The organism is Empedobacter sp. UBA5528 (assembly GCF_002426075.1).
GTDB lineage: Bacteria > Bacteroidota > Bacteroidia > Flavobacteriales > Weeksellaceae > Empedobacter > Empedobacter falsenii_B.
In genome coordinates this window covers 7915-100474 of the sequence record NZ_DINY01000051.1, presented here as the reverse complement: position 1 = coordinate 100474, position 92560 = coordinate 7915, and the positions used below count along the sequence as shown (strand labels likewise).

Sequence of the window (92560 nt, the reverse complement as noted above, 5' to 3'; positions counted from 1 at the left end):
CTTATTTAATGAAGTTAATATACGATTAGAAACACCGAAAAGATCGAATCAAAAAGATTACAAACCTCAGTTTTATACATTCAAAAAGTATCAAAAAAGAATTGAAACTTTATTTTCTCAACTATGCGATCAATTTATGATTAGAAGAAATTATGCAAAAACTTTTGAGAGGTTTAAAACAAGAATTCTAGCTAAAATTACTGNNAAAAACTCAAATTATTTAAAATGCACAACGGGTACTGAATATAATAATGTAAAGTTATTTCTTTAAAGATGTTGATAAATAAAAAAAATAGATCACTTTTTGGAATTCTTAAAAAAAAGTTAGAGTTTTGTCTAAAATGTTATAAAATATTAAAACTATGAGGAGAAGATTAACATCTTTGGGCTTATTAGCTTTCCTAGGACTAGGAACAGTGGCTTTTGCTCAAGTAACGGGTGTAGTTAACGATGCTAACAATTTTCCAGAGTCAGACGTAGAGGTAACTGTAAAAGGTACAGATAAAGTTGCGTATACAGACGGAAATGGAAATTTTAACATTGATGCTAAAGTAGGTGATACATTAGTGATCAATGGAAAAGAATTTAAAGTGACTTCTACTAATTTAGGAGCTTTGAAATATTCAGATGAAACTGCTTTAGAAGAGGTAGTTATTACAAGTATTTTCGATTCTCCTTCTAAATCAGGAGAAACAGTTGTGTCTGGTAAAAGTTTAGAAAATTTTAACCCTTCATTATCTGTTGATCAAATGTTAGGTGGAAAAGTTTCGGGATTAACTTCTCAAGCTCAGAATGGAGCGCCTGGAGCTACTTCTAATGTAACAATCCGTGGAGCTATGGGATTAGGTGGAGGTAATAAATCTCCATTATTTGTAGTGGATGGTACTTATATGTCAGTTACAGATATGAATACTATAAATCCACAAGATATTCAGGATGTTACTGTTTTGAAGGATGCTTCCCAATTAGCTATTTATGGTGCTAGAGGTGCAAATGGAGTTATTATAATCAAAACTAAAGGAGCTAAGAAAAATTCTAAATCATTTTCATATTCATCAAGAATTGGTTTTACTGAGATGATGAAACAAAATGATATGGATGTAATGAACTCAAGACAATTATTAGATTATCAAAATAGTTTATCCTCAATCAAAGGAGTAGCAGGTGGAGTGGCTAGAACACAAGCTCAGATTGATCGGTTAGCTCAGATTGATACAGATTGGAATGATTCATTTTTTAAGAACGGTTTAATAACATCTCATTATTTTAATATGGCTAGTAATATTGATGGAGATTCTCAATCTTTTTCAATTGGTTATGATAAAAATTCAGGAGCGGTTAACTATTACAAAGGTTTAGATAGAATTACAGGAACTCTTAATATTTCGTCTAAATTATCAGATAAAGCTAAATATGGAATTAATCTTAATGGGTCTTATCAAACATTAGATGAACCTAGAGATATTAATAACGGTCAAAATGCTTTTTACAGTGTTTTACAAAATAGACCATTTGCTAGTGTTTATAAGCTAGATAATGATGGAAATATCATATATAAAGCTAATGGAGATCCTACATTTAATCAATCTGTAAACGCTATGGGGTATAATGCATTAGATGAAATGTATTATACAAAGAATCAAACGAGAACGTTTAGATTATATGGTTCTGCATTTTTTGAATATGAACTAGCTAAAAATTTATTTGCTAGAACAACATTTGGAGCTACATACAGAAGATTACAATATGAAAATTTTACAGCTCCTTCTTCTAATTTAATGGCTAACATTTTAGGTTCTGGAGGATCGAAAAGTGATCAGAGTCTTGATAGGCTTGATTATAACTGGAGAAACGAGGTTAGTTATATAAAATCATTTAACAAACATAATATTAGAGCAACTATAGCTTCAGAGTATATTAATCAATCGAGCTATTCAATGTCTTTAAGTTCTCAAGGATTTCCTAATGATTATCAAGATGTACAAAGTTTAGCTACAACTAAATTACAGTCTTCAAATACTGCAAGATGGGCTGTGACTCGTTTTGGGTATTTAGGTTCTGTTAACTATGATTATGCAAGAAAATATTTTGTTGATGGTTATGTAAGAAGAGATGGAACTTCTTTAGCTGGATTAGATAATAAATATGGAACTTTTTGGGGAGCTTCTGTTGCTTGGGATATAGCAAAAGAAGACTTTTTAAGATCTAATAAATTTGTTAATAGTTTGATGTTGAAAGCATCTTATGGTGAAGTAGGAGATGATTCAGGTCTAGCAAGATATTCTAATTTGACTTTAATGTCTATGACTGGAACATATAATAGTCAAGGGATTGCTGCTCCATCTTTAAATATTGCAAATCCAAATACTACATGGGAAATTAATAAAAAATTAAATGTAGGATTAGATTTTGCTTTGCTTAATAGATCATTAACTGGTAATGTTTCGTATTTTAAAGATACACGTACAGATTTTTTATTTACTAAAGAGTTACCAAGAGAAACAGGTTCATTTAAAACAACTATTAATGCTGGAGAATTAGTTTCTAGTGGGGTAGAGGTTGAGTTAAATTATGATATTATTAATAAGAAAGAGTATGGTTTAAGTGTATATGGTACTTTAACAAAAATGAAGTATAAAATAAATGACTTAAATGGTTTAGATGAATTAATAGTTTCTGGAACTGTTGAAGATATGAAACATATAAAAGGAGGAGCTCCGTATCAATTTTATATGGTGAAATTTGCAGGTATTAATAGAGATAATGGTAATGCGCAATACTATGATTTAGATGGGAATATAACTGAAACTTATGATGCAGGAGATGCAATAGCGACAGGTAAATCTCCTATGCCTACTTTAACAGGAGGTTTTGGATTAAATGCTAAGTTTTACGGATTTGATTTAAATGCAGATTTTGTTTTTAGTGCGGGAGGTTATACTTATAATAACACCTATCAAATATTAACTAGTCCTACAACAACTAATAATAAAGCTGTTCAAGCAAATGATTATTGGAGAAATCCAGGTGATCAAACAGAATTTCAACGTCCAACGTCAGCTGGATTTAGATATTCTACTCAATTCTTAGAGAAATCTGATTATTTAAACTTTAGAAGTTTATCTCTTGGATATACGTTTGACGAATTATTAAAAGGTACAGGTTTAAAAGGAGTTAGAATTTTTACACAAATACAAAACTTGGCTTTATGGACTAAATTCCATGGTAATCCTATTGCTGGGACTGCAAGTAGTGGATATGCTGTTCCTGGTGATTCTGGATTTATAGCAAACGCATATTCATTATTTTCATATCCAAATACAAGAACTTATTCATTAGGTTTAAATGTTAATTTCTAAAAAAAAAAGATGAAAAAAATTAAAATAACATTTTTAGCTTTATCATTATTATTATCATTTAATAGTTGTAGTGATGATGATATTATGCAAGATTCTCCTACAGGTACAGCTGTAGAGAATTTTTATCAAACTCCTGCAGATTTTACAAGAGCTATATTAGGAGTTTACCAGGGTTTTAAACAATCAGGGTACTATGCTGCATCTAACGGATCTTCAGACATAAATGTTTTAGGAGATATATTAGCAGATGATGTAATATTTAATACTAATGGTCGTCAGGCAAATAGACTAGCATCTACTCAATGGGAGTATGATGGAAATATGACTCCTACTTCAAAATATAATTCATCGTATAATATTATTATGCGTGCTAATTTAATTTTATCTAAAATAGATAATCTACCCGAAGGAGATTTTAAACGTCAAATAAAAGGTGAAGCTTTAGCTTTAAGGGCATTGGTACATTTAGAGGTTGCAAGAACTTATGCTAAAATACCAACTCAAAGTGCAGATGCTTTAAGTTCGCAAGGGATACCATATATAGATAAATATATCCCTTTTGAATCTCCAGGTAGAGAAGAGAATGTTAAAGTAGTATATGATAAAATACTTAAAGATTTTACTGAAGCTTTAAGTAATTTAAACACAAGTACTGGTACTGATAGAATTAATAGTAATACTGTACAAGCGTTGTTAGCTAGAACTTATTTATACTTAGGGAATTATACTAAAGTTATTGAGTATGCGCAACCTGTTGTAAATAAGGTTGATCCTGTAGCTAAAGACCAATTGCTAAACATGTGGAAAGGTATAAATAGTAATGGAGTATTATTTGAAATTCCTTTTGTTTTAACAAATGATCCTGCAATTGGAGTTAGCTATAGTCAAGGAACAAGCAATGCTAGTATCAATATGGAATATTCTGTAGATAAAAGATTTTATGAGTTATTTAATCCAACTACAGAGCCTGAAAGAATGTCAGCTAGTGTGAAATTATTTAATCCAGATAATGCAAACGGAAAGCCTACAACAATTGCTGTTAATAAATATATTTCTGGAAATCCAGCTACAAATATTCCAGGAGTAAATAATGGACGTTATTTGAGAGTTGAAGAAACTATCTTAGATTTAGCTGAAGCACAATATTTATCTGGTGATCAAGGAGGGGCTTTAGCAACATTAAATAAATTAAGAAACAATAGATATTCTTCTTATGCAGGAGGGGAAACTGGAGTAGCTATATTTGATGCAATTATTCTGGAAAGACGTAAGGAACTGGCTTTTGAAACTGGTGATAGATGGTTTACATTAAAAAGATTGCAAAATGTAAATGTACCTGCGCAATATAAAAATGGTATTCAAAGATCAGGAAATGGTTTTTATGCTGATGGAAGTGGAAGTGTTCCTGTTGGACAAACTTTAACACCTACTAGTCATAAATGGCAATTGCCTATTGATCAAGGAACAATCAATAGAAATCCTAATATGACCCAAACGTCAGGATATTAATTTAAGTAATAAAAAAGACTATCTTTTTAAGATAGTCTTTTTTTTATTGACATAATATTTGTAAATTCAATTAAATATAATTTGAATTATGAAAATTAAATATAGTATTATTTTTTTATTTTTTATATGCTATGTAAACGGTCAAGTTAATCTCGACCCATTGACAGTAGGTGTTTCTCAAGGTAGCCATAGAATTCAATTATCTAAAATTGATTTGTCAATAAAAGGTAATCCTTATTTAAAGGATGGACTTTCACCATTTACTATAGAAGGTGCTAATTCTAATGTAAAGTTATTGCGTTATAATCACTACTCTGATGAAATGGAGTATCTAAACGAGAATGTTTCTTATGACTTAGATAAGCTGCAGAATATGATTATTACTTTTATAAATAGTAATAAAAAATTTATTTATATAGAGCATTATAAATTAGAAGATGGTAATTTAGAATCTGGTTTTTTACAAATACTTTCAGAAGGAAAAAATATTAACCTTTATAAAAAGGAAAAAGTAATTTTAAAAGAAATTTTACAAAAAGAAGATATAATGGATGTCGGAACATTAACGAAAGAATATACATCTGATAAGCCAATTTATTTTATGAATTTTAAGAATGATATTATTTTAATTCCTAACAAGAAAAAAGAATTTATTAATTTTTTTAAAGATGATAAGATAAAAGCATATATAAATAAAGAAAAAATTAATTCTACAAACGAATCTGATTTAATAAAATTAACAAAGTTTATAAATAAATAATAAAAAACCCTCGAAGTTTACTTCGAGGTTTTTTTATTTTATAAACTGTCCCGTCCTGAAATAGCGATACAAAAAAGAAATCGTTATTATGGAAGAAAGAAGCAATTATGTAAAACGTACTCAGCGAGATTACAGTATGTCTTTTAAGTTGAGTGTTGTAAAAGAAATCGAGTGTGGGGAGTTATCTACTGTGGGTGCTTGCCGTAAGTATGGCATCCAATCTCGAAGTACAGTTATGAGTTGGCTCAGAAAATTTGGTACCTTTGATTGGGAGAACCAAACACCCTCGAATATGCCAAAGTCACCAGAACAAAAGATCATGGAGCTTGAAGCCCAAGTAAAGCTTTTGCAAAAGCAGAAGGCTTTCCTTGAGAAACAAGCTTATGTGGCTGATAAAAAAGCCATTATTTTCGATATGATGATTAACCTTGCCGAAGAGGAATATCAAATTGATATACGAAAAAACTCACCACCCGAACTATCGAATCTTTCCGAAGGGAACAAAAAGAAACCATAAGTTTCTCCTGTGAATTGTTCGGGGTTGACCGACAGGTTTATTATCGTCATTTGAAACGAAGAGCAAAGCGGCAACAAAATGCACAGCAGGTTGTGGATTGGGTAGCAGAGCTGCGAATGATTCATCCAAAAATGGGTGGAAAGAAACTGTATTTTCTTTTGAAAGAGAAACTTGAAAATTTAAGAATTGGCAGAGACAAATTCTTTGACTTCTTAAGGGCTAACCATTTGTTAATCATTCCTAAAAGAAGTTATCACAAAACTACCAATTCGTATCATCGTTTTAAAAAACATAAAAATTTGATTAAAGATTATCAATACAAAAAGCCTAATAATGTTTGGGTATCAGACATAACTTACTTGGGGAACAGAGAAAACCCAGCCTATTTAAGCTTGATAACCGATGCTTATTCTAAGAAAATCGTAGGCTTTGATGTGTCGGATTCTTTGGCTACAGCATCTTGTTTAAATGCTCTAAAAATGGCATTGAAAAAAGAAAACCCGAAGAGTCTTATTCATCACTCAGACAGAGGCTTACAATATTGTTCCGATGATTATCAAAAGCTATTGAAAAAGCATAAAATCCGTTGTAGTATGACACAAGAATCAGATCCTTATGAGAATGCCATAGCCGAAAGAATCAATGGAATTTTAAAACAGGAATATGATATTGATAAATTTAATGTAGATTTGAATACAAGAAAGATTTTGGTCAAACAAACCGTAGAGATTTATAATGAGTTCAGACCGCATTTGTCAAACTATTATTTAACACCGATGCAAATGCACCAGCAACAAGATTTAATACCAAAATCGTACAAAAAGAAAAACAGTACAAATACGAATATATGTACTGTTTAAAATAAAATTTTATTGGTCTAATCCTGTATCATTTTTTCAGGACGTTACAAACTCCCAAGCTCTAATTTCGGCCCAAGAATGTTTATTGTTTTCTAATGGAAAACCACAATGTCCACCATATTTTGGCATTTCGAAAGTGCAAAATGTATGATTTTTAAAACGTTCGATAGGATAACAATCTTTCCCTAAAAAAGGATCATTTGCAGCGTTGACAATCAAACATGGTGTTTTGATATGATCTAAAACAGTTGCAGGCGAAGCTTTGTGATAGTAATCTTCTTTGCTGCTATAACCATGCATTGGTGCAGTAAAATAATCATCAATTTCATCAAATGTTTTGATCTTATCAATCATTTTTTCATTCAGAACTCCTGGAAATTGTTTTGCTTTTATTTTAAATTTTGGAACTAAAGTGCGTTTGAAATTTTTAAAATAAATTGTATTCGGAAATATTTTCAATGTGTCAGCACATGATTTTAGAGAAATTGGTGCAGAAAAAACAACAGCAGATTTTATCTTGTTCGAAACTTCATAACCTCCAAGATAATTCAAAACCAAAGCACCACCCATCGAATAGCCAATCAAATAAACTTCTTGATAATTTTCTTTCAACGCTTTTTCTACAACTCTGTGTACATCATCAATTGATCCATGATGATACAAACGACAAGTGTCATTCATTTCGCCTCCACAAGAGCGATGATTCCAAGCCAGAATATTAAATCCTTTATCATAAAAATAATCTGAACACGAATTAAGATACGTTCGTTTCGAATCGCCTTCTAATCCGTGAAAAAGTATAACTAATTTGTCTTTATTTTCTTGAAATCGCCAATCCAAATTCAGAAAATCGCCATCATCGGTTTCCATATTTTCTCTTGTGTAATCTGGAACAGGATATTTCTTGAATTTCGCTGGAATAATAGTAGAAAGATGCGCATTTCGATTGATGAAATTAGGTGTAGGGTAAGTAGAATGTTCGATGTAAGGCATTTAAAATATTTTTACGTCAACTAAAAAATCCTTTTTAATTTCTTCATTTATATTAGCTAGAATCTTTGATTTTCCCATCAATAATTCTTGTCGCATCGCAGGAGAATTAATTTTTACATACAAAACTCTTTGTCTTACTTCAACTCGGTCCGTATATTTCTCGAAAAATTTTCCCATTACCGTTTGCCAAGCCTCTTCTGCTTTGACTTCCCAAATCAATTCTTCTTTTCCACTTTGTTTAATGAAATGCTCCAAAGCTTGACCAAGCGTTTGCTGATTACTTCTTTTTTCGTACTTTTTCATAAACGGAAAACTTTACTTTCAGAATTAATTTGTTTAATGATTTGCTCTGTTCTTTCGGGATGTGTATCGGTAATAAAGATTTGTCCAAAACGTTCTTCGTTCACTAATTTTATCAATTGTGTCACACGATGTTCATCCAATTTGTCAAAAATATCATCCAATAATAATAATGGAGTAATGTTTAATGAAGATTTGATAACTTCTAATTGGGCCAATTTCAATGCAATTAAATACGATTTTTGTTGACCTTGCGAACCAAATTTCTTGATTGGATAATTGGTAATCGTAAACAATAAATCATCTTTATGAATTCCGGCTGTCGAATATTGTGTCGAACGATCTTTGTACAAAGCCTCTTTTAGAACCGTTTCAAAAGGTGCATCATTTAATTGCGAAACATATTCGATGTTCACTTTTTCTCGACCTTCAGAAATTTCGTTGTAATATTTTAGGAAAGCATCCAAAAAAGTTTGAATAAATTCTTTTCGAACTTCATGTATTTTCTTTCCTAAATGAATCAATTCTTCATCATAAATTTCCAAAGAAGTTGAATCAAATGTATTATTTGCAGCAAAGTATTTTAGTAACGCATTTCGTTGAACTAAAACTTTATTGTATCGCATCAAATCAGCTAAATATTGCTTATTCGATTGCGAAATAATATTATCCAAAAATTTGCGTCGAACTTCACTTCCTTCTTTGATTAAATCGTTATCATAAGGTGAGATCATCACCAAAGGATATTGACCAATATGATCAGAAATACGATCATACGATTTCGAATTTCGCTTTAGTTGTTTGGGCTGACCAGAACGAACTAAGCAAAAAATGACATCATCAGATTCATTTCGATCAAAAGTTCCTTCTAATGTAAAAAAATCACAATCAAACTGAATATTCATCGCATCCGAATGATTTAGATACGATTTACTTAAAGCTAAATAGTGAATAGCATCCAAAACATTGGTTTTGCCTTTCCCATTTTGTCCTACAAATGCATTAATCTTTGGAGAAAATTCGAAATTATTTTCATCAAAATTCTTGAATTGTCGCGCTTTAAGTTCTTTCAAATACATAAAAGCAAAATTACGATATTAATTAGGATTTAGGATTCACGAAGTTTGATTTATGATTTTTTATAATGATTTTCAATCCTAAAACAATGATTTTGAAACAAAATGTCGAGTTAAAAATCAAAATGATGTATTTTTGCATCTTTAAAAGAAAGATTTAGAAAAAATGGCAATTCAAAAACCATCGATTCCAAAAGGGACAAGAGATTTCTCGCCTTTAGAAGTGAATCGTCGTCAATATATTATCAACACGATTAAAAAACAATTCGTTTTGTTCGGATTTTCTCCAATCGAAACTCCATCATTCGAAAATTTATCAACTTTAACAGGTAAATATGGAGAAGAAGGAGACCGTTTAATTTTCAAGATTTTGAATTCTGGAGATTATTTAGCAAAAGTTGATTCGCAATTGTTAACAGATAGAAATAGTCAAAAAGTAATTTCGCAAATTTCAGAAAAAGCATTGCGCTACGATTTAACTGTGCCTTTCGCACGTTATGTTGTACAGCATCAAAATGAAATTACTTTTCCATTTAAGCGTTACCAAATTCAACCAGTTTGGCGTGCTGATCGTCCTCAAAAAGGTCGTTTCCGTGAGTTTTTTCAATGTGATGCAGATGTTGTAGGTTCGGATTCGTTATTACAAGAAGTTGATTTTGTACAATTATATGATTCAGTTTTTACAGAATTAAAAACGCCAGTTGAAATTCATATCAACAACCGTAAAATTTTGTCAGGTTTAGCAGAAGTAGCAGATATTTCGGCTCAATTGATTGATTTTACTGTGGCTTTAGATAAGTTGGATAAAATTGGTGAAGAAGCGGTGAAAGAAGAGATGCGTGGAAAAGGAATTTCTGATTCTGCGATTGAAATTTTATCACCTTTATTCTCAATGAATGGAGATTATAAAACACAATTTGCTCAATTAAAAGAAATTTTAAAATCTTCGGAAACAGGATTAAAAGGAATTGAAGAATTAGAATTTGTTTTTGAAAATACAACAACTATTGGTTTACAATCGGCTGAATTAGTTTTGAACTTGACATTAGCACGTGGTTTAGATTATTATACTGGAGCTATTTTCGAAGTGAAAGCGAAAATCGGAGAATTCTCTTCATCTATTGGTGGAGGAGGTCGCTACGATGATTTGACAGGAATTTTCGGATTGAAAGATATTTCTGGAGTTGGAATTTCTTTTGGATTAGATCGTACGTATTTGGTTTTAGAAGAAAATAATTTATTCCCAGCTTTAGAAGATTCAACAAATATTCAAGCGTTGTTCATTAATTTCGGAACGAAAGAAGCTGCTGAGGCAATGAAATTGGTGAAACAATTACGTCAAAGTGGAATTAATACAGAGGTTTATCCTGATGATGCAAAAATGAAAAAGCAGATGGGATATGCTGATAAAAAAGGAATTAAGAAAGTAATTCTTTTAGGTGAAAAAGAAATTGCAGAGCAAAAAGCGACGGTAAAAGATATGATTTCGGGAGAACAAACCGAAGTTGCTTTTGTTGATTTGGCTAATGCATTGTCTTAATATGACTTAATTCAAATCTATTCAATATATTTGCAAACTATTTAATCAAGAATATAAAATGAGTTTATTAACAGTTGGTACAGTTGCCTTTGATAAATTAGAATCTCCTTTCGGAAAAACAGATAAAATCTTAGGTGGTGCCGCTACATATATCGGTATGGCGTCTTCTTTATTGGGCGTGGATACAGCAATCGTTTCAGTTGTTGGTGGAGATTTTCCACAAGAATACATCGATTTATTAATTTCAAAAGGAATTAATTTAGATGGAATGGAAATCGTAAAAGAAGGAAAAACATTCTTTTGGGAAGGTAAATACCATAACGATTTGAACACACGGGATACGTTAGCAACAGAATTGAATGTTTTAGAAACGTTTAATCCAGTTGTTCCTCAAGATCGCAAATCTCCAGACGTTTTGATGTTAGGAAACTTACATCCATTGGTACAAAAAGGAGTGTTGACACAATTAGATAATCGTCCAGGTTTGGTTGTTTTAGATACAATGAACTTTTGGATGGATTGTGCTTGGAATGAGTTGATGGATGTGATCAAAGATGTTGATGTAATTTCTATTAATGACGAAGAAGCGCGTCAAATGTCAGGTGAATATAGTTTAGTGAAAGCTGCTAAAAAAATCATGACATTCGGACCAAAAACAGTTATCATCAAAAAAGGTGAACATGGAGCTTTATTATTCCAAGAAGAACAAGTTTTCTTTGCACCAGCTTTACCATTAGAAGATGTTTTCGATCCAACAGGAGCAGGAGATACATTTGCAGGAGGTTTCTCTGGATACTTAGCAAAAACAAACGATTTTTCTTTCGATAACATGAAACGTGCAATTGTTTACGGATCTGCATTAGCATCTGTAACATGTGAAAAATTCGGTACTGAATCATTAGGAGATTTAACACGTGATGGTTTAGCTGAACGTTTGAAAGAGTTCAAAAAATTAATGGATTTCTCAATTAATTTATAAGAGAATTATTCATCAAAATATTTAAAGCCTTGCATTTGCAAGGCTTTTTTGTTTTATATTAGATTGTAAATTATTTATATGCAGATTATTCTTGAAATAATTTTTATTGCGATTAGTGAACTTATAATAGAAATTTTTGGAATACGAGTTCGATATATTATTTTAAAACTATTTAATCCAAAGTTAAATTTTGAGGAATTTTCTCAAAATGAATCAGGTTGGCATAAATTTTATAATGCAGTAGTAGGTTTGTTAATTCTAATTGGATTAATATTTGGTGTTGCTTTCTTATATTTTAATTAAAATGAAAAACAAAATTATACATCTTCTCATATTGGCATTTTCCTCTTTACTTTCTGGAATAATGATTTCGAAAATGTCATTCATCGGTAAAATAGGAATCACAATTATTTACAACGAATATACGATCCTGAAATCGTGGTGGAAAACAGCCTTGTTATTATTCGCTATACAAGCTGTTATTTTTATCGTATTATCCATTTGGAATGAGAAAACAACGAAACGTTTTAAACGTTTGTTATTGCCTCTCATTTTCCTTTTTATGGGAATTATTGGATTAATTTATTGCTATTACGATTTTACTGAAACCTCACATCGTTTATTGAAAAAGACTTTCCATTTCGGATTTTATATTTTTTGGTTTACGTGGTTTGGGAATTGTATATTTTTTATGACAAAAAAATCTCAAAAAGTAGAAGAAATTCCGCAAGAAACAGAAGTGTATTAAAATAAAAAGCTCATCAAATTTTGATGAGCTTTTGCTTTTGTGACCGAGACAGGATTCAAACCTGTAACCTCTTGAGCCGTAATCAAGTGCGCTATTCAGTTGCGCCACTCGGCCATTCCGGATAAGAAACTATTGTTCTTATTTTGGACTGCAAATATAAAGACTATTTTTGAATCTGCAAATATTTTTTTAAATAAAATTATCCTCGATCTCTATCGCTTATGAGCATCATCATAAAACTCAAAACAAAAAGTGTATCATTTTCGGATGATTGATATTGATTTAATTTAAATTTTCGTCCAAAGAATGAAGGTTCTTTTGATACTTCCATCATTTCTCTTCCTTGTAAATCAGTTAAAACATATTTTGGATTGAAAATATAACCTGAGAAAAATCCTACAACGGGAATTTCTCCAACCATTCCGTCCATCATACGCGTAAAACCACTACGTTCGTTGATTGTAAATAAATGATTATCATTTGCGTCGTAAATATGAAAAGTCGCTTTCCAAAAGGATTTGAAAGTTTTTCGTTTTGCTTTACCAACAACATTTCCGTTCGCATCTGTAATGGTAAAAGTTTGTTGAAAATCGATGATTTTATTCGAACGAAGTTGAAAAAGTTCTTCTTTTTTCGATGAATCACGGTAGATTTTAATCACATCTCGCCACGAAAGAATTTTTTCGCGTACATAAAACACAGGTTGATTATTAGCATCTGTTACAGAAAAATCATTGGAAAAAGTTGCAATATGAAACTTTATATCAAGCGGAAATTTTAGGTTGTTTAAATTCATAAGTATTGAGTAATTTTTATCAAAAATAGATTTTTTTCTGACATAAAAAAAGGTTCAGAATTTCTGAACCTTAAGTTTATAAATAATTTCTTACTTCATCTAAATGTGTAATTGTAGGAACATCATCCATCGAAAAATTATCATCTAATCGATCAAAGAAAATCGCTGACATTCCGAAAGCTTTTGCGCCAACAGCATCCGCAATCCAATCGTCACCAATGTAAATTGATTCATCTTTTTTAGCACCAGATTTTTCCATTGCCAAAGAAAAAATACGAGGATCAGGTTTCAAGATTTTGATTTCGTCTGCATAAGTTACCGTATCAAAATAACCATTTAATTCTGATGTTTCAATTTTACGTTTCGAAACTTCGATAAATCCATTTGTGATAATGTGTAATTGATATTTTGGTTTCAAATAATCCAACAATTCCATTGCTCCATCCACCACTTCATTGTAATTGGTAATCGTTTCCATGTATTCATCTTCAAAAATCTTTGCTAGAGCATCATTATCAATCCCAAGATTATCAAAAGCTTCTTTGAAACGACGAGCACGTAATTCTTCTTTTGTAATTTTTTTGTCACGAATCAAAGCCCAAAGACCTTCGTTGCTATCGTGATAAAATGGATGAAATTCCTCGAATGTAAAACCATATCTATTTTCTACATCATACTTTTTGTAAAGCTCATCTAGCGCGAATTTTGCATTTTTTCTGAAATCCCAAAGTGTGTTATCAAGATCGAAAAAAACGTGTTTTATTGTGTTCATAAATGCAAAGCTAAGGATTTTATGTAGATTTGCTGATGAAGAAAATATCAATTGAAAGCGAAGTTAGAAAAATTTAAAACGAAGAATGCCAAAGGTGTTTTGTCTTTGTTGGCAGGTAACACAATTGCGCAAGTGATTATGTTTATTGGCGGAATTATTTTGGCTCGAATTTATGGTCCAGAAGCATCGGGAACTTACAATGCTTTTTTGAGTTTTGTGGCCATTCTTTCTATTTTGACAACATTTCGTTTAGAGAATATTTTCGTGATTTCGAAATCATCGAAAGCGATTAGAAATTTGTTTACAACCTTATTATTAGTGAGTAGTATTGTAACGATTTTATTCTTTTTGGGTTATGCTATTTTAGAAAAAATTTTCACATTCAAAACCTCCTTATTTATTGTTTTCTTAAGTTGTGTTGCAGGGGTATTTACAGCTTGGAACAATGTACAAAATACGTTGTTTACAAAGTATAAATTATTCAAAAGTATTTCGACTGGATTTGTGATTAATGCGTTGTTTTCGGTTTTTTTTCAGTTCATTTTTTATTGGATAGGCTACAAAGAAACAGGATTGATTTATGGAACAATTTTCGGAACTATTTTGTCTTGTGCATATTATTTTTCAATTACAAAAGGACGATTTTCTTCCATTGACTTTGGGTTGGCTAAACGAACAATTTCTAAGAACAAAGAAATCATAAAATATACATTACCCTCAGAATCGTTGAATGCAATTGCTAACAATTTATTGCCAATTATGATCGCGATTTATTTCTTGAAAGAAGATGTAGCTTTTGTGGGAAATTCAGCTAAAGTTTTGGTTGTTCCTTTGACGTTGCTTTCCAATTCGATGTCTAAAGTTTTCTTTCAGAAATCTGCTGCAATGATTGATCATCGTTCACATCAATTATATGATTTATCGAAAAAAGTGGTGCTGTACAATGTTGGAGCAATTGCTGTTTTTCTTTTGTTGATGAATTGTATCGGAATTTTTATTCTCGAGTGGATGCTTGGACCAGAATGGCGAGGTCTGCATATTATGACGTGGATACTTTCATTTTGGATTTTGTGTCGTTCTGCAATGAATCCTATTCAGCAAATAGTTGTGGTTATCAAGAAAAATCATTACGCACTATACTTCAATATTTATTTGGTTTTCGTCACATTGATTACTTGTGTGATTGGCGGACTAAATAAAAACATACTTTTGACGTTATCTCTATATTCTTTCTTTGCAGGAATGGGCTATTTGGTTCAACTTTACTTTGTAATGAAAGAACTGAAACGTTATAAAAAGTTAGGTGAATAATTCGAGAAAAAATATTTTAGCTTTAGCATCTTGGTATCCGAGTAGAATTTTTTTAGATAATGGAGATTTTATTCAGCGCCATTTACGTTCTATCTCTACTTTAAATAATGTGACGCTTGTTCATGCAGTAAAAGATGAAAATTTAAAATCTAATTTTGAAATAGATGATTCTATCAACCAAAATGTAAGGGAAATAATTGTTTATTTTAAACCATCTTTTTTTCGTCCGTTTAATTTAATCAAACAATTTATAGCTTTTCTGAAAGGAGTTTCTTTGGTTAATAATTTTGATATAATTCATCTCAATGTTGTTTATCCAGCTGGTTTAGTTGCTTTGTTTTTGAAAAATAAATACAAAAAACCAATAGTTTTAACAGAGCATTGGACAGGATTTTCTCCAGAACGTTTTATTTCATTTCCATTTTACAAGAAGTTTTTAATTAAAAAAATACTTAGAAAGGTAGATGTTTTAACGCCTGTTTCAAATGATTTAGCACAGAAAATACTTAAAATTTATCCTATAACAATTGTAAAAATTATTCCAAATGTTGTGGATGTAGAATTGTTTTCGGTAAAAGAAGATTGTAAAATAAAAAGAATAACTTTTTTACATCTTTCGCATTTAGAAAATGAACATAAAAATATTTTAGGAATGTTGAATGTTGTTAAAAAGTTAGTTGATAATGGCTATGATTTTGAATTTCAGATTGGAGGAAATGGAGATTTAACTTTGATTAATAATTTTGTTGAAGAAAATAATTTGTCTGCTTTTGTAAAATCTTTTGGGCGATTACAACATTTTGAAGTGAATCAAAAGATGAAAAATGTGAATTGTTTTGTACTTTTTAGTAATTATGAAAATCAACCTTGTGTACAAATAGAAGCTTTTGCTTCGGGAATTCCTGTTATCGCAAGTGATGTTGGTGGAATTAAAGAATTTATGCCAAATAATTTTGGATTTATTGTGAATAAAAATGATGAATCAGCACTTTATAAAGCAATGGTTGAGGTGATAGAAGGTTATGAATTTGCAACACCAAAGGAATTAAATAATTATGTTTTGAATAATTTTTCTAAGGAAGAAATTGCTCAACAATTTGATGATGTCTACACGAAAGTTTTAGAATGAAAGATTTAATCAAATTCATACAATCCTTTTTACAAAACAATGGTTTTTACGTTTTTTTATCTTTTGTGGTAGAAAAATTAGTGATGTTGATTAATACCATTTTCATTGTAAAAATGATTCCTCAAGATGAATTTGGTCGTATAACACTTATCGCATCTATCATTGGGTTTGTTACGCCATGGAATGGATTAGGTTCATTACAGGTTTTGATGAAATTTGGTGCTGGTGAAGAAAATGAACAAACACGTAAAGACCTAAGTCGAAAATTATTTAGAAATGGTGTTATTAATCAGCTTATTTTATGTAGTCTTTTTATTGTAATTGCTAATTTTTATGCCATAAAATTTGATCATTTATTGTGGATTATTCTCTTGTTTTCTGTTCGTCTTTTGGGCTTATTTTTCCAATCACATCTTACAATTGATTATCGTATAAATGGTTTTAATAAAAAGTTTGCTTCATTAAATATATTGATTAACTGTTTGGGACTGATTTTTACATTTTTCTTAACCATCAACTTTGGAGCAATTGGTTATATGATTTCGCTGGCGATTACACCTTTTATTAGTTTATTTTTCTATTCTAAAACAATTTTACAACAATCAATAAGTGGTTTAAGTGAAATGAATTGGAAAATGATGTGGAAATATGGAAGAATGGAATCTTTGGCTTATTTCGCTTCAGAGTTATTGTTTTCGATTGATATTGGAATGATTGCGATTTTTATGACAGATAAAGATATTGCTTTGTATAAAGTTGCGATTCTTTTGCCTATGAATTTATTATTTATTCCGACTATATTATTTCAAACCGATTTTCCTCGAATTATTAAAAATAGTCAGAACAAGGATTTTCTGAAATTTTATATAAAAAATTATTATAAGCTATTCATTCCTATAGGAATTAGTATTCTTTTAGGAAGTTATTTTCTTAGAGATTTTATAATCGAGTTATTTTTCAATAAAAGTTATTTAACTGGTGGTACAGTTTTTTTTATTGCAACAATAGCAGTTGTTTTAGCAATGTTGTTTAGAGTATTATACATTAACTTGAATAGTACAATAGGAAGATCAGATTGGAATGTAAGAGTATCAATCCTCTCAATTGTTTGTTTAGTTATTTTTGATGCGCTATTAATTCCTTTTTATGGAATAGAAGGAGCAGCTTTAGGTATGTTAATAACTTTCTTAATTTCTGGATTATACGCATATTATTTGTTTAATAAGTATTTAAAAAATATTTAAAAATGTCATTATCAAAAAAAATATCAAAATTTATAAATGGATTTTTTCAAATTTGTAAGAATCCTTGGTTATTAAATATTATCATTGACCAAAATGAAAATTGGGAAAAGAAAACGCCAAATCATTATAAGAAAGGACTAAATCAAGTTTCTTTAGATCAATTATTTCCAAATTTTGACGGAAAATTAGATACAGTTGCTTTTTTAGATGGCGGTTCTTTGATTACAGATTTATTACTGCTGAAAAATGCGTGTAAAGAATTTGAACAATGTAAATATTTCGAAATTGGAACTTGGAGAGGAGAAAGTATTGTTAATTTGATTGATGTTGCTGATGATTTGAATACGTTAGATTTAGATACAAAGGATTATAAAACGTATAACTTTTCACAAGATTATGAAAATGCACATGGTTTTTTTATAAAAGATAAATCTAAAATAAAACAACATTTAGGAGACTCGACTAAATTTGATTTTTCAGGATTGAATAAAAAATTTGATGTAATTTTTATCGATGGAAATCATCGTTTTGATTTTGTAGTTTCGGATACAAAAAATGTTTTTGAACATCTGATTCATGAAAACTCTATCGTTATTTGGCATGATTATGCATTCTCGCCAGAAAAGATACGTTTTGAAATATTGAATGCAATTATAAAAGGAGTTCCTAAACAATTTCATAAAAATCTATATCATGTAGAAAATACAATGTGTGCTATTTATACACCAAAGAATTATGAAGGAAATATTCTTAAACTTTACGATAATCCAAAGAGAATTTTTTCTATAGATTTAAAAATTAATTAATGAGAAACAACATGCTTCTGTAGTAGTTTCTGAATATAAAATTTATAACGATTCTTTTTTATAAAAATTGCTGGGTTAGAAATACAATTATCCATCGGAAGTCGCTGAATATTTGTTGAAATCTCATCGTTTTTTATTCCTGCCGTACCAAATGTAAAATCGGATTTTATAGTATTAAAAAAGTTTATAGAAACTCCATCATCTGTAAAAGGAAAAGAAAAAACTCGATAATCCAAATTAAACTTTTGTTGGATAAAATCTAAACTTTCATTTGTCTCTATAAGTTGTTGTTCAAAAGAAATATCGCGATAATAAGGATGATTCATTGAATGTGCGCCAATTGTAAAGCCTTGATGAATTAATGCTTTAATTTCATTTTCATTCAAATAAATTTCAACATCATTTAGTTTTATTTCTTGTTTTAAAATTAATGAATTAATTTTTTTAAGATCATGAATAGAATAATTTAAAAGTTCTTTTTTAAGGTTATTGTCTGTAATGTTTTCTAAAATGAAAGCAACTTTATACCGATAAAAAACTTCTTGATTGTCAATAAAATTTGGATTGATAAAAAAAGTTGCATCTAAATTTCGTTCTTTTAATATTGGAGCAATTATAGAGTAACATTGTTTCAAACCATCATCAAAACTAAGATGAAAGTAATTTTCTTGAGGAATAGAACCATTTTTTTCGTATAAATCAATTAATTCAATCATAGAAATATTGACATAATTTTTCTGAAAAAAATCTAATTCACGTTGAAATTGATCAATAGATTTTAATGGATATAATTGATCGATATGAATTAATCTTTTATCTGAAACTGTATGGTAAAAAGGAAATATATTTTTTTTGAATAAATTTAATATCATAAAATAGCAGTCTTAACGTTTGTAAGTAATGAATGCAATTAAAACATTTTATAAAAAAATATTTTCCGAAAAGATAAGAATTAATAATAGAAAAAATTTAAAGAAATTGAATGGATTATTTCTGAAAGGAAATAATTTTTATTGTAATTGTTGCGAACAATCTTTTTCTAAGTTTTTGGATAAATCAAACGGTATAGATAACCGAGAAAATGCTGAATGTCCAAATTGTGGTTCATTAGAAAGGACAAGAGTTTTGTTAGAGTTTATAAAAAATGAAACAGATTTATTGGTTAAACCGAATAAATTATTGCATATTGCTCCAGAAGACGCATTGAAAAATATTTTTAAACAGACCGATAATTTACGTTATATCAATGCTGATATTAACATTAATCTTGCTGATGAAGAAATGGATATTACTTCAATAAATTATCCTGATAACACATTTGATTATATAATTTGTTGTCATGTTTTAGGGCATATTCCAAACGAAAAAAAGGCAATTGATGAATTGTTTCGCGTTCTAAAAAAAGGAGGAAAAGCTTTGATTCAAACTCCTATTCATCCAATAAATAATACGTTTGAAAATGCTGAATTTAAGACAGAAGAAGAACGATTAAAAAATTATGGCGAAAAAGATTTATTGAGATTGCATGGACAGGACTTTCAAGAAAGATTAAAACGTGAAAATATAATTGTCGAAAAAATAGATTATCGAAATAAAATTGATCATAATTTAGCAAAGAAACTTTCTGTTGGAAATGGCTATCGTGAATTAATTTTTCTTTGTCAAAAAGTCTAAATTAGAATAGTTTGTATAATGATTTTTTATAGCACCAAAACCTTGCATAAATTTAGCTATAGAAGGAATCATAGAACCTTCGAAATCAAGTGTTAATTCTGAATTAGAAAAGTTTTTGATAATGTAATCTATTATGTAAGCTGATCCAAAATTACTTTTTGAATTCTTATTTCTTGCAAAAGCAAAATTATAAACTCGATTTTTAGAAATCATGATTAGTTGACAACCAATTAAATTTTCTTCTTGATCAAAAATTTCATAAATATTAATAATTTTTTGATTAAATAAACTTTGAATTTTTTCTTGCGAATAGTTTATTAAATTATTTGCGATCAAATATTCATAAGATGAATTTATTTTGAAAAATCGATTTAATTGAGTAACTTTTTCAATGTTATAATTGGATTTTTCTACTTTACGAATTTCATTTTTTCTATTTCTACTGTAATTTGAAAATAAAATTTCATAATCTTGATTCAAATCTAAAATATAATTAACCTTTTTCTGTCCCTTCGGTTCAAACATCTCTGTATTTTCCTCATTAAAAGCATAAGCTCTCACTAAATTTCGATGTAGTTTTTTCTCAAAAAGTTGAAAAGTTTCTTTTGAGAAATTTTCTTGATGAAAAACTCCTAATTGTTGACAATAAATTGGTTGTGTAATAAATTTTATACCAATTTTTTTTGTATATGGCAAAGGCATTATGGCTTCATAATCGTTCAAAACATAACAATCCCAATTGTTTTCAACTAAAGCATCCAAATAAAAAACTTCGGCATAAATGCGGTAATTCACCGATTTGTTGAGACATTCGGTATATTTATTAACATCTAATTTTTTTCGAGAAACTCTTTTTATCATTTAAAAATACTTTCGTAAACTTTTCGCCATTCAGTCCAATCTTCGTTCAAGTTTGATTGGTGGAATAATGTTATAAACGTTCCGTTTGTGGCTTTAATTGTTTGTTTCAATCGTTTTATTTCCTCTAAAGCTTGTTGCGGTGTTAATTTTAAATAATTTTTCAATGTAACATCCATTGCGACAAAAGGATATATTTTTAACAATGTTTGTTGATTTCTTGATAAGTCAAACCATTTGAATGGAGTAGATGTTCCAGCTCTAAAGCCTAATTGATGTGGGAATCCCATGGTGTAATCTTCCAAAATTTCATTTATTAACAATTGTTGATAAGTGTAAGGGAAATTCAATTTAATGAAATGTTGACGTGATTTTTTTATCGGTTGATTGCTAATTTTTTCTAATCGATTAATTTCAATTGTTAATTTATTTTCATCAAAATTAGATTGATAAGAAGGGTGAATTCCAATTTTTGCCCAAGTTGAAATGTTATTTATTAAATTTTTTTGAGCATTATTTTTCCAATGATGATTTTTATCGAAAGTAGAATAATCGCCCAATAACCAAAAGAAAACTGTTTCGATTTGATGTTTTTCAGCTAAAACTTTCAAATAATCAAATGTATCGTAAGGATCTTTTTTTTGCTGATTTAAAATTTTGATTTGATTCTGAAATTCTTTGAAATCACCTTTTAAAATTTTCTTTGAAAGTGAACCAAATTTTATTTTAGGAGAATGATGAAGATATTTCCATGCATAATCTACGTCATGAGTATTAATCTGTTTGAAAACTCTCTGTTTAAAATAAATTTCAGGAAATTTAGACTTTATCTTTTTTTGAATTTCAATACAAATTTCATCTACAATTGGTTTCGAATAATCTAAATCCGAACCTAAAAAACGATTGTGTTTATCAAATTTTTCTGGTTTTGCAATGTATTCTTCATAACGAGAAAGCCAATAAAAACATTTCCCAAATTCGTTTAAAATTGAATAATCAACATTTTCTTGAATGGTAGTTTCCAATAAAATATCATCAACTTTATAATTGATTTCATTTTCTAAAAATTGATTTGAAAAGTTGATTTTTGGTAAAATTGATTGTGAAAACTCATCAAAATCTGTAGTCGTTTTGTAGTCAATTCCAGAAAAATTATGAAAAATAAAATCGAAAATATATTCAATTCGATTCGTTATTTTTTCTGTAAATATGATGATTTTTTGACTCAAAATAGTTTTCAATAAAGCTTAAAGATATCAAATTAGACCATCATCCGCAAATGAATAAAAATCTTTTTGAGAAACAATAATGTGATCTAAAACTTGAATATCTAAAAGAGTGGCACCTTCTTTTATTTTTCGAGTAATGTGTATATCAGACTGACTTGGAGTAAGATTTCCAGAAGGATGATTGTGAGAAAGTATCATTCCAGTTGCCATTAACTCTAAGGCACGTTTAAAAATTACTCGAATATCGACAGCGGTTTGATTAATTCCACCTCGTGAAATTTGCTCAGTTTTAATGATTCGATTTCCTTGATTGAGAAACATTACCCAAAATTCTTCGTTTGGTAAATCACCAATTTGTTGTTGTAAAATTATGGCTGCGTCTTTGCTTGAAGTAATTTTGTCGCGTTCTAAAATCTCTTGCGAATTTCGTCTTCTTCCAATTTCCATTGCTGTGATTATCGAAATTGCTTTTGCTTCTCCAACTCCTTTGAATTTGCATAAATCTACAATTGAATATTTTGCTAATTCATTCCAATTATTGTTTGCAGAATTTAAGATTCGTTTTGCTAACTCTACAGCGGATTCATCACGATTTCCACTTCCCATGATAATCGCTAACAATTCGGTATCAGAAAGTGACGAACGCCCTTTTAAAGCTAATTTTTCGCGAGGACGATCATCTTCATTCCAGTTTTTTATCGAATTTTTATTCTCTAAGTAATCCATTTATATAAGGGATTGATTTTGTATTTTACAATATAATAAAAAAAGCTCGAACAAATTTGTTCGAGCTTGATATTTAATGAAATAGTTTTTTTTATTTATTGACTTTTGCCCAAGTATCTTTAAGGGTAACTGTTCTATTGAAAATTAACTTTTCTGTAGAAGAATCACGATCTAAAGCAAAATATCCAATACGTTGAAACTGGAATTTATCCTCCACTTTGGCTTCTTTCAAAGCAGGCTCAGCAAAACCTTCTTTTACAGTTAAAGAATTTGGATTGACAAATTGTAAAAAGTCAACATCTTTCTCTGCATCTGGAGATTCAACTGTAAATAAACGATCATATTCTCGAACTTCGATCGGAATATTCTCTGTTGCAGAAACCCAATGCAACGTACCTTTTACTTTACGTTTAGAAGCTTCAGTTCCACTTCCAGACTTCGTTTCAGGATCGTAAGTTGCATAGATTGTTGTGATATTTCCTTCAGCATCTTTTTCTACTCTTTCAGCTTTAATGAAATATGCACCTTTCAAACGAACTTCGTTTCCTAATGATAAACGGAAGAATTTTTTAGGCGCTTCTTCCATAAAATCTTCACGTTCGATGTAGATTTCTCTTGTGAAAGGAACGATACGAGTTCCAGCTGTTTCATCTTCCGGATTATTCTCAATTTCTAATTCCTCCACTTGTCCTTCTGGATAATTTTCGATTACCACTTTCACTGGATCAATAACAGCAAAAACACGAGGAGCAATTTTATTTAAATGATCACGAACAGAGAATTCTAATAACGAAATATCCAATACATTATCACGTTTTGCAACACCGGCTGTATTCCAAAAATTCTTAATCGATTCTGGCGTATAACCGCGACGACGCAAACCTGAAATAGTAGGCATACGTGGATCGTCCCAACCTGTTACAACTTCTTCTTGAACCAATTTCATCAACTTACGTTTACTTGTAATCATGTACGAAACATTACCACGAGCAAATTCGCGTTGTTTTGGTTTTTGAGGTTGATTTGGTAGTTCCACATTGTTCGCGTACCATTCGTATAAATCGCGATGATTTTTGAATTCTAATGAACATAATGAGTGTGAAATTCCTTCGATATAATCAGATTCTCCATGCGTCCAATCGTACATTGGGTACATTTTCCAAGTGTCTCCAGTACGGTGATGAGGACGTTTCAAAATACGATACATAACAGGGTCGCGCATGTTCATATTAGGAGAAGTCATGTCTATTTTTGCACGTAAAACATGTGTTCCTTCTTCAAATTCTCCCGCTTTCATTCGTTCGAAAAGATCTAAATTTTCTTCAACAGAACGATTTCTATAAGGAGATTCAATTCCTGGTTCAAAAGGTGTTTTACGTTGTTCATTAATCACTTCTGAAGACTGGTCGTCGATGTACGCTTTTCCTTCTTTAATTAATTGAACAGCCCAATCGTAAAGCTGCTGGAAATAATCAGAAGCATAGCGTTCTTCAGCCCACTCGAAACCTAACCATTTCACATCTTCGCGGATAGAATCTACGAATTCTTGCTCTTCTTTGTCAGGATTAGTGTCATCAAAACGTAAGTTTACAGGCGCATTGTAACGCTGTCCTAAACCGAAGTTTAAGCAGATTGCTTTTGCATGCCCGATATGCAAATAACCATTTGGTTCTGGTGGGAAACGAAAACGTAAATTTTCTTTCGGCATCCCGTTGGCTAAATCATCTTCGATGATTTGCTCAATAAAATTCAATGATTTTTTTTCTTCTTCCATTTTTTAATTACGATTGAGTTTGCAAAGGTACGAAATTGACAATAAATATAATGTCGAAAATTCCGGATTTTACAATTAGAAAAATTCAATCAAAAAATAGAAGTAAATAAATGATTTATAATGGATAAGTTACCCCAAATAAATTTCCAATAATCCGTTTGGAATTTGGATAAGCATTGCTTTTTCGTTACGATTAACTTCTAAGATCCACTCATCAATCATCGGGATTAAGATTTCTTTTCCGTTTGCATCTACTTCAAAATAAGCTTGTGCAGCAGAATCGTTAACAGATTTTATCGTTCCAACTTCTGTATTTGTTTGATCATAAATCGTGAAACCAACAATTTCGTGGTAATAAAAATCTGTTCCAGAAAGTTCTGGTAATGATTTTAGAGGTAAATAAAGTTCGCGATTGATTAATTTGTCGACATCTTCGTCTTCAACATCTTCAAATTTTACTAATAATTTTGTGCCTTGATAAGGCTGAGAAGTTTCGAAAAAAAATGGAACCAGTGTACCATCTTGCTCGATGAACACTGCTTCCAAAGTATCGTATAATTCTGGTTCGTCTGTATCCAAGTGAATGATTAAATTACCTTTGAAACCATGTCTCTTTGTAACTTTACCTAAATAGTAGCAATCATTTTTTGTCATTTGGAACGTCTCTGAACTTAAAAATTATTCTTCTGTAGCAACTTCTTCAGTTGTACCTTCTGCTTCTTCAGCAGGAGTTTCTTCAACTTGTGCAGCAGCTTCAGCTTCCTGAGCAGCTTTTACACGAGCTTCATTAACAGCTTTTTCAGCTTCTAATGCAGCAGCTTTAGCAGCAGCAGCACCTGAAGTTAAACCGTCTTTTTTAGCTTGAACTTTTTCACCTTTAGCTTCTAACCAAGCGTCGAAACGTTTGTCAGCTTCTTCTTGAGAAAACGCACCTTTAGCAACACCACCTAATAAGTGTTTTTTCATAAAAGCACCTTTGTAAGATAATAAAGCTTTAGCAGTATTAGTTGGCTCAGCACCAGTTTGTAACCATTTTACAGCAGAATCAACATTTAATTCTACAGTTGCAGGGTTAGTAATTGGGTTGTAAGTACCTAATTTTTCGATGAAACGACCATCACGTTTTGCTCTTGAGTCAGCAACTACGATGTGAAAGAATGGTTTTCCTTTACGACCATGTCTTTGTAATCTAATTCTTGTAGCCATAGTATAACTAATTATTTTGGGAACTCGTCCCGTTTTACAAATTTGAGGTGCAAATATACAAAAAAATAATAATATGAATTAGAATTAGTATTCAGATATTAATTCTAATTTTATATAAATCAATTTCATGAAATATTTAACATTAATGATACTTACATTATTATTGTCATGTAAGACCAATTCTACTGAGCTTAATAAGAAAAATGATATAGACTCGGTGATTATTAATGATGACCATATTAAAATTAATGATACACTAATTATAAGAGATTCAACAATAACTCCTTCAATAATTAGTGAATAAAATTACATAAATAAACATAGTATGAAGAAAACATTTATTTTATTATTTACATTATTTGGATTGTCAGCTTCTTTTGCGCAGGATAATAATGCGATTTTTTATAAAAAACTGGAAGAGCAGCAATTAAAGAATGAACAGAAGTTTAATAGTCTACAGAATAAGAATGCTAAATCTGTAATTGTAGATCAATCAAAAGGAATTTCTAATCTCGCAGGTTTTATAGAAGATTCACCTTTTTTTTACCAAACTGATGATATTAGAGCAAATACAGGAGCGGGTATTACTGAGTTACAAAATGAAGGTATTAATGGTTTTGTTTTGAATGGGAAAGATGTTAGTGTACTAGTAATGGACGGAGGGGCAGCGCTAGGAACACATATTGAGTTTAGAGATCTTGATTATGGAAATTCAAGCAGATTATTTGATACCGAAAATGGAGCAACTGCAATATCTGATCATGCAACTTCTGTATCAGGTTTTATTGCAGCCGAAGGTAGAGCTTCATTTAATGGATACCCACAATATGCAGCTAAAGGAGTATTAACAAAAGCTAAAATAAAAAATAGCAGTTTTAATACAACAACAAATGGAAACAATATACAGAAGCTTTTAAATGCAAAAGAAAATTTATCTAATCATTCTTATGGTGTAAATTTAGGATGGGATAATTATTATTCTAAGACAGATAAATTAGGTCCTGGATGGTATTTTAATATGACAAATTATCAAGATTTAGTTAAGGACGCCAGTGCTACTTTGAGTGGATCTTATTATAGTTCTGATGCTGATTTTGACAAGACGGTTTATAATAATCCAAATTATATTGTTGTTAAATCAGCAGGTAATTATTATGGTTCGGGACCAGATGCCTCTGATACTAATCCAAAATTCCAATACAAAGATGGGATTTGGACACCTTTTACTGCATCGGAAGTAATACCTTCAAAAAATTGTATTAATGATGCATATTGTATTGGTTGGGGGTCATTGGCTAAAAATATCATTGTTGTAGGAGCGGTTAAATTACCGAATACTACTGATTATAAATTTACGACATTAACAAAAGATAATAGAGCAACATTTTCAAGTGTTGGACCTCGTAAAGATGGAGCAATTAAACCAGATATTTCTACTTATGGAGATTCTTTGATTGCTCCTTCATATGACTCATCAAATCCTACACAAAATAATGTATTTATTATAGGAAGTGGTACATCTTTTTCTGCACCAATTGTGACGGGGGCAATGGGAATGTTGACTCAGTTACAAAGATTAGTAAATAATAATTCTACATTTACTTTTTTTGGAGATGAAGCTAAAACACTACTTTTACATACTGCTGATGAGGCTGGAGATAATGATGGACCAGATATTTATTTTGGTTGGGGATTATTAAATACTAAAAAAGCAGCAGAGGTTTTATTAGATGATACAAAATTGTTTGAAAGAAAATCAAAAGTTTCAGGTACAGATATAGTGTATGAAATAACTTCCGATGGAACACCTTTGAAAGCAAGTATTTCCTGGATAGACCCAGAAGCAGCTTATTTTAAAAATATAAATGATTTATTTTATAATCAGTCTTCAAGATTGATTAATGATTTTGATTTAAGAGTAGTAGAAAGTTCTACAAATGTTACTTATTTTCCATGGAAATTAGATTTAAATAATGTTACTGGTCCTGCAATCAAAGGAGATAATACAGTAGATAATTATGAACAAGTTCTTATAAAGACTCCAACAAAAGGAGCAAAATATAAAGTTATTATTTCAAATAAAGGAAATTTAATAGATAACGCAGGAGTTAAAAAGAATCAGGATGTTACTGTATTGATAACAGGTAGAACAACTGGAGCTCTTAATACAGATGAGTTAGCTGTTGATAAATCGATTTCTGTTTATCCAACATTAGCAAAAGATATTGTAAATGTACAGACAACTGAAAAAATAACAGTTGTAGATATTTTTGATATGACCGGAAAAAAAGTTTCGTCTTCGGATAAGAAACAAATTAATATTTCAAATTTACCGACAGGTGTTTATATTATTAATATCAAAACAGATAAACAATCGGTTTCTAAGAAAATTGTAAAACAATAGAACAGTATTTTTTCTATTAATTTAAAACTTCAATAACATTGTTATTGAAGTTTTTTATTTTAGCGTGAAATAGATTATTAAAAAATGAACAAACAAGAAATACTTATTCAGACACAAGCTTATATCAAAAAAACTTTTTTAGATGAAGGAACAGGACACGATTATTTTCACATAGAACGTGTGGTGACAAATGCGAAGAAGATTTTAGAAACTGAAAATGCAGATTCTTTTTTGGTTGAATTAGCAGCTTGGACACATGATATCGGTGATTATAAATTGCATAATGGAGTTGATAAATCGGAGGAATTAATTAGAAAATTTTTAGAATCAATTCATGTAGAGGAAGAATCAATTCAGAAAGTATTGGAAATAGTCTCGCAAGTTTCATTTAGTAAAGGAAATAAACCAACAACTATCGAGGCTGAAATTGTGCAAGATGCTGATCGTTTAGATGCAATTGGAGCGGTTGGTATTGCGCGTTGTTTTGCATATGGCGGAAGTGTAGGTAGTATTTTATATAATCCGTACGATAATTCGAAAGACGCTTCTAGCGTGCAACATTTTTATGATAAATTATTTAAATTAAAAGAGTTGATGAATACCAAAACAGCAAAAGAAATTGCTTTAAAACGTCATCAGTATATGGAAAATTTTATCGAAGAATTTTATCAAGAAGTGAAATAATATTGTAACTTATTATTCATTTAATTATCCTTAATGCAACTAAAATTTACTCTAATTTATTTGTCACTTTTATTGATATGCAGTTGTGCTTCTGTCGAGAAATATAATGCAGATATTGATAAAGAGATTCCTGCGAATAAATTGAAAAAAGATGTAGATTTTGTTTATAAAAAACTAAAAAGATATCATCCAAAATTAGATTTATATACTTCTCAAGAACAAATTGATTATAAATTTGATAGTCTTAAAAAGTCAATTGATAAACCATTGAAACCAAATGATTTTTATGTCAAGTTTTTTCCGATTTTCGAAAGTTTAGAACATGGTCATACAGATATTTATCCGATATATAAACGATTAGAAAAGAGCAAGGAAAAAAAATACAAAGAATCTAAATCTGCTTTTAGTGATTATAGTTTTTTTTGGCAAAATGATTCAGTTTTTTTAGTGACAGATTACAGTAAAATCAATCCGATTAATCAAGGTTCAGTTTTGCTTTATATAGATAGTGTTTCTACAAAGTATTTATACGATAAATATAAAAAAAGTATTTATGGAGATGGTGAAAATCAAACTTTTTCGGATAATGTCTTTAACCGAACTTTTCTCAATTATTTTACTTTAGAAAATGGAATTAAAGATTCGGTTGAATTAACTTTTAAAATGGGGAATTCAATCATCCGAAAAAAAACATTTCGTACCTATCCAAAACCTAAAAATGATAAGATTTCAGAACTACCAAAAATTACAAAAGAGCAGAAAGAAGTTGAGCGAAAAGTTAGGATAAAACAAAAGAAATACGGCTATTCTAAAAGTTCCAAAACCTATTCCAAAGATTTGACTTTTCCTACGAACGACAGTACGATTGCGGTGTTAAAAGTAACTGATTTCAGGAAAGGAAAAATACGCGAACTATATAAAGAGGTTTTTACGGATATCAAGAATCATAAAGTTCAAAATTTAGTTCTTGATCTTCGCAACAATGGTGGTGGTTACCTAAAAGATTCGCACTATTTATACGCTTATTTGGTCGATGATTCCAAGGCATTTTTAGGTGAAAAAATCGTCGCGAACAAAACCTCTTTTGGCAAGTCGTTGTACAATCTTTTTCCCGTTTATTCCTATCCGTTGCTTTGGTTGGGATCGGGTTATACTTATTTTTCGACGTCAAAAAATGCTAAAAATGAATACGAATTGCACATGCCTTTTTCGCATGTCAAAATAGATAAAGAGCTCGTGTATCACCACAATTTGTATGTCATTATAAATGGTGGTTCTTACTCTGCTTCGGCGTTGATTTCGGCTAATCTTCAACTAAAAAATCGAGCATTTTTTGTAGGTGAAGAAACGGGAGGAGATTTTAATGGAACGGTTGCTGGGTTGATGCCAAAATTTACGTTGCCCAATTCCAAACTCAAAATTTCGGTTGGTACAGTTTATCTTTCTCCTATTGAAAAGCGAGATGAACAGGCGCATGGTGTTTATCCAAACCAAGTTATTCAACCTAATTTGCAAGATAAAATTAAGCGTACGGATGCTGAACTGAAATGGATTTTAAATGATATTAAAAAAGGAAATATCGAATACAATAAAGCTTTAAAAATATAAAATCATCTCCTGAATTAAGGAGATGATTTTTATATTTTTAGCGTTTGAGCGGGCTATTCGTTACAATCTTTTTTGTAGACACCGCGTCTACAAAAAAGGATTTCCACTACTATCCCTAACGCATTTTATTTTTTGTTGAAACTACAAAAAATAAAGTTCTGAATCGTATCAAATGGCGTTTTATGATCAATTGTAAAACATTCTATTTTCTCAAAATTAGCTTCAAAAGTTGAGGTTAACGACGTTTCATCATTTTGTTTTATTTCCAAACCACTACATTTTAATGGTCCATTTGTCGAAAAAGTTCCAATAACCATTTTTCCTTTTACAGCTTTCGAGACCAAATTTTGGTACTTTTTGATGTCATTTTCTTCTATTAAAAAATGAAAAACTGCTCTATCGTGCCAAATATCGTATTGTTCTGTAGGTTCAAATTCGGTGATATCAGCAACAATCCAAGTTACTTTTTCTGCATTATTTCCTAAACGCTTTTTTGCTCTTTCCAACGCATTTGCAGAAATATCCAAAACAGAAATATTTTCATATCCTTCTTCCAATAAAAAATCGACCAACTTACTATCTCCACCACCAATATCAATAATTTTAGCTGTTTTATCAGCTCCAAAAGAATGAATAAAATTTAAAGAAGTTTCTGGTTTTTCTTGTGTTCAACTCACTTCTTCTGGAGTTTTTACTTCATATATATGTTCCCAATGAGATTTTTTATTGTCGTTCATAGCTTTTGTATTTTGTTTAGGTGCAATTTCGACTTTTTATTTAAAATGAAGCATAACAAAAATTACAGAACTGAGTCTATTTTTTCTATAAAAAACACCTTTTACTAAATATAATGGTTATTATACACTTAAATAATTTAAGCTAAATTATTGATATTGCGAAAGTGCTGTTTTGGATAAATAAAATTGATTCAGAAACTTCTTTGTAAGGAGCATTTTTACGTTGAAACTGCATATCTAAATCACCATTTTTAAGTGTTATTTCTCAAGTTTTCGTTTAATCTTCTTGTAGTTTTTTGAACGAATAATTTTTCCTTTATCTGTAATCAAAAGAGCAGCGTAATCTTTTTGTTGATTGATAAAATTCAATCCTTTTTCTTTTCCTAAAACCATGATAGAAGTGCTAAAACCATTACACATTTCAGCATCCGTCCCAATAACTGTAACCCCTGTTAATCCTGTTGAAGGATAACCAGTTTTGGGATTAATAATGTGTGAATAGCGAACTTCATCAATCAAAATAAATTTTTCGTAATCACCAGAAGTCGTAACAGCAGCATTTTTCATTGAGAGAATATCCAACATTTTATGTCGATTAAATGGATTTGTAATTCCAATTTTCCAAGGTTCTCCATTTGGTTGATTTCCCCAAGTTGTCATATCACCAGAAGCATCAATTATACCCGCTTGTATTCCTAAGTCTTGCATGAAAGTTCGTGCTTTTTGTGCTGCATAACCTTTTCCTGTTGAACCAAAACCGATTTTCATTCCAGCTTTTTTTAAGAATATTGTTGAATTTTCTTCATCTAAAATAATGTTTTGATAACCGATTTTTTCGATGGCTTTTGAAATCTCTTCCTGAGTTGGAATCTTTTCCATTGAACCATCAAATTTCCATATTTTGTCCATTGCCGCAAAGCTAATGTCAAAAGCACCATCGGTTAGTTGCGAAAAATAAATCGCACGCTTTGTTAAGTCAAAAACTTCTCGATCTACTTTTATCGCCTTTATTCCTGCATTTTGATTGACAAGAGAAACTTGCGAAGTTGGTTTCCAGTCAGAAATCAAATTCTCAATTCTAATCATTTCATCAATTGCTTTATTGATGTTTTTTTCAACGGAAATAGAATCGGAATCAACCAATGTAATTTTGAATTTACTTCCCATTAAAATTGTATCTCTAACTCCAACCGTTTGAGCATTCATCGGAGTTAGAACATACAATAGTATAAAAGTGAATATATTTTTTAGAATGAATTGCATGATGTTTTATTCATTTGTTATTGTGAGTAAATTCTAATAACAATCCGTCAAAAATTGTCCGTTTGTTTTGAATTCTTCGAATGATTTCTTCAAATGTTGTTGACAGATTTCTTCCAAAACTTTTTCCACATCATGTTGCATTGTGAGAGCGCCACAAATCATAAGAATTCCACCATTTTGAAATGTTTCAGCAAAGAATTTAGCATCACGATTGACTAAATCCATCACATATTGTTTATTTTCTTCACGAGAAAATGCAATGTGAAATTGACTCAAATGATTGGTAGAAATTTGTTTCGTAGCAAATTCTTGATAAGATTTTGTTGTTTCATTATCATGTCTGAAACCACAGTATAAATGCGTTTCAATATTTTTTGAATTCTCATCAATCATCCCAAGAAAAGGCGCAATTCCTGTTCCGTTTGCAATCATCACAACTTTTGAAGCTTTTGGAAATCTAAAGGCTTTATTTTTTACAATTCGAGCTTTAATCGTAGAATTTTGAACTAAATTATATAAATATTGAGAACCTAATCCAAACTCATGCAATTTAACAATTAACTGTAATTTATTATCAACTTTTCCAACCGAATATAAGCGTTCTTTGTGATCGCTTTCGGGGTAAATTGCTAATAAATCTCCAGATTTGAATTTTTCTTTTACATCTAAAATAACTTTAAATGTTGCATCTTCTTGTGTGATTTTAGTGGTAGAAATAACCTTAACATTTTTCAGTTTTGGTGCTTTTCCAACATACATCGCAGGCGTTGTTGCTAACGGAATATCTGTCGTTTCCTTGTAAGCAGTTACCCAGTTTGTGAATTCTTCTGGCGATTTATCATTTACCGTTTTCAAATCAATTAATCGAGTAGCCCATTTTTGGTCATTCAACCATTTGTCAACTTTAACTGCATAGCCACAATAATCTGAATAGGCTCTTGATCCAAATCCTACAACAGAAAATTCGATGGATTGGTTTTGTGGAAATTGTGTGATTAATTGTTCAAATTTCTTAGCATTCGCAGGCGCATCACCAATTCCATAAGTTGAGGTAAAAATGATGAGTTGTTTTGCTTTTGGATAAATTTCATATTGATTCATCTGAGCGATAAATGATTTTTTTCCGTTTGCTAAAAATTGCTCTTGAATTTTTGAAGCAAATCCAACAGTTGCACCATTTTCTGAACCAACTAAAAGGATAATTTCAGCTTCGTTGGCTTTATATTTATTTTTGCCAATTTTCGTTTTTGTACGTTTGAACGTAATTACAAATCCTGACCAAATAAAGAATAAAATGTTAAGCGAAGCAATTCCTAAAATCGCAGCCCAAATCACATTAGTGCGACCTGTATGTAAATCGATATTGAATTTTTTTACAATTGCTGAATAAGGATTCAACGATTCTGAAATAATCGCTCCATTTACTTGATTCACCGAAACCGATTTTTTTCTTAAATGAACGATAAATGGTTCTGCTTCATCATCTGGAATAAAAGGAAATTCAATCTTTTCAACACTACTTAATTTCGTGTTTTTGAAGAATTCAATGTCTTTTAAATCTTTTGGTTGTAAATTTTCTTTAGCTTGATGCTCAATTTCTTTTGGTTGACCAACTAAAGGTTCTAATCGCGCTAAGAAAATCAATGTTCCTGTTAATGCAATGATTAAAACGGGAATTAATAACCAACGTCCAGATACAACATGAAAATATTGTGAAAAGGAGTCTTTGTTAACTTTGGTAAAGAAATTTAGAATTCCTTGTTGACGTTTTACGATTAAGATTAATCCACTTATTGAAATTAACATTAATAAAAAAGATACGACACCAACAATTGCTCGTCCTGTTTCTTTTAGAAATAATGAACGGTGCAAGGCTGTGACCCAATTGATGAAATCACTTTTTGGAACAATCTCACCAATCTTTTTTCCTGTTGTAGGATCAATGTAAGATTTGATCGAATTTCCATCTTCGTCCATCGCATCAATTGTCACAAAATCATTGTGATCAACTTTTACTTCTATTATTTCAAAATAATGCTCGCGCAAAGTTGGTAAAACTTGCGCGAGTGTTATGTTATCGAAATTTTCTACTTTGTATGCGGGCGATTTTTCGTTTATTGCATCAACAGCCAAAATTACTCCTGTGATAGATAGAATAACTAAAAATGCTGAAGATAAAATTGCAAGACTCAAATGCGCATATCTCCAAATAGATAATGTCATTTTATTGAACTTTTATAAAACGTACGGCTTTAATATAAACTGAACCTTTGATACCTGCTTTGTTGTCTAAATCCGAAGAATTTATTGCAACTTCGGCATCTTTTGTGACGTATTTTTGAGTTTCTACAGCAGATTCAAAACGTAATTTGTATCCTTTATTCAATTTTGCAGTATCAAACTCGATGACACGTGTCGCTCTCGCTCCTCCAGCAACTGAAGCACCTGTGATTCCGTTTAATTTTTCTTTCTTTTTACTATTGAATTTGTGCCATTCTTTTAACGTGTTATACCACTCGTTATCTGTTCCCAAAATACCTAAAGTTTTTTCGTATTGTCCTTTTGGATTGATTAATGAAATCACTACATAGGCTTCTTTTCCCGTGTAATTATTCATCTGAATCATTGTTTTGTATTTTGTTGTTTGAGCAAAAGTGGCAGTTGCCATTAAGATTACAACTAATCCAACTAATTTTTTGATTAAGTTAAATTTCATCTCCTTCATTATTTTAAAAAGTCAATAGACACATTATTTTTCTTTAAGAATTCGTTTTCTCCAGCCAAATCATAAGCTGTTTCGTCAAATTCTGTTTTAATATCTTTTTTCGCTCCAGCAGCAACCAAAGTTTTCAAGATTGCATCACCTTTCGCAATCAAAGCTGCTTTGTGTAAAGCTGTATTTCCGTCTTCATCTTGTGTATTAAGATTCACACCTAATTCAATCGCTTTTTTCACCAAATTTACATTTCCTTTATCAACAGCAATGTGTAACAAAGTTGCACCATTACTTTGAGTAGCTTTAAAATCAACTTTTGCATTTGTTAATAAAGCTTGTTTTTCTGCGAATGATTCATCATTTGGTTTGAAAGAATTGAACCAATAATAAGCCAAATTATTTCCATCTTTATCTACAATATAAGCTTTAGCGCCTTTTTCTAACAATAAAGAAACGATTTGAGATGTACCAGAAGCAACAGCTTTCGTTAAAGCTGACTCACCATTTTTATTAACCGCATTTACATTGTTTGCTTTTGATAAAAATGTATTGATTAAATCTGTATTTTTTCCTCCAGCAACCACCATTAATGCAGTGTTTGCTTCTTTATCAGCAATTTTCGCATCAACACCTTTTGATAAGATAAAGTTGATTGTTTCTGAGTTTCCTCTGCGAGACAAAGCGTGTAATAATGTTTGTCCGTCTGGATTTAACGCTTTCGGGTTTAATTTATATTTTGTAATTAATTCTTGGAAAACTTCTACGCCATTTTCTTTTGTTCTCGAACCTTGTGTGGCAAAAAATAAAGCTTGATCAGTAGGTTTAATTCCTTTCGCGATTAATTTATCTATGATTGATAAGTTTCCTAATTTTGTAGCATAATCTGCTACAGTACGTCCATTAGCGTCTTTATCACTTAATGATAAACCTTTTGAAATAAAATATTCTGTAACTTTTAAATCATCATCATTCGCAATCGCTTGCATGATTAAGTTTGAACCATCTTCTCCTTTAATTTTTGGATTAGCACCAGCTTTAATCAACGCATCGTAAACTGCGATATTCTGATTTCCAGCACTTGCTGCATATGTGATCACATCGTAACCGTGGCTATCTTTGTAATGAACGTCAGAACCTTTGGCTAATAAATAATTTACCAATTCTAAATTCCCCGCAGCAGCAGCCCATTGAAGATAAATTCTTGAGTGATGCGTTTTTTTATCAACAGAATTTCCTTCTTGTTCAATTAAAAATTTAGTCACATTAAAATCTGCTTTGTTGTTAATCGCTATCACAACAGGATCAAAGAAACCACCATTTTGAAAAGAAGGACTGTTTCCTTTCGAAATTTCAGTTTTTACAGTTTCTATTGTAGGATTATTTTTCCAAAAACCAGCATCCATCAACGTGTTCGTTTGAGCTTGAATAAATGAAGCGACAAGGATAGCAGCAGAAATGAATAATTTTTTCATATGAATAGAATATATTGTAATGATTATTTAGACTAATTTTAATTTGATTTCAAAAGTATTATTTTTATTTATATTAATTCTAATTAAATCAAATAAATTTGGCTAATTCTGCTAAACATCAGTTTTTTGAAAACAAAAAAGATTGCTAATCTGCAATCTTTTATATTTCTAAACGACTTAATTCAGCTCGTCTTGGACGGTTTTCTCTTGATTTCAAAATGTTTTCAACATCTTCTAATTTGAAACCTTTGGCTTTTAATAAAATTAAATAATGATACATTAAATCCGCGGCTTCATTAATAAATAAATCATCGTTGTTGTCTTTGGCTTCAATTACCAATTCGACTGCTTCTTCACCTACTTTTTGCGCAACTTTATTGATTCCTCTTTTGAATAATTTGTTAGTATACGAATCTGGATCGTTGTCTAAATCAATTCTATCGTTAATGGTTTGTTCTAATTCATATACAAATCCGTGGTTGGTTTCTTCTTTAAAACAAGTCGTAGAACCCGTATGACAAGTTGGTCCAAAAGGTTTTGCTTTGATTAAAATCGTATCGTTATCGCAATCAACTGCGATAGATTTTACTTCTAAAAAGTTGCCTGATTCTTCACCTTTTGTCCATAATCTATTTTTTGAACGAGAATAAAAGGTCACTTTTCCAATTTCTTGGGTTTTGTTAAAAGCTTCTTCGTTCATATAACCTAACATCAAAACCTTGTTGTTAAGATAATTTTGAATAATAACGGGAACTAATCCGTCGTTACTTTTATTGAAATCGATGTTCATCGTATCGGAATATTTTGTTCTTTTAAATAACTTTTAAGTGTTGGAATCGAAATTTCACCAAAGTGAAAAATACTTGCAGCCAATCCACCACTTGCTTTGGTTTGGGTAAAAACTTCTGTAAAATGCTCCATTTTTCCTGCTCCACCAGAAGCAATTACTGGAAGATTTACAGCATCAGCAACCGCTTTTGTAATATCAATTTTGAAACCAGCTTTTGTTCCATCGCCATCCATAGACGTTAACAGAATCTCGCCAGCACCTAATTCTTCTACTTTTTTGACCCAATCTAACGTTTCCCATTCGGTTTCAATTTTTCCACCGCTTACGAAAACTTTTTGTGTCCCATTTCCATCGCGAGTATCTACTGCAACGACTACACATTGCGATCCAAATCGAGCTGCTAAATCTGCAATTAATTGAGGATTTTTGACAGCCGAAGAATTAACGGAAACTTTATCTGCACCAGCTTTGATGACCGCCGAAGCATCTTCCACAGAATTAATTCCGCCACCAACTGTAAACGGAATATTAATCGCTGAAGCAATTTTTTCAACCATTTCAGCTAAAGTTTTACGCTTTTCTAATGTGGCTGTAATATCCAAAAACACCAATTCATCAGCGCCTTCTTCTACATATTTTTTTGCCAATTCCACTGGATCTCCCGCATCGCGTAAGCCCACGAAATTTATACCTTTTACTGTTCGTCCATCTTTGATGTCGAGACATGGTATGATTCTTTTCTTCAGCATATTAGTACAATTTTTTTAAGTCTTTCAATTGAATTCTCCCTTCGTAAATCGCTTTTCCAAGAATTGCTCCTTCGCAGCCTAATTCTTTTATTTTGATTAGATCATCGATTGAAGAAACGCCACCAGAAGCAATTAATTTGACCTCCGAAGTCGCTAAAATTTCTGCATATAATTCGTTTGAAGTTCCTTCTAACATTCCGTCTTTCGCGATGTCTGTACAAATCACATAATCAATACCTTTGGTTTTATATTCTTGAATAAAATCTATCACATCTAGTTCTGACGTTTCTAACCAACCATGTGTTGCTATTTTTCGATCTTTAGCATCTGCACCTAAAATGATTTTATCGCTTCCATACTGTGAAATCCATTCTTGAAATAATGTTGGATTTTGAACCGCAATACTTCCTCCAGTAATTTGGTTTGCGCCACATTCAAAAGCAATTCTAATATCTTGATCTGCTTTAATTCCACCTCCAAAATCAACTTTTAAATTGGTTTTAGAAGCAATTAATTCTAACGTTTTATAATTAATGATTTGTTTTGATTTAGCTCCATCTAAATCTACCAAGTGCAAATATTCGATACCATAATCCTCGAACTCTTTTGCTACTTCCAACGGATTTTCGTTGTATATTTTTTTTGTATCGTAATCGCCTTGTGACAATCGTACGCATTTTCCGTCGATAATATCTATAGCTGGGATGATTCTCATAACTGTTATGTCAGATTTACGAATTTGGAATTACGAATTACGATTAAGAAACAATCGTAATTCGTAAATTAACCTTCGTAAATTATTTTAATTCTTTCATGATCTCTTGGATTGCACGTTCCAATTGTGGGTCTTTATTTTCTAATCGATCTAAGAACGTATTTTTAATATAAATGTCAGGTTTAACTCCAGTTTTTTCTAAATTTTGTCCGTCCAAAGTATAAGTTCCCCAACTTGGTAAACGATAAAATGAGCCATCAACTAATCCTTTTCCAGAAGTGAAAATGATCCAACGATACGTTTCTTGACCAATGATTTTTCCTAATTTTAAGGCTTTGAATCCTGCAGCTGTCATTTCAGCATCGCTTAATGAGTATTCGTTAATTAATAAAACAATTGGTTTTCCTGAAGGTGCAAAATTCGGTTGAACAGTTAATTGTCCTTCACGATATTTCCATTTCAAATAAGGTCTTTGCGATAAAAAGTTCAAGACTTTATCATGCACATTTCCACCTGTATTGAAACGTAAATCTAAAATGACACCATCTTTTCTATTCTCTTGTTCTACCATGTCTAATAAAAACACATCCAATTCAGAAGTAGACATATTTTTCATGTACGAATAAGCGATTCTATCATTGCTTAATTTTTTGACACGCTGACGATTTTCATAAATCCATTCATCATATAAAAGCGATTTCAATTCATTATTTGAAATAGGATGAATCTTCGTCGAAATTGTTTTTCCTTTTCGGTCAAATTCAAGAGTTAATTCTTCTAATTTTTTAGGTGTTGTAAAATAAGTTTCACGATTTTGGTTTTGATCGATTTTTTGTCCATTCACACTTACTAAAATATCACCTTCTTGAATATCAATATTTTTAAGGAAAGCAGGAGATTTTCGTAAGATTTTTTCAACTGTAAAAGGTTGATCCTTCTTGAAAATAATTCCCGTTTCGTTTGTGAAATAATTCAATCTTCGACTTTCTTCTTTTCCGAAAGATGAAAAACCTAAATGCGAAGAATTCAATTCACCTAGCATATCATTTAACAAAATTCTTAAATCATTTCGATTGTTAACATAAGGTAAAAACGTTGCGTATTGCTCTTTTTTCGCTTTCCAATCGATTCCGTGAAAATTCTCATCATAGAAATTTTCTTCTACTCCAGCCCAAGCTTCTTCGTACATTTGATTGAATTCTGAAGCCAAGTTTTTATTGAAATTATATTTAATACTAACTTTTTCAGGATTTGTAGAACTAATGCCAAATTTGTAAACAGAATTATCGATTAAAGCATAAAGATTTTTCTCATTTTTTACGATAAAATCAGCGCCTTTGTTGAATATTTTATCTGTTTTATCTTCTTCAAAATCAGTGGTTGTTTTTCTGTATAACTGAAATTTACCATTTTCTTGATTGGTGTTATAGAATAAAAATTGCTTTTTATCATCCGCAAAAACAAAAGGATTTGTCTGATATCCAAAACGGTCTGTTACCAATTCAATTCGTTCCAAGAATCCTTCTGGATTAATAGTTAATGCTTTAAAGTCGTTCTTTTCTTCTTTTTTCTCTTTCTTCTCAACCTTTTTTTCTTCTACAAATAAATTATCAAATTTTTCTGATTTATAAGCTTGGTCAAACCAATCTAAAGAAGCGCGATAAATACTTGATTCTTGCATTCCCAAAGGATAGGATGGGTTTTTTCTATCACTTGAAAAATAAATGTATTTTCCGTCTGGAGACCAAGTAGGATCGGCTTCGGAAACACCAGTATTAGTTAAATTAACAGTTGTATTTTTTTTGATGTTGTGAATAAAAATATCTAACTCGAAATTGCGTTTTGCAGAGAATAACACATATTCATCATTTGGAGAAAAAGATGGTTTTGAATTTTGGAAAGCCCAAATTTCATCTTTAACAATTGTTGATGATTTAAGTGATTTCAAATCTAATAATCTTACTTCATCGCCTCCACTTAAATAAACAGCTTGTGATAAATCATTGTTGAATGTAATGTCTCGATTATTTCTTAAATCAGAAGTTAATTGTTCAACTTTTCCTTTTCCATCTGCCGAAATTTTAAACCAATTTTGGTAACCTTTATATGTTTGGTTGAAGATTAAATTTTTGTTGTCTTTTAACCATTTTACTTCTAAAACACGCTCTTTTCCATCAGAAATTTGATTGACAAACTTTCCTTCATTATCCGAAACAAAAATAATTCCTCTGCTTACAAAGGCCATTTTCTTTCCATCAGGAGAAATGTCAAAATAATCGATGTTATTATCAACTTCAAAATTTTGCTCTTTTTCTAAAGATTTATTCGAATTAACATTAATTGTAAGAGGTTTCGACGTTTTAGTTTTTACATCGTAAACAAATAATTGATAATCTTTTTCGAAAACAACTTTTGAACCATCAGCCGAAACAAAAGGTTTCTTAATTGAAGTTTCAAATTTTGTTAACGCTTCTTTTTTACCATTTGCTAATTGATATAAGTTGTATTCGCCATTATTTTCGTCCGAAATAAAATAAATAATTCCATTTTTATCAACCGTAGGATTAAAATCTTTTCCGTTATAATCGGTATATTGTTTATAACTTTTTGTGGTTGGATTATATCCTAATAAATCTGGATTATTTTCTCCTTTGTATCTTTTTCTTGTAACTTGACTTGCACTTTCAGACGAGTTAGTGAAAATATATTCACCTTGAGGAGTTTCTACTAAACCATTTGTTGTATTAAAATAATTTGTAAAAAGCGCTTCTGGTGTTTTTCCATCTAAATCAATTTTAAAACTTCCAAATCCATTATTTTGATTTGATGTAAAATAGATCGATTTACTGTCCCAACTCCAACTCTCGACTTCATCTTTGGCTTGATGAAAAGTCAATTGCTTAATTTGTCCACCATTTATAGGCATTATATAAATATCGTAATTTCCATATTGATTAGAGCTGAATGCCAGCCATTTTCCGTCTGGTGAAACACGAGGATTGATTTCTTCTCCTTCTAAAGCTGTTATTCTTGCAGCATTCCCGCCATTTATATCGGTTGACCAGATGTCGCCATCGTAACTAAAATAAACCGTTTTAGCATCAGGACTTAAAGAAGGAGTAGAAGTGAAGTACACTTTTTCTTGAGCAGAAACCTGCGAAATTGCAAAAGCACTAAGTAAAGTAAAAACTATTTTTTTCATGTGTGTGAATTTATAATTACTATAAACTTAGAAAGTTTTTTAGTATTTGTTCTCCTATTCCTGCAGATTTCTCTGGGTGAAATTGAGTTGCGTAAAAATTATCTTTATGTAAAGCTGCTGAATATTCTAAAATATAGTCTGTTTTCGCGATCGTATATTCTGAATTTTCGCAATAAAAACTATGTACATAATAAATGTCGGAGTTCTCTTGAACGTCATTAAACAAAGGTGTTTTTAAGTCGTAAATCGTATTCCAGCCCATATGAGGAACGATTTCTGTCGAAGGAAATAATTTCACTTGAATAGGGAAAATTCCTAAACAATCGGTATCTCCTTCTTCCGAATAAGCGCACATTAATTGCTGACCCAAACAAATTCCTAATGTTGGTTGTTTTAAGTTATTAATGACTTTATCTAATCCTTTTTCTTTTAAATAATTCATTGCGGAACTTGCTTCTCCAACACCTGGAAAAATTACTTTATCTGCATTTTGTAAGGTTTCAAAATCGTCCGTAATTATTGCTTTGTATCCCAAACGAGTTACTGCATTGTACACCGATTTTACATTTCCTGTATTGTATTTTACTATTGCTATCATTTTTTTTGTTCTAAGTTCTAAGTTCTAAGTTCTAAGTCGTAAGGCATAAGGATAAGAAAATCCTTAGAACTTATACCTTAAGACTTAAGTCTACAAAAGTCCTTTTGTTGATGGTAAAATCATTTTTTCTAGATCGCGCTTAACCGCTACTTTTATGGCTTTGGCAAAGGCTTTGAAAATCGCTTCAATTTTGTGATGTTCGTTTGTGCCTTCCGCTTTGATATTTAAGTTTGCTTTTGCACCGTCTGTAAATGATTTGAAAAAGTGATAGAACATTTCAGTCGGCATTTGACCAATCATTTCACGTTTAAAATCTGCTTCCCAAACCAACCAATTTCTTCCTCCAAAGTCAATTGCTGCTTGCGCTAAACAATCGTCCATTGGTAAAGTAAATCCGTAACGTTCGATACCTAATTTATTTCCTAACGCTTGCGCGAAAACTTCACCTAAAGCAATTGCTGTATCTTCAATCGTGTGGTGTTCGTCCACTTCTAGATCTCCATCCACTTTTATCACTAAATCCATTTGTCCATGACGAGCGATTTGATCTAACATATGATCGAAAAAGTGAATTCCTGTCGAAATATCCGATTTTCCTGTTCCGTCAAGATTTAAATCAATTTTAATCTTTGTTTCATTCGTATTACGAACAATTGAAGCAGTGCGATTTTGAAGTTTTAAGAACTCGTAAATCTCTTTCCATGAAGTTGTTTTTAAAGCAATCGTTTCATTCAGACCTTCATTGTCTTTGATTTCGTTAGCGCCTAAAGCCTCATCATTCGCGATAAAAATTCCTTTTCCACCAAGATTTTGAGCTAATTTAACATCCGTTATTCGATCACCGATCACAAACGAATTTGTTAAATCATATTCAGGGTTATTGATATACTTTGTTAATAAAGCCGTTCCAGGTTTACGCGTTGGCGCATTTTCATGAGCAAAAGTTTTATCAATGTAAATACCCTCGAATTTCACGCCTTCATTTTCGAATGCTTTCACTACGAAATTTTGTATTGGCCAAAATAATTCTTCAGGATTAGAAGGCGTTCCTAAACCATCTTGGTTGGTCACCATAACTAATTCGTAGTCCAATTCTTTTGCAATTTTACCTAAATAAGTAAAGGCTTCTGGATAGAATTCTAATTTGGAAAAGCTGTCAACTTGGTAGTCAGCTGGCTCTAAAATCATTGTTCCATCACGATCTATGAATAGTATTTTTTTCATTTTAGTTGTTTTTGATGTCATTCCGATGTTAGGAGGAATCTCAGAGATTTCTCATTTCACTGTCGTTTCATTCGAAATGACAAATTATATTATTTTAAGTGTTTGTATTAATTTCTGATTTTCAACTTCCGTTCCAACTGTAATACGTAAACAATTTTCGCATAAATCGTCGTTGTTTCTGTTACGAATTACAATTCCTTTTTCGACCAATTGATTGTAACGTTCGTTTGCATTATCAACTTTAATCAAAATGAAATTCGAATCGCTTGGATAGATTTTTTCTACAAATGAGATATCAGTTAAAGCATTTTCTAGAACTTCTTTTTGTTGAATAATCGTATTTGTAATAGCTATCACTTTATCGTAATCGCTTAAAATTTCAATCGCTTTTAATTGTGTTAATTGATTGATGTTATAAGGTGGTTTTATTTTATTTAAAACATCCACAATTTCTTGTGAAGCATACAAAATTCCTAAACGAATTCCTGCTAAACCAACCGCTTTCGACAAAGTTTGGGTAACAATTACGTTTGGATAATTTTTGATTTCTTCTATCCAAGACTGTTCTGTGGCGAAATCGATATAAGCTTCGTCGATAATTATTAAGCCATTGAAACGATTCACAATTTCTAAAATAGTTTCTCTTTTGATGATTTCTCCTGTTGGATTATTAGGAGAGCATAAAAAAATCATTTTTGTATTTTCATCTACTTTTGAGAAAATATCTTCGATGTTTGGTTGAAAATCTTCTTTGTTTAATAACGATTTTCGGTATTCAATAGCATTTAAATTCGCTAAAACACCATACATTCCATAGGAAGGTGAAATCGCAATAACATTATCTTGATTCGGTTCGCAAAATGCTCGGAAAATTAAATCTAACACTTCGTCACTTCCATTTCCTAATAGAATCTGATTTGCAGGAAAGTTTTTGATTTCACTTAAAATCGATTTTACATTACGTTGTAAAGGATCAGGATAACGATTCAATCCATTATTGAAAGGATTTTCGTTCGCATCCAAGAAAACGAAATCGTTATTTATTTCTTGAAATTCGTCACGAGCTGATGAATAAGCTTTCAGCGTTTTTACGTTAGGACGAATGATGTTATTTATGTTGAATGAATTCATGTACGATTTTTGATTTACGATTTTAGATCATTTAGTCTTAAGGTTACTGCATTTTTGTGCGCAAATAACTCTTCGGCTTCAGCCATTAATTCGATTGCTGGACCAATGTTTTGAATTCCTTCTGCTGATAATTTCTGAAACGTGATTTTCTTGATAAAACTATCAAACGAAACTCCTGAATAATTTTTTGCATAACCATTAGTTGGCAAAGTGTGATTGGTTCCTGAAGCATAATCACCAGCCGATTCACACGAATAATTTCCTAAGAAAACTGAACCTACATTAATAATTTTATCGATATAATTTTCAGCCATTTCGCAAGCGAAAATTAAATGTTCAGGTGCATAAATATTTGAAAAAGTTACACATTCTTCGATAGAATTTAAAACAATTCCTTTTGAATTTTCTAACGCTTTAGTCGCTAATTCTTTTCTTGGCAGAACTTCTAATTGAGCATTGATTTCTTCAATCGTTTCATTTAATATTTGTTCGTTTGTTGTTAATAAAATCACTTGTGAATCGATTCCGTGTTCGGCTTGTGATAATAAATCGGCAGCCACATATTTAGGAACCGAAGTTTCATCTGCAATCACTAAAACTTCGCTTGGACCAGCAGGCATGTCGATGGCTACACCAAAGTTTTGAGCAACTTGTTTTGCTGCAGTTACATATTGGTTTCCTGGACCGAAAATTTTATCCACTTTTTGAATCGTTTCTGTTCCAAAAGTTAACGTTCCAATCGCTTGAATTCCGCCAACTTTGTAGATTTTTTCAATTCCGATTAAGTTCGCAGTATATAAAATTGCAGGGTGAATTTTTCCTTCTTTATTTGGAGGTGTACATAAAATAATTTTTTGGCAACCAGCTAATTTAGCAGGAATTCCTAACATTAAAGTTGTAGAAAATAACGGAGCTGTTCCACCTGGAATATAAATTCCAACATTTTCGATACCGCGAGATTCTCTCCAACAATTTACTCCTTTTGTGGTTTCAATAACTTTTACTTCTTCACGTTGTTCAGTGTGAAACTTCTCAATATTAGAAGCTGCTAATTGAATTGCTCCTTTTAATTCTTCAGAAATTAAAGTTTTTGCTTCTTCAATTTCTTGAGTAGAAACTTCTAAAGAAGTTAGCTTAACTTGATCAAATTTTTCTGTAAAATCAATTAATGCTTGATCTTTTTCTTTTTGAATTTTTCCAAAAATATCTAAAACTATTTCTTGTAAATCTTGTGCTTCTTTCGTTGGTCGAGCTGTTAACTTAGACCAGTCTGAAAGTTGAGGTTTGATATATGTTTGCATGTTGTTACGAATTACGATTTTAGAATTACGAATTACGATTGAATCGTAAATTGTAAATCGTCAATCAAAAATTATAAAATCATTTTTTCAATTTCTAATACTAAAATTCCTTCTGCACCCAAAGCTTTCAATTGCTCGATGATGTCCCAAAAAGTATCCTCTTTAATGACAGTGTGGATTGATGACCAACCTTTTTCGGCCAATGGCAAGACTGTTGGAGATTTCATTCCAGGTAACAAAGCAATGATTTCTTCTAACTTTTCGTTTGGTGCGTTTAATAAAATATATTTGTTTTCAGAAGATTGTTTTACTGCTTCGATTCTAAATAAAAGACGATCTACAATAGCTTGTTTTTCAGCATCAAGATTTTGATTAGAAATTAAAACAGCTTGCGATTCAACCACCGTTTCCACTTGTTTTAAACCGTTTGTTAATAGAGTAGAACCTGTAGAAACGATATCAAAAATAGCATTTGCCAAACCGATACTTGGAGCAATTTCTACGCTTCCTCCGATTTCTTCAATCTTAACATTAATTCCTTTTTCTTGAAAGAATTTTCCTAAAATACGTGGATAAGAAGTTGCAATTTTTTTATCTTGAAAATAACTTAAATCTGTATAAATTTCATCTTTCGGGATCGCTAAACAAAGTTTGCAGCCAGCGAATCCTAATTGACGGATTTGAGTGACATTTTTATCTTTTTCCCAAACTTCATTTTCACCTAAAATACCGATATCAACAACCCCTTGTTCTACATATTGCGGAATATCGTCATCACGTAAGAATAAAACTTCGATAGGGAAATTAGGAGATTCGGTTCTTAATTTTCGATTACTTGTAGAGATTTTAATTCCGCAATCTTTCAATAATTCGAGTGATTTTTCACTTAATCGACCGCTTTTCTGAATGGCTATTTTTAATTTACTCATTTTTAATATTTTATATTTTAAAGTTTGAGTAAATCGATGATTAAATCTTGAAGTAACAAAAAATCCCGTTCGATTTACTCAAACGGGATTTAGATATTGTGATAAAATCATTACATACCACTATCTGCTCGCTTGAGTGCAAGTATGATGGTGATGATGATGTAATTGATTTGGGTACATTTTACTTTTTTGCTGGAACAAATGTAGAAAGGAAATTTTAATTGACAATAGATTTTTTGAAAATTAGTAAATAAACTTGTTATTAATTATGAAAACCTTATTTTTTTCTATTTTTATCCAAAAGAACTCAAATATTTATTAAGTTTTATTGATTTGATTAATTCTCAATATTTTATAGAAAGTTCGGTTACATCCAAAACTTTCTTTTATTTTTGCAGTAATATATGTTAGAAAAACAAGAAGCACAATACGAAAAAGTAGTTTTAGTTGGATTGATTACACGTGAACAATCCGAAGAAAAACTGACGGAATATATGGATGAATTGGAGTTCTTAGCTTATACAGCTGGAGCGACAGTTGGAGAACGTTTTACACAAAGAATGGACAAACCTGATTCTAAATTCTTTGTAGGAAGCGGGAAATTGGATGAAATCACAGCTTTTGTCGAAGAATATGATATTGATACAGTTATTTTTGATGATGAATTAACGCCTTCTCAGTTGAAGAATATTGAGAAAGTTGTCAACAAAAAAATCATCGACCGTACACAATTGATTTTAGATATTTTTGCTCAACGTGCGCAAACTTCTTATGCGCGTACGCAAGTAGAATTGGCACAATACCAATATTTATTACCGCGATTAACACGAATGTGGACGCACTTAGAGCGTCAGCGTGGTGGAATTGGTATGCGTGGTCCTGGTGAAACGGAAATTGAAACGGATAGACGTATTATTCGTGATCGAATTACGTTATTGAAAGAGAAATTGAAAGGAATCGATAAGCAAATGGCTACTCAACGTAAAAATCGTGGAGCATTGGTACGCGTTGCGTTGGTTGGGTATACAAATGTTGGGAAATCAACGTTGATGAATGTCTTATCGAAGTCCGAAGTTTTTGCCGAAAATAAATTATTTGCAACATTAGATACAACGGTTCGAAAAGTGGTAATTGGTAATTTACCTTTCTTATTAACGGATACGGTTGGGTTTATTCGCAAGTTGCCAACACAATTGGTAGAATCGTTCAAATCTACATTAGATGAGGTTCGTGAAGCGGATTTGTTGGTGCATGTTGTGGATATTTCGCATGCGAGTTTTGAGGATCATGTGAATTCTGTGAATCAAATTTTAGCTGAAATAGAGTCGAAAGAAAAACCAACGATTATGGTTTTCAATAAAATTGATAATTTTTCTTATATTAAACAAGATGAAGATGATTTGTCTGAAAAGAAATTTGAAAATTATTCGTTAGAAGATTGGAAACGTACGTGGATGGCGAAAACAGATTATCCGACATTGTTTATTTCGGCAACGGAAAAAGATAATTTAGAAGATTTGCGAAAAACGGTTTATGAAGAAGTGAAAGAAATTCACATGAAACGTTTTCCTTATAATAATTTCCTTTTTCAATATTACGATGAGGAAGAAAATGATTCGGAAGAATAATAGTTTTAATTTTTAGATTTTTTAAGATTAAAAATTAGAATTAATATAACCATAAATAATAATCCAATTTGAATATAAAGACCCATTGAATTTTCACGAAAATTATTATACAACTTTATAAGACCATTGATTATTATAATCAGGAAGAATAATAATATTAGAGGCTTGTGTTTGAAATTCATAAATGTAAGTTTGTATTAAAGTTAGGAAATTTATATTTAATATTTTAAAATAAATAAGAGTTCAGTTTTTGGACTCTTTTTTTGTTAACATCAACATCTAATTGATAAAATATGATAGAGCAATTAAAATCAACTTTACAAGATTTAGCGGACGATGATAAAGCGAAGATTATGATGCGTTTTTTCAAAACTGGAAAAGGAGAATATGGCGAAGGAGATATTTTTCTCGGGATTTCTGTTCCGAATCAGCGTTTGATTGCGAAATAATTTTATCAACAAGTTTCGTTAAATGACATCGAAAATCTATTGAATTTTAATATTCACGAATACAGATTAACTGCTTTGTTGATGTTGGTTTCGAAGTACGAAAAATCAAAAGATGAAAAAGTGAGAAAAGATATCATCGATTTTTATCTTGCTCAAACTTCTCAAATCAACAATTGGATTTGGTTGACATAAGTTGTTATAAAATTTTGGGCCATTATTGTTTTCATCAAAAGCGAGAAGAATTACTTTTTGAATTGGCGGATTCAGAAGATTTGTGGGAAAAACGAATCGCAATTGTATCAACGATATATTTTATCAAACAAAAATCATTTTCAATTGTTCCAGAAATTATGTTGAAAAATCTTCATCATTCGCACGATTTAATGCACAAAGCAAATGGTTGGATGTTGCGTGAAATGGGAAAAATGGACGAAGAAAAGTTGATTGAGTTTTTGGACGAATATACGTTGCAAATGCCAAGAACAACGTTGAGATATGCGCTCGAAAAAATTGATCCAATTCTCAAAAATTATTATATGAAATTGAAATAATTTGCATAAAAAAAGTCGCTCTGTGAGCGACTTTTGATTTTATATCAAGAATAAATTCTTACAAAATAACATGACCTAATTTTGTCAATTTTTGATGATCTAAAACTTTTATTTTTCTTCCTTCAACTTCGATTAATTCATCAGTTTTGAATTCAGAAATCAAACGAATTGCAGATTCTGTCGCTGTTCCAATCAAATTTGCCATTTCTTCGCGTGTCAACGAAATGTTGATAAATCCGTCTTTGTCTGTTCCTAATTTTCCTTCTAATAAAATTAAAACTTCAGCCAAACGTTCGCGAACTGTTTTTTGTGCTAAATAAGTGATTGTTCTGGCGTATTCTCCCAAATCTTTAGCAATTCTTTGTAAAATATTGAAAGCTAATTTTGGATTAACTTCTAATAATTTTAAGAAGAATTTTTCTGGAATATAATATATTTCAACTGGCGTCATTGCAGTTGCAGATGCACCAAAAACTTCTTGACTTAAAATTGAGCGATAACCGATAATGTCACCTTCGTTGATAAAACGTAGAATTTGCTCTTTTCCATTAAAGCCAATTTTGAACAACTTAGCAGTTCCTTTCATTACGCAATATATACCTTTTGGTGTGTGACCTTCCTGTATAATTTCGTCTCCTTTTTTTAGGTTGATGATTTTCTTTTCTTGCTCAAACTCCAATAATTCTTCCTTACTAAAAACCCCGAAAGACTCTGGGTTATCAAACATCGCTTTAATCGATACTACATTCTCATTAAACTCTGACATATCTTGTTGTTATGACTTAATTCATACAAAGTTAACGTTAATTCTGATAAAAGGAAAGTAATTTTGTAAAATAGTATGGAAGAGAATTGTTTTCACTGTGGTCAACGAATTGAAGAAGAGGTTATTCAGTTCGATGAAAAGGATTTTTGTTGTCAGGGTTGTAAAACGGTTTACGAGATTTTAAACGTAAATAATCTAAAAGATTATTACGACCTTAATCGTAATGCAGGTTTGCGTCCTGATGAAAAAAGTAATCATCAATTTGATTTCTTAAACACAAAAGAAATCTTTGATAAAGTTGTCGATTTTTCAGATGACGGCGTTACAGTTGTGTCCTTTTATGTACCTGTAATGCACTGTACTTCGTGTGTTTGGTTGTTAGAAAGTTTGGATACGATTAACCCAAATATTATATCTTCTAATGTCAATTTTACACAAAAAACTGTTCAGATTACGTATCGTGATGCGGATTTGAAATTAGGTGATTTGGCAAGATTTATTACAAATTTAGGCTACAAACCTTCGATTAATCTAAAAACATTAGACAAAAAGAAAAAAAGCAAAGTCGATCGTTCTTTGGTGAGCAAATTGGTAATAGCAGGATTCTGTTTTGGGAATATTATGCTTTTATCTTTTCCAGAATATGTCGAAGTTTTTGGTAATGTAAAAGAACAATGGTTAGATCAAAACAAAGGATATTTCCGTTGGACAATGTTCGCGTTATCGTTGCCTGTTTTCTTTTATTCATCTACCGATTATTTTGTTTCGGCTTGGCAAGGTCTGAAAAATAAATATATCAATATCGATGTGCCAATTGCGTTAGGAATTATTGTGATTATGTTTAAATCGACTTATGATATCATTTTTGATATTTCGCCAGGTTACTTTGATACATTAGCGATGCTTTTATTTTTGATGTTGACAGGTAAATGGTTTCAGCAACAAACAATGCAAGCGTTGGCATTTGATCGAGATTACAAATCGTTTTATCCAATTGCAGTTGCGAAATTAGAAAATGGTTATGAACAACCAATTTTGTTGGCTGATTTGAAAAAAGGTGATCGAATTTTAATTAGAAATGAAGAAATTATTCCAGCCGATGCCATTTTGATGAAAGGTGAAGCGATGATTGATAACTCGTTTGTAACGGGAGAATCTCGCTTGATTCAGAAAAAAGCTGGAGATAAAATATTTGCGGGTGGAAAACAATCTGGTCATGCAATTGAGCTGGAAATTATTTCGGATGTTAATCAAAGTTATTTAACCCAATTATGGAACAATGATGCTTTCCAGAAAGAAGAATCTGAGTTGAATGCTTTGACGAATAAAATCAGTCATTATTTCACATTAATCATCCTTATTATTACAGCATTTTCAGCTGTTTATTGGTATTATCACGATTCTTCTAAAATTTTAGAAGTAGTCACATCTATTCTTATTATTGCTTGTCCTTGTGCGTTAGGATTGTCCTCGCCGTTTATTTTGGGACATATGATGCGTATTTTCGGTAACAAAAAGTTTTATGTAAAAAACACATCGACTGTAGAAAGAATGGAAAAAATTACGGATGTAGTTTTTGACAAGACTGGAACAATTACAGAAAGTGACGAAGCGCAAGTACAATACGAAGGAAAAGAATTATCCGATTATCAGAAACAATTGGTAAAAGCATTAATCAGAAATTCAAATCACCCGCTTAGTCGTACGTTGTATAAAAAACTAAATGTTGACGATCATTTGCCGATTTCTAATTACGAAGAAATAGTTGGGAAAGGTCAACAAGCAGAAGTAGATGGGCATCAATTAAAAGTTGGGTCGAGAAGTTTTACCAATGCAATTTTTAATGAAAATAGATTAAATCAATCTCAAGTTTTTATATCAATTGATGGAGAAGTTTTTGGTAAATTTGTTTATACCAATCGATACCGAAAAGGATTGGATGGTATATTGAAAGAGTTGGATGCATATCAATTGCATGTGTTGTCAGGGGATAATGATTCTGAAAAAGAATATTTAGAAACGATTTTTCCATCAAATGCAAAATTGATTTTTAATCAATCACCAACAGATAAATTAGAATACATCAAGCAATTGGAAGAAGATGGAAAAAAAGTGATGATGCTTGGAGATGGATTAAATGATGCTGGAGCTTTGAAACAAAGTACAGTTGGGATTTCAATCTCTGAAGATATTAACAGTTTTTCACCTTCATGTGACGGAATTTTGGATGCGAGAAGTTTTTCGGCTATTCCAAACTTTTTGAAATTAGCAAAGACAACAATGAAATTTGTAAAAATTGCATTTTTTATTAGTTTCTTATACAATATAGTTGGGCTTAGTTTTGCCGTTTCTGGATATTTACAACCAGTCGTAGCAGCGATTTTAATGCCAATAAGTTCTATTTCAGTGTTAATTTTTGCTACGGCAAGCACACGAATTGCAGATAAAATAACGAAATGGAATTTAGACTGATTTTAAATTACGTATATACATACTGCTCTGACCAAAATCATTGTGATAAGAACTTAGGGCTTTGTAATTTTGTGGAGCTATGGGGATATTATTATTAATGATATTAGTTAGTGTCTCTTTGGGGGCAATTTTCCTTCTTTTATTCTTTTTAGGGTATAAGAAAGGACAATTTGATGAGGATGAATCCCCAGCAGTGAGAATGTTAAAAGATGATAAAAAAACACAAGATAAAATCGACTCATAATGCAAATGCAGACTTTTAGTTACGACAATAAGATCGTAAAGTATTTCCTTTATGCCACATTGTTTTGGGCAGTTATGGCATTTTTCTTTGGAGTATTGGTTGCAACTTTGTTGTTTTTTCCAACGTTACCAGAATACATCTTCGGATCGGATGATGGTACAATCGGAGGGAACATCCAAGGCTTAATCAATTCACAAGGGACACTTGGTTTTGGTAGATTAAGAATGATTCACACAACATTTGCGGTGTTCGCGTTTGTTGGAAACTCGTTCTTTACCGGAGCTTATTATTCAATGCAAAGGTTGTTGAAAACCAGAATGTACAGCGATGTTTTAAGCTGGATCGTTTTCTGGGGATGGCAATTATTTATTGTATTATCATTTGTAACATTTATCTTAGGATACAACACTTCTAAAGAGTATGCTGAGCACGAATGGCCAATTGATATTTTAATCGCTTTAGTTTGGGTATTGTTTGGAGCACAAATGTTCTTAACGATTGCTAAACGTCGTGTTCGTCATTTGTATGTAGCAATTTGGTTCTTTATCGGAACTTGGGCTGCAATTACAATGTTACACGTGTTTAACAATTTAGAAATCCCTGTAACATTTAGCTTAACGGCTCCGAAATCATATTCATTGTATTCTGGAGTTCAAGATGCGTTAGTACAATGGTGGTACGGACACAATGCGGTAGCATTCTTCTTAACGACACCTATCTTAGGATTAATGTATTACTTTGTACCAAAAGCAGCTAATAGACCTGTATTCTCATACAAATTATCTATTATCCACTTCTGGTCATTAATCTTTATTTATATTTGGGCTGGTCCTCACCACTTGCTTTATACCGCATTACCAGGTTGGGCACAAGCTTTAGGAACAGGTTTCTCTATCATGTTAATCGCTCCATCTTGGGGAGGTATGTTAAATGGTTTATTAACATTACGTGGTGCATGGGATAAAGTACGAGAAAATCCTATTTTGAAATTCTTCGTAGTTGCCTTAACTTGTTATGGTATGGCTACTTTTGAAGGTCCAATGTTAGCAACAAAAACATTAAATAAAATTGGTCACTTTACAGACTGGGTTCCTGCTCACGTACACGTAGGTACTTTAGGATGGAATGGATTTATCGCTTTTGGTATGATCTATTACTTAGCCCCAAAATTATTCAACACAAAATTAGCATCTGTAAAGATGGCTAACGCTCACTTCTGGATTGGTACTTTCGGTATCTTATTCTGGGTAATTCCTATGTATGTTGCAGGATGGACACAAGGTTTAATGTGGAAACAATTCGCAGCAGACGGAACATTAGAATATGGTAACTTCTTACAAACGGTTACTATTCTTAAAAAATGGTTATATCCATTACGTGCATTTGGTGGAACATTATATTTATTAGGATCAATCTTAATGATTATCAATGTTTGGAAAACTGTAAAATCTGGACACTTTGTTGCAAACGAGGATGCAGAGGCGCCAGCTTTAGCACCAAAAGCTTCTACACGTGCACAAGGAGAAGGTGTTCACTCTTGGATTGAAAGAACTCCATTAGTAATGACAATTGGAGCAGTATTAACTTTAGCAGTTGGTGGTTTAGTAGAGATTGTTCCTACAATCGTGGTAAAATCAAACGTACCTACAATCGCAAGTATCAAACCTTATACTCCGTTAGAATTAGAAGGACGTGATTTATATATTCGTGAAGGATGTAATGCTTGTCATACGCAAATGGTTCGTCCATTCCGTGACGAAGTAAAACGTTATGGTGAATACTCTAAAGCAGGAGAATTTGTTTACGATCACCCATTCTTATGGGGTTCTAAAAGAACTGGTCCAGACTTACACCGCGAAGGAGGTAAAAACCCAGACGCTTGGCATTACAAACATATGTGGAATCCACGTTCTACATCAGATGGTTCTATCATGCCACGTTACCCTTGGTTAATTGACAATAAATTAGACCGTGAGTTAACGCGTGATAAAATGAAATCAATGGTTGCATTAGGTGTTCCTTATCAACAAGAAGATTTTGACAGTATGCAAGTTTCTATGAACAAACAAGCTTTAGCAATCGAGCAAACTATCTTTAAAGATGCGTCTGACTTGAAAGAGTTATATGCGAAAAAAGAAGCAGAAGCTAAACAACAAGGTAAAGAGTTTGTTCCGTTAAGAGATCGTGAGATTACAGCGTTAATCGCATATTTACAACGTTTAGGAACAGATATCAAAGCTGAACAAGTAGAGACAGCAAGTAACTAATGTTAAAATATTATAAAGAATTCCTTTCTCAGTATGAGTATGCATCTTTATTGCAGACATTAATCCTAATAGGATTTATAGCAGTCTTTGTGACGATTTTTGTTAAGGTTATGAAAAAACCAAAAGAGTATTACAAAGACAGCGAGTCAGCAGCTTTAGATTTAGAACCAGAAGAGAACGAAAAAAATAATACAAAATGAGACAACGTACCCCGGCTTATATATTTATCCCATTAACGCTATTAGCAGTAATCTTAGCGTTTACAATGGTGACGCCAGTAGATGTGGTGCCAGAACCAGGTTTTCAAGGAATGATGCACAATTTATTGGAGCACTTGAAACATGTGTTTGCGCAAGGAATTTTCTGGGCAGTATTAGCAGTTGCAATCGTGATGCTTTTAATCATCAATGCTTTAAACAAAGTTGTTGAAGCAGAGAAATTTAAAAGATTATCTGAAGAAGAACAAGCTAAATATTTAGAAGATGGTAAAATAGGTTACTTCAAAAGATTGTTCAGTAGTGCTGGTAAAAAACAATCAGACGAAGAAGAAGAATCTATTATCTTAGATCACGGTTTTGACGGAATCAAAGAGTTAGACAATGCTTTACCACAATGGTGGTTATCATTATTCTACTTTGGTGTAGTATTTATGGTAGTTTACGTAATGGCATATAGCTTCACAGACTTTGCTCACATGGACAAAGAATACGAAGAAGAAATGGTTTACAAAGATGCGCAAGATAGTATTTGGGCAGTTGCAAATGATATTGATATCACAGGAGCTGTAAACAAATCTAACGATCCTGCAATCGTAGAACAAGGTAAAAAAATCTTTGAGCAAAATTGTACACAATGTCACATGGAAGGTGGTAAAGGAGGTATTGGACCAAACTTAACGGATGATTACTGGGTGAATCATGTAGAAGATAGTTTATTCAAAAATATTTATCACATTGTTTACAATGGATCTCCTCACAATCCTCAAATGCGTGCATTTGGACAACGTAAAGAGTTATCTGGATTAGCAATTGAGAAAGTAGCTTCTTACGTATATTACATCAACCAAAAAGAACCTACGAAAACAGTTGCAGAAGGTGCAGCTGCTCCTCAAGGTGACTTAATGGAAGCATGGAAACAAAAGTAATTGATTGAATAATTACAACAAATATCATATTGAAAGAGAGCTTATTTATAAGCTCTCTTTTCTTTTTTAGTCGTAAATTTGTATATATTTAAAATTCACTATAATGAGTGTTCAAAATTCTGACCCAAAAGATGAATTTAATTTAGACGATTATTTGGATGAAAACAGCCAAATGAACGAAGATGTTCGTAGTTCCATTGGAACCATGGAGCGAACCGGAGAACGTAAATGGGTTTATCCTAAAAAACCAAAAGGTAAGTTTACAAACTATAGGACGTATGTAAGTTATGTATTGTTAGCAATATTAATCTTAGCGCCTTTCTTTAAATTACCTAATGGAAATCCATTGTTCAAATTTGATGTTTTGCACAGCCAATTCATTTTATTTGGTTTTCCATTTTTTACATCAGACTTCTTCCTTTTAGCTTTAGGAATGATCACGACAATTATTTTCATCGTATTATTTACCATGGCTTATGGTCGTTTGTTCTGCGGATGGGTATGTCCGCAAACAATTTTCTTGGAAATGGTTTTTCGAAAAATAGAATACGCCATAGAAGGAGATAGAGCAAAACAAATTAGATTAGATAAACAAGATTGGGACGAAGAAAAAATTCGTAAAAAATTATTGAAATGGACCATCTTCGCTATCATTTCATTTATTATTGCTAATGTTTTCTTAGCGTATATTATTGGAGCTGATGCTTTATACGCAGTTATAAAAGAAGGACCAGCCGAAAATGTAGGAACATTGGTTGGATTAGTTTTCTTCTCAGCAATGTTTTATTTCGTATTCGCATGGTTCCGCGAACAAGCGTGTACATTGGTTTGTCCTTACGGACGTTTCCAAGGTGTATTAATTGATTCGCATACAATCAATGTAACATACGATTTTAAACGTGGTGAAGGAACAGCTGGTCGAGCAAAATTCAAAAAGAACGAAGATCGTAAAGCAAAAGGAAAAGGGGATTGTATTGACTGTGGTCAATGTGTTGTTGTTTGTCCTACTGGAATTGATATTCGTAACGGAATCCAATTAGAATGTGTTAACTGTACAGCTTGTATTGATGCATGCGACGAAGTAATGGAAAAAGTCGGTTTACCAACAGGATTGATTCGTTATGCTTCGGAAGATGATATCAAACGTGGCGAAAAATTCAAATTCACAAAACGATTAGCTGCTTATACATTTGCTTTATTATTATTAATTGGAGCAATGACAGCTTTCTTGTTCTCTCGGTCTGATGTAGAATCTAAATACCTTAAAGTTCCTGGAACAGATTACAAGGTAGAAGGTAAATATTACGTTAATCAATTCGAGTATACATTGTACAATAAAACAAATGCAGACCAAATTGTAACAGTTCAATTGCTATCACACAAAAACTCAAAAGTAGAAATGTACGAAGGCGAGAATAAATTGAACATGGAAAAAGGTCAAATCATCCAAGGAAAATTCTTCTTGAAAATTCCAATGGATGAAGTTAAATCGTACAAAGAAAAAGTAGTGATTGGATTAGTCAATCAAAAAGGAAAAGTAATCGATAAATACGAAACGAGCTTCTCAGCTCCATTCAAATATTAATCATATGAAGTTAAATTGGGGACATTATGTAGCAATTGCTTTGGGATGTTTTATGATATTCATTCTATCGTTGTTATATTTTGCAGGAGATACAGGCGGAATGGTAACCGAGGATTATTACGAAAAAGAAATTCATTTTCAGGATGAAATAAATGCAGAAAAACGAGCAAATGCTTTGACCGAGAAACCAGAAGTTATTGTACAAGCAAATGGATTTTTATTTAAATTTCCAGCAACTACTGCTTCCGATTTTAAAGGAGATATTTTTTTGATGCGTAATGATGACGAAACAAAAGATGTCAAAATGCCGATTAAATTATCTGATAAAAAGAATTTTTTAGTACCATCTGTTAAGTTAATTGATGGAGAATACGAATTAACTTTAAGCTGGAAAGAAAATAATCAAACTTATTTGATTAAAAAGTCCATTCGATGGATTTCACAATAGTTATCATAGCATTATCCATAGGTCTTACATCGTCCCTGCATTGCGTGGGGATGTGCGGACCTATTGCTTTATCTTTGGGATTAGAATCTCAAAACAAACTAAAATTTACACTTCGTAATTTGACTTATCAATTAGGACGTGTAACCACTTATACAATTTTAGGTGTAATTTTAGGATTGATTGGCGAATCATTTTCATTTGTTGGATTACAAAATTATCTAAGTATTTTGATTGGAGTTTTGATGATTATTATGGTCATGATTCCAAAATTTTACGAAAATGGTGCTACGCAACTTCGTCCTGTAAACGCCTTGATGGTAAAAGTAAAACTCTCTCTTGGTAAATTCTTAATCAAGAAAGATTCTTCCTCTCTTTATATAGTTGGTCTATTAAACGGACTTTTACCTTGCGGAATGGTTTACGCTTCACTTACAGCAGCCATTGGTTTAGGATCAGTTTACAAAAGTGCACTATTCATGTTCTTCTTCGGACTTGGAACCTTGCCTTTAATGTTTGCCACCGTTTTATTTGGTAATTTTTTATCAGTGAAACAACGTCAAACTATCTTAAAAATCTTACCAATTATCACACTTATTTTGGGTGTATTATTTATCCTTCGCGGATTAGAATTAAACATTCCTTTCATTTCACCAGCCAAAGAAGCACTTCAGCTAAATGGAATGGATGAGCATTGTATGTGATTATCATTTTTTATTCAAATAATTCGCAACAAGAAAAAGAGTTTTTTATTTCACATTTTAAGTTTTTAAATCTAATATTAATACCTTTATTGCATAAAAATTAAAGAATCATTGCGTTAGTATTTTTGAATTTTGTTTTACAAAAATGGACCAATTTACTTTTAAAGAAATCGCTGCTTTTATAGGAGTTTTCCTTGTTCTTGTGCTTGCCTTGTTTTTGGTAACTGTAAAAAGTAAGCACAAACTTTCAAATTGCTTACTTGCTTTTTTTCTTTTTACAACTGCTGCAGATGGATTGAAGTTTTTGATGCGTGATTTTCCTGTGAATTACATCAACCTAGAAGCTTTCCGTTGGAGTTTTAATTATTTGGCTCCAGCAACATTTTATTTCTATGTTTTGTCGGTTAGTTTTAACAAATTCCGTTTAAAACCGAAGTATTTGTGGCACACTATTCCATTCGTTGCGTTCAATTTGTATATGGCATATGGAATTTATTTTCAAGATAGGGCTGGAAAAATTAGTTTCATAAATGAGTTGAATGATTCGCCGATAATGAATTTTTTTTATATTCTGTTCGAAGTTCTTTTTCAAATCTATTTTATTGCTTCATTTTTGGTAATTCGAAAATCGAAAACAGTCTATTTCGAAAATTATGCAAATCCTGATATTTCTAAGTTTAATGCGCTTTACAAAATCACCATTCTATATTACGTTGTACATTTTTTAGTATTGATAAGATGGGTGATTACTTTCACTTACGGTTTCGGCGAATTGAGGGAATGGATTGTGATGCTAGATGGTTTTTCTTTTTTTGTTTGTACTTGTTGGTATCTATTTGTCGCATTAAATAATCCTGATTTTTTCCGAGGAGTTAATGAAAATTTGCAACCGATTAAGGAAGCTATTCCAAAGCAAAAATCTACACTAGAAATCGACGTCGAAAAAAATAATCAAATAGAATCATTAAAAGATTTTATGGTTAAAAATGAACCTTATCTCGATTCATCTTTAACGATTCAGAATTTGGCAGAGCAATTAAATATGCCTGTGAAAGATTTATCGGCTTTGATTAATTTGTACATGGACAAACATTTTTTTGATTTTGTAAATGAATATCGAATTAAAAAAGCCATACAAATTCTAAAAGATTGCACTCAAAAAGAGTTGACCGTTTTGGAAATTTTGTATCAAGTTGGATTTAATTCCAAATCTTCGTTTAATACATCCTTCAAAAAATATACAGGAAAAACACCAACCGATTACAGAAAGGAAGCTTTGTAAAATAAAATTATTTGCTGAAAATGCGTTCGATTTTTTTTAATCGGTCGTGTATCAACGCTTTTTAGATCAGCTTTGCAGAAAGTTTTTAAAATATAATTACAATGAAAAAAATAATTGTCTTAATATCATGAAGTATTTTATTCTCCAATTTTCTTTCAGCTCAAAAGCCGGTTGAACAAAAAACAGAAATCAATCAAATTAATGAACTAATGACTAAATCCTACGAAAAAGATTTGTTCAATGGAAATGTTTTGGTTGCCAAAAAAGGAAAAATTATCTATCAAAAATCCCTTTGGCTTTATTGATGAAATGAAGAAAAAATCTTTAACGAAAAATTCAATTTTCAATTTTGGTTCTATTGCAAAGGAGTTTAATGCAGTTGCGATTTTGATGTTGGTAGAACGTGGTCAACTTAAGCTTGATGACCCGATTTCGAAATATAATTTGGATTTGCCGAAATGGTCGGAAAAAGTAACAACCAGACATTTGATTAATTATGCTAGCGGAATTCCCAGAATAGAAAATGGATTAATTGTCCCGAAAAACGATGAAGAAGCGTGGAAGATTTTGAGAAAAACAGATACATTGTTATTTGAACCTGGAAAGGATTACCGATACGATAACGGCAATGTTTTTTTACAAAGAAGAATTATTGAAAAGATAACAAGAATGACTTTCCAAGATTTTGTTACGAAAAATATTATAAAACCTTTGAAAATGAACAATTCCGTGTTTGATCCGAAATTTGGTTATAAAAATCGAACGTCTTGCTATGATATGGATAATGTTCGGTGTCCAGAAATGGAATTTGTCAGCGGTTGGCTTTGGTTGGATACTAATGACATGTACAAATGGATTGATGCGATGAATCATAATCGTTTAATTTCTAGAAAATCTTTTGAAACATTATTGAATAATCCCTACACAAAAGACCATCAAGGTGGATCATTTGGAGATTATTTTAGAGATGAAGAGTTGCAGCGTCATAACGGTGTTTCCTATAAATTTGAATCTTTGGTGTTAAATGATATGAAGAACGATGTCGTTATCATTTTAGCATCCAACAGTCGGAATAAAGTTTGGGATTTGGGACATGTCATTCGAGATATTATGCTAGGAAAAACATTCGAAATTCCTAAAAAATCGGTTTACCAAGCTTTAAGAAAAGAAGCACAAACCGACGTCAATAAAGCGATTGAAAATTATTATCAACTGAAAAATACTTCCGAAAAAGAATATAGTTTTGAAAATCCAATCGAACTTAATACTTTGGGTTATGAATTTCTACGAGCGGGCAAAATAAATGAGTCGATAAAAATATTTCAATTGGTTGTAAAAGAGTTTCCAAATAACTCAAGTGTTGCTGATAGTTTGGGCGAAGCTTATCTAACTAACAAGCAATACGATTTGGCATTAGAATGGTACAACAAAGCCATCAGCCTTGGCGGAACCAACGGTAATGCCGAAAGAATGATTGAGAAAATTAAAGCGTTAAAAAACTAAAAATTGATTTCTCAAAATATTTAATTCAAATCAATTGAAGCCTTGTTAAGATTTAAATCTTGACAAGGCTTTCATTAAAATCAATACTTTCATCCTTACAAAATAAATCGTATTTTTGACGTTATCACTATATGTAGTGTAACTAAATAAACGTCAAAATGATAACACAATTAAGAGGTAAATTAATCGAGATTTATCCAACAAATGCTGTAATAGATTGCAATGGGGTCGGATATTGGGTCAATATTTCACTAAATACATATTCTACTTTAGAACACGAAGAATTGGTTACAATTTTTACACATTTGATCGTTCGCGAAGATGCGCATATACTTTATGGATTTGCAACAAAACTAGAACGAGAAATTTTTCAGAAATTAATTAGTGTTAACGGTGTTGGTCCAGCTTCTGGAATGATGATTATTTCGACACTTTCTTCCAAAGAAATTGCAACTGCAATCGCTCAAGAAGATGCCAGATTATTGCAAAGTGTAAAAGGAATTGGAGCTAAAACAGCGCAAAGAATTATCATTGACTTGAAAGATAAATTGGATCAAAATTTAATATTAGATGTTAATTCTACTTCGGTTAAAAATAAATCTAAGAATGAAGCGTTATCTGCTTTAGAAGTTTTAGGAATTCCTAAAAAATCTGCAGAGAAAATTATGGACAAAATCCTACAAGATCAGCCAGATGCAGACGTGGAATTCTTAGTAAAAGAAACCTTGAAGAAAATTTAATGAAGATTCATAACGAACCAAAAACTATTCGTAAAGGCTCTACTATAGCAGCTTTGTGTTTCCTTTTTGCAATGGGAACTATGAGCGATGTTATGGCTCAGGAAAGTGATACGCTTAAGTTTCCTATCCGAGATCAAAAAGGTGGATTGTTTTTAGATAATCAAATAAAATACGATGTACAATATGATGCGATAAAGCGTCAGTATATTTTATATCCTCAAATTGGAACAAGTTTAGTTTCCGAACCTATCTATTTGACACGTCAAGAATACCTGACTTTGGTTCAGAATCAAGACATGAAAAATTATTTCCGTACAAAATCTCAAACCAACGATCAATTTTATCGTGAAGAACGTTTTGGAGATAAGGAAGGAAAAAAAGAAGGAAGTATTTTACCAAGTTTTAAGGTGAAATCGAAAGCTTTCGAAACTATTTTTGGTGGATCAGAAATCTCATTGATTCCGCAAGGTTATGCAAATTTAGAATTGGGTGTTTTCTTGCAAAAGATAGATAACCCAATGTTGTTGCCACAAAACCGTCAAACGCTTACAATGGATCTTAATCAACGTATGCAATTGAGTATTTTGGGTAAAGTCGGAGAAAATCTTCAGATGAAAGTGAATTATGATACGCAAGCTGGTTTTGGCTTCGAAAATCAAATGAAACTTCAGTGGAGAAAGGCTTTGGGGAATAAATTGGATCCATTTGGAGGAGAAGATGATATTCTACAAAATATAGAGGTTGGTAATATTTCGATGCCGCTTAGTACTTCGTTGATTACAGGTGCGCAATCACTTTTTGGAGTTAGAACAGATCTTAAATTCGGTCGTACAAATGTATCGGCTGTCTTTTCAGAACAACGTTCGGAATCTAAAAATATTGTGGTTCAAGGTGGCGGTGTGATGACTGATTTTAAAGTCGCTGCCGAAAAATATGAATACAATAGACACTTTTTCTTAGGTCAATTTTTTAGAAATAGTTACGATAGAGCGTTAGCAAATTATCCTGCAGTTAACAGTAATATCAATATCAGTAATATTGAGGTTTGGAAAGTTGATAAATCTGGAGGGAATCAACAGAATAGACGTTCTATTATCGCTTTGCGAGATATTGCAGAAGGTGATACAGCGCCTCAAAATAGTAGTAATGCCTTATTTAATGAGATTAATTCTCAAGGTTTTACTAAGATTAGTGATGCAAGAAGTTATTTGAACGGATATTCTTTCAATGGAGAACAATTTCAGGATGGAGAAAACTTTATCGTCAACGAAAATGTTCGTAAACTTGATGCTTCCGAATTCACTTTCTATCCAAAATTAGGATACATTTCCTTGAATACGCCTTTGGTTGATGGTGAAGATTTATTAGCGGTTTCGTTTCAATATTCGTTAAGCTCTGATCCGACAAAATTATACAAAGTTGGACAAATGTCGAGCGAGACAGATAAACCAATTATTGCGAAATTAATCAAACCAAATTCTGCAGTTAATGTGGCTTCGCCAATGTGGGATTTGATGATGAAAAATATTTATTCGTTAAATGCTTATGGTGTTTCGAGTGAAGATTTTTTGATGAATATTAATTTCAAGGATAATGGTGAACAATCTTCTGGAAAATTAAATTACTTACCAAATTCTGCTGTTTCAGAACAATCGTTAATTCAAGTTCTGAACATGGATAGATTAAATTCGAACGGACAATTACAACAAAATCCTGACGGAAGTAAAGGTGATGGTTTATTTGATTTTCAACCAGGGTTAACAATTGATACAGAAAGAGGAAATATTATTTTCACTTCTGTTGAACCTTTTGGTAAATATTTGAGCAATAAATTAAAAGGTCAAAATGAAGAATATGTTTTTAATCAAATTTATCGTCAATTACCAAATACACTTTCTGGCGAAAAATTAGCTAATCGTTATACGTTAGAAGGTCGTTACAAAGGAACGGTGACAGATGGTATTCCGTTGGGCGCTTTCAATGTGCCGCAAGGTTCTGTTAAAGTAACTTCTGGTGGAGCAACGTTGACGGAAGGCGTAGATTATACGGTAGATTATCAGTTGGGGCGTGTAAAAATCATTAATGAACAATTGAAAAATTCTGGAGCACCAATTAATGTTTCTTTAGAAAATCAATCTACATTTAATTTACAGAAAAAACGTTTCATGGGAATTAATGTCGAGCATAAATTTAGTGATAAGTTTATGTTAGGCGGAACTTTAATTAATTACCAAGAACGTCCAGTTACGCAAAAAACACAATTTGGTTCAGAACCTGTGAATAACACAATTGTTGGACTTAATACACAATATAACTCAGAAGCTGAGTGGTTAACTCGTTTAACAAATAAAATTCCGGGAATCAAAACGGACCAAATGTCGAACATTAGTGTTCAGGCAGAGGCGGCTTATTTGATGCCAGGAATGAACAAAGTGACAGGAGGTTATTCTTATATAGACGATTTCGAAGATGCACAATCGCGCATTAGTTTATTAGATGTTGGTTCATGGAAATTTGGATCAACACCAGGAAAACCTGCTGGATATTCTGCTTCTGGTTACCACCCGTTCTTCCCAAATGGAATGAAAAATGACGATTTATCATTCAACAATGGTCGTCGTATGTTATCATGGTATTCTATTGATCCGCGTTTTTATGGTATGGGAGGAAGTTCGCCTTTAACAGATCAACAAATGTCAACACACATGGCACGTCGCATTAAGTTAAAAGAGCTTTTTGATCAACGTGATGTAATGGCTGGTACAAATTCGTACATCAGCACATTTGATATGACATTCTATCCGCAAGAACGTGGACCTTATAATGTTAATCCAAATGCAGTAGATACGAAAAACTGGGGAGCAATTATGCGTCCTATTTCAGTTTCTAACTTCAAAGATTCGAATGTGGAATACATCGAGTTTTGGATGATGGATCCTTATGCAGATGGAAAAGGTGGAGAAGGAGAGTTATTGGTACATTTAGGAAATGTTTCAGAAGACGTCTTAAAAGACGGCGAAATGATGTACGAAAATGGATTGCCTCATTCTGGAAATGGTGCGGCGACTGTTGCTTCTAAATGGGGATTAACACCTCAGTTAAATCCAATTTTATATGCTTTTGATACGGATGGAGCTGCCCGAAAACAACAAGATTTGGGTTATAATGGATTAACAGATGAGGAAGAAGCGCAACGTTATGGAATTACGAGTAATAATTTAGTGACAGGAGAATTAGATCCTGCAAATGATAATTATTTATTCTTCTTAGATGATCGCTTTAGAGGTGCATCAATCGGGAATACGGTTCAAGATCGTTACCGTTATTTCAGAAATCCACAAGGAAATAATTCAACTGATAATCCTTTACATGCATCATCTTTAACGCCAGATACAGAAGATATTAATGGTGATTTCAATTTAGATCAGACAGAAAACTATAATCAGTATACATTAAAAATTAACCGTCAAACGTTAGAAGATCCAAACAATAAATTTATTGTTGCAAGAAAAACGGTTCAGGGAGAATTTCCTGACAAAACGAAACATGATGTAAAATGGTATCAAGTTCGTATTCCTGTTGATAACTTTGATTTAGATCTTGACGGAGATGGAGTAGAAGAGTTAAACAATGATGCGTCTATTGCACAAGCAGAAAGTGTGTTAACAGCTGCTCGTTTTATGCGTATGGTGATGCGAGGTTTCGAGGAAGAAACAACTCTACGTTTTGGTACTTTTGATTTAGTTCGTTCTGAATGGCGTCGTTATACAAAAAACATTTATCCTTATATCATTAGTAATCAAGAAGGTTATGAGGAGGATAAAAATATTGATGATTTAGAAATTGGTGAGGTAAGTATCGAACGAAATGGTACAGATCGTCCTCGTTATATGATTCCTCCTGGAGTTTATCGTGAACAAACTCAAGGAACAACGGGATATCAATCTCAGAACGAAGCTTCGATGACATTGAAGGCGAAGTTTAAACCAGGAAGTACTTCAAAAGCTATTTTTAAGAATACAAATTTAGATTTGCGTCGATACAAAAAGTTGCAAATGTTTGTATCTGCTCAAAACTTATTAGATAGAGCGTCAAATGCGATTGATAATGGTACAAAATTATTTATTCGTGTAGGTAGTGATTATACAGATAATTACTATGAATATGAAATGCCGTTGAAATATACGCCACAAAGTTCTGCAACAGAAAGCACAGTTTGGCCAGATGAAAACTTTATCGATCTGAATACAGATTTGTTTACAGATGCTAAAAAACAAAGGGATGCTGATGGTTTCAGTACATTGCAACGTTTCAATTTTGCTTTTGATCAAGAGAATCCAAACAAAACGGTTTATGTAAAAGGTCGTCCAACATTGGGTAATGTCTCTTCAATTATGATTGGGGTTCGTAACACTTCTGGACCGTCTGATAAAGAAGTTTTACTTTGGGTAAATGAACTTCGTTTAAGCGAAATTGATAACCAAGGTGGTTATGCAGCTTCAGCAAATGTGCAGTTCAATTTAGGTGATTTTGCGAATGTACAAGTTTCTGGAAGCACAAGTTCTGTAGGTTTTGGTGCGATAGATCAAGGTCCTGCAAATCGTAATCAGGACGAATCATTACAATATGCGTTGAATGCACAAGTAAAATTAGACAAATTCTTACCAAAGAAATGGGGAATGGAAATTCCGTTCGATTTTACAATTCAGGAAAGTTTTGTCGATCCAAAATATAATCCATTAGACAATGATATTATTTTTGATGAAGCGCCTAATAAAGCTGAATTAGAAAAAGTTGTTCGTACTTATACGCAGTTCAAAAGTTTTGCTTTTAATAATATTCGAAAAGTTAGATCAACAAATAACAACAACCCTGTTCGTTTCTATGATCCATCTAACTTTTCAGTTTCGATGATGTATTCGGATAATTATTACCGTGATATTTACACGCAATATAACATCAACCAACAATTAAGAGCGTCGATTAATTATAATTACGGATTTAGAGGAAAATCGTACGAGCCTTTCAAAAAATGGCGTGCGGTTCAACCAAAAGAGGAATCAGGAAAATATTTACAATTTATTCGTGAATTTAATGTGAATCCTTTGCCAACACGTTTCTCTTTCCGTACAGAGATTGCGCGTACCTACAGTGAAAGACAATATCGAGATATCAGTCAATATTTAGGTGGAGGAAGCTCATCGAGTTTAATTCGTCCGACATATAGTAACAATTTCTTGTTCAATTGGCAATATAATTTAGGTTTTGATTTGACAAAATCGTTGCGTTTAGATTTAACATCTTCGACAATGACATTGAATGATGGAACAACTTTCCAGCGTGCAGATCAAGATATGATTTGGCAAAATATGTTCACAATTGGACGTCCAGTTCAGTATGATCAACAATTTCAGGTGAATTATAAATTACCTTTAAAATTCTTCCCATATTTAAATTGGATGAATGTTGAAGCTGGATTTACTTCGAATTATAACTGGATTGCAACTTCTACAGCTTACAGAAATTTTGANNGGTACAGCTCAAAACTCGAATTCGATCAACTTGATGGGAGATTTAGATTTTGCAAAATTTTATCCAGAATTTAAAGGATATAAACGTTACGATTCGATCTTAAAAGGACGTCGAGCAGAAATAGATTCGTTGAATACAGTTTATACAAATTTATTTGCTAAAAAACGTCGTACAAATAAGAAATCAGCTTATAAATTCAAACATAAATTTACAGCAAAAGATTATGGTTGGATGGTTTTATCATCACTAAAGCGTGCTAATTTTACGTATAATCAGACAAATGGAGCTGTAATTCCAGGATTATTGTATGAGCCAGGTTTCTTTGGTGTTGATGGTAAAAATGGACCAACTTTAGGTTTTGTTTATGGAACGCAATTCGATATCAAACGACAATTAGTCGAAAGAGGATTGATTGTTGGTGATGAATTGATGACAGATGCGTATCAAATTACAAAAGGTTCTGATTTTAATGGAACTGCTTTAATTGAGCCTATTCCAGATTTACGAATTGATTTGAATGCAAAACGCACAAAAGATCGTCGTATTTATCATTCAGGATTTAATTTAGCAGTCGAAAATCTTTACATCGATGAATTAGCAAATCTTAATATTTCAACTGTTAATATCAAAACAGCTTTCAAAGATGGAGATGCAATTTTTGAGCAATTCCTAACAAATACTAAAACTATTTCTGGACGTTTAGCACAGAAAAGAGGTAGTGGAAATGTTGATGGATTGGGTTATTATGAAGGATTTAATGCAAGAAGTTCTGATGTACTTTTACCAGCCTTTTTAGCGGCAGTCCAAGGAAAAGATGCAGGTTCGTCTAAGTTAGGGTACAATCGTTCTATTCCAGTTCCGAATTGGCGCGTAACGTACACAGGATTGAAATCTGTTCCAATTATTAATAAATATTTTGATAATGTTGAGGTTTCGAGTTCATATAATTCGACATATACAACAACTGGTATTCAGTCCAATCCAAACTTTATGTTAGATACAGGAATTATGGGTGGTGGACAAGTGACTGGTAAAGATGAAAACGGAAACTTCTATACACAGAATTTATATGGAGCGGTTACGATGATCGAATCATTTTCACCATTATTGGGAGTGGATTTAACATTCCGTAACAGTATGCAATTACGTGCACAATATAACAGAGATCGTTTATTATCATTAAGTACAACAAATTATACGTATACAGAAGATTATGGATCTGAATATATTATTGGATTTGGGTATATTTTCAAAGATTTCAAAATGAAGATTCGTTACCAAGGAAATCAGAAAACAATCAAAGGTGACTTAAATATTCGTGGAGATTTCTCATTAAGAGATAATCAAACAACAATTCGAAAAGTAATTTATAACTTTGATGACGTACAAAATCCAAACGTACCAACAAGTATTTATGGAGATTCGCAAATTACAGGTGGACAGCGAATTATGACGTTTAAGATAACGGCAGATTATAACGTAAGTAAGAATTTGAACTTGAGATTCTATTGGGATCAGATGATGAGTAAATATAAAATTTCAACAGCTTTTCCAATTTCTCAAATTCGTGCCGGATTTAGTGCTACCTTTACATTCGGAAATTAAAAAAACAATAAAACAAACATTATGAGCATTCCAAACAATTTAAAGTACAGTAAAGATCACGAGTGGATTTCTGTAGAAGGAGATGTAGCAACAATCGGTATTACAGCTTTCGCACAAGGAGAGTTAGGAGATATTGTTTATGTTGACGTAGAAACAGAAGGAGAAACTTTAGGTCAAGAAGAAGTATTTGGAACAGTAGAAGCAGTAAAAACAGTTTCTGACTTATTTATGCCAATTAGCGGTGAAGTTGTAGAATTTAACACTGAATTAGAAGGTGAGCCAGAATTAATCAACACTGATCCTTACGGAAAAGGGTGGATTATCAAAGTAAAAATTGAAGATGCTTCTCAATTAGATGCTTTATTAGACGCAGCTGCTTACGGAGAATTAATTGGTGCATAAGACAAAAAAAATAATATTCTTTGCATATGTAGCGTTGGTGTTTTATCTGACGCTACTTCCACAAGAAAATTTCTCGAAATTAAGCACAATCAAAGAATTAGAAATCTTTTTGGAGATTGATAATTTAGATAAAATTGTACATTGTGGAATGTTTGGGATGATGACGATTTTGTTATTTGTCGCATACAAAATAACAACTCTGCGCTTGATGATAATTCCGTTTTTGGTAAGTTTTCTTATCGAAATTTTGCAAGGTATTTTAACATCACTTCATCGTAGTTTTGATTTTGTCGATTTAATGGTAAACTTATCCGGAATCTCCCTCGCATATATCGCAATAGCATATTATTTACAACATAAAAAAACTCAGTAGTATTACTGAGTTTTTTGTTTTTCTTATCTTTTTGACTTATTCAAGTGTAAACTAAGAAAATGTCATTCCGACGTTAGGAGGAATCTTCGATTCTTCATTCTACTAACGTTTTATTCAGAATGACATTTATACGTAAGTCATATTGAACTCGTTTCAACATCACATCAAAATAAAAAAAAGCAACCTTTCGCTTGCTTTTATATTGAAAAAATTAATTGTGCTTACCGCTTAGTTCATCAACTCCTCAGGAATATCACATATCGGAATTGGAACCATTTTATGTTGGTTAATACGATTTAATCTGGAATAAATCTCGAATACTTCTTTTTCTCTACCTTCAAATTCATTTGCAGTTTTTCCAGCTTCTTTCGCTTTCATTGCCCATTCTAATTCATCGTAATTTGCACCTAATTGATCTTCATCCGAACGATCATCACCAAACAAACCATCTGTTGGTTTTGCTTTTTGAATATCTGTATTAACTCCTAAAAACTCAGCAATTTTATACACTTCCGATTTCATCAAATCAGCAATTGGACTAAGATCTACACCGCCATCACCATATTTGGTATAAAAACCAACACCAAAATCTTCGACTTTATTTCCTGTTCCTGCAACCAAATAATTGTGTAAACCAGCAAAATAATACAATGTTGTCATACGCAAACGAGAGCGCGTATTGGCCAACGCTAAATTCACTTTATCTGTCGTTTCCGTTTCTGGTAAAGCCGAAACCATTTCATCAAAAGTTGAGGTTAAATCAACTTCTATTGAATCAATTGGCGAAGAAAATTTATTTTTTAACCATTCAATATGACGTTTTGCTCTATCCGCTTGATTTTTTTCTTGATGAATTGGCATTTCCAAATTAAGTAAAGGGGAGCCTGTCATCGCACAAAGTGTTGAGGTTACAGCCGAATCAATTCCGCCCGAAATTCCAATCACAAAGCCTTTTTGGTGCGCTGTTTCCAAATAATCTTTCAACCAAGAAACAATATATTCTACAACTTTTTCAGTTTGCATAGTTTAATAATTTATTTCAAAGATAGCAGATTATGAAAAAAATTAGGGTTGAAAATACTACAGATTATTTTACTATTTTTGTTAGCTAAATAACCAAGCAATGAAATTTGTATATGGCTTAGCTTTTGCGAGTTTAATTTTATTTACTGCGTGCAAAAAAGAAAAATCGTGGGAAGTGGATGTCAAAGAACAAAATGTTCAGTTGAATATTCATGATATCAGCCAAGATTTTTTTAACGATTCGATTCCTTTAGCGGCTTTACGAAAAGATTATCCTTTCTTTTTTGATGCAAAAACTGCGGATGACGTATGGGAAAGTCAACGTCGTAATAAAGAAGAGTTGAGTATTTATGGACAATCTCGAAAGGTTTTTGGAGATTTTAAAAACTTAAATGAATCGTTAACTCCGATGTTTCAACGTTACCAATTTTATTTTCCAGAATATAAAATTCCGACGGTTTATACCTATTCATCAGGTTTGCAAAATATAGATTATCCTGTGATGTTTAGTCAGCAATCTGGCTTGATGTTTATTGCGATGGATGCGTATTTGGGGTCAAAGAATAAATTATATGATAGCATTGGCGTAGAACGTTATTTACGCACAAATTTAGATCTTAATCGTTTGCCTTCTCAAGCTGTTGATGCGATTGCGAATGATGTGGTAACATTTAGCCCAAGAAATCAATTATTTATTGATAAAATGATTTATGAAGGGAAGAAATTGATTTTGCAAGATGCATTGTTAACAGATACACCAGACGAATATAAAGTTGGTTACACGCCAGAACAAATTCAGTGGTGTATTGAGAACGAAGGTCAAATTTGGAACTTTTTTGTGGAGCAAAATTATGTATTCAGTTCAGATGCTTCTTTGGATAAACGCTTTTTAGCAGTTAGTCCATTTTCTAAATTTAATAATGAAATAGAACAAGATTCTCCAGGAAGAATTGCGGCTTGGATTGGTTTGCAAATTATTCGCCAATACATGAAAGAGAATCCGAAGGTAGAATTGAAAGCTTTGTTAGATGATATGGATGGTCAAAAAATCTTCAAAGATTCTAAATATAAGCCAGCTTTAGAAAGTAATAATTCAACAAATTATACAACAAAAACAATTGATGGTAAAGTTTACCATTTTGTGAAATAAACTAATAATTAGAAGTTATGAGAACAACAAATATTACGGTAGAGATTGAATTGGACGAAAATCACGTACCAGAAAAAATGACTTGGAATGCACCAGACGGTGGAATTAGTCACGAAGAAACAAAAGCAATGTTACTTTCTGTTTGGGATGATAAAGCAAAAGAGGCTTTGCGTATCGATTTGTGGACAAAAGAAATGACACAAGATGATATGAAACGTTTCTTTCACCAAATTTTAATTTCAATGTCTAGTTCTTACGAAAGAGCAACAGAGGAAAAAGAAGTTGCAGAAAGAATCGCTGCTTTTGCAGAAGAATTCGCAATTGCTTCAAAAATTAAAGGTTAAGATTTTAACCAAATAAAAACTTTAAGTCGAATTTCGTAACATTTTGGTTAGAAATTCGACTTATTTTATATCTTTAATTTTCTGACAAGAATAGTCTATGAAACAATTATTTTTTACTTTACTATTTATTACTTCTCTTCCTTCGTTTGCCCAAGAAGGATGGACAATTGAAAAATGTATTGAATATGCTTCGAAAAATAATTTGACTGTTCAACAGAATACCATCAACCAAGAAATTTTTAATAAAAATTTAGAATTAACCTACAATGCTTGGTTGCCAACGGTTTCGGGTTATGTAGATACTAACTTTACTATCGGAACTTATAATCCAACAATAGAAAAGGGATATTATCAATTTGCGCATTCATTTGGCGTACAATCTAGCATCAATATTTACAATGGTGGAGTTGTTCAATTGAATAAAGACAAAGCTGCTTTGGAATTAGAAGCGTCGAAAGTACAAACTGCGATGACGATAAATGATATTTCGTTACAAGTTGCAAATTATTATTTGGCGGTTTTATTGAACAAAGAATTGAAACAAGTTGCAGTAGGAAATCTAACTATTTCGAAACAATTATTGGATCAAAATCAAAAGAAATTCAAAGCTGGTTCAGTAGCTCAATCTGTTGTTGCTCAATCTGAATCTGAAGTCGCGACAAATACACGTGAAGTGGTAAATGCACAAATCGAAATAGAGCGTGCATTGTTCAATTTAGCGATGTTGTTGCAATTAAATGATTACCGAAATTTTGCTGTAACTGATGTCAAAATTCCAGATAATGTAACGTCTCAATTGTATAATTTAGATGATGTGGTGGAAACGGCTTATCAAAATCAACCTTCTGTAAAACATGCCGAATTGCAAATTGATGTTGCTGCGAAAGAAACTCAAATCGCGCGAACTTCATTATTTCCAAAAGTGACAGGAAGTTTCAATTTCGGAACGAATTATCTACAATATTTCAATAAAAGATTACGTCAAGATGCATTATTAGAGCAATTAGGACATAATGTAACAGGCGTTTTTGGAGTTGGTGTGAGTATTCCAATTTGGAATCAATATTCCTATAAAATTAATATTCAGAAAGCATTAATCAATGAGGATTTAGCAAAAGTTGATCTTTTACAATCGAAACAAGATGTGTTGAAAAACGTTCAGTCGGCTTATTTCGAAGTAAATAGTTCTTATGCGTCATACGATTCATCGAAAGAAGCGGTAAAATACGCGAAAATTTCATACGATTTTGCGCAAAAATCTTACAATGCTGGAGTTATTAATCAATATGATTTTAACCGTTCGCGTAATGACATGATGGTGGCAGAATCGCAAATGTTACAAGCGAAATACAACTACATTTTCAAACAAAAAATATTAGATTTCTATGCAGGCGTTCCAATTACGTTGGAGGAGAAATAGAGGTTTAACTATTTTAATAACCTTTTTTTGATATAATTTATTTCTAGATTTTTTAAATTTAAAAATGATAAATATTCAAGATTACATAAAAAGTTTTTTGTCTCACTTTCCAGAAAATGCAAATCAGCAACCTTGGGAAATCGTAGATAATTAAGAAGAAATTCTTACGAATAAAATTCAGCAACTATCTGATGATTATAGGATCGAAGGTAATGTTGCGATTCATAAATCTACAACTGTAGAGAAAGGAGTTACACTAAAAGGAACAATTATTATTTCAGAAAATTGTTTTATCGGAGCGCATGCGTATTTACGTGGACCAATTTTTCTTGCGAATTCGGTTATTGTTGGTCCGGGATCAGAAGTAAAACAAGCAATTCTTTTTGAAAAATCTGCAATAGCACATTTCAATTTTGTTGGAAATAGTTTAATTGGTGAAAATGTAAATTTTGAGGCTGGTTCTATTTGTGCGAATCATTACAATGAACGTGTTGATAAAAATATTTCTGTAAAAGTCAACGATCAAATTATTTCAACTGGTGTAACGAAATTTGGAGCTTTGGTAGGAGACGATTCAAAAATTGGAGCAAATGCAGTTCTTTCTCCAGGAACTATTTTAGAACAAAATTCTATTGTGAACAGATTAGAATTGGTCAAACAAATCGATTAAAGCTAACTATTTTCTCCATTTCCGAAAGAAAATCATCTTATCAAACATAAATCATCTAACTTTCGTGATGTATCTTTGCAGCATGGCAACAATCTTAAATTTAGAAACTTCAACAAAAAATTGTTCGGTTTCGATTGCTAAAGATGGCGTTCAACTATGTTTGGTTGAAGAAAGTGATGAAAATTATGCACATGGCGAAAAACTGAATCAGTTTGTGGATTGGTGCGTGGAAGGTGCGCAAATAAATTGGAAAGATATAGAGGCGGTTTGTGTTTCAAAAGGCCCAGGTTCTTACACAGGTTTACGTATTGGCGTTTCGTCTGCCAAAGGTTTTGCATATGGATCTGATATTCCACTTATGGCAATTAATTCGTTGCAAATTTTGGCGGAATCACAATTAAATCAAGAGGCAGATTATATCATTCCGATGATTGATGCAAGACGAATGGAAGTCTATACAGCTTTGTTTGATAAGCAAGGAAATCAGTTGACAGAAACTGAAGCGAAAGTAATCGACGAAACTTCTTTTGAAGAATTGAAAGGAAAGAAAATTATTTTTGTGGGTGATGGAGCAGAAAAATGTCAAGAAGTTTTAGCGCATTTGGATGCTACGTTTATACAAACTTTTCCGTCGGCAAAAGATATGATTCGTGTTGCGGAAGAAAAGTTTAATCAAAAATCATTTGAAGATGTTGCGTATTTCGAGCCATATTATTTGAAAGATTTTGTGGCTGGAAAAAAGAAATCTGAATAAAATAAAAAGAGATAATTTATGAAAAATCTTGTGTTGACAATTGCTTCATTATACGGAATGACGGCGGTTATATTAGGCGCTTTCGGAGCTCATGCGTTCAAGAAAATTTTACCAGCCGAAAAATTAGCAAGTTTTGAAGTCGGAGTACGTTATCAAATGTATCACGCAATTGTTTTGTTAGCTGTTGGAATGTATTTTCAATTTAATAACGGATTAGAACGTTCTGCAGCTTGGTGTTTAATTGCCGGAACATTTGTTTTTTCTGTAAGTATCTATTTGTTGTCATTCGCAGAACATTGGAATGCAAACCTTAAATTTTTAGGACCAATTACGCCACTTGGAGGATTATTCATGATTATCGGTTGGGGTTTATTGGCTTGGATTTTTATGAAAGGAAAATAATTTTCTTTAAATTTATATAATTGTTAATCAGTTATATGAATTTGTGGAATAAACTATTGGTTGGATTATTATTTTTACTTGCAATTAATACAAAAGCGCAAGATAAATTAGTATTGACCACTCCTTTAATCTTTAAATTAGAAGGTTTTAATAGCAACTTTGAATTGAAATTGTTTAACAATAATCAATTCCAATACAAGTCTGTTTTTCTTAGCTGTTTTGGAGAGATTGATAAAAATGGTAAACTAAGGAGTGATGCTAATTATGGCTTTGTAGAATGAACTTATCAAGTAAAGGATAATAAATTAATCTTAGCTGTAAAATCTTCAAGCAACTATTATTCTTTAGAAAAAGAATATTACTTTTTGATTCTTGATAAAAAGACTTTTTTGATTTCTAACAAGGATCGAAAAAATCTCAAAGAAGCAAGAATGAGAAGACCAAATAAATCTTTTCCGAATTATATTATAGATACGGATAATCGTAGAGAATATACATTTTATAGTACTGATCAAAAAGTAACTATCGAAGGTTACGAAAAAGATAAAATATATCAAATGTTTAAATAAAAAGGACACTTTATAAAGTGTCTTTTTTATTTTTAATCTTTACCATTTATCATTTTAGAAACAATTCCAGAATTTTTATTGACTTCATCGATAATAACTCCTATGAGATGAATGAGAAAGAAGATAGGAAACCAATAAATTGCAGTTTTATGCACTTCTTCCATAGGGTCTTTGTAAGTTCCATTTCCCCACATTAAATAAAATCCTGTCACAATATTAATTAGCATTAACAAATAGAAAATCATATAAATTATTCCCTGAAATTTTTCAGATGTTGAATGACTTTTCAAAGGATTAGGAAATCGGATTCCCTTTACCAGCATATAAACAATTCGGACAGCAAAAAGAGCCAAAGCGATATAAGCAAATATTTCGTGCCATTGCCACATTGGTTCTAAAGAACTTCTTCCAATTGTTTTTAAAGTAGCATCAGAAATGTTTAAACCTTCTTTTGAAACTTCATTAGTAATCAAAGCAGAAAGATTTTTCTTGTTCATCCATTCCATTCTCAAAAAACCAGTTAAGAAAAGCATAATTATCGATATTCCGATTGTCCAATGTAATAATCGATGAGTTAAAGTGAACTTTTTCATAATTTATAGTGATTAAAAAAACCTCTCAAAATTGAGAGGTTTTTGTTGTATTTTTTTATTCAAAATCGTCTTCTGAGAATTCGAATTCTTCAAATGTACATTCTATTTCGAAAGGAATATCTTTTTCAGATTCTTCTACAAAATCTTGCACTTCACCTTTCCAATTCAAGGTCAAAATTCCTTTGTCATTTACACTAAAAGTTAATTCGTTGTTTACCGTTTCGTAATCTTCTTCCGAAACATTCAACGTTGTGTAATATACTTCCACAGTTTCACCTTCTTCGTCTTCTTCCTCGGCAAAACCGTAAGGAATAGAAACTTTTTTACCGTTTAATTCCTCTACAGATTCTACATCCAAAGGAAAATCATCAATAAATAAAGAAAGTTGAGGAAAATCGTTTTGTAACGAATCGCCTTCTACGTGTTCTAAGTCATCAGTCGAATGTATTTCGACCAACAAACATTTTTTATTTCCTTGAAAAACGACTTTGCATAACGATTTTTCAATATTATAATTAAATGTTTCATCCGGATGGAAGAACTTAATTGTTTTCATTGTTTTGTTAATGTATGTTATTAATTATGAGTACGAATATAATTAAGTTCAATTAATTATCACAAAAAAAATGAGAGAAATTATATTTTTTCGCCTCTAAACCAAAAAAGCCATCTATCTAAGATAAATGGCTTCTATTATTTTATGAATATTCAATTCGATTATTTTGCAGCTTCTTCAGTTGCAGCAACTGGTTTAGCTGATAAATCTACTTGTAATAAAACTTCGTCTTTTACAATAGATCCTCCACCACCTGTGAAAACAATTCCGAAATCTTTACGGTTAATTCCAAATTCTTCAGATTTGATTGTAACACCATTCGCATCAACAGTTACATTAGCTTTGAAAGTAACATTTTTAGGAACTCCGCGGAAATCTAAGTTTCCAGAAATTTCTGAATTGTAATCTCCACCTTCTAAAGCTTTAACTCCTGTAATTTCGAAAGTTGCAGTTGGGAATTTTTCAACGTCTAAGAAATCAGCAGATTTTAAGTGTCCGTCTAATTTTCCTTTGCTTTCTGCATCAGCATCTAAATCTTTAGATTCGAAAGAAGCAAAATCAGCAACAAATTTTCCTGATTCTAAAACTCCGTCGTGTACTTTTACAGAACCTTCTTTTAATTTTACAACTCCGTAGTGACCTTCTTCTGGTTTGTTAATATCGTCAAAAGTTTTTCCACCTTTCCAATTTACAACAGATGCAGTTGTATCAACAGCATATTCTGCAGCTCCTTCAGTTGATGTTGCTCCTTCTTGAGCTTCAGTTGCAGCTTTAGTTTCAGTTTTTCCTCCACAAGAAGTTAATGCAACAGCAGAAACAACAGCCAATCCTAAGAATAATTTTTTCATATTGCTTTTTTTAATTTTTTCTTTTACAAAACTATAATATAAATTAATAGTTGATATTGATTTATATCAATAAATGAAATAATTAAACAATTATTTCATATTGAATAAATCTAATACCTTAGCCAAACATAAGAAAAATTATTCAATCGTGCTAAACGTAAAACAACTCAGTTATAATTATCCAGATTTCGAAGAAAAAGTACTCGATAACATCAATTTTGCAGTTAACAAAGGCGAAGTGGTAAGTATTATCGGAGAAAGTGGAAGTGGAAAATCAACTTTACTGAAATTGATTTATGGATTGTTGGATTTTAAAGAAGGAGAAATTTACTATCATACCAAAAAATTACGCGGACCTGCTTATAACTTGATTCCAGGTCATAAGATGATGAAATACGTAGCGCAAGATTATGATTTGTTAGATTTTGTAACGGTTGGTGAGAATGTCGGGAAATTTTTAAGTAATTTTGATTTAGAGCTTAAACAACAACAAATTGACGAAGCGTTAACGGTTGTTGAAATGTTAGAGTATAAACATATTTTTCCGAATAAGTTGAGTGGTGGTCAGCGACAGCGTGTGTCTATTGCACGAGCTTTGGCACAACAACCCGAAATTTTGTTGTTGGATGAACCTTTTTCTAATTTAGATCAAATATTAAAATTAACCATTCGAGAAAAAATTATGGATTGGTGTAAAGCGCATCAAATTACAGTGATTTTTACAACGCATGATTTGAATGATGCTTTTTATACTTCGGATAAAATTTTAGTTTTGCAAAACGGAAAAATGATTCAGTATGATGAGGTCGAGAATGTGCGAAATTCTCCTGCAACAGCTTATGTGGCCAAACTTTTTGGTTATGTAAATGTGTTGGATGATTCGCAAGATTTAGGAATTGATTCGTCTAAAATTGTGATTTATCCAGAAGAAATTACAATTTCAGAAAATGGAAAATTCGAAGGAAAAGTAATTTCATCAAAATTTCAGGGAAGAGATTATTTGGTAAGATTTACATTCAAAAACATTGAATTGTTGATTTATTCTTCTCAAAAATTAATGAAAGATGAGTTGATACATTTTGAAGTTATAAAATTTCATCAATTATGCATTTAGAAAGTTTACAAGTAACGGAATTGTGTAGCGAACGATTAATTTTGATGCCGTTCACGATTTCCATTTGCGAAAATATATTACAAAATAATTATACCGAATTAGAGCAATTAAATTTAGTTAAAGGAAAAGGTTGGCCTGATGCAGATGTAATTGAAACATTGCCTCGAATTATTGTGAACTTGTCTAAAGTTGACGCACCAACAGGTTTCGAATCGTGGATGATTATCAAGAAATCAACACGAGAAATAATTGGTGACATTGGTTTTAAAGGTTATAATTTTGTTGGAAGAAGTTGTGATATTGGTTATGGAATTATCGAAGCAGAAAGAAAACAAGGTTTTGCCGTTGAAGCAGCTGCGGAATTGATAAATTGGGCATTTACAAAAGAAACTTTGGAAGAAGTAACCGCTTGTTGTTTGATAGAAAATATTGGTTCAACGAAACTTTTAACAAAACTAAATTTCACTGAATTGAGTCGAGATTCAACTATGATTTATTGGTCGTTGTTGAGAGAAAATAAATTGAGTTAAAACACCTTGTCAAGGTTTTAAATCTTGACAATTTGTTTTTAAAAATTAGATTCTTCTAAAATATCAATCAAGAAAATGTCATTCTGAATGTAGCGTTAGCGAAATGAAGAATCTCAAAAATCTTTATTTTTTTATCAAATCAATCGTGAAATTTAATTGTGTATCTCTTTGATTTAAGAAATCATCTAAGGTCTGAGAAATTTGATAATCAGGAATAATTCCTCTTCCGTATTTTTGTTTATCTTTTTTAGGAACATCTTGTTCTAAATTAACGATAGAAAAAGATGTGATTATTTTTGAATAAGGTAATTTATATTCAAAAGGCGTATGACCATTATGACCATAATATCCACCCATCGACTCTTCTCCAATAACTATACAATTTGAGTTTCCTGCTACCATAGAAGCAAATAAACTTCCAGCAGAAGCAACAGCAGGACTAATGAGTAAGTATATTTTTCCTTGAAAGGCATTTGAATTTGGAGACCAAATTTTATGATCATTGCTCTTTTCGTTTTCATAGAATGCATCATTTCTATTCTCTGGAAAAATTACCTGTAATTCTTTATTATATTTTCCTACAAATAAAGGACGTATAAATTTTGGAGCGTTTAAATTATAATATTTTAAAAATGGAATTTTTTTAAAGCTAATCCAAGCTTGTTTATTTTCTTGAAAATTTCGAGAAGTTAAATAAGAGTAAGTTAAAATATCATTAGGATCTGTTCCTCCTCCATTGTTTCGTACATCAAGAATAAGATTTGTAATGGTTTTATTTTTAATTTCAGCAAATGTGTTATTTAGAAACTCGTTATAAATTTTATGTTCTTCTGATTTTTCATCACCCATAGAAAATGTATGAATTGTTAAAATAGCAGTCGAAGCATCTATTATCTTAAAGGAATACTTTTCATTTTCTTTCAAATTAGCATAATAAAATTGATCATAGGGTTTTGAAAATCGGTTTCTAAAATTTTTATAATAATCAGCATAACCAATACTTTCTATTGTATTTTTTAAAATTTGATTGGAAAAAGGTAATTTGTATTCAACAATAAAATTATTCTTTAGGCCATAATTTAATCTATAAAATTTAGAAAAATGAGTGCTTAAACCAATATTTTTTCCAGTTGTATTATAACCATCTGTTGTGTAGTATTTGAATAAATTTTTCTCAACATGTTCAATTTTTTCATTATTGATAGAAATTATCTCAGAACCCAATGAAATAGCATTGTTTACGAAGTTGATAATCCATTTGTTATCTATCTTTTTTAAAGGAAAAGGAAAATATCCAGATAATTCTGTTTTTAATATTTTTAAATTATTTTTAGATAATTCAGTGTCATTGTGCAAACTACCTTCATAGTCAGTTAATGTACAAATGATATTGTAAAAATCTCGATAAGTAGAAGATTTACTAATTTCTTTTTCTGCCCAATTATAAATGCTGTCAATTTCTGATTTTGTTCTGTATTTGTATAAACCTGAATTAGCTTTAATCCTTATATCTTTAAAAATCTTTAAATCCTTTTGCATTTTTGTCTGCGAAAAAGAATCATCAATAGATTGGGAATAAGTAATATTCCAAAATAATAGAAAAATTATTAAAAATTTAGCTTTAGACATTCATAATCAGTTTAATTGAATAATGATGTAATTTAATAAAAAAAAGCGCAATTCAAATTTAGAATTTCGCTTTTTTGTTTTTATTTATTCAACAAGAAATCTAAAACTTCTGCTGTAAAATCTTTCGGATTTTCGGCATGTAACCAATGTCCTGCATTTGCAATTTTCTTGATTTCCGCATTTGGAAAACGTTCCTTGATAATCATTTCATCTTCTGGCATAATGTAATTTGAATTTGCACCACCCAAAAATAAAGTTGGACCATCAAATTTGCCTTTTAACAATTCAGAACCAACCATTTCTTGGTAAAATTTATCTAAAACATCTAAATTGAATCGAAAAGCATATTTTCCATTATCGGCGTGGTAAACGTTTTTCAACAAAAATTGTCGCACACCAATTTCAGGAATATATTGTTCCAAAGTCGTTTCTACATCTTTTCGAGTTTCAACTTGATCAAAATTAACAGATTTCAACGCTTTGAAAATCGCATTATGATGAGGTTGATACGCTTTTGGTGCCATATCCACAACAATCAAATGATCTAATCTATTTTGATGAATCATCGCAAAATCAATCACAATTCTTCCGCCAAGCGAATGTCCCAACAAATGTGCTTTTTCAATAGAATTTGCATCCATATAATTCACGATATCTTGCGTCATCGCTTCCAAAGAAGAATCTTCGCTATGAAAGCTACGTCCATGATTGCGCAAATCAATCAAATGTGTCGTAAAATATTCACCAAAATGTTTTCCTAATGTGCTCCAATTATCCAATTGCCCGAATAATCCATGAAAAACCAATAAATGTTTTTCACCAGAACCAACAATTTTACTATGTAAGATTTCTGCCATTTTTTACAAATTTGCTAATTCAATTTTACGTAAATACGCTTGTATTGTATTTTCTAAACCTAAATATAGAGCTTCAGAAATTAATGCATGACCAATAGAAACTTCTGCAATTGTTGGAATTTCACGAATAAAATATTCAATATTATCTAAACTCAAATCGTGTCCAGCATTTACAGCCAAGCCGTTTTTGATTGCCAATTTAGCTGTTTCTTTATATGGATTGATTGCTTCAAGATTTCCTAAACCATATTGCGTTGCAAATTCTTCTGTGTACAATTCGATTCGATCTGCACCAGTTTTTGCAGCACTTTCAATTAAAGCAGGATTTGGATCTAAGAAAATAGATGTTCTGATTCCAGCGTCTTTAAAGGTTTTAATTACATCAGTTAAATAATCAAAATGTTTGATTGTATCCCAACCAGCATTTGATGTAATCGCATCTTCTGCATCAGGAACCAAGGTAACTTGTTCTGGTTTTGAGTTTAAAACCAATTCCATAAAACTATCAATCGGTTTTCCTTCAATATTAAATTCAGTTGTTACAACAGGTTTCAAATCGTACACATCTTGGTAACGAATATGACGTTCGTCTGGACGTGGATGAATCGTAATTCCTTGCCCTCCGAATTCCTGAATTTTGATTGCCGCTTCTACAAGATTTGGCGTATTTCCACCACGCGCATTACGAATTGTGGCAATTTTATTTATATTAACACTTAATTTAGTCATGATTTTATATTATAATTTTTTTATATCAGAAAGCGAAATGCTTTGCATAATTTCTAAGTCAAATTTACGACAAGCTGTTAACAAATGATCGAAAATATCGGACTGAATTCTTTCAAATTCCAAATTGCTTGCCGAAGTTGTAAAACAACCAATTTCTAACGGCATTCCAAGCGGCGAAACAGGTAATTGTTTTACGATAATTGGATCATTTTGCGAAACTGTTTTTAAACTTTTTAAATAATGTTCAACATAAATTCTAAAAACACCAATATTGGTTAAGTTTTTACCATTAATATCTAAATCAGAATTTTCAATGTTTTGATTATAGATAGAGATTTCGTGACGTTTTTGTTGAATATAATGATGAATTAAAGTAATATTTTCGAAACGATTTAACATTTCTTCGTTACAAAACTGAAACGAATTTACATTAAACGAAACAGAACGTTTTATTTGACGTGTTCCAGTTGCCAACATCGCCATATGATTGGTTACCTGAGACGATACCAAATCTACAGTAGGAACCGTTGCAATAGATTTATCAAACTTCTCAATTTTCACCAAATTGATGTTAATTTCTTTTACTATTCCTTCAATATCGCCTTTGGAAACGGTAATCCAATCGCCAACTTTTACAATTTTAGAATAGGAGATTTGCAAACCAGAAACAAATCCGAAAATTGCATCACGAAAAATCAATAAAACAGCTGCGGTTAAAGCTCCGAGAACGGTAATAATTGTATTTTTATCAACCGTAAACAAAATCATTATTCCAGAAATAATCGCAAAAAATGTGATAATAAACTTCAACATTTGCCCAAAAGTTCGCACTCCAACTGTTGTATAACTATTTTCTTCGTTGTACACATCAATAATTGTATTGATAACTCGGAAAATAAGTTGCGTAAAAACGATTAATGAAATAAGTTGTGTAATGCGTTGAACAACATGAAAAATATTTCCTTCATTCTTGAACAAAATAACATTCATGCTTAATGCAAAACTGATTGGAACAAGATGAATAGCTGAAAGAAAGACTTTGTTTTTGTACAAAAACTTCAACCAATCGTTTTCGGTGAAATTCTTTAATTTTTTTAGAAGCGGAAGAATAATAACTCTTAGCACAAAATCTATCACAAAAAGAATAGCTATCCAAGTAACAATTTCTAAAAAGGTAAAAAGATTTTCGGATAAATCAATTTTGAAATATTGATTGAAAAAAAATTTTACACCATCAGAAAATTCTTCATAAAAAGATTTATCTTGCATAAGCTGTTAATTGAGTTTAAATAGATTTGTTTGTGCAAAGTTACAGTTTTAAAAATACTAAAATATTGGATAACGATAGTATACTAAATCTTATTAGTGGAATTTTATTGGTTGTTGGTTTGGTCGGAACTGTTTTGCCAGCTTTACCAGGAGCACCTTTGGCATTGGTCGGATTATTGGTTTTTAAATTCAGTAGTGATTGTAGTTACAATTGGGGAACGATAATTATTGCAGGACTTTTTGTGTTATTAGGTGCGCTTTTAGATTATTTATTACCAGCTTACATGACCAAGAAATTAGGTGGAACCAAATACGGGATTTGGGGATCTATTGTAGGATTAATCATCGGATTATTTTTTCCACCAATCGGGTTTATCGTAGGTCCTTTTCTGGGAGCATTATTAGGCGAATTGGTTTTTACTGCGGCTTCGCCTAAAGTTGCATTAAAATCTGCTTTCGGATCTTTTGTAGGATTTATTTTAACAACAGGTTACGACATTATATTAACGTTAATCTTTATCGGAATATTTGTATATCAACTGATGAATTAATCAGATTAAATGGTTGAAATTAGGTCAATAAAAAAAAATGACGTATATTTGCAAAGAATTTAAAGGAATAAATGGAGGAGGGCTGGTTATAGCTCTCTTTTTCGTTGTATATGGATTCAAATAAAGTAAAACAGCTGATAGACGAAGCAATAGCGGAAAATCCGTCATTGTTTCTTATCGATTGGAAAATCACTCCAGATGATAAAATTGTAATTTTAGCAGATGGAGACGAAGGTCTTTCAGTCGAAGAAATTGTAAGAATAAGCCGATATGTAGAGCACAATCTTGATAGAGAAGAATGTGATTTTGCATTAGAGGTTTCCTCTCCTGGTGTAGGAAGTAACCTAACCATGCCACGCCAATTTGTCAAAAATGTAGGAAGAACTTTAGAAGCTACATTAAGCGACAAAGTGATGGAAGGCGAAATTGTAGAAGCCGATGAAGAAGGTGTTACAATTTTTTGGGAAGCGCGCGAACCAAAACCTGTTGGAAAAGGAAAAATTACAGTAGAACATAAAGAAAAAATAAATTACGCTGACATCAATAAAGCGATTATAAAAGTCACCTTTTAAAAAAATTAAAGTTTAATGGACAATCTTGCATTAATTGAATCTTTTGGAGATTTTAAAGACGATAAGAACATCGACCGTATTACGCTTATGGCAATCTTAGAAGATACCCTGAAAAGTGTTTTGAAAAAGAAATATGGTACAGATGATAACTTTGATATTATTGTAAATCCTGATAAAGGAGACTTAGAGATTTGGCACAACCGTATCGTTGTAGAAGACGGTTTTTCAGAAGACGACGCAACAGATATCGAATTATCTGAAGCACGTAAAATTGAGCCAGATTTTGAAGTAGGTGAAGAAGTATCGGAAAAAATTCCGATCGAAGCATTAGGTCGTCGTGCAATTTTAACTTTACGCCAAACATTGGTGTCTAAAGTAATGGAGCATGATAATTCTAATTTATACGAAAAATTTAAAGGTTTAATCGGAGAAGTAGTTACGGGAGAAATCCATTATGTACGTCACAAACAAGTGATTATAATGGATGACGAACAAAACGAAATGATTTTACCAAAAGAAAATCAAATACCATCAGATTTTTTCAGAAAAGGAGATACATTACGTGCTGTTGTAGATGACGTAAAATTGAGAGGAGCAAAACCTCAAATTATTTTATCTAGAACATCACCAAAATTTTTAGAGAAATTATTTGAACAAGAAATTCCAGAGATTTTAGACGGATTAATTACAATCAAAAATGTAGTTCGTATCCCTGGAGATAAAGCAAAAGTAGCAGTAGAATCTTACGACGATCGTATCGATCCAGTAGGAGCTTGTGTTGGAATGAAAGGATCTCGTATCCATTCAATTGTACGCGAATTACGTAACGAGAATATCGATGTAATCAACTACACAAACAACATGAGTTTGTTTATTCAACGCGCTTTAAGCCCAGCTAAAATTTCGAATATCGAAATTAATGAAGAAGAAAACAAAGCCTTAGTTTACGTAAATGCAGACGAAGTTTCGAAAGCAATTGGTAAAGGAGGTTACAATGTTCGTTTAGCTTCTAAATTAGTTGGAATGGAAATTGATATTTTCAGAGAAGGCGCCCAAGACGAAGACGTAGAATTATCAGAATTCTCAGATGAAATCGATGCATGGGTAATCGAAGCATTCAGTGCTATCGGGCTAGATACTGCCAAAAGTATTTTAGAACAAGATGTTGATGACTTAATCAAGCGTACGGATTTAGAAGAAGAGACAATCTTAGACGTTATCCGTGTCTTAAAAGAAGAGTTTGAAGATTAATTCATACTCAAGTCATAAACAATTCATACATTTGCAAACATTAAAATAAGAGATTAGCTTCATATGTCGGAAACAATAAGATTAAGTAAAGTATTAAAAGAATTAAATATATCAATAGATAGAGCTGTTGACTTTTTAGAAGGGAAAGGTAAAACTGTAGAGAAAAATCCGAACTCTAAAATCGATGTGCCAACTTACGATATTTTAGTTAATGAGTTCCGATCTGATGCTAAACAAAAGCAAGCTTCCGGTGAAGTAGTCATTAACAAAATTTCAGATATCAAAGCCGCTGAGAAAAAAGAAGCAGAAGCAAAAGCTGCAACTGAAAAACCAGTAGAAAAGAAACCTGAAATCATTGAAACGACGAAAGTTGAATTGGAAGGACCAAAGACTGTTGGAAAAATAGACTTAGATGCTTTGAAACCTAAAGCCAAAGTAGAAAAAACTGCGGTAAAAGAAGAGGTGAAGAAAGAAGAAATCAAGAAAGAGGAAGCACCAAAAGCTGAACCTAAAACTGAATCAAAAGAGGAACCGAAAGGACCGAAAGTGATAAAAGTTATTGATCTTGATAAAATAAATAATACAGGTAAACCTAAAAAGCAAGATTCTCCAGCTCCTAAAAAAGAGCAAGCAGAACCTAAAAAGGCGGAAGCACCTAAGGCGGAAGTTAAAAAAGAGGTGAAGAAAGAAGAACCTAAAAAGGTGGAAGAGGTTAAAAAGCCTGAAATAAAAACGGAAGCGAAGCCTGAAGTGAAGAAAGAAGAAATTGAAGAAGTAGCAGCAGTTGAACCTCAAAAAATTGAAACTGTCTACACAAAATTAGATGGACCTAATTTTACAGGTGCAAAGATTGACTTATCTAAATTTGATAAGAAAAAAACTGACGATAAAAAAGGGAATCAAAAAGGTGCTAATAACGCTGCTGACAAGAAAAAGCGCAAACGTATCCAGAAAAACGTTAAACCAGAAGATGTAGCAAAAGCTGGAGAAAACGGAGGAAACAATAACAATCGTCAAGGTGGTAACAACAACCACGGAGGAGGAAATAATAATAACCGCCAAGGTGGTAATAACAACCACGGAGGAGGNNACCACGGAGGAGGAAATAATAACAACCGTCAAGGAGGTCAAGGACAAGGAGGTAATCGCCCAGGTGGACAAGGTGGTAATCGTCAAGGTGGTGGAAACTTTAGAGGTGGAAACAACCGTGGACCAAGAGTTCCTCAAGTAGAACTTTCTGACGAAGATGTTAAAAAACAAATTAAAGACACTTTAGATAAACTTACTAACAAAGGAAAAGGATCTAAAGGGGCTAAACACAGAAGAGACAAACGTAAAGAACGTCGTGAGTTTGCTGAGCAAGAGCAAGAAGCAATAGACATGGACAAAACTTTACATGTAACAGAATTTGTAACGGTTAACGAATTAGCTTCGTTAATGGATGTTTCTGTTACAGAAGTTATCTCTGCATGTATGTCATTGGGAATCATGGTTACCATGAACCAACGTCTTGAAGCGGATACAATTCAATTAGTTGCAGATGATTTCGGATTCGAAGCAGTATTTGCTAATGCTGAAGAAGAAATCTCAACTGAAGAAGAAGAAATCGATAACGAAGAAGATTTAGTAACTCGTGCGCCAATTGTAACTGTAATGGGACACGTTGACCATGGTAAAACATCTTTATTAGATTATATTCGTAAAGCAAACGTAATTGCTGGTGAGTCTGGAGGTATTACACAACACATTGGTGCGTATAACGTAACATTGCCAAGTGGTAAGCGTGTAGCGTTCTTAGATACACCAGGTCACGAGGCCTTTACAGCGATGCGTGCTCGTGGTGCTCAAGTAACGGATATTGCAATTATTGTAATTGCGGCCGATGACCAAATCATGCCACAAACACGTGAAGCAATTTCTCACGCTCAAGCAGCTGGAGTACCAATGGTATTCGCTATCAATAAGGTTGATAAACCAGCAGCTAATCCAGAAAAAGTAAAAGAGCAATTAGCTCAAATGAACTTATTAGTTGAAGACTGGGGTGGGACTTACCAATCTCAAGAAATCTCGGCTAAATCTGGTTTAGGAGTAGAAGATTTATTAGAAAAAGTATTATTAGAAGCTGAGGTATTAGACCTTAAAGCGAATCCAAAACGTAAAGCATCTGGTACAGTTGTAGAAGCTGCATTAGACAAAGGACGCGGATATGTTTCGACAATTATTGTACAAACAGGTACATTACACATCGGAGATTATGTATTAGCAGGATCTCATCATGGTAAAGTTCGTGCAATGTTAGATGAGCGTGGTAACAATATCAAAGTTGCTGGACCATCAACACCAGTTACAATATTAGGATTAGCAGGCGCGCCAACTGCAGGTGATAAGTTCAAAGTTTACGAAGACGAACGCGAAGCGAAACAAATTGCAACTCGTAGAGATCAATTACAACGTGAGCAAACTATTCGTACACAAAAACACATCACACTTGATGAGATTGGACGTCGTATCGCTTTAGGAGATTTCAAAGAGTTGAATATTATCTTGAAAGGGGACGTGGATGGTTCTGTAGAAGCATTAACAGACTCTTTACAAAAACTTTCGACAGAAGAAATTATTGTTAACATCTTACACAAAGGAGTTGGACAAATTACAGAATCTGACGTATTATTAGCTTCTGCTTCAGATGCGATTATTATCGGATTTAATGTTCGTCCTGGTGGATCTGCTCGTGATATTGCAGAAAAAGAAGAAGTTGAAATTAGAACTTACTCAATTATCTATGCTGCGATCGAAGAGATTAAAGAAGCGATGGAAGGTATGTTATCTCCAGAGTTGAAAGAGCAAGTAACAGGTAATATTGAAGTTCGTGAAACATTCAAAGTAACGAAAGTTGGTACTATTGCTGGATGTATGGTCTTAGACGGTAAAGTTTACAGAAACTCTAGTATTCGTATCATTCGAGACGGAGTTGTGATCCACGATGGTGAATTAGCTTCATTGAAACGTTTCAAAGATGACGTGAAAGAAGTTAGTAAAGGTTACGAATGTGGTCTTAATATCAAAAACTTCAACGATATTCAAGTAGGTGATATTATCGAAGCTTACGAAACTGTAGAGGTTAAAAAGAAATTGAAATAATCAATTCTCAACAAATATTTTAAAAAGGAGCTCAATTTGAGCTCCTTTTTTTATGAAATTTTATTTAATAAAAATCAATACTCTACTTATTATATAGAATTATATTCTATTATTAGTTTTATTTTTAGAATAGAATTTTTGTTTAACATTAATTTAAAGTTTTCTTTTATTTTATTTAAAAACGACTTGTTTTATATTCTATAAAGTCTATAAATTTGCTAGACTTTAAAATTGTAAATATGAACAAGAAATTATACTCACTCAAAAAAATATTTTTTCTCACTGCTCTTTTTGGTGGAACATTTTTATTTGCTCAAACCAAAGTTACAGGTACGGTTGAAGATGTAAATGGACCAATCGATCAAGCAACGGTTAATGTAAAAGGAACGAATATAACGACAACAACAGATGCAGATGGTTTATATCAACTAACGTTAGAACCAGGGAAGTATGAAATTATTGTTTCAAAAATAGGTGAGCCAACAACGACGCAAACAATTAATGTGCTTGATGAAAATGAAGTTTCTTTAGATTTCTTTTTACAATCAATCAATTCGGATACTGATCTTAGCGAAGTTGTTTTAATTGGTTCGCGCGCAGTCGGACGTACACAATTAGATTCTTCAACACCAGTTGATGTGATAGATATTAAAGAGGTTACAAAAGATGTAGGACAAGTTTCGTTAAATCAAATCTTAAATTATGTAGCACCATCTTTTAGCTCGAATACGCAAGTTATTTCTGACGGAACAGATCATATAGATCCTGCTTCTTTGCGCGGTTTAGGACCAGATCAAGTATTAGTTTTGATTAATGGAAAACGTCGTCATACAACATCATTGGTTAATATTAATGGTTCGTTTGGTAAAGGTTCTGTCGGTACAGATTTGAATGCAATACCAACTTCTGCAATTAAACGAATTGAAATTCTTCGAGATGGAGCCGCGGCTCAATATGGTTCTGATGCGATTGCAGGTGTGATTAATATTGTCTTGGAAGATTCGACAGATAAACTACGCGCGTCAATTTCGTATGGAGGAAATCTTTCGAAAAATGCAGAAGATAATTTTGATGGCGAAACTTTTCAAGCGAATGTGAATTATGGTGTAAAAGTTGGAGAAAAAGGAGGATTTGTAAATGTTGCAGGTTCTTACGACAAGCGTCAACCATTCAATCGTCAAAAAGAATTTACAGGAACAATTTTTTC

The 92560-nt window shown here is 31.8% G+C and carries 83 protein-coding genes, 1 tRNA gene and 2 pseudogenes (1 of these 86 cut by a window edge); 49 read left to right on the top strand and 37 right to left on the bottom strand.

Annotated elements, in window-relative coordinates:
• The 6 genes from B4L98_RS11670 to B4L98_RS11645 form a co-directional block, all read left to right on the top strand.
• A partial coding sequence (locus B4L98_RS11670; RefSeq protein WP_414646669.1) for a transposase occupies positions 1–271 on the top strand: 271 nt, incomplete at its 5' end.
• A gap of 91 nt (positions 272–362) precedes the next feature.
• Positions 363–3359 (top strand): SusC/RagA family TonB-linked outer membrane protein, encoded by a 2997-nt coding sequence (locus B4L98_RS11665; RefSeq protein ID WP_291078296.1) that lies wholly within the window; start codon positions 363–365, stop codon positions 3357–3359.
• 9 nt (positions 3360–3368) lie between these two features.
• On the top strand, positions 3369–4868 hold the full coding sequence (locus B4L98_RS11660) for a RagB/SusD family nutrient uptake outer membrane protein (protein ID WP_291078294.1): 1500 nt from the start codon (positions 3369–3371) through the stop codon (positions 4866–4868).
• Positions 4869–4956: 88 nt separating this feature from the next.
• Positions 4957–5628: a hypothetical protein gene (locus tag B4L98_RS11655; RefSeq protein WP_219033889.1), complete on the top strand. Its 672-nt coding sequence runs from the start codon at positions 4957–4959 to the stop codon at positions 5626–5628.
• 88 nt (positions 5629–5716) lie between these two features.
• A complete protein-coding gene (locus B4L98_RS11650) occupies positions 5717–6145 on the top strand; it encodes a helix-turn-helix domain-containing protein (protein ID WP_286496462.1) in 429 nt (142 codons plus the stop codon).
• A 14-nt stretch (positions 6146–6159) separates the two neighbouring features.
• Positions 6160–7005 (top strand): IS3 family transposase, encoded by an 846-nt coding sequence (locus tag B4L98_RS11645; protein ID WP_291078291.1) that lies wholly within the window; start codon positions 6160–6162, stop codon positions 7003–7005.
• Positions 7006–7041: 36 nt separating this feature from the next.
• Here B4L98_RS11645 and B4L98_RS11640 read toward each other — a convergent pair whose 3' ends face one another.
• The 3 genes from B4L98_RS11640 to recF are packed head-to-tail and all read right to left on the bottom strand — an operon-like array spanning position 7042 to position 9377.
• Positions 7042–7998 carry a YheT family hydrolase gene (locus B4L98_RS11640; protein WP_291078289.1) on the bottom strand — a complete coding sequence of 319 codons (957 nt, stop codon included), beginning with the start codon at positions 7996–7998 and terminating at the stop codon, positions 7042–7044.
• Positions 7999–8301 carry a DUF721 domain-containing protein gene (locus B4L98_RS11635; RefSeq protein ID WP_180905351.1) on the bottom strand — a complete coding sequence of 101 codons (303 nt, stop codon included), beginning with the start codon at positions 8299–8301 and terminating at the stop codon, positions 7999–8001. It abuts the gene before it with no gap.
• Positions 8298–9377 carry a DNA replication/repair protein RecF gene (recF, locus tag B4L98_RS11630; protein ID WP_291078287.1) on the bottom strand — a complete coding sequence of 360 codons (1080 nt, stop codon included), beginning with the start codon at positions 9375–9377 and terminating at the stop codon, positions 8298–8300. The genes B4L98_RS11635 and recF overlap by 4 nt, the downstream gene beginning before the upstream one ends.
• A gap of 163 nt (positions 9378–9540) precedes the next feature.
• On the opposite strand from recF, the gene hisS reads away from it, so the two are divergent.
• The 4 genes from hisS to B4L98_RS11610 all read left to right on the top strand — a co-directional run bounded on the left by hisS (position 9541) and on the right by B4L98_RS11610 (position 12641).
• Complete coding sequence (hisS, locus tag B4L98_RS11625) at positions 9541–10914, top strand: histidine--tRNA ligase (protein ID WP_291072412.1); 1374 nt, start codon at positions 9541–9543, stop codon at positions 10912–10914.
• A gap of 58 nt (positions 10915–10972) precedes the next feature.
• Positions 10973–11893 (top strand): PfkB family carbohydrate kinase, encoded by a 921-nt coding sequence (locus B4L98_RS11620; RefSeq protein ID WP_291053432.1) that lies wholly within the window; start codon positions 10973–10975, stop codon positions 11891–11893.
• Positions 11894–11971: 78 nt separating this feature from the next.
• On the top strand, positions 11972–12196 hold the full coding sequence (locus B4L98_RS11615) for a hypothetical protein (RefSeq protein WP_219033884.1): 225 nt from the start codon (positions 11972–11974) through the stop codon (positions 12194–12196).
• Position 12197: 1 nt separating this feature from the next.
• Positions 12198–12641 carry a hypothetical protein gene (locus B4L98_RS11610; RefSeq protein ID WP_257468033.1) on the top strand — a complete coding sequence of 148 codons (444 nt, stop codon included), beginning with the start codon at positions 12198–12200 and terminating at the stop codon, positions 12639–12641.
• A 40-nt stretch (positions 12642–12681) separates the two neighbouring features.
• Here the strand turns inward: B4L98_RS11610 and B4L98_RS11605 are convergent.
• The 3 genes and pseudogenes from B4L98_RS11605 to B4L98_RS11595 form a co-directional block, all read right to left on the bottom strand.
• Positions 12682–12755 (bottom strand) — tRNA-Arg (locus B4L98_RS11605).
• 85 nt (positions 12756–12840) lie between these two features.
• Positions 12841–13467, bottom strand: a pseudogene (locus B4L98_RS11600) (LURP-one-related family protein); the annotation flags it as partial.
• Between the two features lie 46 nt (positions 13468–13513).
• Positions 13514–14209, bottom strand: coding sequence for a YjjG family noncanonical pyrimidine nucleotidase (locus B4L98_RS11595; RefSeq protein WP_221854314.1), 696 nt, complete (start codon positions 14207–14209; stop codon positions 13514–13516).
• 51 nt (positions 14210–14260) lie between these two features.
• Between B4L98_RS11595 and B4L98_RS11590 the strand changes: the two genes are divergently transcribed.
• The 4 genes from B4L98_RS11590 to B4L98_RS11575 are packed head-to-tail and all read left to right on the top strand — an operon-like array spanning position 14261 to position 18699.
• Positions 14261–15520, top strand: a complete 1260-nt coding sequence (locus tag B4L98_RS11590; protein ID WP_280049012.1) for a lipopolysaccharide biosynthesis protein — start codon at positions 14261–14263, stop codon at positions 15518–15520.
• Positions 15513–16649, top strand: a complete 1137-nt coding sequence (locus B4L98_RS11585) for a glycosyltransferase family 4 protein (RefSeq protein WP_291053423.1) — start codon at positions 15513–15515, stop codon at positions 16647–16649. Before B4L98_RS11590 ends, B4L98_RS11585 begins: the two co-directional genes overlap by 8 nt.
• Complete coding sequence (locus B4L98_RS11580) at positions 16646–17893, top strand: polysaccharide biosynthesis C-terminal domain-containing protein (protein ID WP_280049013.1); 1248 nt, start codon at positions 16646–16648, stop codon at positions 17891–17893. The genes B4L98_RS11585 and B4L98_RS11580 overlap by 4 nt, the downstream gene beginning before the upstream one ends.
• Before the next feature lie 2 nt (positions 17894–17895).
• On the top strand, positions 17896–18699 hold the full coding sequence (locus tag B4L98_RS11575; protein WP_125349542.1) for a class I SAM-dependent methyltransferase: 804 nt from the start codon (positions 17896–17898) through the stop codon (positions 18697–18699).
• Here B4L98_RS11575 and B4L98_RS11570 read toward each other — a convergent pair.
• Positions 18696–19571 (bottom strand): polysaccharide deacetylase family protein, encoded by an 876-nt coding sequence (locus B4L98_RS11570; RefSeq protein WP_280051190.1) that lies wholly within the window; start codon positions 19569–19571, stop codon positions 18696–18698. The genes B4L98_RS11575 and B4L98_RS11570 overlap by 4 nt on opposite strands.
• 106 nt (positions 19572–19677) lie before the next feature.
• On the opposite strand from B4L98_RS11570, the gene B4L98_RS11565 reads away from it, so the two are divergent.
• Positions 19678–20373 (top strand): class I SAM-dependent methyltransferase, encoded by a 696-nt coding sequence (locus B4L98_RS11565; protein ID WP_185144150.1) that lies wholly within the window; start codon positions 19678–19680, stop codon positions 20371–20373.
• Here B4L98_RS11565 and B4L98_RS11560 read toward each other — a convergent pair.
• The 6 genes from B4L98_RS11560 to B4L98_RS11535 form a co-directional block, all read right to left on the bottom strand.
• Positions 20347–21234 carry a hypothetical protein gene (locus B4L98_RS11560; protein WP_219033877.1) on the bottom strand — a complete coding sequence of 296 codons (888 nt, stop codon included), beginning with the start codon at positions 21232–21234 and terminating at the stop codon, positions 20347–20349. The genes B4L98_RS11565 and B4L98_RS11560 overlap by 27 nt on opposite strands.
• The gene (locus tag B4L98_RS11555) at positions 21231–22460 is read right to left on the bottom strand and encodes a polysaccharide deacetylase family protein (RefSeq protein WP_125349538.1); all 1230 of its coding nucleotides are present in this window, start codon (positions 22458–22460) and stop codon (positions 21231–21233) included. Before B4L98_RS11555 ends, B4L98_RS11560 begins: the two co-directional genes overlap by 4 nt.
• Before the next feature lie 27 nt (positions 22461–22487).
• Positions 22488–23186 carry a RadC family protein gene (gene radC / locus B4L98_RS11550; RefSeq protein WP_125349537.1) on the bottom strand — a complete coding sequence of 233 codons (699 nt, stop codon included), beginning with the start codon at positions 23184–23186 and terminating at the stop codon, positions 22488–22490.
• 91 nt (positions 23187–23277) lie between these two features.
• A complete protein-coding gene (locus B4L98_RS11545) occupies positions 23278–24960 on the bottom strand; it encodes a glutamine--tRNA ligase/YqeY domain fusion protein (RefSeq protein WP_125349536.1) in 1683 nt (560 codons plus the stop codon).
• A 129-nt stretch (positions 24961–25089) separates the two neighbouring features.
• On the bottom strand, positions 25090–25614 hold the full coding sequence (rimM, locus tag B4L98_RS11540; RefSeq protein WP_280049017.1) for a ribosome maturation factor RimM: 525 nt from the start codon (positions 25612–25614) through the stop codon (positions 25090–25092).
• A 24-nt stretch (positions 25615–25638) separates the two neighbouring features.
• Positions 25639–26166: a 30S ribosomal protein S16 gene (locus B4L98_RS11535; protein WP_180905332.1), complete on the bottom strand. Its 528-nt coding sequence runs from the start codon at positions 26164–26166 to the stop codon at positions 25639–25641.
• A 325-nt stretch (positions 26167–26491) separates the two neighbouring features.
• On the opposite strand from B4L98_RS11535, the gene B4L98_RS11530 reads away from it, so the two are divergent.
• From B4L98_RS11530 to B4L98_RS11520, 3 genes are all read left to right on the top strand, one after another.
• A complete protein-coding gene (locus B4L98_RS11530) occupies positions 26492–28570 on the top strand; it encodes a S8/S53 family peptidase (RefSeq protein ID WP_286495331.1) in 2079 nt (692 codons plus the stop codon).
• A gap of 84 nt (positions 28571–28654) precedes the next feature.
• Complete coding sequence (locus B4L98_RS11525) at positions 28655–29254, top strand: HD domain-containing protein (protein ID WP_219033870.1); 600 nt, start codon at positions 28655–28657, stop codon at positions 29252–29254.
• A gap of 33 nt (positions 29255–29287) precedes the next feature.
• A complete protein-coding gene (locus B4L98_RS11520) occupies positions 29288–30862 on the top strand; it encodes a S41 family peptidase (RefSeq protein ID WP_221854295.1) in 1575 nt (524 codons plus the stop codon).
• Between the two features lie 125 nt (positions 30863–30987).
• Here B4L98_RS11520 and B4L98_RS11515 read toward each other — a convergent pair whose 3' ends face one another.
• The 14 genes from B4L98_RS11515 to hisG form a co-directional block, all read right to left on the bottom strand.
• Positions 30988–31497, bottom strand: a complete 510-nt coding sequence (locus B4L98_RS11515) for a class I SAM-dependent methyltransferase (RefSeq protein ID WP_312027047.1) — start codon at positions 31495–31497, stop codon at positions 30988–30990.
• 360 nt (positions 31498–31857) lie between these two features.
• Entirely contained in the window at positions 31858–32805 is a 948-nt protein-coding gene (locus B4L98_RS11510; RefSeq protein WP_291078284.1) for an FAD:protein FMN transferase, read from the bottom strand.
• A gap of 90 nt (positions 32806–32895) precedes the next feature.
• Positions 32896–35085: a PepSY domain-containing protein gene (locus B4L98_RS11505; RefSeq protein ID WP_291078282.1), complete on the bottom strand. Its 2190-nt coding sequence runs from the start codon at positions 35083–35085 to the stop codon at positions 32896–32898.
• Position 35086: 1 nt separating this feature from the next.
• Entirely contained in the window at positions 35087–35578 is a 492-nt protein-coding gene (locus B4L98_RS11500; protein ID WP_291078280.1) for a DUF2271 domain-containing protein, read from the bottom strand.
• Positions 35579–35586: 8 nt separating this feature from the next.
• Complete coding sequence (locus B4L98_RS11495; RefSeq protein WP_291078278.1) at positions 35587–37050, bottom strand: ankyrin repeat domain-containing protein; 1464 nt, start codon at positions 37048–37050, stop codon at positions 35587–35589.
• A 160-nt stretch (positions 37051–37210) separates the two neighbouring features.
• A complete protein-coding gene (gene hisIE, locus B4L98_RS11490; protein ID WP_221854285.1) occupies positions 37211–37840 on the bottom strand; it encodes a bifunctional phosphoribosyl-AMP cyclohydrolase/phosphoribosyl-ATP diphosphatase HisIE in 630 nt (209 codons plus the stop codon).
• Positions 37837–38589 carry an imidazole glycerol phosphate synthase subunit HisF gene (hisF, locus tag B4L98_RS11485; protein ID WP_221854283.1) on the bottom strand — a complete coding sequence of 251 codons (753 nt, stop codon included), beginning with the start codon at positions 38587–38589 and terminating at the stop codon, positions 37837–37839. The genes hisIE and hisF overlap by 4 nt, the downstream gene beginning before the upstream one ends.
• 1 nt (position 38590) lies before the next feature.
• Complete coding sequence (gene hisA / locus B4L98_RS11480) at positions 38591–39304, bottom strand: 1-(5-phosphoribosyl)-5-[(5-phosphoribosylamino)methylideneamino]imidazole-4-carboxamide isomerase (RefSeq protein WP_291078276.1); 714 nt, start codon at positions 39302–39304, stop codon at positions 38591–38593.
• Positions 39305–39386: 82 nt separating this feature from the next.
• A complete protein-coding gene (locus B4L98_RS11475; RefSeq protein WP_291078274.1) occupies positions 39387–42506 on the bottom strand; it encodes a S41 family peptidase in 3120 nt (1039 codons plus the stop codon).
• 19 nt (positions 42507–42525) lie between these two features.
• Entirely contained in the window at positions 42526–43104 is a 579-nt protein-coding gene (hisH, locus tag B4L98_RS11470) for an imidazole glycerol phosphate synthase subunit HisH (RefSeq protein ID WP_291078272.1), read from the bottom strand.
• A gap of 90 nt (positions 43105–43194) precedes the next feature.
• On the bottom strand, positions 43195–44328 hold the full coding sequence (hisB, locus tag B4L98_RS11465; RefSeq protein ID WP_291078270.1) for a bifunctional histidinol-phosphatase/imidazoleglycerol-phosphate dehydratase HisB: 1134 nt from the start codon (positions 44326–44328) through the stop codon (positions 43195–43197).
• Between the two features lie 84 nt (positions 44329–44412).
• Entirely contained in the window at positions 44413–45459 is a 1047-nt protein-coding gene (gene hisC / locus B4L98_RS11460; RefSeq protein ID WP_219033862.1) for a histidinol-phosphate transaminase, read from the bottom strand.
• 14 nt (positions 45460–45473) lie between these two features.
• Positions 45474–46760, bottom strand: coding sequence for a histidinol dehydrogenase (hisD, locus tag B4L98_RS11455; protein WP_291078268.1), 1287 nt, complete (start codon positions 46758–46760; stop codon positions 45474–45476).
• A 71-nt stretch (positions 46761–46831) separates the two neighbouring features.
• Complete coding sequence (gene hisG, locus B4L98_RS11450; RefSeq protein WP_291078266.1) at positions 46832–47689, bottom strand: ATP phosphoribosyltransferase; 858 nt, start codon at positions 47687–47689, stop codon at positions 46832–46834.
• 404 nt (positions 47690–48093) lie between these two features.
• On the opposite strand from hisG, the gene hflX reads away from it, so the two are divergent.
• Positions 48094–49317 (top strand): GTPase HflX, encoded by a 1224-nt coding sequence (gene hflX, locus B4L98_RS11445; protein ID WP_221854272.1) that lies wholly within the window; start codon positions 48094–48096, stop codon positions 49315–49317.
• 293 nt (positions 49318–49610) lie between these two features.
• A pseudogene (locus B4L98_RS14715) lies at positions 49611–50317 on the top strand (DNA alkylation repair protein).
• A 58-nt stretch (positions 50318–50375) separates the two neighbouring features.
• Here the strand turns inward: B4L98_RS14715 and B4L98_RS11435 are convergent.
• On the bottom strand, positions 50376–51083 hold the full coding sequence (locus tag B4L98_RS11435) for a Crp/Fnr family transcriptional regulator (RefSeq protein WP_125349884.1): 708 nt from the start codon (positions 51081–51083) through the stop codon (positions 50376–50378).
• A 75-nt stretch (positions 51084–51158) separates the two neighbouring features.
• On the opposite strand from B4L98_RS11435, the gene B4L98_RS11430 reads away from it, so the two are divergent.
• The 14 genes from B4L98_RS11430 to B4L98_RS11365 all read left to right on the top strand — a co-directional run bounded on the left by B4L98_RS11430 (position 51159) and on the right by B4L98_RS11365 (position 71381).
• Positions 51159–53555 carry a heavy metal translocating P-type ATPase gene (locus B4L98_RS11430; protein WP_291078264.1) on the top strand — a complete coding sequence of 799 codons (2397 nt, stop codon included), beginning with the start codon at positions 51159–51161 and terminating at the stop codon, positions 53553–53555.
• A 79-nt stretch (positions 53556–53634) separates the two neighbouring features.
• The gene (gene ccoS, locus B4L98_RS11425; RefSeq protein ID WP_019974626.1) at positions 53635–53799 is read left to right on the top strand and encodes a cbb3-type cytochrome oxidase assembly protein CcoS; all 165 of its coding nucleotides are present in this window, start codon (positions 53635–53637) and stop codon (positions 53797–53799) included.
• Positions 53799–56066, top strand: coding sequence for a cytochrome-c oxidase, cbb3-type subunit II (ccoO, locus tag B4L98_RS11420; protein ID WP_291049701.1), 2268 nt, complete (start codon positions 53799–53801; stop codon positions 56064–56066). Before ccoS ends, ccoO begins: the two co-directional genes overlap by 1 nt.
• A 196-nt stretch (positions 56067–56262) precedes the next feature.
• A complete protein-coding gene (locus B4L98_RS11415; protein WP_180905300.1) occupies positions 56263–57210 on the top strand; it encodes a cbb3-type cytochrome c oxidase N-terminal domain-containing protein in 948 nt (315 codons plus the stop codon).
• A 103-nt stretch (positions 57211–57313) separates the two neighbouring features.
• Complete coding sequence (gene ccoG, locus B4L98_RS11410; protein WP_221854265.1) at positions 57314–58795, top strand: cytochrome c oxidase accessory protein CcoG; 1482 nt, start codon at positions 57314–57316, stop codon at positions 58793–58795.
• Positions 58796–58799: 4 nt separating this feature from the next.
• Positions 58800–59243: a FixH family protein gene (locus tag B4L98_RS11405; RefSeq protein WP_286495315.1), complete on the top strand. Its 444-nt coding sequence runs from the start codon at positions 58800–58802 to the stop codon at positions 59241–59243.
• Entirely contained in the window at positions 59228–59944 is a 717-nt protein-coding gene (locus tag B4L98_RS11400) for a sulfite exporter TauE/SafE family protein (protein WP_291078262.1), read from the top strand. Before B4L98_RS11405 ends, B4L98_RS11400 begins: the two co-directional genes overlap by 16 nt.
• A gap of 145 nt (positions 59945–60089) precedes the next feature.
• The gene (locus B4L98_RS11395; RefSeq protein WP_286495313.1) at positions 60090–61226 is read left to right on the top strand and encodes a helix-turn-helix domain-containing protein; all 1137 of its coding nucleotides are present in this window, start codon (positions 60090–60092) and stop codon (positions 61224–61226) included.
• Positions 61227–61466: 240 nt separating this feature from the next.
• Positions 61467–62729, top strand: a complete 1263-nt coding sequence (locus B4L98_RS11390) for a serine hydrolase (RefSeq protein ID WP_291049691.1) — start codon at positions 61467–61469, stop codon at positions 62727–62729.
• A 158-nt stretch (positions 62730–62887) separates the two neighbouring features.
• Positions 62888–63469 carry a Holliday junction branch migration protein RuvA gene (ruvA, locus tag B4L98_RS11385; protein WP_219033851.1) on the top strand — a complete coding sequence of 194 codons (582 nt, stop codon included), beginning with the start codon at positions 62888–62890 and terminating at the stop codon, positions 63467–63469.
• The gene (sprA, locus tag B4L98_RS11380; protein ID WP_291078260.1) at positions 63469–69075 is read left to right on the top strand and encodes a cell surface protein SprA; all 5607 of its coding nucleotides are present in this window, start codon (positions 63469–63471) and stop codon (positions 69073–69075) included. The genes ruvA and sprA (B4L98_RS11380) overlap by 1 nt, the downstream gene beginning before the upstream one ends.
• Positions 69035–70606 (top strand): cell surface protein SprA, encoded by a 1572-nt coding sequence (sprA, locus tag B4L98_RS11375; RefSeq protein WP_291078258.1) that lies wholly within the window; start codon positions 69035–69037, stop codon positions 70604–70606. The genes sprA (B4L98_RS11380) and sprA (B4L98_RS11375) overlap by 41 nt, the downstream gene beginning before the upstream one ends.
• A gap of 21 nt (positions 70607–70627) precedes the next feature.
• Positions 70628–71008, top strand: coding sequence for a glycine cleavage system protein GcvH (gcvH, locus tag B4L98_RS11370; protein ID WP_038335019.1), 381 nt, complete (start codon positions 70628–70630; stop codon positions 71006–71008).
• Positions 71001–71381 (top strand): VanZ family protein, encoded by a 381-nt coding sequence (locus tag B4L98_RS11365; RefSeq protein WP_291078257.1) that lies wholly within the window; start codon positions 71001–71003, stop codon positions 71379–71381. Before gcvH ends, B4L98_RS11365 begins: the two co-directional genes overlap by 8 nt.
• A 228-nt stretch (positions 71382–71609) precedes the next feature.
• Here B4L98_RS11365 and nadE read toward each other — a convergent pair whose 3' ends face one another.
• The gene (gene nadE, locus B4L98_RS11360) at positions 71610–72404 is read right to left on the bottom strand and encodes an NAD(+) synthase (protein WP_291078255.1); all 795 of its coding nucleotides are present in this window, start codon (positions 72402–72404) and stop codon (positions 71610–71612) included.
• A gap of 100 nt (positions 72405–72504) precedes the next feature.
• Here nadE and B4L98_RS11355 point away from each other — a divergent pair, with 100 nt between their 5' ends.
• The 3 genes from B4L98_RS11355 to B4L98_RS11345 all read left to right on the top strand — a co-directional run bounded on the left by B4L98_RS11355 (position 72505) and on the right by B4L98_RS11345 (position 75318).
• The gene (locus B4L98_RS11355; protein WP_125349894.1) at positions 72505–73554 is read left to right on the top strand and encodes a gliding motility protein, GldB; all 1050 of its coding nucleotides are present in this window, start codon (positions 72505–72507) and stop codon (positions 73552–73554) included.
• 17 nt (positions 73555–73571) lie between these two features.
• Positions 73572–73898, top strand: a complete 327-nt coding sequence (gldC, locus tag B4L98_RS11350; RefSeq protein WP_038335027.1) for a gliding motility protein GldC — start codon at positions 73572–73574, stop codon at positions 73896–73898.
• A 97-nt stretch (positions 73899–73995) separates the two neighbouring features.
• Positions 73996–75318, top strand: a complete 1323-nt coding sequence (locus B4L98_RS11345) for a TolC family protein (RefSeq protein WP_291078254.1) — start codon at positions 73996–73998, stop codon at positions 75316–75318.
• A 222-nt stretch (positions 75319–75540) separates the two neighbouring features.
• Here B4L98_RS11345 and B4L98_RS14610 read toward each other — a convergent pair whose 3' ends face one another.
• Positions 75541–75729, bottom strand: coding sequence for a hypothetical protein (locus B4L98_RS14610; RefSeq protein WP_313349031.1), 189 nt, complete (start codon positions 75727–75729; stop codon positions 75541–75543).
• 148 nt (positions 75730–75877) lie between these two features.
• On the opposite strand from B4L98_RS14610, the gene B4L98_RS14710 reads away from it, so the two are divergent.
• The 5 genes from B4L98_RS14710 (at position 75878) to B4L98_RS11320 (ending at position 77713) form a co-directional block, all read left to right on the top strand.
• Positions 75878–75988 carry a hypothetical protein gene (locus B4L98_RS14710; RefSeq protein WP_291078253.1) on the top strand — a complete coding sequence of 37 codons (111 nt, stop codon included), beginning with the start codon at positions 75878–75880 and terminating at the stop codon, positions 75986–75988.
• Between the two features lie 82 nt (positions 75989–76070).
• Positions 76071–76742 (top strand): tRNA (adenosine(37)-N6)-threonylcarbamoyltransferase complex dimerization subunit type 1 TsaB, encoded by a 672-nt coding sequence (tsaB, locus tag B4L98_RS11335; RefSeq protein WP_291078252.1) that lies wholly within the window; start codon positions 76071–76073, stop codon positions 76740–76742.
• Between the two features lie 18 nt (positions 76743–76760).
• Positions 76761–77144 (top strand): DUF423 domain-containing protein, encoded by a 384-nt coding sequence (locus B4L98_RS11330; RefSeq protein WP_280049058.1) that lies wholly within the window; start codon positions 76761–76763, stop codon positions 77142–77144.
• A 35-nt stretch (positions 77145–77179) separates the two neighbouring features.
• The gene (locus tag B4L98_RS11325; protein WP_291078251.1) at positions 77180–77425 is read left to right on the top strand and encodes a hypothetical protein; all 246 of its coding nucleotides are present in this window, start codon (positions 77180–77182) and stop codon (positions 77423–77425) included.
• 150 nt (positions 77426–77575) lie between these two features.
• Complete coding sequence (locus B4L98_RS11320; protein WP_291078250.1) at positions 77576–77713, top strand: hypothetical protein; 138 nt, start codon at positions 77576–77578, stop codon at positions 77711–77713.
• A gap of 32 nt (positions 77714–77745) precedes the next feature.
• Here B4L98_RS11320 and B4L98_RS11315 read toward each other — a convergent pair whose 3' ends face one another.
• The 3 genes from B4L98_RS11315 to B4L98_RS11305 all read right to left on the bottom strand — a co-directional run bounded on the left by B4L98_RS11315 (position 77746) and on the right by B4L98_RS11305 (position 79710).
• Positions 77746–78306: a cytochrome b/b6 domain-containing protein gene (locus B4L98_RS11315; RefSeq protein ID WP_291078249.1), complete on the bottom strand. Its 561-nt coding sequence runs from the start codon at positions 78304–78306 to the stop codon at positions 77746–77748.
• Positions 78307–78361: 55 nt separating this feature from the next.
• Positions 78362–78862 carry a hypothetical protein gene (locus B4L98_RS11310; RefSeq protein WP_291078248.1) on the bottom strand — a complete coding sequence of 167 codons (501 nt, stop codon included), beginning with the start codon at positions 78860–78862 and terminating at the stop codon, positions 78362–78364.
• Positions 78863–79023: 161 nt separating this feature from the next.
• Entirely contained in the window at positions 79024–79710 is a 687-nt protein-coding gene (locus tag B4L98_RS11305) for a YceI family protein (protein WP_291078247.1), read from the bottom strand.
• Between the two features lie 100 nt (positions 79711–79810).
• Between B4L98_RS11305 and B4L98_RS11300 the strand changes: the two genes are divergently transcribed.
• The gene (locus tag B4L98_RS11300) at positions 79811–80824 is read left to right on the top strand and encodes an ABC transporter ATP-binding protein (RefSeq protein ID WP_291049661.1); all 1014 of its coding nucleotides are present in this window, start codon (positions 79811–79813) and stop codon (positions 80822–80824) included.
• Positions 80815–81354, top strand: coding sequence for a GNAT family N-acetyltransferase (locus B4L98_RS11295; RefSeq protein WP_291078246.1), 540 nt, complete (start codon positions 80815–80817; stop codon positions 81352–81354). The genes B4L98_RS11300 and B4L98_RS11295 overlap by 10 nt, the downstream gene beginning before the upstream one ends.
• Before the next feature lie 123 nt (positions 81355–81477).
• On the opposite strand, the gene B4L98_RS11290 is transcribed toward B4L98_RS11295, so the two are convergent.
• The 4 genes from B4L98_RS11290 to B4L98_RS11275 all read right to left on the bottom strand — a co-directional run bounded on the left by B4L98_RS11290 (position 81478) and on the right by B4L98_RS11275 (position 85838).
• On the bottom strand, positions 81478–82893 hold the full coding sequence (locus B4L98_RS11290; RefSeq protein WP_291078245.1) for a S41 family peptidase: 1416 nt from the start codon (positions 82891–82893) through the stop codon (positions 81478–81480).
• 170 nt (positions 82894–83063) lie between these two features.
• Positions 83064–83840 (bottom strand): alpha/beta fold hydrolase, encoded by a 777-nt coding sequence (locus tag B4L98_RS11285; RefSeq protein WP_291078244.1) that lies wholly within the window; start codon positions 83838–83840, stop codon positions 83064–83066.
• Between the two features lie 3 nt (positions 83841–83843).
• On the bottom strand, positions 83844–84569 hold the full coding sequence (locus B4L98_RS11280; protein ID WP_291078243.1) for a pyridoxine 5'-phosphate synthase: 726 nt from the start codon (positions 84567–84569) through the stop codon (positions 83844–83846).
• 9 nt (positions 84570–84578) lie between these two features.
• Positions 84579–85838, bottom strand: a complete 1260-nt coding sequence (locus B4L98_RS11275; RefSeq protein ID WP_221854250.1) for a mechanosensitive ion channel family protein — start codon at positions 85836–85838, stop codon at positions 84579–84581.
• Positions 85839–85903: 65 nt separating this feature from the next.
• Between B4L98_RS11275 and B4L98_RS11270 the strand changes: the two genes are divergently transcribed.
• The 5 genes from B4L98_RS11270 to B4L98_RS11250 all read left to right on the top strand — a co-directional run.
• Complete coding sequence (locus tag B4L98_RS11270) at positions 85904–86389, top strand: DUF456 domain-containing protein (protein ID WP_291078241.1); 486 nt, start codon at positions 85904–85906, stop codon at positions 86387–86389.
• Between the two features lie 110 nt (positions 86390–86499).
• Positions 86500–86961 carry a ribosome assembly cofactor RimP gene (rimP, locus tag B4L98_RS11265; RefSeq protein WP_291078240.1) on the top strand — a complete coding sequence of 154 codons (462 nt, stop codon included), beginning with the start codon at positions 86500–86502 and terminating at the stop codon, positions 86959–86961.
• Between the two features lie 15 nt (positions 86962–86976).
• On the top strand, positions 86977–88212 hold the full coding sequence (gene nusA, locus B4L98_RS11260; protein ID WP_114997920.1) for a transcription termination factor NusA: 1236 nt from the start codon (positions 86977–86979) through the stop codon (positions 88210–88212).
• A gap of 63 nt (positions 88213–88275) precedes the next feature.
• Positions 88276–91353 carry a translation initiation factor IF-2 gene (gene infB, locus B4L98_RS11255; protein ID WP_291078239.1) on the top strand — a complete coding sequence of 1026 codons (3078 nt, stop codon included), beginning with the start codon at positions 88276–88278 and terminating at the stop codon, positions 91351–91353.
• A 239-nt stretch (positions 91354–91592) separates the two neighbouring features.
• Positions 91593–92560 carry the 5' portion of a TonB-dependent receptor gene (locus B4L98_RS11250; protein WP_291078238.1) on the top strand. Its footprint extends 13 nt past the window's final position, so 968 of the gene's 981 nt are visible here — the first part of the coding sequence; the start codon lies at positions 91593–91595; its stop codon lies beyond the right edge, outside the window.

Bases quoted from the DNA above. Each gene is read 5' to 3' on its own strand.
- B4L98_RS11665 (WP_291078296.1), top strand. From the start codon at position 363: ATGAGGAGAAGATTAACATCTTTGGGCTTATTAGCTTTCCTAGGACTA.
- B4L98_RS11660 (WP_291078294.1), top strand. From the start codon at position 3,369: ATGAAAAAAATTAAAATAACATTTTTAGCTTTATCATTATTATTATCA.
- B4L98_RS11655 (WP_219033889.1), top strand. From the start codon at position 4,957: ATGAAAATTAAATATAGTATTATTTTTTTATTTTTTATATGCTATGTA.
- B4L98_RS11650 (WP_286496462.1), top strand. From the start codon at position 5,717: ATGGAAGAAAGAAGCAATTATGTAAAACGTACTCAGCGAGATTACAGT.
- B4L98_RS11640 (WP_291078289.1), bottom strand. From the start codon at position 7,998: ATGCCTTACATCGAACATTCTACTTACCCTACACCTAATTTCATCAAT.
- B4L98_RS11635 (WP_180905351.1), bottom strand. From the start codon at position 8,301: ATGAAAAAGTACGAAAAAAGAAGTAATCAGCAAACGCTTGGTCAAGCT.
- recF (WP_291078287.1), bottom strand. From the start codon at position 9,377: ATGTATTTGAAAGAACTTAAAGCGCGACAATTCAAGAATTTTGATGAA.
- hisS (WP_291072412.1), top strand. From the start codon at position 9,541: ATGGCAATTCAAAAACCATCGATTCCAAAAGGGACAAGAGATTTCTCG.
- B4L98_RS11620 (WP_291053432.1), top strand. From the start codon at position 10,973: ATGAGTTTATTAACAGTTGGTACAGTTGCCTTTGATAAATTAGAATCT.
- B4L98_RS11615 (WP_219033884.1), top strand. From the start codon at position 11,972: ATGCAGATTATTCTTGAAATAATTTTTATTGCGATTAGTGAACTTATA.
- B4L98_RS11610 (WP_257468033.1), top strand. From the start codon at position 12,198: ATGAAAAACAAAATTATACATCTTCTCATATTGGCATTTTCCTCTTTA.
- B4L98_RS11595 (WP_221854314.1), bottom strand. From the start codon at position 14,209: ATGAACACAATAAAACACGTTTTTTTCGATCTTGATAACACACTTTGG.
- B4L98_RS11580 (WP_280049013.1), top strand. From the start codon at position 16,646: ATGAAAGATTTAATCAAATTCATACAATCCTTTTTACAAAACAATGGT.
- B4L98_RS11575 (WP_125349542.1), top strand. From the start codon at position 17,896: ATGTCATTATCAAAAAAAATATCAAAATTTATAAATGGATTTTTTCAA.
- B4L98_RS11570 (WP_280051190.1), bottom strand. From the start codon at position 19,571: ATGATATTAAATTTATTCAAAAAAAATATATTTCCTTTTTACCATACA.
- B4L98_RS11560 (WP_219033877.1), bottom strand. From the start codon at position 21,234: ATGATAAAAAGAGTTTCTCGAAAAAAATTAGATGTTAATAAATATACC.
- radC (WP_125349537.1), bottom strand. From the start codon at position 23,186: ATGGATTACTTAGAGAATAAAAATTCGATAAAAAACTGGAATGAAGAT.
- B4L98_RS11545 (WP_125349536.1), bottom strand. From the start codon at position 24,960: ATGGAAGAAGAAAAAAAATCATTGAATTTTATTGAGCAAATCATCGAA.
- rimM (WP_280049017.1), bottom strand. From the start codon at position 25,614: ATGACAAAAAATGATTGCTACTATTTAGGTAAAGTTACAAAGAGACAT.
- B4L98_RS11535 (WP_180905332.1), bottom strand. From the start codon at position 26,166: ATGGCTACAAGAATTAGATTACAAAGACATGGTCGTAAAGGAAAACCA.
- B4L98_RS11530 (WP_286495331.1), top strand. From the start codon at position 26,492: ATGAAGAAAACATTTATTTTATTATTTACATTATTTGGATTGTCAGCT.
- B4L98_RS11525 (WP_219033870.1), top strand. From the start codon at position 28,655: ATGAACAAACAAGAAATACTTATTCAGACACAAGCTTATATCAAAAAA.
- B4L98_RS11520 (WP_221854295.1), top strand. From the start codon at position 29,288: ATGCAACTAAAATTTACTCTAATTTATTTGTCACTTTTATTGATATGC.
- B4L98_RS11510 (WP_291078284.1), bottom strand. From the start codon at position 32,805: ATGAATGCTCAAACGGTTGGAGTTAGAGATACAATTTTAATGGGAAGT.
- B4L98_RS11505 (WP_291078282.1), bottom strand. From the start codon at position 35,085: ATGACATTATCTATTTGGAGATATGCGCATTTGAGTCTTGCAATTTTA.
- B4L98_RS11500 (WP_291078280.1), bottom strand. From the start codon at position 35,578: ATGAAATTTAACTTAATCAAAAAATTAGTTGGATTAGTTGTAATCTTA.
- B4L98_RS11495 (WP_291078278.1), bottom strand. From the start codon at position 37,050: ATGAAAAAATTATTCATTTCTGCTGCTATCCTTGTCGCTTCATTTATT.
- hisIE (WP_221854285.1), bottom strand. From the start codon at position 37,840: ATGAACATCGATTTCAATAAAAGTAACGACGGATTAGTTCCCGTTATT.
- hisF (WP_221854283.1), bottom strand. From the start codon at position 38,589: ATGCTGAAGAAAAGAATCATACCATGTCTCGACATCAAAGATGGACGA.
- hisA (WP_291078276.1), bottom strand. From the start codon at position 39,304: ATGAGAATCATCCCAGCTATAGATATTATCGACGGAAAATGCGTACGA.
- B4L98_RS11475 (WP_291078274.1), bottom strand. From the start codon at position 42,506: ATGAAAAAAATAGTTTTTACTTTACTTAGTGCTTTTGCAATTTCGCAG.
- hisH (WP_291078272.1), bottom strand. From the start codon at position 43,104: ATGATAGCAATAGTAAAATACAATACAGGAAATGTAAAATCGGTGTAC.
- hisB (WP_291078270.1), bottom strand. From the start codon at position 44,328: ATGAAAAAAATACTATTCATAGATCGTGATGGAACAATGATTTTAGAG.
- hisC (WP_219033862.1), bottom strand. From the start codon at position 45,459: ATGAATTCATTCAACATAAATAACATCATTCGTCCTAACGTAAAAACG.
- hisD (WP_291078268.1), bottom strand. From the start codon at position 46,760: ATGCAAACATATATCAAACCTCAACTTTCAGACTGGTCTAAGTTAACA.
- hisG (WP_291078266.1), bottom strand. From the start codon at position 47,689: ATGAGTAAATTAAAAATAGCCATTCAGAAAAGCGGTCGATTAAGTGAA.
- hflX (WP_221854272.1), top strand. From the start codon at position 48,094: ATGTTAGAAAAACAAGAAGCACAATACGAAAAAGTAGTTTTAGTTGGA.
- B4L98_RS11435 (WP_125349884.1), bottom strand. From the start codon at position 51,083: ATGTCAGAGTTTAATGAGAATGTAGTATCGATTAAAGCGATGTTTGAT.
- B4L98_RS11430 (WP_291078264.1), top strand. From the start codon at position 51,159: ATGGAAGAGAATTGTTTTCACTGTGGTCAACGAATTGAAGAAGAGGTT.
- ccoS (WP_019974626.1), top strand. From the start codon at position 53,635: ATGGGGATATTATTATTAATGATATTAGTTAGTGTCTCTTTGGGGGCA.
- ccoO (WP_291049701.1), top strand. From the start codon at position 53,799: ATGCAAATGCAGACTTTTAGTTACGACAATAAGATCGTAAAGTATTTC.
- B4L98_RS11415 (WP_180905300.1), top strand. From the start codon at position 56,263: ATGAGACAACGTACCCCGGCTTATATATTTATCCCATTAACGCTATTA.
- ccoG (WP_221854265.1), top strand. From the start codon at position 57,314: ATGAGTGTTCAAAATTCTGACCCAAAAGATGAATTTAATTTAGACGAT.
- B4L98_RS11405 (WP_286495315.1), top strand. From the start codon at position 58,800: ATGAAGTTAAATTGGGGACATTATGTAGCAATTGCTTTGGGATGTTTT.
- B4L98_RS11400 (WP_291078262.1), top strand. From the start codon at position 59,228: ATGGATTTCACAATAGTTATCATAGCATTATCCATAGGTCTTACATCG.
- B4L98_RS11395 (WP_286495313.1), top strand. From the start codon at position 60,090: ATGGACCAATTTACTTTTAAAGAAATCGCTGCTTTTATAGGAGTTTTC.
- B4L98_RS11390 (WP_291049691.1), top strand. From the start codon at position 61,467: ATGGAAATGTTTTGGTTGCCAAAAAAGGAAAAATTATCTATCAAAAAT.
- ruvA (WP_219033851.1), top strand. From the start codon at position 62,888: ATGATAACACAATTAAGAGGTAAATTAATCGAGATTTATCCAACAAAT.
- sprA (WP_291078258.1), top strand. From the start codon at position 69,035: ATGGGAGATTTAGATTTTGCAAAATTTTATCCAGAATTTAAAGGATAT.
- gcvH (WP_038335019.1), top strand. From the start codon at position 70,628: ATGAGCATTCCAAACAATTTAAAGTACAGTAAAGATCACGAGTGGATT.
- nadE (WP_291078255.1), bottom strand. From the start codon at position 72,404: ATGCAAACTGAAAAAGTTGTAGAATATATTGTTTCTTGGTTGAAAGAT.
- B4L98_RS11355 (WP_125349894.1), top strand. From the start codon at position 72,505: ATGAAATTTGTATATGGCTTAGCTTTTGCGAGTTTAATTTTATTTACT.
- gldC (WP_038335027.1), top strand. From the start codon at position 73,572: ATGAGAACAACAAATATTACGGTAGAGATTGAATTGGACGAAAATCAC.
- B4L98_RS11345 (WP_291078254.1), top strand. From the start codon at position 73,996: ATGAAACAATTATTTTTTACTTTACTATTTATTACTTCTCTTCCTTCG.
- tsaB (WP_291078252.1), top strand. From the start codon at position 76,071: ATGGCAACAATCTTAAATTTAGAAACTTCAACAAAAAATTGTTCGGTT.
- B4L98_RS11330 (WP_280049058.1), top strand. From the start codon at position 76,761: ATGAAAAATCTTGTGTTGACAATTGCTTCATTATACGGAATGACGGCG.
- B4L98_RS11325 (WP_291078251.1), top strand. From the start codon at position 77,180: ATGAATTTGTGGAATAAACTATTGGTTGGATTATTATTTTTACTTGCA.
- B4L98_RS11320 (WP_291078250.1), top strand. From the start codon at position 77,576: ATGAGAAGACCAAATAAATCTTTTCCGAATTATATTATAGATACGGAT.
- B4L98_RS11315 (WP_291078249.1), bottom strand. From the start codon at position 78,306: ATGAAAAAGTTCACTTTAACTCATCGATTATTACATTGGACAATCGGA.
- B4L98_RS11310 (WP_291078248.1), bottom strand. From the start codon at position 78,862: ATGAAAACAATTAAGTTCTTCCATCCGGATGAAACATTTAATTATAAT.
- B4L98_RS11305 (WP_291078247.1), bottom strand. From the start codon at position 79,710: ATGAAAAAATTATTCTTAGGATTGGCTGTTGTTTCTGCTGTTGCATTA.
- B4L98_RS11295 (WP_291078246.1), top strand. From the start codon at position 80,815: ATGCATTTAGAAAGTTTACAAGTAACGGAATTGTGTAGCGAACGATTA.
- B4L98_RS11290 (WP_291078245.1), bottom strand. From the start codon at position 82,893: ATGCAAAAGGATTTAAAGATTTTTAAAGATATAAGGATTAAAGCTAAT.
- B4L98_RS11285 (WP_291078244.1), bottom strand. From the start codon at position 83,840: ATGGCAGAAATCTTACATAGTAAAATTGTTGGTTCTGGTGAAAAACAT.
- B4L98_RS11280 (WP_291078243.1), bottom strand. From the start codon at position 84,569: ATGACTAAATTAAGTGTTAATATAAATAAAATTGCCACAATTCGTAAT.
- B4L98_RS11275 (WP_221854250.1), bottom strand. From the start codon at position 85,838: ATGCAAGATAAATCTTTTTATGAAGAATTTTCTGATGGTGTAAAATTT.
- rimP (WP_291078240.1), top strand. From the start codon at position 86,500: ATGGATTCAAATAAAGTAAAACAGCTGATAGACGAAGCAATAGCGGAA.
- nusA (WP_114997920.1), top strand. From the start codon at position 86,977: ATGGACAATCTTGCATTAATTGAATCTTTTGGAGATTTTAAAGACGAT.